Origin of the sequence: Enterobacter cloacae complex sp. I3 (assembly GCF_014896175.1) — a bacterium.
In the GTDB taxonomy this organism is placed as follows: domain Bacteria; phylum Pseudomonadota; class Gammaproteobacteria; order Enterobacterales; family Enterobacteriaceae; genus Enterobacter; species Enterobacter bugandensis.
The window spans coordinates 57,550-171,164 of record NZ_JADBQZ010000003.1; the positions used below are offsets into that span (position 1 = coordinate 57,550).

The 113,615-nt window shown below is 57.8% G+C and carries 110 protein-coding genes, 4 tRNA genes and 1 pseudogene (2 of these 115 only partly in view); 48 read left to right on the top strand and 67 right to left on the bottom strand.

Translation table 11 applies throughout. From position 1 onward, the window contains the following. The 3 genes from IM271_RS02765 to IM271_RS02775 form a co-directional block, all read right to left on the bottom strand. On the bottom strand, nt 1-1,266 hold the 5' portion of the coding sequence (locus IM271_RS02765; protein ID WP_193052138.1) for a DUF1116 domain-containing protein. It extends 150 nt beyond the left edge of the window; the window shows 1,266 of its 1,416 coding nt (coding positions 1-1,266); the start codon lies at nt 1,264-1,266; its stop codon lies beyond the left edge, outside the window. Then, entirely contained in the window at nt 1,266-2,807 is a 1,542-nt protein-coding gene (gene fdrA, locus IM271_RS02770) for an acyl-CoA synthetase FdrA (protein ID WP_193052139.1), read from the bottom strand. Before fdrA ends, IM271_RS02765 begins: the two co-directional genes overlap by 1 nt. Before the next feature lie 107 nt (nt 2,808-2,914). Then, nucleotides 2,915-3,520, bottom strand: a complete 606-nt coding sequence (locus IM271_RS02775) for an ankyrin repeat domain-containing protein (RefSeq protein WP_041908539.1) — start codon at nt 3,518-3,520, stop codon at nt 2,915-2,917. A gap of 319 nt (nt 3,521-3,839) precedes the next feature. On the opposite strand from IM271_RS02775, the gene IM271_RS02780 reads away from it, so the two are divergent. Next, the gene (locus tag IM271_RS02780; protein ID WP_193052140.1) at nt 3,840-4,769 is read left to right on the top strand and encodes a LysR substrate-binding domain-containing protein; all 930 of its coding nucleotides are present in this window, start codon (nt 3,840-3,842) and stop codon (nt 4,767-4,769) included. Here the strand turns inward: IM271_RS02780 and IM271_RS02785 are convergent. Then, nucleotides 4,766-4,924 (bottom strand): YqaE/Pmp3 family membrane protein, encoded by a 159-nt coding sequence (locus IM271_RS02785; protein ID WP_032644909.1) that lies wholly within the window; start codon nt 4,922-4,924, stop codon nt 4,766-4,768. The genes IM271_RS02780 and IM271_RS02785 overlap by 4 nt on opposite strands. Nucleotides 4,925-5,103: 179 nt before the next feature. On the opposite strand from IM271_RS02785, the gene IM271_RS02790 reads away from it, so the two are divergent. Both IM271_RS02790 and IM271_RS02795 read left to right on the top strand, forming a co-directional pair. Further along, nucleotides 5,104-5,625 carry a rhodanese family protein gene (locus IM271_RS02790; protein WP_193052141.1) on the top strand — a complete coding sequence of 174 codons (522 nt, stop codon included), beginning with the start codon at nt 5,104-5,106 and terminating at the stop codon, nt 5,623-5,625. A gap of 79 nt (nt 5,626-5,704) precedes the next feature. Beyond that, nucleotides 5,705-5,884 (top strand): hypothetical protein, encoded by a 180-nt coding sequence (locus IM271_RS02795; RefSeq protein WP_193052142.1) that lies wholly within the window; start codon nt 5,705-5,707, stop codon nt 5,882-5,884. A 38-nt stretch (nt 5,885-5,922) separates the two neighbouring features. Here IM271_RS02795 and stpA read toward each other — a convergent pair whose 3' ends face one another. Beyond that, nucleotides 5,923-6,327 carry a DNA-binding protein StpA gene (stpA, locus tag IM271_RS02800; protein ID WP_041908535.1) on the bottom strand — a complete coding sequence of 135 codons (405 nt, stop codon included), beginning with the start codon at nt 6,325-6,327 and terminating at the stop codon, nt 5,923-5,925. A 493-nt stretch (nt 6,328-6,820) separates the two neighbouring features. Here stpA and alaE point away from each other — a divergent pair, with 493 nt between their 5' ends. Beyond that, nucleotides 6,821-7,270 carry an L-alanine exporter AlaE gene (gene alaE / locus IM271_RS02805; RefSeq protein WP_028014172.1) on the top strand — a complete coding sequence of 150 codons (450 nt, stop codon included), beginning with the start codon at nt 6,821-6,823 and terminating at the stop codon, nt 7,268-7,270. 32 nt (nt 7,271-7,302) lie between these two features. On the opposite strand, the gene IM271_RS02810 is transcribed toward alaE, so the two are convergent. Next, entirely contained in the window at nt 7,303-7,647 is a 345-nt protein-coding gene (locus IM271_RS02810; RefSeq protein ID WP_193052143.1) for a DUF2002 family protein, read from the bottom strand. Nucleotides 7,648-7,807: 160 nt separating this feature from the next. Here IM271_RS02810 and IM271_RS02815 point away from each other — a divergent pair, with 160 nt between their 5' ends. From IM271_RS02815 to leuA, 13 genes are all read left to right on the top strand, one after another. Further along, nucleotides 7,808-8,134 carry a DUF883 domain-containing protein gene (locus IM271_RS02815; RefSeq protein ID WP_023308924.1) on the top strand — a complete coding sequence of 109 codons (327 nt, stop codon included), beginning with the start codon at nt 7,808-7,810 and terminating at the stop codon, nt 8,132-8,134. Between the two features lie 243 nt (nt 8,135-8,377). Next, nucleotides 8,378-8,617: a glutaredoxin-like protein NrdH gene (gene nrdH, locus IM271_RS02820; protein ID WP_041908533.1), complete on the top strand. Its 240-nt coding sequence runs from the start codon at nt 8,378-8,380 to the stop codon at nt 8,615-8,617. Beyond that, nucleotides 8,614-9,024, top strand: a complete 411-nt coding sequence (nrdI, locus tag IM271_RS02825) for a class Ib ribonucleoside-diphosphate reductase assembly flavoprotein NrdI (protein ID WP_041908531.1) — start codon at nt 8,614-8,616, stop codon at nt 9,022-9,024. Before nrdH ends, nrdI begins: the two co-directional genes overlap by 4 nt. After that, nucleotides 8,997-11,141, top strand: coding sequence for a class 1b ribonucleoside-diphosphate reductase subunit alpha (gene nrdE / locus IM271_RS02830; RefSeq protein WP_047367517.1), 2,145 nt, complete (start codon nt 8,997-8,999; stop codon nt 11,139-11,141). Before nrdI ends, nrdE begins: the two co-directional genes overlap by 28 nt. A gap of 9 nt (nt 11,142-11,150) precedes the next feature. Continuing rightward, a complete protein-coding gene (gene nrdF, locus IM271_RS02835; RefSeq protein ID WP_193052144.1) occupies nt 11,151-12,110 on the top strand; it encodes a class 1b ribonucleoside-diphosphate reductase subunit beta in 960 nt (319 codons plus the stop codon). A 332-nt stretch (nt 12,111-12,442) separates the two neighbouring features. Continuing rightward, nucleotides 12,443-13,645 carry a glycine betaine/L-proline ABC transporter ATP-binding protein ProV gene (proV, locus tag IM271_RS02840; protein WP_045260893.1) on the top strand — a complete coding sequence of 401 codons (1,203 nt, stop codon included), beginning with the start codon at nt 12,443-12,445 and terminating at the stop codon, nt 13,643-13,645. Beyond that, nucleotides 13,638-14,702, top strand: a complete 1,065-nt coding sequence (gene proW, locus IM271_RS02845) for a glycine betaine/L-proline ABC transporter permease ProW (protein ID WP_028014178.1) — start codon at nt 13,638-13,640, stop codon at nt 14,700-14,702. Before proV ends, proW begins: the two co-directional genes overlap by 8 nt. A gap of 9 nt (nt 14,703-14,711) precedes the next feature. Then, entirely contained in the window at nt 14,712-15,707 is a 996-nt protein-coding gene (gene proX / locus IM271_RS02850) for a glycine betaine/L-proline ABC transporter substrate-binding protein ProX (protein ID WP_045260894.1), read from the top strand. Nucleotides 15,708-15,878: 171 nt separating this feature from the next. Beyond that, nucleotides 15,879-17,063, top strand: a complete 1,185-nt coding sequence (locus IM271_RS02855; protein WP_047367513.1) for an MFS transporter — start codon at nt 15,879-15,881, stop codon at nt 17,061-17,063. A 315-nt stretch (nt 17,064-17,378) separates the two neighbouring features. Beyond that, nucleotides 17,379-17,909 (top strand): transcriptional repressor MprA, encoded by a 531-nt coding sequence (gene mprA, locus IM271_RS02860; RefSeq protein ID WP_041911975.1) that lies wholly within the window; start codon nt 17,379-17,381, stop codon nt 17,907-17,909. A gap of 128 nt (nt 17,910-18,037) precedes the next feature. Further along, complete coding sequence (gene emrA, locus IM271_RS02865; protein WP_021241959.1) at nt 18,038-19,210, top strand: multidrug efflux MFS transporter periplasmic adaptor subunit EmrA; 1,173 nt, start codon at nt 18,038-18,040, stop codon at nt 19,208-19,210. Between the two features lie 16 nt (nt 19,211-19,226). After that, nucleotides 19,227-20,774 (top strand): multidrug efflux MFS transporter permease subunit EmrB, encoded by a 1,548-nt coding sequence (gene emrB / locus IM271_RS02870; protein ID WP_028014182.1) that lies wholly within the window; start codon nt 19,227-19,229, stop codon nt 20,772-20,774. A gap of 96 nt (nt 20,775-20,870) precedes the next feature. After that, nucleotides 20,871-22,526: a 2-isopropylmalate synthase gene (gene leuA / locus IM271_RS02875; protein ID WP_193052145.1), complete on the top strand. Its 1,656-nt coding sequence runs from the start codon at nt 20,871-20,873 to the stop codon at nt 22,524-22,526. Here leuA and IM271_RS02880 read toward each other — a convergent pair. The 18 genes and pseudogenes from IM271_RS02880 to mltB all read right to left on the bottom strand — a co-directional run bounded on the left by IM271_RS02880 (nt 22,513) and on the right by mltB (nt 36,758). Then, a pseudogene (locus IM271_RS02880) lies at nt 22,513-23,275 on the bottom strand (helix-turn-helix transcriptional regulator). The gene leuA and the pseudogene IM271_RS02880 overlap by 14 nt on opposite strands. A 53-nt stretch (nt 23,276-23,328) precedes the next feature. After that, nucleotides 23,329-23,844 (bottom strand): S-ribosylhomocysteine lyase, encoded by a 516-nt coding sequence (luxS, locus tag IM271_RS02885; protein WP_008499539.1) that lies wholly within the window; start codon nt 23,842-23,844, stop codon nt 23,329-23,331. Nucleotides 23,845-23,997: 153 nt separating this feature from the next. Continuing rightward, a complete protein-coding gene (gene gshA, locus IM271_RS02890; RefSeq protein WP_041908520.1) occupies nt 23,998-25,542 on the bottom strand; it encodes a glutamate--cysteine ligase in 1,545 nt (514 codons plus the stop codon). A gap of 83 nt (nt 25,543-25,625) precedes the next feature. Then, complete coding sequence (locus tag IM271_RS02895) at nt 25,626-26,054, bottom strand: YqaA family protein (protein WP_008499541.1); 429 nt, start codon at nt 26,052-26,054, stop codon at nt 25,626-25,628. Further along, nucleotides 26,051-26,617 carry a fructose-1-phosphate/6-phosphogluconate phosphatase gene (gene yqaB / locus IM271_RS02900; protein ID WP_028014186.1) on the bottom strand — a complete coding sequence of 189 codons (567 nt, stop codon included), beginning with the start codon at nt 26,615-26,617 and terminating at the stop codon, nt 26,051-26,053. Before yqaB ends, IM271_RS02895 begins: the two co-directional genes overlap by 4 nt. Nucleotides 26,618-26,734: 117 nt before the next feature. Beyond that, nucleotides 26,735-26,811, bottom strand: a tRNA-Arg gene (locus IM271_RS02905). Beyond that, nucleotides 26,809-26,886: transfer RNA gene (locus tag IM271_RS02910), tRNA-Arg, on the bottom strand. The genes IM271_RS02905 and IM271_RS02910 overlap by 3 nt, the downstream gene beginning before the upstream one ends. Before the next feature lie 64 nt (nt 26,887-26,950). After that, nucleotides 26,951-27,027, bottom strand: a tRNA-Arg gene (locus IM271_RS02915). 4 nt (nt 27,028-27,031) lie between these two features. Next, nucleotides 27,032-27,124: transfer RNA gene (locus tag IM271_RS02920), tRNA-Ser, on the bottom strand. 342 nt (nt 27,125-27,466) lie between these two features. Next, the gene (gene csrA, locus IM271_RS02925) at nt 27,467-27,652 is read right to left on the bottom strand and encodes a carbon storage regulator CsrA (protein ID WP_000906486.1); all 186 of its coding nucleotides are present in this window, start codon (nt 27,650-27,652) and stop codon (nt 27,467-27,469) included. 241 nt (nt 27,653-27,893) lie between these two features. Continuing rightward, a complete protein-coding gene (alaS, locus tag IM271_RS02930; RefSeq protein ID WP_028014187.1) occupies nt 27,894-30,521 on the bottom strand; it encodes an alanine--tRNA ligase in 2,628 nt (875 codons plus the stop codon). Between the two features lie 131 nt (nt 30,522-30,652). Then, nucleotides 30,653-31,153 carry a recombination regulator RecX gene (gene recX, locus IM271_RS02935; RefSeq protein ID WP_061097291.1) on the bottom strand — a complete coding sequence of 167 codons (501 nt, stop codon included), beginning with the start codon at nt 31,151-31,153 and terminating at the stop codon, nt 30,653-30,655. A gap of 68 nt (nt 31,154-31,221) precedes the next feature. Then, entirely contained in the window at nt 31,222-32,280 is a 1,059-nt protein-coding gene (gene recA / locus IM271_RS02940; protein WP_028014189.1) for a recombinase RecA, read from the bottom strand. 89 nt (nt 32,281-32,369) lie between these two features. After that, the gene (gene pncC / locus IM271_RS02945; protein ID WP_028014190.1) at nt 32,370-32,867 is read right to left on the bottom strand and encodes a nicotinamide-nucleotide amidase; all 498 of its coding nucleotides are present in this window, start codon (nt 32,865-32,867) and stop codon (nt 32,370-32,372) included. A gap of 129 nt (nt 32,868-32,996) precedes the next feature. After that, nucleotides 32,997-33,875, bottom strand: coding sequence for a metal ABC transporter substrate-binding protein (locus tag IM271_RS02950; protein ID WP_028014191.1), 879 nt, complete (start codon nt 33,873-33,875; stop codon nt 32,997-32,999). A gap of 14 nt (nt 33,876-33,889) precedes the next feature. Further along, nucleotides 33,890-34,750, bottom strand: a complete 861-nt coding sequence (locus tag IM271_RS02955) for a metal ABC transporter permease (RefSeq protein WP_193052146.1) — start codon at nt 34,748-34,750, stop codon at nt 33,890-33,892. Beyond that, a complete protein-coding gene (locus IM271_RS02960; RefSeq protein ID WP_193052147.1) occupies nt 34,747-35,400 on the bottom strand; it encodes a metal ABC transporter ATP-binding protein in 654 nt (217 codons plus the stop codon). The genes IM271_RS02955 and IM271_RS02960 overlap by 4 nt, the downstream gene beginning before the upstream one ends. Nucleotides 35,401-35,657: 257 nt before the next feature. Next, entirely contained in the window at nt 35,658-36,758 is a 1,101-nt protein-coding gene (mltB, locus tag IM271_RS02965) for a lytic murein transglycosylase B (protein WP_168733281.1), read from the bottom strand. Nucleotides 36,759-37,011: 253 nt separating this feature from the next. On the opposite strand from mltB, the gene srlA reads away from it, so the two are divergent. From srlA to gutQ, 7 genes are all read left to right on the top strand, one after another. Next, nucleotides 37,012-37,575, top strand: a complete 564-nt coding sequence (gene srlA / locus IM271_RS02970; RefSeq protein ID WP_003862164.1) for a PTS glucitol/sorbitol transporter subunit IIC — start codon at nt 37,012-37,014, stop codon at nt 37,573-37,575. Continuing rightward, nucleotides 37,572-38,531: a PTS glucitol/sorbitol transporter subunit IIB gene (locus tag IM271_RS02975; RefSeq protein WP_045261264.1), complete on the top strand. Its 960-nt coding sequence runs from the start codon at nt 37,572-37,574 to the stop codon at nt 38,529-38,531. Before srlA ends, IM271_RS02975 begins: the two co-directional genes overlap by 4 nt. A gap of 12 nt (nt 38,532-38,543) precedes the next feature. Next, on the top strand, nt 38,544-38,906 hold the full coding sequence (srlB, locus tag IM271_RS02980; protein ID WP_041908503.1) for a PTS glucitol/sorbitol transporter subunit IIA: 363 nt from the start codon (nt 38,544-38,546) through the stop codon (nt 38,904-38,906). 14 nt (nt 38,907-38,920) lie between these two features. Next, nucleotides 38,921-39,700: a sorbitol-6-phosphate dehydrogenase gene (gene srlD, locus IM271_RS02985; RefSeq protein ID WP_023294411.1), complete on the top strand. Its 780-nt coding sequence runs from the start codon at nt 38,921-38,923 to the stop codon at nt 39,698-39,700. Nucleotides 39,701-39,767: 67 nt separating this feature from the next. After that, nucleotides 39,768-40,127: a transcriptional regulator GutM gene (gene gutM, locus IM271_RS02990; protein ID WP_028014197.1), complete on the top strand. Its 360-nt coding sequence runs from the start codon at nt 39,768-39,770 to the stop codon at nt 40,125-40,127. 63 nt (nt 40,128-40,190) lie between these two features. After that, nucleotides 40,191-40,964 (top strand): DNA-binding transcriptional repressor, encoded by a 774-nt coding sequence (locus IM271_RS02995; protein WP_010434430.1) that lies wholly within the window; start codon nt 40,191-40,193, stop codon nt 40,962-40,964. Then, nucleotides 40,957-41,922 (top strand): arabinose-5-phosphate isomerase GutQ, encoded by a 966-nt coding sequence (gene gutQ / locus IM271_RS03000; protein ID WP_041908497.1) that lies wholly within the window; start codon nt 40,957-40,959, stop codon nt 41,920-41,922. The genes IM271_RS02995 and gutQ overlap by 8 nt, the downstream gene beginning before the upstream one ends. Here gutQ and norR read toward each other — a convergent pair. Further along, on the bottom strand, nt 41,919-43,433 hold the full coding sequence (gene norR, locus IM271_RS03005) for a nitric oxide reductase transcriptional regulator NorR (protein WP_048960108.1): 1,515 nt from the start codon (nt 43,431-43,433) through the stop codon (nt 41,919-41,921). The genes gutQ and norR overlap by 4 nt on opposite strands. A 187-nt stretch (nt 43,434-43,620) precedes the next feature. Here norR and norV point away from each other — a divergent pair, with 187 nt between their 5' ends. Then, nucleotides 43,621-45,063, top strand: a complete 1,443-nt coding sequence (gene norV, locus IM271_RS03010) for an anaerobic nitric oxide reductase flavorubredoxin (protein ID WP_193052148.1) — start codon at nt 43,621-43,623, stop codon at nt 45,061-45,063. Beyond that, on the top strand, nt 45,060-46,193 hold the full coding sequence (gene norW, locus IM271_RS03015) for an NADH:flavorubredoxin reductase NorW (RefSeq protein WP_193052149.1): 1,134 nt from the start codon (nt 45,060-45,062) through the stop codon (nt 46,191-46,193). Before norV ends, norW begins: the two co-directional genes overlap by 4 nt. A gap of 90 nt (nt 46,194-46,283) precedes the next feature. Here the strand turns inward: norW and IM271_RS03020 are convergent, their stop codons facing one another. The 4 genes from IM271_RS03020 to IM271_RS03035 form a co-directional block, all read right to left on the bottom strand. Then, on the bottom strand, nt 46,284-47,306 hold the full coding sequence (locus tag IM271_RS03020) for a HoxN/HupN/NixA family nickel/cobalt transporter (RefSeq protein WP_045261259.1): 1,023 nt from the start codon (nt 47,304-47,306) through the stop codon (nt 46,284-46,286). A gap of 1 nt (nt 47,307) precedes the next feature. Continuing rightward, a complete protein-coding gene (gene hypF, locus IM271_RS03025) occupies nt 47,308-49,524 on the bottom strand; it encodes a carbamoyltransferase HypF (RefSeq protein ID WP_193052150.1) in 2,217 nt (738 codons plus the stop codon). Nucleotides 49,525-49,530: 6 nt separating this feature from the next. Next, nucleotides 49,531-50,076, bottom strand: a complete 546-nt coding sequence (hydN, locus tag IM271_RS03030) for an electron transport protein HydN (protein WP_008499565.1) — start codon at nt 50,074-50,076, stop codon at nt 49,531-49,533. A 133-nt stretch (nt 50,077-50,209) separates the two neighbouring features. After that, nucleotides 50,210-51,223, bottom strand: a complete 1,014-nt coding sequence (locus IM271_RS03035) for a LacI family DNA-binding transcriptional regulator (RefSeq protein ID WP_032644912.1) — start codon at nt 51,221-51,223, stop codon at nt 50,210-50,212. Nucleotides 51,224-51,436: 213 nt separating this feature from the next. Between IM271_RS03035 and ascF the strand changes: the two genes are divergently transcribed. Together ascF and IM271_RS03045 are read left to right on the top strand one after the other, a co-directional pair. Then, nucleotides 51,437-52,888, top strand: a complete 1,452-nt coding sequence (gene ascF, locus IM271_RS03040; RefSeq protein ID WP_193052151.1) for a PTS cellobiose/arbutin/salicin transporter subunit IIBC — start codon at nt 51,437-51,439, stop codon at nt 52,886-52,888. Nucleotides 52,889-52,906: 18 nt separating this feature from the next. Continuing rightward, on the top strand, nt 52,907-54,331 hold the full coding sequence (locus IM271_RS03045) for a 6-phospho-beta-glucosidase (protein WP_193052152.1): 1,425 nt from the start codon (nt 52,907-52,909) through the stop codon (nt 54,329-54,331). A 79-nt stretch (nt 54,332-54,410) separates the two neighbouring features. Here IM271_RS03045 and hycI read toward each other — a convergent pair whose 3' ends face one another. From hycI to hycA, 9 genes are all read right to left on the bottom strand, one after another. Continuing rightward, nucleotides 54,411-54,866 carry a hydrogenase maturation peptidase HycI gene (gene hycI / locus IM271_RS03050; RefSeq protein WP_193052153.1) on the bottom strand — a complete coding sequence of 152 codons (456 nt, stop codon included), beginning with the start codon at nt 54,864-54,866 and terminating at the stop codon, nt 54,411-54,413. Then, the gene (locus IM271_RS03055; RefSeq protein WP_059358065.1) at nt 54,859-55,269 is read right to left on the bottom strand and encodes a formate hydrogenlyase maturation HycH family protein; all 411 of its coding nucleotides are present in this window, start codon (nt 55,267-55,269) and stop codon (nt 54,859-54,861) included. Before IM271_RS03055 ends, hycI begins: the two co-directional genes overlap by 8 nt. Next, nucleotides 55,266-56,033 (bottom strand): NADH-quinone oxidoreductase subunit B family protein, encoded by a 768-nt coding sequence (locus tag IM271_RS03060; protein WP_047367500.1) that lies wholly within the window; start codon nt 56,031-56,033, stop codon nt 55,266-55,268. The genes IM271_RS03055 and IM271_RS03060 overlap by 4 nt, the downstream gene beginning before the upstream one ends. Next, nucleotides 56,033-56,575, bottom strand: coding sequence for a formate hydrogenlyase complex iron-sulfur subunit (locus IM271_RS03065; RefSeq protein ID WP_193052154.1), 543 nt, complete (start codon nt 56,573-56,575; stop codon nt 56,033-56,035). The genes IM271_RS03060 and IM271_RS03065 overlap by 1 nt, the downstream gene beginning before the upstream one ends. Nucleotides 56,576-56,584: 9 nt before the next feature. Beyond that, nucleotides 56,585-58,294, bottom strand: a complete 1,710-nt coding sequence (gene hycE / locus IM271_RS03070) for a formate hydrogenlyase subunit HycE (protein ID WP_049138413.1) — start codon at nt 58,292-58,294, stop codon at nt 56,585-56,587. Nucleotides 58,295-58,309: 15 nt separating this feature from the next. After that, complete coding sequence (locus tag IM271_RS03075; protein WP_045629931.1) at nt 58,310-59,233, bottom strand: respiratory chain complex I subunit 1 family protein; 924 nt, start codon at nt 59,231-59,233, stop codon at nt 58,310-58,312. A 1-nt stretch (nt 59,234) separates the two neighbouring features. Then, nucleotides 59,235-61,049 (bottom strand): formate hydrogenlyase subunit 3, encoded by a 1,815-nt coding sequence (gene hycC, locus IM271_RS03080; protein ID WP_193052155.1) that lies wholly within the window; start codon nt 61,047-61,049, stop codon nt 59,235-59,237. After that, nucleotides 61,046-61,654 (bottom strand): 4Fe-4S dicluster domain-containing protein, encoded by a 609-nt coding sequence (locus IM271_RS03085; RefSeq protein WP_028014215.1) that lies wholly within the window; start codon nt 61,652-61,654, stop codon nt 61,046-61,048. Before IM271_RS03085 ends, hycC begins: the two co-directional genes overlap by 4 nt. 73 nt (nt 61,655-61,727) lie before the next feature. Further along, complete coding sequence (gene hycA, locus IM271_RS03090; protein ID WP_041908468.1) at nt 61,728-62,192, bottom strand: formate hydrogenlyase regulator HycA; 465 nt, start codon at nt 62,190-62,192, stop codon at nt 61,728-61,730. Nucleotides 62,193-62,403: 211 nt separating this feature from the next. On the opposite strand from hycA, the gene hypA reads away from it, so the two are divergent. The 10 genes from hypA (at nt 62,404) to IM271_RS03140 (ending at nt 72,337) form a co-directional block, all read left to right on the top strand. Beyond that, nucleotides 62,404-62,754 carry a hydrogenase maturation nickel metallochaperone HypA gene (hypA, locus tag IM271_RS03095; protein ID WP_193052156.1) on the top strand — a complete coding sequence of 117 codons (351 nt, stop codon included), beginning with the start codon at nt 62,404-62,406 and terminating at the stop codon, nt 62,752-62,754. A gap of 3 nt (nt 62,755-62,757) precedes the next feature. Further along, a complete protein-coding gene (gene hypB, locus IM271_RS03100) occupies nt 62,758-63,621 on the top strand; it encodes a hydrogenase nickel incorporation protein HypB (RefSeq protein ID WP_193052157.1) in 864 nt (287 codons plus the stop codon). After that, nucleotides 63,612-63,884: a HypC/HybG/HupF family hydrogenase formation chaperone gene (locus IM271_RS03105; protein ID WP_028014219.1), complete on the top strand. Its 273-nt coding sequence runs from the start codon at nt 63,612-63,614 to the stop codon at nt 63,882-63,884. The genes hypB and IM271_RS03105 overlap by 10 nt, the downstream gene beginning before the upstream one ends. A gap of 3 nt (nt 63,885-63,887) precedes the next feature. Next, on the top strand, nt 63,888-65,009 hold the full coding sequence (hypD, locus tag IM271_RS03110; RefSeq protein ID WP_193052158.1) for a hydrogenase formation protein HypD: 1,122 nt from the start codon (nt 63,888-63,890) through the stop codon (nt 65,007-65,009). Next, nucleotides 65,006-66,016, top strand: coding sequence for a hydrogenase expression/formation protein HypE (gene hypE / locus IM271_RS03115; RefSeq protein ID WP_063155084.1), 1,011 nt, complete (start codon nt 65,006-65,008; stop codon nt 66,014-66,016). Before hypD ends, hypE begins: the two co-directional genes overlap by 4 nt. A 63-nt stretch (nt 66,017-66,079) precedes the next feature. After that, entirely contained in the window at nt 66,080-68,152 is a 2,073-nt protein-coding gene (gene flhA, locus IM271_RS03120) for a formate hydrogenlyase transcriptional activator FlhA (protein ID WP_193052159.1), read from the top strand. 151 nt (nt 68,153-68,303) lie between these two features. Continuing rightward, nucleotides 68,304-69,302, top strand: coding sequence for an ABC transporter substrate-binding protein (locus IM271_RS03125; protein ID WP_193052160.1), 999 nt, complete (start codon nt 68,304-68,306; stop codon nt 69,300-69,302). Beyond that, nucleotides 69,302-70,339, top strand: coding sequence for an iron ABC transporter permease (locus IM271_RS03130; protein ID WP_028014224.1), 1,038 nt, complete (start codon nt 69,302-69,304; stop codon nt 70,337-70,339). Before IM271_RS03125 ends, IM271_RS03130 begins: the two co-directional genes overlap by 1 nt. Then, a complete protein-coding gene (locus IM271_RS03135) occupies nt 70,339-71,100 on the top strand; it encodes an ABC transporter ATP-binding protein (RefSeq protein ID WP_048960092.1) in 762 nt (253 codons plus the stop codon). The genes IM271_RS03130 and IM271_RS03135 overlap by 1 nt, the downstream gene beginning before the upstream one ends. A gap of 16 nt (nt 71,101-71,116) precedes the next feature. Continuing rightward, complete coding sequence (locus IM271_RS03140) at nt 71,117-72,337, top strand: MFS transporter (protein WP_192971679.1); 1,221 nt, start codon at nt 71,117-71,119, stop codon at nt 72,335-72,337. Between the two features lie 5 nt (nt 72,338-72,342). Here the strand turns inward: IM271_RS03140 and IM271_RS03145 are convergent, their stop codons facing one another. Then, nucleotides 72,343-72,687 carry a nitrous oxide-stimulated promoter family protein gene (locus IM271_RS03145; RefSeq protein ID WP_047364429.1) on the bottom strand — a complete coding sequence of 115 codons (345 nt, stop codon included), beginning with the start codon at nt 72,685-72,687 and terminating at the stop codon, nt 72,343-72,345. Nucleotides 72,688-72,862: 175 nt separating this feature from the next. On the opposite strand from IM271_RS03145, the gene IM271_RS03150 reads away from it, so the two are divergent. Beyond that, nucleotides 72,863-73,093 carry a SymE family type I addiction module toxin gene (locus tag IM271_RS03150; RefSeq protein WP_041908449.1) on the top strand — a complete coding sequence of 77 codons (231 nt, stop codon included), beginning with the start codon at nt 72,863-72,865 and terminating at the stop codon, nt 73,091-73,093. Between the two features lie 113 nt (nt 73,094-73,206). Next, a complete protein-coding gene (gene mutS / locus IM271_RS03155) occupies nt 73,207-75,768 on the top strand; it encodes a DNA mismatch repair protein MutS (protein WP_045261242.1) in 2,562 nt (853 codons plus the stop codon). Between the two features lie 93 nt (nt 75,769-75,861). Here mutS and IM271_RS03160 read toward each other — a convergent pair whose 3' ends face one another. Genes IM271_RS03160 through IM271_RS03170 form a run of 3 tightly spaced genes read right to left on the bottom strand, consistent with a single transcriptional unit; the run spans nt 75,862 to nt 78,113 of the window. Next, nucleotides 75,862-76,083: a non-oxidative hydroxyarylic acid decarboxylases subunit D gene (locus IM271_RS03160; protein WP_003862116.1), complete on the bottom strand. Its 222-nt coding sequence runs from the start codon at nt 76,081-76,083 to the stop codon at nt 75,862-75,864. A 10-nt stretch (nt 76,084-76,093) separates the two neighbouring features. Further along, nucleotides 76,094-77,521: a non-oxidative hydroxyarylic acid decarboxylases subunit C gene (locus IM271_RS03165; RefSeq protein WP_049002049.1), complete on the bottom strand. Its 1,428-nt coding sequence runs from the start codon at nt 77,519-77,521 to the stop codon at nt 76,094-76,096. After that, a complete protein-coding gene (locus IM271_RS03170; protein WP_028014231.1) occupies nt 77,511-78,113 on the bottom strand; it encodes a non-oxidative hydroxyarylic acid decarboxylases subunit B in 603 nt (200 codons plus the stop codon). Before IM271_RS03170 ends, IM271_RS03165 begins: the two co-directional genes overlap by 11 nt. A 173-nt stretch (nt 78,114-78,286) precedes the next feature. Between IM271_RS03170 and IM271_RS03175 the strand changes: the two genes are divergently transcribed. Continuing rightward, nucleotides 78,287-78,694, top strand: a complete 408-nt coding sequence (locus IM271_RS03175; RefSeq protein ID WP_028014232.1) for a MarR family winged helix-turn-helix transcriptional regulator — start codon at nt 78,287-78,289, stop codon at nt 78,692-78,694. Here the strand turns inward: IM271_RS03175 and IM271_RS03180 are convergent. Then, nucleotides 78,691-79,578, bottom strand: coding sequence for a LysR family transcriptional regulator (locus IM271_RS03180; protein ID WP_192987235.1), 888 nt, complete (start codon nt 79,576-79,578; stop codon nt 78,691-78,693). The two genes, IM271_RS03175 and IM271_RS03180, sit on opposite strands and share 4 nt — an antisense overlap. 108 nt (nt 79,579-79,686) lie before the next feature. Between IM271_RS03180 and IM271_RS03185 the strand changes: the two genes are divergently transcribed. Both IM271_RS03185 and IM271_RS03190 read left to right on the top strand, forming a co-directional pair. After that, nucleotides 79,687-80,889 carry an MFS transporter gene (locus tag IM271_RS03185; RefSeq protein WP_192971678.1) on the top strand — a complete coding sequence of 401 codons (1,203 nt, stop codon included), beginning with the start codon at nt 79,687-79,689 and terminating at the stop codon, nt 80,887-80,889. Beyond that, entirely contained in the window at nt 80,886-81,263 is a 378-nt protein-coding gene (locus IM271_RS03190; RefSeq protein WP_048956592.1) for a DUF4440 domain-containing protein, read from the top strand. Before IM271_RS03185 ends, IM271_RS03190 begins: the two co-directional genes overlap by 4 nt. A gap of 52 nt (nt 81,264-81,315) precedes the next feature. Here the strand turns inward: IM271_RS03190 and rpoS are convergent, their stop codons facing one another. The 13 genes from rpoS to cysG all read right to left on the bottom strand — a co-directional run bounded on the left by rpoS (nt 81,316) and on the right by cysG (nt 92,308). After that, entirely contained in the window at nt 81,316-82,308 is a 993-nt protein-coding gene (gene rpoS, locus IM271_RS03195) for an RNA polymerase sigma factor RpoS (RefSeq protein ID WP_013098493.1), read from the bottom strand. 59 nt (nt 82,309-82,367) lie between these two features. Beyond that, nucleotides 82,368-83,492 carry a murein hydrolase activator NlpD gene (gene nlpD / locus IM271_RS03200; RefSeq protein WP_041908436.1) on the bottom strand — a complete coding sequence of 375 codons (1,125 nt, stop codon included), beginning with the start codon at nt 83,490-83,492 and terminating at the stop codon, nt 82,368-82,370. A 116-nt stretch (nt 83,493-83,608) separates the two neighbouring features. Beyond that, nucleotides 83,609-84,235, bottom strand: coding sequence for a protein-L-isoaspartate(D-aspartate) O-methyltransferase (locus tag IM271_RS03205; RefSeq protein WP_028014237.1), 627 nt, complete (start codon nt 84,233-84,235; stop codon nt 83,609-83,611). Continuing rightward, nucleotides 84,229-84,990: a 5'/3'-nucleotidase SurE gene (gene surE, locus IM271_RS03210; protein WP_041908434.1), complete on the bottom strand. Its 762-nt coding sequence runs from the start codon at nt 84,988-84,990 to the stop codon at nt 84,229-84,231. Before surE ends, IM271_RS03205 begins: the two co-directional genes overlap by 7 nt. Beyond that, entirely contained in the window at nt 84,971-86,020 is a 1,050-nt protein-coding gene (gene truD / locus IM271_RS03215) for a tRNA pseudouridine(13) synthase TruD (protein ID WP_193052161.1), read from the bottom strand. Before truD ends, surE begins: the two co-directional genes overlap by 20 nt. After that, nucleotides 86,017-86,496: a 2-C-methyl-D-erythritol 2,4-cyclodiphosphate synthase gene (ispF, locus tag IM271_RS03220; RefSeq protein ID WP_126817272.1), complete on the bottom strand. Its 480-nt coding sequence runs from the start codon at nt 86,494-86,496 to the stop codon at nt 86,017-86,019. Before ispF ends, truD begins: the two co-directional genes overlap by 4 nt. Continuing rightward, on the bottom strand, nt 86,496-87,206 hold the full coding sequence (gene ispD, locus IM271_RS03225; RefSeq protein ID WP_028014240.1) for a 2-C-methyl-D-erythritol 4-phosphate cytidylyltransferase: 711 nt from the start codon (nt 87,204-87,206) through the stop codon (nt 86,496-86,498). Before ispD ends, ispF begins: the two co-directional genes overlap by 1 nt. Before the next feature lie 19 nt (nt 87,207-87,225). Beyond that, complete coding sequence (gene ftsB, locus IM271_RS03230; RefSeq protein ID WP_003862095.1) at nt 87,226-87,537, bottom strand: cell division protein FtsB; 312 nt, start codon at nt 87,535-87,537, stop codon at nt 87,226-87,228. A gap of 79 nt (nt 87,538-87,616) precedes the next feature. Beyond that, on the bottom strand, nt 87,617-87,943 hold the full coding sequence (locus IM271_RS03235; RefSeq protein WP_028014241.1) for a DUF3561 family protein: 327 nt from the start codon (nt 87,941-87,943) through the stop codon (nt 87,617-87,619). A gap of 58 nt (nt 87,944-88,001) precedes the next feature. Further along, nucleotides 88,002-88,607 carry an adenylyl-sulfate kinase gene (gene cysC / locus IM271_RS03240; protein WP_028014242.1) on the bottom strand — a complete coding sequence of 202 codons (606 nt, stop codon included), beginning with the start codon at nt 88,605-88,607 and terminating at the stop codon, nt 88,002-88,004. Next, nucleotides 88,607-90,031 carry a sulfate adenylyltransferase subunit CysN gene (cysN, locus tag IM271_RS03245; RefSeq protein WP_193052162.1) on the bottom strand — a complete coding sequence of 475 codons (1,425 nt, stop codon included), beginning with the start codon at nt 90,029-90,031 and terminating at the stop codon, nt 88,607-88,609. Before cysN ends, cysC begins: the two co-directional genes overlap by 1 nt. Before the next feature lie 9 nt (nt 90,032-90,040). Then, nucleotides 90,041-90,949: a sulfate adenylyltransferase subunit CysD gene (gene cysD / locus IM271_RS03250; RefSeq protein ID WP_008499613.1), complete on the bottom strand. Its 909-nt coding sequence runs from the start codon at nt 90,947-90,949 to the stop codon at nt 90,041-90,043. 9 nt (nt 90,950-90,958) lie between these two features. Continuing rightward, nucleotides 90,959-92,308 carry a siroheme synthase CysG gene (gene cysG, locus IM271_RS03255; RefSeq protein ID WP_193052187.1) on the bottom strand — a complete coding sequence of 450 codons (1,350 nt, stop codon included), beginning with the start codon at nt 92,306-92,308 and terminating at the stop codon, nt 90,959-90,961. Nucleotides 92,309-92,554: 246 nt separating this feature from the next. On the opposite strand from cysG, the gene IM271_RS03260 reads away from it, so the two are divergent. Next, a complete protein-coding gene (locus IM271_RS03260) occupies nt 92,555-93,598 on the top strand; it encodes an aminopeptidase (protein ID WP_193052163.1) in 1,044 nt (347 codons plus the stop codon). A 71-nt stretch (nt 93,599-93,669) separates the two neighbouring features. On the opposite strand, the gene cysH is transcribed toward IM271_RS03260, so the two are convergent. From cysH to cysJ, 3 genes are read right to left on the bottom strand one after another with little or no spacing between them, the layout of a single operon-like run. Continuing rightward, a complete protein-coding gene (gene cysH / locus IM271_RS03265; protein WP_023344813.1) occupies nt 93,670-94,404 on the bottom strand; it encodes a phosphoadenosine phosphosulfate reductase in 735 nt (244 codons plus the stop codon). 15 nt (nt 94,405-94,419) lie between these two features. Then, complete coding sequence (gene cysI, locus IM271_RS03270) at nt 94,420-96,132, bottom strand: assimilatory sulfite reductase (NADPH) hemoprotein subunit (RefSeq protein WP_193052164.1); 1,713 nt, start codon at nt 96,130-96,132, stop codon at nt 94,420-94,422. Further along, a complete protein-coding gene (cysJ, locus tag IM271_RS03275) occupies nt 96,132-97,937 on the bottom strand; it encodes an NADPH-dependent assimilatory sulfite reductase flavoprotein subunit (RefSeq protein ID WP_193052165.1) in 1,806 nt (601 codons plus the stop codon). Before cysJ ends, cysI begins: the two co-directional genes overlap by 1 nt. 306 nt (nt 97,938-98,243) lie before the next feature. Here cysJ and queD point away from each other — a divergent pair, with 306 nt between their 5' ends. Then, nucleotides 98,244-98,606 (top strand): 6-carboxytetrahydropterin synthase QueD, encoded by a 363-nt coding sequence (gene queD / locus IM271_RS03280; RefSeq protein ID WP_003862700.1) that lies wholly within the window; start codon nt 98,244-98,246, stop codon nt 98,604-98,606. 28 nt (nt 98,607-98,634) lie between these two features. Here the strand turns inward: queD and queE are convergent, their stop codons facing one another. The 3 genes from queE to IM271_RS03295 are packed head-to-tail and all read right to left on the bottom strand — an operon-like array spanning nt 98,635 to nt 101,627. Beyond that, a complete protein-coding gene (gene queE, locus IM271_RS03285) occupies nt 98,635-99,306 on the bottom strand; it encodes a 7-carboxy-7-deazaguanine synthase QueE (RefSeq protein WP_028014249.1) in 672 nt (223 codons plus the stop codon). A 54-nt stretch (nt 99,307-99,360) separates the two neighbouring features. Then, complete coding sequence (locus IM271_RS03290) at nt 99,361-100,068, bottom strand: N-acetylmannosamine-6-phosphate 2-epimerase (RefSeq protein ID WP_045261276.1); 708 nt, start codon at nt 100,066-100,068, stop codon at nt 99,361-99,363. Further along, nucleotides 100,068-101,627: a maltose/glucose-specific PTS transporter subunit IIC gene (locus tag IM271_RS03295; protein ID WP_041908418.1), complete on the bottom strand. Its 1,560-nt coding sequence runs from the start codon at nt 101,625-101,627 to the stop codon at nt 100,068-100,070. Before IM271_RS03295 ends, IM271_RS03290 begins: the two co-directional genes overlap by 1 nt. Before the next feature lie 165 nt (nt 101,628-101,792). Here IM271_RS03295 and IM271_RS03300 point away from each other — a divergent pair, with 165 nt between their 5' ends. Together IM271_RS03300 and IM271_RS03305 are read left to right on the top strand one after the other, a co-directional pair. Then, entirely contained in the window at nt 101,793-102,617 is an 825-nt protein-coding gene (locus IM271_RS03300) for a MurR/RpiR family transcriptional regulator (RefSeq protein WP_193052166.1), read from the top strand. A gap of 357 nt (nt 102,618-102,974) precedes the next feature. Then, entirely contained in the window at nt 102,975-104,084 is a 1,110-nt protein-coding gene (locus tag IM271_RS03305) for an SDR family oxidoreductase (protein WP_063155097.1), read from the top strand. Between the two features lie 53 nt (nt 104,085-104,137). Here IM271_RS03305 and eno read toward each other — a convergent pair whose 3' ends face one another. The 5 genes from eno to rlmD form a co-directional block, all read right to left on the bottom strand. After that, nucleotides 104,138-105,436, bottom strand: coding sequence for a phosphopyruvate hydratase (eno, locus tag IM271_RS03310; protein ID WP_006811784.1), 1,299 nt, complete (start codon nt 105,434-105,436; stop codon nt 104,138-104,140). 81 nt (nt 105,437-105,517) lie between these two features. Beyond that, nucleotides 105,518-107,155 (bottom strand): glutamine hydrolyzing CTP synthase, encoded by a 1,638-nt coding sequence (gene pyrG / locus IM271_RS03315; protein WP_028014254.1) that lies wholly within the window; start codon nt 107,153-107,155, stop codon nt 105,518-105,520. Nucleotides 107,156-107,378: 223 nt separating this feature from the next. After that, entirely contained in the window at nt 107,379-108,170 is a 792-nt protein-coding gene (gene mazG / locus IM271_RS03320; RefSeq protein ID WP_045261274.1) for a nucleoside triphosphate pyrophosphohydrolase, read from the bottom strand. 66 nt (nt 108,171-108,236) lie between these two features. Further along, the gene (relA, locus tag IM271_RS03325) at nt 108,237-110,468 is read right to left on the bottom strand and encodes a GTP diphosphokinase (RefSeq protein WP_028014256.1); all 2,232 of its coding nucleotides are present in this window, start codon (nt 110,466-110,468) and stop codon (nt 108,237-108,239) included. A gap of 51 nt (nt 110,469-110,519) precedes the next feature. Next, nucleotides 110,520-111,818 carry a 23S rRNA (uracil(1939)-C(5))-methyltransferase RlmD gene (rlmD, locus tag IM271_RS03330; protein WP_193052167.1) on the bottom strand — a complete coding sequence of 433 codons (1,299 nt, stop codon included), beginning with the start codon at nt 111,816-111,818 and terminating at the stop codon, nt 110,520-110,522. Nucleotides 111,819-111,875: 57 nt separating this feature from the next. Here rlmD and barA point away from each other — a divergent pair, with 57 nt between their 5' ends. Beyond that, a protein-coding gene (barA, locus tag IM271_RS03335) for a two-component sensor histidine kinase BarA (protein ID WP_048998526.1) crosses the window boundary here: on the top strand, nt 111,876-113,615 show its 5' portion. 1,020 nt of this gene lie beyond the right edge of the window; only the first 1,740 of its 2,760 coding nucleotides appear in the window; the start codon lies at nt 111,876-111,878; its stop codon lies off the right edge, out of view.

Consider the following 113,615-nt stretch of genomic DNA (forward strand, 5'->3'; position numbering starts at 1 on the left):
TCTGGTGATGTCGATGGCGGTTGGAATGCCCATAAACGACAGCAGCGGAATGGTGACGTTCGGGTTCTCGCCGAGGGTGATTTCGCGCATCTGGCGCGAGAAGTCGATGGCTTCCTCCACCGTGCCGCCCACCAGCGCCACGATGGCCGGGGCCGTCGCCATCGCAAAGCCGCCGATGCCGTAGGTTTCGGTGATGGCGCTGTCGCCAATGTCCAGCCCGGAGTCTTCCGGCTTGTAGCCTGCGAACATCGGGCCAATCACCTGCTGCGCCGGGCCGGTGAACCACTGTCCCGGCAGGCCGGAGACGCGCAGGCCGAACTCGTAGCCGTTGCGCGCCATGGTGGTCACAACGGTGCTGTACTCAATGCCGTGGGCGGCATCCAGCGCGGCCTTACACATCGCCATCCACGTCGGGCCGGAGAAGTAGTCGCTGCTGGCGACAAACTCAAACACCTCGCGCTGCTGCTCCACCGGATAGCCCGCCTGAATCAGCCCCGGGGTCAGCGCCTGAATAAGAAGCGTGGTGCCGGCGTTGTTGCGGTTGTGGCACTCGTCGCCCATGTGCAGCGCCTGGGCCAGCATCAGGCGCAGGTCGATTTCTCCGATAATCTTCATCGCGTCGCGCAGCATCGGGCCGAGCACGTCGCGCATCCAGTTCAGACGGTCGATCACGCTCTGGTCATTAGCCCCCATGCGCAGGATCTTCGCCATCTGCTCGCTGAGGTTGGTGAACGCCCGGTTGCCGTAGGTTTTGTTCTCAACGATGTGCATAAACATCGACGCGGAGGTGACGCCCGCCATGGAGCCCACGCAGTCGTGCTCGTGGCACGGCGAGAAGGTGATCTCGCCTGAAGCCGCCAGCCTTGCGGCATCCTCCAGATCCGTCGCCAGCCCTTCAAATACCAGCGCACCGGTAACCGCGCCCTTCATCGCCCCGCACATGTTTTCCCAGGCGACGGGCGGACCGGCGTGCAGAATGGTGGTGCGGGTCATGCCCGGCACTACGTTAATTGCCTGGTCATAGCCCACCAGCACCGGGTGAGACTGGATGATGCGCTCAAGGGCGATTTTGTTCGCGGCGGCGATCTTCTCCGCCAGCGGTTTTTCCGCCAGCTGGTCGAGCGCCTCCATCACCTGCATGTTGCCCTGCCCCGGCGGCGTCCAGTCGAGCTGAGTCACGGGAATGTGCTGCTTTTTGAGGTCGTCGCTGAACATCGCAATGCCGACGTTAATGACGTTAAGCGGCTGGTTGAATAAAGTGGTCATTATGCGTTCTCCCCTTTGCAGACAAATTCGCGTGCCAGTAATCCGGTGTTGGTGCTGCTGCTGGCCCAGATGACGCCTGCGTTGGTCAGCCGCTGGCACTGTTGCGCCAGCGACTGCGGATCCTGGTCGGTGCCAAGCACGTAGCCGAGGATCTCCAGCGGACGGTTATCGGCTTTCGCGATCGCCTGTGCCTCTTTGATCGCCTCGATCATCACCCCCACCGGATCCTCGTGCGCGCCGAAGCCGAGCACGAAGTCCATCACGATGACGCCCACCTGCGGATCGCGCGCCTCCTGCAGCAGGCGGCTGATGCGGTTGGTCGGGTCGATCATTGGGTGCGGTTTGCCGTTGGTGAAGTCGTCGTCACCGAAGTCAAGGAAGGTGTGGGCCTGGCTGACGCTGATGTCCTTCAGGCGCTTAGCCGGATCGGGCTGGATGTTGCTCCAGACGTCGTCGAACTTCTCCAGCGCGGCAAACATCGCCTCGTCGCACAGGGTGCCGCCGCAGAACAGGCCGCGAATGTACTTCTGCTGTGGGGTCAGGCGGGCGCGCACCTCTTCAATCAAAGGCCAGTTGAGCGGATGCAGATCCAGGGACTCTTTTTTAATGCCGGTAAGCAGCACCGCCTTCAGCGCCGCTTCTTTGGTGCCACGCGCAAACTGCAGGCCGTCTTCATCGGCGGGCGGTTCGCTGCGGCCGAGGAAGCAAACAACCACCGGCTTGCGGCAGGCTCTGGCGCGGGCCAGTACCTTTTCTGCCACCGCTGGCGCAGGCGGCTTGGAGATGAGCGCAATCACCCGGGTGCCCTCATCCGCCTCAAGCATGTCAATGGCGTCGAGCATCATGAGACCGCCGATTTTCTCGCTAAGATCGCGTCCGCCGGTGCCGATCAGCTGCGACACGCCGCCGCCGAACTCATGAATGCGCACGCTCAGCTCCTGGCTGCCGGTGCCGGAGGCGCCAACAATCCCAATCGGCCCGCGACGCACCGCGTTGGCGAAGCACAGCCCCGCACCGTTGATGATGGCGGTTCCGCAGTCAGGCCCCATCATCAGCAGCCCTTTCTCATGCGCCAGCTGCTTCAGCGCCAGCTCGTCGTCGAGCGACACGTTATCAGAGAACAGCATCACGTTAAGATCGTTTTCCAGCGCCTGACGCGCTTCGCGGGCGGCAAAGGTGCCGTTGACGGAAATGACCGCCAGGTTGCTGTCCGGGCGATGAGTTTTGGCGCTGGCAATCGTCGCGTAGCGTGCTTCATGGGTGCCGCCGCTCACTTTATGGGTAAATAAAGCTTCTATTTCCGCCAGCGTTTCATCGTTCGCCGCGTCGCCTTTAATCACGATCATCAGGTCGCCATTTTTGGCTTCCGCCAATTCCGGCGTGAGCAGCCCGAGATTTTTCAGAACGCCTTTATTCATTTCCGTCGCCATTGCCACAAACGCCTGTTCGACGCCCGGCAATTTATTGGCTTTGGTGGAAACCGACATTAAGGAAACCGAATCGAAATACGTATTCTTTTTTATGACGATTTTGGTTGGCATTGTTTTCTCCTGAATACGGATAAAAGGGGGCCGCCGTCGCGCAGAATGCACGTCGGTAAAAATACTGTTTGAATTAACGGCCAGCCGGACGTGGCTGGCCGAATGCGTTATGCGCCCGCCGCCAGCAGCAGGTCGGCTATTGCATCGAAGCCTTTTTCCCGCGCCAGTTCGAGCGGGGTTTTGCCGTATTTATCGGTCATGTGCGGATTCGCGCCGTGATCCAGCAGCAGCTTCACAATTTCCTGCTGCTTTGCGCCGCCGTCATTCAGCACGATGGCTTCCAGCAGCGGCGTCCAGCCGACAAAGTTAGTGTGGTTGACGTTAATATCGGTTTTTTCCAGCAGCTCGCGCACGATTTCAACGTGGCCTTTTTCACTGGCAGGGGTAATGCCCACGCCGCCGAAGCGCGTCAGACGGTCGAGATCCGGATTCGCCGGAAGAACGATGCGCAGCAGGGTTAAATCATTAGTCAGGCAGCTTATCAGGAAGGGGTTAAAACAGGTCTGGTCCTGTTTATCAATATCCGCGCCGGCGGCAATTAAAAATTCCACGCAGGCATAATGCTTTTTCAGGCTGGCAATAATAATGGCGGTTCTTTTCTGGCGGTTGGTGGCGTTAATATCCACGCCGTTATCCAGGCAGGCTTTTAGCGCGTCGATGTTGCCCTCTTCTGCCGCCAGCAGAAATTCCGTAACGAGTGCGTTTGCAGACATATTCAGTCTCCCAATGTTTCACTTCTGATGACCTGAGAATAGCAACAGCCTGGTCACAAAAGAATCCGCTTAAAAATGATTCATCGACACGCAATTCATTGTTGAGTTAAATTCAACAGTCAGGCTAAAACGTGCGTCTGTGCAACCTTTTTCTTATGGTTTACCGTTTTTTAGCGCCTCAGGCAGCATTATCCTTATGGTTGTAAAAGCCTTGCAGGACGCGGCTCCGCGTAAATAGTCAGAAATGTGACACACTTCAAATATGATGTAACGGCGCTGTTAAAATATGTTCAAAACTGATGGCTGAGGATGCTGTGATATGAATTCCATCTTTACCGAAGAGAACCTGCTGGCCTTCACCACCGCGGCACGCTTCGGCAGCTTCAGCAAAGCCGCCGCCGAGCTGGGTGTAACGACCTCCGCCATTAGCTACACCATTAAGCGCATGGAGACCGGGCTGGATGTGGTGCTGTTTGTGCGCAACACGCGCAGCATCGAGCTGACGGAGTCCGGGTTTTATTTTTACCGTAAGGCCACCGACCTGATGAACGACTTCCACGCCATCAAGCGCGGGATTGATACCATTTCGCAGGGCATCGAGGCGCGAGTACGCATCTGCATTAATCAGCTCTTGTATACGCCGCGCCATACCGCGCGTTTGCTGCAGGTGCTGAAAAAGCAGTTTCCCACCTGCCAGATCACGGTGACGACCGAGGTGTATAACGGCGTCTGGGATTCGATCATCAACAATCAGGCCAACATCGCGATTGGCGCGCCGGATACGCTGCTGGACGGCGGCGGGATTGATTACACCGAAATTGGCGCCATTCGCTGGGTGTTTGCCATCGCGCCGGAACATCCCCTCGCCTTTGTTCCCGAACCGATAGCGGAGAGCCAGTTGCGCCTGTACCCCAACATCATGGTGGAAGATACAGCGCATACCATCAACAAGAAGGTCGGCTGGCTGCTGCACGGGCAGGAGGCGATTCTGGTGCCGGATTTCAACACCAAGTGCCAGTGCCAGATTCTGGGGGAAGGGATTGGCTTTTTGCCGGAATACATGGCAAGAGAAGCGATGGAAGACGGGCTGCTCATCACGCGGCGTATTAACAATCCGCGTCAGGACTCGCGCATGCTGCTCGCCACGCAGCATGCGGCGACCGGCCAGGTGACGCGCTGGATCAAACAGCAGTTTGGCCCGGAAGGCGTGTTAACCGGTATATACAGTGATTTACTGTGGCGTGCTTAGTTTTTCGTCTGCACCCAAAACGCGTGGATAAGGCCCGGGAAGTAACCCAGGATGGTCAGAAGGATGTTCAGAATAAACGCCCAGCCCAGTCCCTTGCCAAGCAGCACGCCCAGCGGCGGGAGAATAATCGTAAAAACAACGCGCCAAAAACCCATAATCACTCCGTGCAAGCTAACCAATTGAAAATTAAAAAGAGACATTTCTCTAAGCATAGCCAGTTTACGGGTTACTGCCATTCGTCTCTCGCGCTTTTACCTGCCTTTACCCTCTTTACACTGGCTTAAGCCCTTCCTTAAATGTTCTACTACTCATAAATTGACCGTAAGGAAACACCATGTCTCTTTCTCTTATTTCGCCACAGCAGGCGAATGCGCTTATTAAAGAAGGCGCAAAACTGATTGATATTCGCGATCCCGACGAGTATGCCCGCGAGCATATTCCGGCAGCACGCTCCATACCGCTGGATTCTTTACCCGGCGGGCTCAACGCTGCCCCTGGTGAAACGGTGATTTTCCACTGTCAGTCCGGGACACGGACATCAAACAATGCTGCGCGACTTGCGCAGGCAGCGTTGCCGGCTCAGGCCTTCGTGGTTGAGGGGGGCATTCAGGGCTGGAAGCAGGCCGGGCTGCTGACCGTTGAAGATAAATCCCAGCCGCTCCCGCTGATGCGGCAGGTACAAATTGCCGCCGGACTGCTGATCCTCTGCGGCGTGGTGCTGGGTTATAGCGTCTCCAGCAGCTTTTTCCTGCTGAGCGGTTTCGTCGGTGCCGGGCTGCTTTTCGCCGGTGTGACAGGTTTTTGCGGTATGGCACGGTTGCTGAAAGTGATGCCGTGGAACCGTCATACCTCATAAGCAGTAATCAATGAATTACGCTGTACCCGGCATCAGACGTCGGCTAAGGTGGAGATCGCTAAAACGATGAGGAGGTTATATGTTTTCTGTCGGTGATTATGTGCAACCGCTAAAAGGCGGCCCAAAGCTGAAAGTGCTCGAAGTGAACGGTGAAAACGTGGTGGCGGTACAGGCCAGCAATGAACAAGGCGAGAAATATACGCTGAAAGCGGCCGATTTGGCGCCGTATAACGAAGAAGGTGATTTCGGCGTCTGCTGAACAGACAACCGGGCGGCTTGTTCCGCCCGGTCCACGTATTAGATCAGAAAATCATCCAGTGATTTACCCTCTGCCAGCGCGCTGGCAATAGGCTTCGGCGTGCGGCCCTGGCCGGTCCACGTTTTTTCTTCACCGTTCTGGTCAATAAAGCGATATTTCGCTTCACGCGGTTTACGCTTTTTAGTCGGTTTACCCGCCTGCGCCAGTTCTGAACCCAGCAGGTCAGTCGGAGAAATACCATCGGCTTTCATCAGTTCCAGCAGGGTATTAATTTTTTCCTGCTGTTCAGCGCGCTGCTGCTCTAATTCCGCCAGCTCATTGCGTTTTTCTTCAGTAACGACCCTGACCTTTTCCAGCATTTCCTCAAGAACGTCCAGGGTTAATTCTCGCGCCATCGCGCGCAGGGTTCGGATATTATTAAGATTCTGTAACGTCAAAGACATATTATTGAAAACCTTTTCTTTGGGGTAAATAGATAAATCGCCCCAAGAATAATTCATTTCAGTTGAAATATCTACCCAAAGGTCCAAACGGGCATAAATGTAAATATATTTAAATATCGCCGTTAATAATAGCGCATAGCATTGGCGGGAAACACGTAGATCTAATCACCAAATCAATATAAATGGTCAACTTTAATCCAAATCACAGCATACTGCGCTCTCATCAGGGGAGCGGATTTCTGCGTCAAAAGCAAAACACTTAAGCCACTGATTTATATAAGAAAAACATTTAATGAGACAGATTATAACGAACCGGATATAAAACAACCAATTTTAGAGAATTTTGTGGACAAAAGGCGAGTAAATAAAAATTAATCACTAGTTGTTAGTTCAAACATAGAGATATACGCTATACACCTCAAACAAACCAACCTAAAGCACTAGCCGCTGAAGGAAAACCGATTCCACTGCGTTCTTCTCAAGGAGTTCAGACATGTTCTCGCCGCAATCTCGCCTGCGCCACGCGGTGGCGGATACTTTCGCGATGGTTGTCTACTGTTCCGTTGTGAACATGCTGATTGAAATATTCCTCTCCGGAATGACCTTCGAGCAGTCACTTTCTTCTCGTCTGGTGGCGATCCCGGTCAATATTATTATCGCATGGCCTTACGGGCTATACCGCGATGCCGTTATGCGTTTCGCGCGCCGCATCAGCCCGGCGGGCTGGATGAAAAATCTTGCCGACGTGCTGGCGTACGTCACGTTCCAGTCGCCGGTCTACGTGGCTATTCTCCTGACAGTGGGCGCGGACTGGCACCAGATCGCCGCAGCGGTCAGTTCGAATATCGTGGTATCAATGCTGATGGGTGCGGTATACGGCTATTTCCTCGACTACTGCCGCCGCCTGTTTAAGGTCAGCCAGTACGGCCAGGTAAAAGCGTAATGTGAAGCGACTGGCGAAAGCCAGTCGCAAATTTACTGTACGTCGCCAAACAGTCCCTTCAGAAACCGCTCCAGCGCCATACGCGAACTGAAACCGTGCGGAATACCATAATGCTCATGCCGTTCACCGCCTAAATAGAGCGGAAATTGATGATAGTGGTCGCAGGTTTTAATATCCGAGGCAGGCTCAGCAAATGACAGACTTCTGTCTTTCAGCGTCGGGTGAATAATGAGAGCGGTACGTCCCATCCTGGCTTCACGATTAACATAAACATAATTCTCGCCGCGGCGATATCCATACGCTTTTGGCGTCACCTCATCCATGGTGAATCCCTCTTTTTCAAGAACGCGTGCCACCTCGTCAGGTCGTAAATACATATCTTTTCCTCGTTATCTTTTCCTGCCCGGCAACCTTACAGTAATCAGCATTAGCAGGGCTTTCAGAATAGTCCATAAACTGGCGGATAACGCGTGACGCGCTTCAGATATTAAATTTCTGAACTAAACTAAACGGGAACACAAAATTACGGAGGATCGTATGTTTAACAGACCGAACCGAAACGATATTAACGACGACGCGCAGGATATTCGTAATGATGTCAGCCAATTAGCGGACACGCTTGAGGAAGTGCTGAAATCCTGGGGATCGGATGCGAAGGATGAAGCAGATGCTGCGAAACGTAAGGCTCAGTCTCTGCTCCGTGAAACCCGCGCCCGTATGAACGGACGTTCACGCGCTACGCAGGCGGCCTGCGACATGGCAAGCTGTGCTACGACCTTCGTACGTGAAAAACCACTGTGTACGCTGGGAACCGTCGCGGCGGTCGGCATTTTTGTCGGAGCCCTGCTCAGCCTGCGTAAGTAAGCCCGCATTCTCAACCCCGGTAGCCTCAGGCGCCGGGGCTTTTTTATGCCTGTAAGCCTGAAAAACCCGTACAGCCCGCCCTGCCCCGCTGTGCTCATCATCAGGGCAATATTAATCTGAATTTCCCATATCTTGTATGGTTGAATCTTTTATCAACTACATCTAGTATTCTCTTTAGAAAGACACACACTCTATGACGCGTTAACTCGCGCCGTTTTCTCATTCTAAATGGAAATACGAATCATGAGCATTATTATTTACACTCGTAACGATTGTGTTCAGTGCCACGCCACCAAACGGGCGATGGAGAGCCGAGGCGTGGCGTTTGAGATGGTAAATATCGACCTGGTGCCCGATGCCGCGGATACCCTGCGCGAACAGGGATTTCGTCAGCTTCCGGTGGTGGTTGCCGGTGATACCAGCTGGTCTGGCTTTCGCCCGGACATGATTAACCGCCTGAGCGCTCAGGCCACGCGTGCATGAGTGGGCTGGTCTTCTTCTCCAGCAGCTCAGAAAACACGCTCCGCTTTATTGAGCGCCTCGGGCTGCCTGCGGTGCGTATTCCGCTCAACGAGCGGGAGCGCATTCAGGTAGACGAACCTTACATTCTGGTGGTGCCCAGCTATGGCGGCGGCGGTACGGCAGGAGCAGTACCCCGCCAGGTGATCCGCTTTCTGAACGATCCTCATAACCGGGTACTGATTCGGGGCGTGATCGCGGCGGGCAATCGTAATTTTGGCGATGCCTTTGGCCGCGCCGGGGATGTCATCTCTCAAAAATGCGGCGTGCCGTATCTCTATCGTTTTGAACTGATGGGGACACAGCAGGACGTAGAAAACGTGCGTAAAGGAGTGAACGAATTTTGGCAACGACAACCGCAGAACGGGTAATTCAGGCGACGCCGGACTACCACGCATTAAACGCGATGCTTAACCTCTATGACCGGGAGGGGCGCATTCAGTTTGGCAAAGATCGCGAGGCGGTAGAGGCTTTTTTCGCCGCCCACGTGCGGCCCAACAGCGTGACGTTTTCAAGCCAGAATGAACGTCTCGACTATCTGGTTAACGAGGGCTACTACGAGGAGCGCGTCCTGGCCCGCTACGATCGTCCCTTCGTGGTAAGACTGTTTGAACGTGCGCACGCCAGCGGTTTTCGCTTCCAGACGTTTCTTGGCGCATGGAAGTATTACACCAGCTACACCCTGAAAACCTTCGACGGCAAACGCTACCTGGAAAGCTTTGAAGATCGCACCGTGATGGTGGCCCTGACGCTGGCCCAGGGCGATGAAGCGCTGGCTGAACGGCTGACGGAGGAGATCCTCTCCGGCCGCTTCCAGCCCGCTACGCCCACCTTCCTCAACTGCGGCAAGGCCCAGCGCGGCGAGCTGGTCTCCTGCTTCCTGCTGCGCATCGAAGACAATATGGAGTCGATTGGCCGTGCGGTGAACTCGGCGCTGCAGCTTTCCAAACGCGGCGGCGGCGTGGCGTTTCTGCTCTCGAACCTGCGGGAAGCGGGCGCGCCGATCAAGCGCATCGAAAACCAGTCCTCGGGCGTGATCCCGGTGATGAAGATGCTGGAAGATGCCTTCTCCTACGCCAACCAGCTTGGCGCACGCCAGGGGGCGGGGGCGGTTTACCTGCACGCGCACCACCCGGACATCCTGCGTTTTCTCGATACCAAGCGCGAAAACGCCGACGAAAAAATCCGCATCAAAACCCTGTCGCTCGGCGTGACGATCCCGGATATCACGTTTAAGCTGGCCAAAGAGAATGCCGACATGGCGCTCTTCTCGCCGTATGACGTGGAGCGGATCTACGGCAAAGCGTTTGGCGACGTGGCGATAAGCGAGCTTTATGACGAGCTGGTTGCAGACGATCGCATCCGCAAGAAATACATCAACGCCCGCGATTTCTTCCAGACGCTTGCGGAAATTCAGTTTGAATCCGGCTATCCGTACATCATGTACGAGGATACGGTCAACCGCGCCAACCCGATTGCCGGGCGCATCAATATGAGCAACCTGTGCTCGGAAATTTTGCAGGTCAACAGCGCCTCCGCTTACGACGAAAACCTGGACTACGCGGAGATCGGCAAAGATATCTCCTGCAACCTCGGGTCGCTGAATATTGCCCACACCATGGATTCGCCGGATTTTGGCCGCACGGTGGAGACCGCCGTTCGCGGGCTGACGGCGGTATCGGACATGAGCCACATCCGCAGCGTGCCGTCCATCGAGGCGGGCAACGCCGCATCGCACGCCATCGGCCTGGGGCAGATGAACCTGCACGGCTATCTGGCACGGGAAGGCATCGCCTACGGCAGCCCGGAAGGGCTGGATTTCACGAATCTCTATTTCTACACCGTCACCTGGCATGCGCTTCATACCTCAATGATGCTGGCGCGCGAGCGCAACCAGCGGTTCGCAGGCTTTGAGCAGTCGCGCTACGCCAGCGGGGCGTATTTCAGCCAGTATCTGGAAGGCGACTGGCAGCCGAAAACCGAAAAAGTGCGCGCGCTGTTTGACCGCGCCGGCATTACCCTGCCGACGCGCGAGATGTGGCAGCAGCTGCGCGACGACGTGATGCGCTACGGCATTTATAACCAGAACCTGCAGGCGGTGCCGCCAACCGGTTCGATTTCCTACATCAACCACGCCACGTCGAGCATTCACCCGATCGTGTCGAAGATTGAGATCCGTAAGGAAGGCAAAACCGGACGCGTCTACTACCCTGCCCCGTTTATGACCAATGAGAACCTGGCGCTGTACCAGGACGCGTACGAGATCGGCCCGGAGAAAATCATTGATACCTACGCCGAGGCCACGAAGCACGTGGACCAGGGGCTGTCGCTGACGCTCTTCTTCCCGGACACCGCCACCACGCGGGATATCAACAAAGCGCAGATTTACGCCTGGAAGAAAGGCATCAAAACGCTGTACTACATTCGCCTGCGCCAGCTTGCGCTGGAAGGCACCGAAATCGAAGGCTGCGTGTCCTGCGCGCTGTAAGGAGAAAGGATGAAACTGTCACGCGTGAGTGCCGTTAACTGGAACAAGATTCAGGACGATAAAGACCTGGAGGTGTGGAACCGCCTGACCAGCAACTTCTGGCTGCCGGAAAAGGTGCCGCTCTCCAATGATATTCCAGCCTGGCAGACGCTGAGCCACGCCGAACAGCAGCTGACGATCCGCGTCTTTACCGGCCTGACGCTGCTGGACACTATTCAGAATACCGTCGGTGCGCCCGCGCTGATGAGCGACGCGCTGACGCCGCACGAAGAGGCGGTGATGTCGAATATCAGCTTTATGGAGGCGGTGCATGCCCGCTCCTACAGCTCGATTTTCTCGACGCTGTGCCAGACCAAAGACGTGGACGCGGCCTACGCCTGGAGCGAAGAGAGCGCGTCATTGCAGCGCAAGGCGGAGCTGGTGCTGGAGTATTACCGCGCCGACGAGCCGCTGAAGAAGAAGATCGCCAGCGTGTTCCTGGAATCCTTCCTCTTCTATTCCGGCTTCTGGCTGCCCATGTACTGGTCGAGCCGGGGCAAGCTCACCAACACCGCCGATTTGATTCGCCTCATTATCCGTGACGAGGCGGTGCACGGGTATTACATCGGCTATAAGTATCAGAAAGGGCTGGAGAAAGTCAGCCCGGAAAAACGCGAGGAACTCAAAGGGTTCGCCCTCGATTTGCTGATGGATCTGTATGACAACGAGTTGAGCTATACCGAAGAGCTGTACGCCGGAACGGGCTGGGAAGAGGACGTGAAGGCGTTTCTCTGCTACAACGCGAACAAAGCGCTGATGAACCTGGGCTACGACGCGCTTTTCCCGCCGGAGATGGCGGAGGTAAACCCGGCGATCCTCGTGGCGCTGTCGCCCAATGCGGACGAAAACCACGATTTCTTCTCCGGGTCCGGATCGTCGTACGTGATGGGTAAAGCGGTGGAGACAGAAGATGAGGATTGGGATTTTTAATGTATGAATTAACGTTCATTAATTAAATATAAATCTCATTATTTCCACACCACTATTTCACCAGGCACTACACTGTAATTTCCCCGTCATATTCACCTGAATCACACCGATTCAGGTGAATTTCCCGACGCAGCAGTAAAAAATTGAGAAAAATTCAAACCGTCCTCAGCCCTTTATTCATGGGAAATTCAGCCGTTTCGCTTGCAACAAAATTCCGGCGTCAGGCCAACTCAGGGTTGTCTCAGATTCTCAGTATGTTAGGGTTATGCCCGTTAACAATTTACCATGGTAATCATATCGACATAAACAAATAACAGGACACTCTCTATTGCATGGCAATTAAATTAGAAGTGAAAAATCTTTATAAAATATTTGGCGAGCACCCGCAGCGCGCATTCAAATATATTGAGAAAGGCCTTTCGAAAGAGCAAATTCTGGAAAAAACCGGGCTGTCGCTTGGCGTTAAAGACGCCAGTCTGGCCATTGAAGAAGGCGAGATTTTTGTCATCATGGGATTATCCGGTTCGGGTAAATCCACTATGGTTCGCCTTCTCAATCGCCTGATTGAACCCACCCGCGGACAGGTGCTGATTGACGGCGTGGATATCGCCAGAATCTCAGACGCAGAACTCCGCGAGGTGCGCAGAAAGAAGATTGCGATGGTATTCCAGTCATTCGCGCTGATGCCGCATATGACGGTGCTCGATAATACCGCCTTCGGTATGGAATTAGCCGGCACGCCTGCTCAGGAACGTCAGGAAAAAGCCCTGGATGCTTTGCGTCAGGTTGGGCTGGAAAATTACGCTCATGCCTACCCGGACGAGCTTTCGGGCGGGATGCGTCAGCGCGTCGGATTAGCCCGCGCGTTAGCCATTAATCCAGACATATTATTAATGGATGAAGCCTTCTCCGCTCTCGATCCTTTAATTCGCACCGAGATGCAGGATGAGCTGGTAAAATTACAGGCCAAACACCAGCGCACCATTGTCTTTATTTCTCACGATCTCGATGAAGCCATGCGTATTGGCGACCGCATTGCCATTATGCAAAATGGCGAAGTGGTGCAGGTCGGCACGCCGGATGAAATTCTGAATAATCCGGCGAATGATTACGTGCGCACCTTCTTCCGCGGCGTGGATATTAGCCAGGTATTTAGCGCGAAAGATATTGCCCGCCGAACGCCAAACGGCATTATTCGAAAAACGCCAGGCTTCGGCCCGCGCTCCGCGCTGAAGCTGTTGCAGGATGAAGACCGTGAATACGGTTATCTGGTTGAACGCGGCAATAAATTTGTCGGCGTTGTCTCCATCGACTCTCTGAAAACCGCCCTGAGCGAAAACCAGGGAATCGATGCGGCGTTGATTGACGCTCCACTTGCCGTAGATGCCGAAACGCCGCTTAGCGAGTTGCTCTCTCACGTGGGTCAGGCGCCTTGTGCCGTGCCGGTTGTCGGTGAAGAGCAACAGTACGTTGGCATCATCTCAAAACGGATGCTGCTACAGGCTTTAGATCGCGAGGGGGCAAACAATGGCTGATCAATCAAACCCATGGGGTACCACTGAAGCTGCGGACAGCGCGGCGCAATCTGCCGATGCGTGGGGTTCCACGCCCGCACCTGCCGACGGCGGCGGCGCGGCGGACTGGCTCAACAGCGCACCCGCGCCTGCGCCAGAGCATTTCAATATTATGGATCCGTTCCACAAGACGCTGATCCCGCTGGACAGCTGGGTGACGGAGGGGATCGACTGGGTCGTTACCCATTTCCGCCCGGTGTTCCAGGGGATCCGCATCCCGGTGGATTACATCCTGAACGGCTTCCAGCAGCTGATGCTGGGCATGCCTGCGCCCGTGGCGATTATCCTGTTCTCGCTGATCGCATGGCAGTTCGGTAGCGCGGGTATGGGCGTCGCCACGCTGATCTCCCTGATTGCCATCGGCGCGATTGGCGCGTGGTCTCAGGCGATGATTACCCTGGCGCTGGTGCTGACCGCCCTGCTCTTCTGCATTGTCATCGGCCTGCCGATGGGGATCTGGCTGGCGCGCAGCCCGCGGGCGGCGAAGATTATTCGTCCCCTGCTGGATGCGATGCAGACCACCCCGGCGTTCGTCTATCTGGTGCCTATCGTGATGCTGTTCGGCATCGGTAACGTGCCGGGCGTGGTGGTGACCATTATCTTCGCCCTGCCGCCGATTATTCGCCTGACGATCCTGGGCATTAACCAGGTGCCGGCGGATCTGATTGAGGCCTCGCGCTCGTTCGGCGCCAGCCCGCGTCAGATGCTGTTTAAGGTTCAGCTTCCGCTGGCGATGCCGACCATTATGGCGGGCGTTAACCAGACGCTGATGCTGGCGCTGTCCATGGTGGTGATCGCCTCGATGATCGCCGTTGGCGGTCTCGGCCAGATGGTGCTGCGCGGTATTGGCCGTCTCGACATGGGGCTGGCGACCGTCGGCGGCGTCGGAATTGTGATCCTCGCCATTATCCTTGACCGCCTGACCCAGGCTGTCGGTCGTGATTCACGCAGTCGCGGCAACCGTCGCTGGTACACCACCGGCCCTGTCGGGTTACTCACCCGCCCCTTTACAAAATAAGGAACAACGATGCGACATAACGTACTTTTTGCCACAGCGTTTGCCACCCTTGTCTCCACCAGCGCGTTTGCCGCTGACCTGCCGGGCAAAGGCATTACCGTGCAGCCGGTGCAGAGCACCATTTCGGAAGAGAGCTTCCAGACCCTGATCGTCAGCCGCGCGCTGGAGAAGCTGGGCTATACGGTAAACACGCCGAGCGAAGTGGATTACAACGTGGGCTACACCTCGATTGCCTCCGGTGATGCCACCTTTACCGCCGTGAACTGGCAGCCGCTGCACGACGACATGTATGCCGCCGCAGGTGGCGATAAGAAATTCTATCGCGAAGGCACCTTCGTGACCGGCGCGGCGCAGGGTTATCTGATCGACAAGAAAACCGCTGATAAGTACCACATCACCAATATTGAGCAGCTGAAAGATCCGAAGATCGCCAGACTGTTCGACACCAACGGTGACGGCAAGGCCGACATGATGGGCTGCTCGCCGGGCTGGGGCTGCGAAGCGGTGATTAACCACCAGAACAAAGCGTTCGATCTGGCGAAAACCGTCGACGTGAGCCACGGCAACTACTCCGCGATGATGGCCGACACCATTGCCCGCTTTAAGGAAGGCAAGCCGGTGATCTACTACACCTGGACGCCGTACTGGGTGAGCGACGTGCTGAAGCCGGGCAAAGACGTGGTGTGGTTACAGGTGCCCTTCTCCTCCCTGCCGGGCGAGCAGAAAGATATCGACACCAAACTGCCGAACGGCATGAACTATGGCTTCCCGGTGAACACTATGCACATCGTGGCGAACAAAGCCTGGGCGGAGAAAAACCCGGCTGCGGCGAAGCTGTTCTCGGTGATGAAGCTGCCGCTGGCGGACATCAACGCCCAGAATGCGATGATGCACGCGGGCAAATCCTCTGAGGCGGATGTTAAAGGCCACGTGGATGGCTGGATCAAAGCCCACCAGCAGCAGTTTGATGGCTGGGTGAAAGAGGCGCTTGCGGCGCAGAAGTAAAAACACAACACAACCTTACCCCTCACCCCGGACCGTTACCCCTCTGGGGAGAGGGTTAGGGTGAGGGGATTAACCGCACAAACACACACATAACAATCCCCCAACAATCTCAATCATTAGCTATTATGGTTTCCGGAAAAATAATCACTTAACTCACGATTCCTGAAACTAATGACAAAAACATCTCAGGGGCTTAGCCCCGCACTCATCCTTTTAATGTCCGTGGCAACGGGTCTGGCAGTCGCCAGCAACTATTACGCACAACCTCTGCTTGATACTATCGCGCGCGCCTTCGATCTTTCAGCCAGCTCCGCCGGCTTTATCGTCACCGCTGCGCAGCTCGGCTATGCGGCAGGGCTGCTATTCCTGGTGCCATTGGGCGATATGTTTGAGCGCCGGATGCTTATCGTCTCTATGACGCTTCTGGCGGCAGGCGGCATGCTGATCACCGCCAGCAGCCAGTCGCTGACGATGATGATCGTCGGTACCGCGCTAACGGGGCTTTTCTCCGTCGTCGCGCAAATCCTGGTGCCTCTCGCCGCAACGCTCGCCTCGCCGGAAAAACGCGGCAAAGTGGTCGGCACTATCATGAGCGGCCTGCTGCTGGGCATTCTGCTGGCGCGAACCGTTGCCGGGCTGCTGGCAAGCCTCGGCGGCTGGCGCACCGTTTACTGGGTGGCGAGCGTATTGATGGTGGTGATGGCGCTGGCGCTGTGGCGCGGGCTGCCGAAGGTGAAGCAGGAGAACCACCTGAATTACCCGCAGCTTCTGGCCTCCGTGTTTAGCCTGTTCACGCAGGATAAACTGCTGCGCACCCGCGCTCTGCTGGGGTGTTTAACCTTCGCCAACTTCAGCATTCTCTGGACGTCGATGGCGTTTCTGCTGGCAGCACCGCCGTTCAATTATTCCGAAGGGGTGATTGGTCTGTTCGGTCTGGCCGGTGCCGCCGGTGCACTGGGCGCTCGCCCGGCAGGCGGGCTGGCTGATAAAGGCAAATCGCACATGACCACGACAGCCGGACTGATTTTGCTCCTGCTCTCCTGGGCGGCCATCTGGTATGGGCACGTCTCGGTGCTGGCGCTGATCGTCGGTATTCTGGTGCTCGATCTCACCGTACAGGGTGTTCACATCACCAACCAGACCGTGATTTACCGCGTGAAGCCCGAGGCGCGTAACCGCCTCACGGCCGGATACATGACCAGCTACTTCATTGGTGGTGCGGCGGGTTCGTTAATATCAGCGTCGGCGTGGCAGCATGCCGGCTGGTCAGGTGTGTGCGGGATAGGGGCAATCGTCGCCGCGCTTAACCTGGTTGTATGGTGGCGCGGCTATCATCGTCAGGAAGCAATTCATTAAGTTTTACATTGCTTTGGGCCTCTTAGGGTGTAAAGGGGCCCGGCAGTCTGTTAATGTAAACGTAATCATTTATCCCAGAAATTTTAATGTGGGTGACATATCTACAATTGGCATGAATAGTTCAGACCCCCGTCCCCACATCCTCTCTTCAGCGGGTTTATACCCTACGCTTTCTGTGCTCACCGGGTCACGGACTTACCCGGCGCTCTTTGATGGTGGCATTCGTTTGGCGGATATAACCGCACAAATAATTCATTTACATTATTTGTCACCATCGTTACTATATCGGCTGTAATTAATGAGGTTATGCCCAAAATGGATAGTTCGTTTACGCCCATTGAACAAATGCTTAAATTCCGCGCCAGTCGTCATGAGGACTTCCCGTATCAGGAAATCCTGCTGACCCGCCTGTGCATGCACATGCAGGGTAAGCTGCTGGAAAATCGTAATAAAATGCTGAAAGCTCAAGGGATTAACGAGACGTTGTTTATGGCGTTGATTACGCTGGAGTCTCAGGAAAACCATAGCATTCAGCCTTCTGAGCTGAGCTGCGCGCTGGGATCGTCCCGTACCAATGCGACCCGTATTGCCGATGAGCTGGAAAAGCGCGGCTGGATTGAGCGCCGTGAAAGCGATAACGATCGCCGCTGCCTGCATCTGCAATTGACCGATAAAGGTCACCAGTTCCTGCGTGAGGTGCTGCCACCTCAGCACAATTGCCTGCACAAACTCTGGTCTGCCCTCAGTACCTCCGAGCGCGACCAGCTTGAGCACATCACTCGCAAGCTGCTCACCCGTCTGGACCAGATGGATGAAGAAGGCGCTGTTCTTGAGGCGCTGCGCTAACGCGACGACACGCTCAACAATCCAGATTTATATAAGAAAACCGACAGGCCAGCACGTCACACTGCTGGCCTTTCTGACAACAGGTCGGCTCAGCCGATGTGAAAATAAGAAGATCGTGGAGAACAACAATGAGCGCAAATGCGGAGAGCACTACCCCGCAGCAACCGGCCAATAAGAAAGGCAAACGTAAAAGTGCCCTTCTTCTGTTGACCTTGCTCTTTATTATTATTGCCGTGGCATATGGGATCTATTGGTTTTTAGTATTGCGTCATGCAGAAGAGACTGACGACGCATACGTGGCAGGGAACCAGGTACAGATTATGGCGCAGGTGTCGGGCAGCGTGACGAAAGTCTGGGCTGACAATACCGACTTTGTGCAAAAAGGCGATGTGTTGGTGACCCTCGATCCAACCGACGCCCAGCAGGCCTTTGAGAAAGCCCAGACCGCGCTGGCCTCCAGCGTCCGTCAAACCCGCCAGCTGATGATCAACAGTAAACAGCTGCAGGCCAACATCGACGTGCAGAAAACCGCACTCGCGCAGGCGCAGAGCGACCTGAACCGCCGTGTACCGCTCGGCACCGCTAACCTGATTGGCCGTGAAGAGCTGCAGCACGCGCGCGACGCGGTTGCCAGTGCCCAGGCACAGCTGGACGTGGCGATTCAACAGTACAACGCCAACCAGGCGATGGTGCTCGGCACCAGCCTCGAAAACCAGCCCGCCGTACAACAGGCGGCGACTGAAGTACGCAACGCATGGCTTGCCCTGCAGCGTACCAAAATCGTCAGCCCGATGACCGGCTACGTCTCCCGCCGTTCCGTCCAGCCAGGGGCGCAGATTAGCCCGACCACGCCGCTGATGGCGGTCGTGCCGGCAGACAACCTGTGGGTAGACGCCAACTTTAAAGAGACGCAGCTCGCCCATATGCGTATTGGCCAGACCGCGACGGTCGTCAGCGACATCTACGGCGATGACGTGAAGTACACAGGGAAAGTGGTGGGTCTGGATATGGGGACCGGCAGCGCCTTCTCCCTGTTGCCTGCGCAAAACGCCACCGGTAACTGGATCAAAGTGGTTCAGCGTCTGCCCGTGCGTATCGAGCTGGATGCCAAACAGCTGGCGGATCACCCGCTGCGTATCGGCCTCTCAACGCTTGTGACGGTCGATACCGCCAACCGCGACGGTCAGATCCTGGCAAGCCAGGTGCGTAGCAGCCCGGTTTATGAAAGTAACGCCCGTGAAATTAGCCTCGATCCGGTCAACAAACTGATCGATGACATCGTGAAGGCAAACGCCGGTTAAACCGAAGGTGAGCGTTATGCAACAGCAAAAGCCGCAAAAACCGCTGGAAGGCGCGCAGCTGGTCATTATGACCATTGCGCTGTCGCTGGCGACATTCATGCAGGTGCTGGACTCCACCATCGCAAACGTGGCGATCCCAACCATCGCCGGCAACCTTGGCTCGTCGCTGAGCCAGGGGACCTGGGTCATTACTTCGTTTGGGGTGGCAAACGCCATATCCATCCCTATCACCGGCTGGCTGGCGAAGCGCGTCGGTGAGGTGAAGCTGTTCCTCTGGTCCACGGTAGCGTTTGTTCTTGCCTCCTGGGCGTGCGGCATGTCCAGCAGCCTGACGATGCTGATTTTCTTCCGCGTCATTCAGGGGATTGTCGCCGGGCCGCTGATCCCGCTGTCGCAGAGTTTGCTGCTGAGCAACTACCCCCCAGCAAAACGTTCGGTCGCGCTGGCGCTATGGTCAATGACCGTTATCGTCGCGCCTATCTGCGGACCGATTCTGGGCGGGTACATCAGCGATAACTACCACTGGGGCTGGATCTTCTTTATCAACGTACCGATTGGCGCCGTCGTGGTATTGATGACGCTGCAGTCGCTGCGGGGACGAGAGACGCGCACCGAACAGCGCCGTATCGACAGCATCGGGCTGGCGCTGCTGATCCTGGGTATCGGCAGTCTGCAGATCATGCTCGACCGCGGTAAAGAGCTCGACTGGTTCAACTCGCAGGAGATCATCATCCTGACCATTGTCGCGGTGGTGTCGATAAGCTTCCTGATTGTCTGGGAGCTGACGGACGACAACCCGATTGTCGATCTCTCGCTCTTCAAATCGCGAAACTTCACCATCGGCTGCCTGTGTATCAGCCTCGCCTATATGCTCTACTTCGGCGCGATTGTTCTGCTGCCGCAGCTGTTGCAGGAGGTGTATGGCTATACCGCGACCTGGGCGGGTCTGGCCTCAGCGCCCGTTGGGGTGATCCCGGTTCTGCTGTCGCCGATTATTGGCCGCTTCGCCCACAAGCTCGATATGCGTCGGCTGGTGACGTTCAGCTTCATTATGTACGCCGTGTGCTTCTACTGGCGCGCGTATACCTTTGAGCCGGGAATGGACTTTGGCGCCTCGGCGTGGCCGCAGTTCATTCAGGGCTTTGCGGTGGCGTGCTTCTTTATGCCGCTGACCACCATTACGCTCTCTGGCCTGCCGCCTGAGCGTCTGGCGGCGGCATCAAGCCTGTCGAACTTCACCCGTACGCTAGCAGGTTCCATCGGGACGTCGATCACCACCACCCTGTGGACCAACCGTGAATCGATGCACCACGCCCAGCTGACCGAAGCGGTGAACCCGTACAATCCGAATGCCCAGCAGATGTACAGTCAGCTTCAGGGCATGGGGATGACGGAGCAGCAGGCATCCGGCTGGATTGCCCAGCAGATCACCAACCAGGGGCTGATTATCTCGGCAAACGAGATTTTCTGGATATCAGCGGGGATCTTCATCGTCCTGCTGGGGCTGGTGTGGTTTGCCAGACCGCCGTTTGGCGCCGGTGGCGGCGGCGGAGGGGCGCACTAATTTGCGTTGTCCAGAACGCGACAGCGATTGTCAGTTTCGATAAAGCAGCGCTCCTGAAATCAATTCACGATAGTGAAAAGACAACAGGAGCGCATCATGCTGAACACACCCGCCGACAAATACCAGCCTTATCCCACCGTTTCATTGCCCGACCGCCGCTGGCCGGAGCAGACCATCACCCGCGCGCCGCGCTGGCTCTCGACAGACTTACGCGACGGCAACCAGGCGCTTGCCGAGCCGATGGACAGCGCGCGCAAGCTGCAGTTCTGGGATTTGCTGCTGGGCTGCGGATTTAAAGAGATTGAGGTCGCCTTCCCGTCCGCCTCGCAGACCGACTTCAACTTTGTCCGCCAGCTTATCGAAGAGAACCGCATTCCGGATGACGTCACGATTCAGGTGTTAACACAGGCGCGGGAAGATCTCATCCATCGTACTTTTGAATCCCTGCGCGGCGCGAAGCAGGCCACCGTCCACCTGTATAACGCCACCGCCCCGCTGTTCCGCCGCCTGGTGTTCGGCATGGAGAAAGCGCAGATCGTCGAGCTGGCCACCCGCGCCACGCGGCTTATCCGCCAGCTTTGTGAAGAGAACCCTGAAACCCGCTGGCAGTACGAGTACTCCCCGGAAACCTTCTGCTTTACCGAGCCGGAGTTTGCGCTGGAGATTTGTGAAGCCGTGGCGGAGATCTGGCAGCCGTGCGATGAACGGCCAATGGTGATCAACTTACCCGCTACCGTCGAGGTCAGTACGCCGAACGTCTATGCCGACCAGATCGAGTATTTCTGTCACCACTTCAGCCGCCGCCGCGACGTGTGCATCAGCGTGCATCCGCATAACGACCGCGGAACGGGCGTCGCCAGCGCGGAGCTGGCGGTGATGGCCGGGGCCGACCGCGTGGAGGGCTGCCTTTTTGGCAACGGCGAACGCACGGGCAACGTTTGCCTGGTAACGCTGGCGATGAACCTCTACAGCCAGGGCATTAGTCCCAATCTGGACTTTAGCGATATGAATCGGGTGGTCGAAACGGTAGAGGCCTGCAACCAGTTGCCTGTCCATCCGCGCCATCCGTGGGCAGGACGGCTGGCCTATACCGCCTTCTCCGGCTCGCACCAGGACGCCATCAAGAAAGGCTTTGATGCCCGCAGGCCTGGCGATCGCTGGGAGATGCCCTATCTGCCCATCGATCCGCAGGACATCGGCTGCACCTACGAAGCGGTGATCCGCGTGAACAGCCAGTCAGGAAAAAGCGGCAGCGCCTGGCTTATTGAGCAAAACCACGGCCTGAAGCTGCCCCGCGCCCTACAGCAGGATTTTAGCCAGCACGTGCAGCAGGAAACGGATCGCCACGGGAAAGAAATGACGCAGAACGCGCTGTGGCAGCTATTCCGCACCCGCTACGGGCTGGTAACGACCCCGCAGCTGGCGCTGCAATCCTACCGCAGCGACGGCCAGCAGGACGGCCAGCTGCGGCTGACGGCAAGCGTTGTCACGCAGGGGGGAACGCGCCAGCTGGAGGGTCAGGGCAACGGTCTGCTCTCCGCTGCCGCGCAGGGCCTGAGCCGCTGGGTCAACGCGCCGTTTGTGATTAAGGATTATCACGAACATACGCTGGGCGAACGCAGCGACAGCCGCTCGGTGGCCTATATCCGCTGCCTGTTCCAGGACGGCACCAGCAGCTGGGGCGTGGGCATTGACAGCGACGTGGCGCGCGCGTCGCTTCAGGCGCTGTTTAACGCGGTTAGTCGTTCTTAAAGTAATCGCTGGGTGAGATACCCATCGCCCGGCGGAACATCGCCGTAAAGGCGCTGTGGCTGCCGTATCCCAGATCCAGCGCCACGCGCAGCACCGGCTGGCCCTGCGCCAGCCGCACTAAGGCTTCCAGCAGGCGCGCCCTTCTCACCCACTCGCCGTAGCTTAACCCGGTCTGCTGCTGAAAATGGCGGTTCAGCGTACGCTCGCTCATCCCGAGCAAGCTCGCGCTCTGTTGACCGCTCCAGCTTTCACCTGGTAACTGACGGACCTGCCGACACAGCTGGCGTAACGCTTCACTTTCCGGTTCCGGCAGGTGAAACGGCAGCACCGGCATGATGCGAATTTCATCCAGAATGAGCTCATACACGCGCTCGTCACGGCTTCCCGGCGAGTACGACTCCGGTAGCGTCAGGGAGGTGAGGATCAGCTCGCGCAGCAGCGGAGATCTGCACGATCTGACAGGTCGCCGGGAGATCGGCTCGCGCCAGCGGATCGATAAACAGCGTGCGGGCTGCAACGTTGCCGGTGATGCGAAGCGAGTGCTGTGTCCCCGCCGGTAGCCAGACGCCGCGCCCGGGCGGCACTACCCAGCAGCCGGATGCGGTATCGACCCGCACGACGCCCGTCAGGCTGTGCAGCAGCTGCGCGCAGTCGTGCTCATGCCACGGCTCGCTATCGCCATGAGCATAATCATGCGAAAACGGCACAAGTGGGCGATGGGTAAAGGAGAAGGTGGTGGTTGTCGTCATGAGGATTGTAGGCCCGGCCAGCGAAGCGCCACCGGGCATCCACAGGCACAATACTAGATGTGCAGCTCCTGCAGTTTTTCTTTTGGCAGGGCCAGCTCTTCATTGCTGTTTACGCGAACGTCACGCTCGATGATGTGACGGGCAATTTCCTGGGCTTCTTCCAGAGAGTGCATCTGGTAAGTGCCGCACTGGTAAACGTTCAGCTCAGGGATCTGGTTCTGCTCTTTCACTTTCAGCACGTCTTCCATCGCCGCTTTCCACGCATCGGCGACGCGTTTCTCTTCAGGCTGACCAATCAGGCTCATGTAGAAGCCGGTACGGCAGCCCATCGGAGAGATGTCGATGATCTCAACGCCGTTGCCGTTCAGGTGGTCACGCATGAAACCGGCGAACAGGTGTTCCAGGGTGTGAATGCCTTTCTCCGGCATCACTTCTTTATTCGGCACGCAGAAGCGCAGATCGAAGACGGTGATCGTGTCGCCGTGCGGGGTGTGCATGGTCTTCGCCACGCGGACTGCAGGTGCTTCCATACGGGTATGGTCGACAGTAAAGCTATCTAATAACGGCATACGTCACCTCCGATAGTGATTTTTTTTAAAATAAACTGAACTCTTCTACAGAATGCACGTCTGAGTATATGAAAGACGCGCATTTGTTATCATCATCCCTGAATTCAGAGATGTATATTTTGGCCACAGCGATGTGGCCTTTTTCTTTTCTGCTTAAGCCTGCTTCGCCAGAAACGCCTCAAACGACTCCGTATCCGCCGCTTCAACCTCTTTCTGACGCACCAGTGACGCGTCGCGCTCCGCGACAAAATCCGCTTCGCTCAGGATCTCTAACGGCTCCTGCATCAGCATCTCACGGTACTCCGCTGAGAGTGAACGCCCCGTGCCGCCAATCCCCTGCTCGATCATGGTGCGCAAAATGCGCGCAGAGAACGTCAGTTCCGGGTTATCAAAGCATTCCACCAGCTGGTCGCAAATCTGTTGATACGCGTCGCCGCCGTCGATGCTGTCCAGGGTGCGGGCAACACGCTTCAGGTCACGGAACAGATCCTTACCTACCTTAGCCAGCGGGAACTGCGCTGTTTCGCAGCCAATACCCAGCGTCAGACCCGGTTTACGGCCTTCCAGAATCACGCGGTTCCAGTTCGTGCGCGTACAAAGCAGTTCGTCTGAACTCATTTCCGGCGCATCCGCCAGCGCGCACCAGACCATAAACAGATCCAGGAAGCGAACCTGCTGCTCGTCAACGCCAATCGGTGAGAACGGGTTGATATCCAGCGAGCGCACTTCAATGTATTCAATGCCGCCGCGCTGCAGCGCATCCGACGGCGTTTCACCGCTGCGCGTCACGCGCTTCGGACGAATTGGCGCATACAGTTCGTTTTCAATCTGCAATACGTTGCTGTTGATTTGCAGGCGCTTTCCGTCTTTTTCGAGGCCGATTTTCGCGTACTCTTCCGACGGAGTTTTAATCGCCCGCTTCAATCCTGCCACATATTCGTGCAATTCGTTAAACGTAATACCGAGATTGCTTTGCGATTTATTGGTATAGCCCAGATCGCTCATCCGCAGAGAAGTCGCGTACGGGAGATAGTACATTCCGCACTCGGTTTTTTCGAACGGCAGCGTGGTCGGTTTCCCCTGCAGGAACGATGAACAAATGGCAGGCGACGCGCCAAACAGATACGGAATCACCCAGCCAAAACGGTAATAGTTGCGGATCAGACGGAAATAACCGGCGGAGATCGCTTCTTTATCCGTTTCTCCCCCCTTCGCCTGCCAGAACGCCATCGGCAAAGAGAAATTGTAGTGCACGCCAGAGATCGTCTGCATCAGCGCGCCGTAGCGATTTTTAAGACCTTCGCGATAGAGCGTTTTCAGCCGACCAATGTTTGACGTGCCGTACTGCGCCAGCTCAATCTCCTGGCCCTGCTCGATATAGCACGGCATGCTGAGCGGCCACATACGCTCATCGCCGAGATTGCGCGCGGTGTAGCGATGGATGTCGCGCAGGATCGTCAGCATATGATCAATATCGCCGTCCACCGGCGTAATGAACTCCAGCAGCGCTTCAGCGAAATCGGTTGTGATCCATTTATGTGTCAGCGCCGAGCCTAACGCCTTCGGGTGACCCGTCGTCGCTAAGCTACCGTCCGCGTTAACGCGCAGCGTTTCACGCTCAAGACCACGCTGAATACCCTTCAGAGCCTGAGGGTGGTTTTCCAGCCAGGCCAGCGCCTGAGATACGTCCGGGATCAAATTGACCTCCCGCCTGTCAAAGTAATGTTACTCAGCATAATTGTAATGGTTGACGATTGAAGGTCGCGTATTCATTCCACCAATTAGTGCCACCACGTCATACCCTGTAGTGTTGCCCACGCCACGAGAACATAGCGCAACGCCTTGCCAAGGCACAAAAAAAAGAGCACCGGTCCCCAGGAGATGCGCATCCATCCCGCCAGCAGACACAGTAAATCGCCTATTACAGGCATCCAGCTTAATAACAGCGTGGCAGCGCCATAGCGTTTTAGCCAGCCGACTGCCTTTTCCTGCCAGCGCGATTTTTCGCGCAGCGGAAAGAAACGCCCAAGAATAACGTTAGTCAGCCCTCCAAGGCTATTACCCATTGTTGCTATTAATACAAGCAGCCAGGGCTGACTCACGCCGGACAACAGCATCGCCACCAGTACCACTTCCGAATTTCCCGGTAACAGCGTGGCGCTTAGAAAACTGCTGGCGAATAATGAGGCAAGTGACAGCGCGTCACTCACAGTAAGCGCACATCCACCGCCGCCATTCCGGCATCACGCGCGGCCTGAATACCGAAGTCGGCATCTTCAAACACGACGCATTTTGCCGCCGGTACGCCCATTAATTCTGCGCAAAGCAGGAAGGTGTCCGGCGCGGGCTTGTGATTTTTAACATGATCGGCGGCCACCACGGCAGAAAAATAGTGGCGCAGGCCAAGATGGTTGAGCAACGCTTCTGCTATCGCGCTCTCGCTGCCCGTCCCGACAGACATCGGGCGACGCCCGTGCCACTCTTTTACCACATCAATCAGTGGCAGAGGGCGTACGGTATCTAAAAGCATGGCTTTTACCGCATCGGTTTTTTCACGCGCGAGAAGGTGTGGGTCGAGATCGGCCTGATTCAGTTCAATCACGGCCTGCGCAATACGCCAGGTTGGGGATCCGTTGAGGGCAATCATCGCCTGAAGGTCAAAACGCATGCCGTAGCGGCCAAGGACCTCGGTCCAGGCTTGACGATGCGTGGGTTCAGTATCCAGGATGGTGCCATCCATGTCGAAGATCAAACCGTCATACTGTGCGTACATCGTGCTCTCGCTAAACGATTAACAAAGCATTACTTTATCGTAAAAGGGGGTTTTTGTCGCTGACAGAGAGTGTGATTGCTGACGGAACGTCGAAGGAATAGACAAAAGAAGAGAAGATGGTGCATCCGGGAGGATTCGAACCTCCGACCGCTCGGTTCGTAGCCGAGTACTCTATCCAGCTGAGCTACGGATGCATCNNNCCGGGAGGATTCGAACCTCCGACCGCTCGGTTCGTAGCCGAGTACTCTATCCAGCTGAGCTACGGATGCATCGGGATTTACTACTGTACTGCTCGATATTCATATCACTTCGAAAGCAATATGAAGTAATAGATGGTGCATCCGGGAGGATTCGAACCTCCGACCGCTCGGTTCGTAGCCGAGTACTCTATCCAGCTGAGCTACGGATGCAAAATGGCGGTGAGGCGGGGATTCGAACCCCGGATGCAGCTTTTGACCGCATACTCCCTTAGCAGGGGAGCGCCTTCAGCCTCTCGGCCACCTCACCACACAACGCCTCTTTCGAGTGCTTCGAGTGACTCGTTAAGAGCTTCTCGTCGCTGCGTGGCGCATATATTACTTTCTGGGACTTATAAGTCAAACAATTTTCCAAAAGCTTTTATCGTTTGCACAAATCACACGCAATTCGCATGTAAAAGCCGCAAAGAGGGTGTTTTATAAGCGGATTTTGCAGGCAACGCCACAGAAAACATCTGCCGAAATGGCGGTATTGAGACGAGTTAAGGGTAACGGAGTGGTTAAAAAGAGAGCGATTGAAATTAAACGGTAACTTTGAGCAGGAAAAATAGCGGGAGGGTTGCGTCTCGCCCGACAGCGAGACGCGACAATATCAGTAACTGGACTGCTGGGATTTTTCAGCCTGGATACGCTGGTAGATCTCTTCACGGTGGACAGATACTTCTTTAGGAGCGTTAACACCAATACGTACCTGGTTACCCTTTACCCCTAAAACTGTCACGGTGACCTCATCCCCAATCATGAGGGTCTCACCAACTCGACGAGTCAGAATCAGCATTCTTTGCTCCTTGAAAGATTAAAAGAGTCGGGTCTCTTGTATCCCGGCATTATCCATCATATAACGCCAAAAAGTAAGCGATGACAAACACGTAAAGTGTAAGCAGTCACGGCATCACATTCTGTTAAACGTAAGTTTAGCCGATATACACAAACTCAACCTGACTTTATCGTTATCGATAGCACAGTGAACAAGACGCCATAACGTTGCCGCTATGGCGTCTGCTTGTGCTTTGTAGTTATTACAGTTTCGCGCTTACCCAGCTTTCAACGCTGGCTAATGCCGCAGGAAGTGCCGCCGCATCCGTACCACCGGCTTGCGCCATGTCCGGACGACCGCCACCCTTGCCGCCCACCTGCTGAGCGACCATACCAATCAGTTCCCCTGCTTTAACGCGGTCGGTCACATCCTTAGAGACGCCCGCAATCAGAGAAACCTTACCTTCTGCCACTGTCGCCAGCACGATAACGGTAGAACCAAGCTGGTTCTTGAGATCGTCGACCATAGTACGCAGCATCTTAGGCTCAACGCCCGCCAGATCGCTGACCAGCAGTTTGACGCCCTTAATGTCTACAGCCTTGCTGGAGAGGTTTGCACTCTCCTGCGCCGCAGCCTGCTCTTTCAGCTGCTGCAGCTCTTTTTCCAGCTGACGCGTGCGATCCAGCGCAACGCGCACTTTCTCGCCCAGATTCTGGCTATCGCCTTTCAGCAGCTGCGCGATGTCGTGCAGCTGATCGCTCTGCGCATGCAGACTGGCGATTGCGCCTTCACCGGTCACCGCTTCAATACGACGCACACCTGCAGCCGTACCGGATTCGGAAACAATGCGGAACAGGCCGATGTCACCGGTGCGCGAGGCGTGAGTACCGCCGCACAGTTCGGTAGAGAAGTCGCCCATGCTCAGCACGCGAACGCGCTCGTCATATTTCTCGCCAAACAGCGCCATCGCACCTTTTTTCTTCGCGTCCTCAAGATCCATGATGTGGGTCTCAATTGGCAGGTTACGACGGATCTGCGCGTTCACCAGGTCTTCCACCGCGCGAATTTCAGACGGCTTCATCGCTTCAAAATGCGAGAAGTCGAAGCGCAGCACTTTATCGTTTACCAGAGAACCTTTCTGTGCAACGTGGGTACCCAGCACGTCGCGCAGGGCTGCGTGCATCAGGTGGGTTGCAGAGTGGTTCAGACGAATGCGCGCACGGCGTGCTTCATCAACGTTAGCCTGTACGCCCTCGCCCACTTTCAGAGAACCGGATACCAGTTTGCCCTGGTGACCGATCGCCTGACCGTATTTCTGGGTGTCGCTGACGCTGAAGCTAAAACCGTTGCCTTTCAGTTCGCCTTTATCGCCAACCTGACCGCCGGATTCCGCATAGAACGGCGTTTTGTCCAGAATGACGACGGCTTCCTGACCCGCGCTGATGCTGTCTACGGCTTTACCGTCAACAAACAGGGCGGTCACTTTGCCGGTCAGTTCCAGCGCTTCATAACCTTTGAATTCAGACGCGCTATCAACGCGGATCATCGCGTTGTAGTCTGCACCGAAACCGCTGGACTCACGCGCACGACGACGCTGCTCTTCCATCGCGGCTTCAAAGCCTGCTTCATCAACTTTGATGTTGCGCTCGCGGCAAACGTCCGCCGTCAGGTCAACCGGAAAGCCGTAGGTGTCGTACAGGCGGAAAGCGGTTTCGCCATCCAGCGTGTCGCCCTTAAGCTTCGCCAGTTCTTCGTCCAGCAGCGCCAGACCGCGCTCCAGCGTACGAGCGAACTGCTCTTCTTCGGTTTTCAGAACCTGCTCAACCTGCGCCTGCTGGCGTTTCAGCTCGTCGCCGGCTGACCCCATCACGCCAATCAGTGGCCCAACGAGTTTATAGAAGAAGGTGTCCTTCGCGCCCAGCATGTTGCCGTGACGGATCGCACGGCGAATGATACGACGCAGCACGTAGCCACGGTTTTCATTCGACGGAATAACGCCGTCGGCAATCAGGAACGCACAGGAACGAATATGGTCTGCGATAACGCGCAGCGATTTGTTGTTCAGATCGGTCGCGCCGGTAACGTTCGCAACGGCTTTGATCAGAGTGCTGAACAGGTCAATCTCGTAGTTGGAGTTAACGTGCTGCAGAACCGCGGCGATACGCTCCAGGCCCATACCGGTATCAACGGATGGCTTCGGCAGCGGCTCCATAGTGCCGTCAGCCTGGCGGTTGAACTGCATGAAGACGATGTTCCAGATCTCAATATAGCGATCGCCGTCTTCTTCCGGGCTGCCTGGAGGGCCGCCCCAGATATGGTCGCCGTGATCGTAGAAGATCTCGGTGCACGGACCGCAAGGACCGGTGTCGCCCATCTGCCAGAAGTTATCAGACGCATATGGCGCGCCTTTGTTATCACCGATGCGAATAATACGCTCGCGCGGGATACCCACTTCTTTTTCCCAGATTTCGAACGCTTCGTCATCGGTTTCGTAGACGGTCACCCACAGACGCTCTTTCGGCAGGTTGAACCAGTTTTCACCGGTCAGCAGCTCCCATGCGTATTGAATGGCATCATGTTTGAAGTAGTCGCCGAAGCTGAAGTTACCCAGCATTTCGAAGAAGGTGTGGTGGCGCGCGGTGTAACCGACGTTTTCCAGGTCGTTGTGTTTACCGCCCGCACGCACGCAACGCTGTGAGGTTGTGGCGCGGGAATAATTACGCTTGTCGAGACCAAGGAACACATCCTTGAACTGGTTCATCCCGGCGTTGGTAAACAGCAGAGTCGGGTCGTTGTTCGGTACCAGGGAGCTGCTGGCAACAACCTGGTGTCCCTTACTATGGAAAAAATCGAGAAACGCCTGACGGATCTCAGCGGTGCTCTTGCTCATAATTATCCTGAAATCAAGCTAACGAAATGTCGTAGCCAGCCTGTATCGGTAAACCGTTGGACGGACCAGCTACTGGAAAAAGTGGGAATAAGATAAGTTTTCTTTAGTGGGAAGTAAAATCCCGCATGCGTTCAATCGGCAAAATTACGCCAGATATCCTGAATATCTTCCATCAGAAAGCCGCGGTAGAGCAAAAAGCGCTGGATTTTGACTTTTTCTGAAAATTCACGCGGCAGCGGTTCGCCGTACTTACGAATCGCCTGCTCTTTTGCCAGTTCGCACCAGTCGATGTCGCTTTCGCGCATCGCTTTTTCGATGGACTCCCTGGCTACCCCTTTCTGGTTCAGCTCCTGGCGGATGCGCGCGGGCCCATACCCTTTGCGACCACGGCTGGCGAGAAAACGCGAGGCAAACCGGTCATCGTCCAGGTAATGATGCTCATAGCACCAGGCCACCACGCGGTCGTAGTCTTCCGCAGTGGCATCAATCTCCTCCGGCCCGTTTTTGCTCATGACGGGCGCTGACAGCTTCCGCCGCAGCTCCTGTTCACTGTGGTCGCGCACGGCGAGAATGCGTACCGCACGATCCAGCAAGCGCGCGTAGGCGGGTCGGCGTGATGTCGGTTCACTCATAAAAAACCTGCAGAATCAGAAATGCAAAAAGGGCCGCGTCAGCAGCCCTTCATTTTTACACGAGAGACTTAAAAGTCTTCGTTGGTTTCTTCAGCATCCGCGGCATCCACCACGAAATCAGGTTTGGAGTCCTGGTTGTTCAGCAGAAGCTCACGCACCTTCTTCTCAATCTCTTTCGCCGCAGCCGGGTTCTCTTTCAGCCAGGAGATAGCATTCGCTTTACCCTGACCAATCTTGTCACCGTTGTAGCTGTACCAGGCGCCCGCTTTTTCAATCAGCTTCTCTTTCACGCCCAGGTCAACCAGTTCGCCGAGGAAGTTGATACCTTCGCCGTAGAGGATCTGGAATTCAGCCTGTTTGAACGGTGCTGCGATTTTGTTCTTCACAACCTTCACGCGGGTTTCGCTACCCACCACGTTCTCGCCCTCTTTCACCGCGCCGATACGGCGGATATCCAGACGGACAGAGGCGTAGAATTTCAGGGCGTTACCACCGGTGGTGGTTTCCGGGTTACCGAACATCACACCAATTTTCATACGGATCTGGTTGATGAAGATCAGCAGCGTATTGGACTGCTTCAGGTTACCGGCCAGCTTACGCATCGCCTGGCTCATCATACGTGCCGCGAGGCCCATGTGAGAGTCACCGATTTCACCTTCGATTTCCGCTTTTGGCGTCAGCGCCGCAACGGAGTCGACGATGATCACGTCAACCGCACCGGAACGTGCCAGCGCGTCACAAATTTCCAGCGCCTGCTCGCCGGTGTCCGGCTGGGAACACAGCAGGTTGTCGATATCAACGCCCAGCTTACGGGCATAGACCGGGTCCAGCGCGTGCTCGGCATCGATAAACGCACAGGTTTTACCTTCGCGCTGCGCCGCTGCAACAACCTGCAGGGTCAGCGTCGTTTTACCTGAGGATTCCGGACCGTAGATTTCTACGATACGCCCCATCGGCAAACCGCCCGCGCCCAGTGCGATATCCAGAGAAAGCGAACCGGTGGAGATAGTTTCCACATCCATGGAACGGTCTTCACCCAGGCGCATGATGGAGCCTTTACCGAATTGCTTTTCGATCTGGCCCAGTGCTGCCGCCAACGCTTTCTGTTTGTTTTCGTCGATAGCCATTATTACTCCTGTCATGCCGGGAGAAGCAACTGCGCTTCACCATGGACTTCTGTTCTGTTGGTGCAATTATACTGTATAGTCATACAGTATCAAGTATTTTGTAGAAATTGTTGCCAGAGCGTTTTTAACGCATAAACGGTAGCCTGACGACGCACGCTTTCGCGATCGCCGCTGAAGCACTCCCGGCGGGTGATCCCTTCCCCTTTGGACGTGGCAAACCCGAACCAGACGGTGCCGACAGGCTTCACGTCGCTGCCGCCGTCCGGCCCAGCGATGCCGCTGATGGAAATGGCGTAATCTGCCCGCGCCTCTTTCAGCGCGCCAATGGCCATTTCAATGACAACCGGTTCGCTGACCGCGCCATGCTGTTCCAGCGTGGCTTCGCGCACGCCAATCATCTGCGCCTTAGCTTCGTTACTGTAGGTCACAAAGCCACGTTCAAACCAGGCGGAACTGCCGGCGATATCGGTAATCGCTTTCGCCACCCAGCCGCCGGTGCAGGATTCCGCGGTGGTAATAGTCGCGCCACGCTGCTTCAGGGCAAGGCCAACGATCTCGCTTAGCTGCATCAATTCATGGTCAGTCATTCTTGCTCCAGGCTTGAGAAAAACGTGCAGCACAAGATAGCACTTTCTCGTCAGATATGGGGATGCGCTTCAGGTTTTACGAGGGGGCTTCAGAAAAAAGCCGGTGCGGGCGCACCGGCTGTAAAAATATTATTTCATGCTGTTCGCAAGCGTATCGACATTATGGCGAAACGCCTTAACGTAGGTGTCTGCTGCTCCACCTTTTGCCGACAAGGCTTCCGGGTAAAGTTCGCCGCCCGGCTGTGCGCCCGTCGCCGACGCAATCTGCTTCACCAGACGCGGGTCGAGCTGGTTTTCCATAAACCACGTTTTCACGCCGTCGGCTTTAATCTGCTTGATAATCTCCGCCACCTGCGACGCGCTGGCCTCGCTCTCTGAAGAGAGTCCTTGAGGTGCCATGAAGGTTACGCCGTAAGCGCGGCCAAAATAACCAAACGCGTCATGGCTGGTCAGCACTTTGCGCTTTTCCTGCGGGATCTGGCTAAAGCGCGTTTTGGCCCAGCTGTCCAGTTGGGTCAGTTGCGCAATGTATGGTTTTCCTGAAGCCTCCAGCGCCGCTTTGTCTTCCGGATCGGCTTTCACCAGCCCGTTCAGAATATTTTGCGCATACAGCGCACCGTTCGCCGCGCTGTTCCAGGCGTGCGGATCGGTCACGGTCTTTCCATCTTCCTCAAGCGTGTGGGTTTTCACCCCGTTTGAGGCAACGACCAGCTGGCCTTTGAACCCGGAGGCTTTCACCAGGCGGTCGAGCCAGCCTTCCAGCCCTAAACCGTTGACCACGACCACGTCAGCCTTGCTCAGCGCTGCGCTGTCCTTAGGCGACGGTTCGAAGGTATGGGGATCGCCGTCCGGCCCCACCAACGTCGTCACGTTTACACGATCGCCCCCCACCTCCTGCGCGATATCCCCCAGTATCGAAAAGCTGGTGACCACATTCAGCGTTTTCGCCATCACGCTATGCGACATCATCCCCAGCGCCAGCGCCATGATTAATCCTGTACTTTTCATCGTTTCCCCTTGCGTTAAAAAAGCGCCCGCAGGCTGCCAGACAGCCTGCTGCGCGTGCCAAATAAAACGGAAATAAAGAACAGCGCGCTGGCGGTCAGCACAATAGATGGCCCCGCGGGTAAACTTGCCGCCCAGGAGAGGCTTAGCCCCAGCCACGCGCAGAAAATACCGCTGATACCGGCCATCAGGAGTAATCCAGGTAAGGTGCGTACCCAACAGCGCGCCGCCACCGCCGGGAGCATCATCAGCCCGACGGCCATCAGCGTGCCGAGCACCTGAAAACCGGCCACCAGGTTCAGGACCAGCAGCGCCAGAAACAGACCGTGCAATAAGCCTGGTAGCCAGCGGGCATTCACCTGCAGCCAGGCGGTGTCAAACGCCTCCGTCACCAGCCCGCGGTAAAAAAGGGCCAGCGTGATAAGGGTGAAGATGCACACGCCGGTCACAAACAGCGCGGCGTCGTTGTCCACCGCGAGGATTGAGCCAAACAGCAGATGCAGCAAATCGACATTCGAGCCGCGCAGAGATACCAGCGTGACGCCCAGCGCCAGTGACCCCAGGTAAAAACCGGCAAAGCTGGCATCCTCTTTCAGCGGCGTGCGGCGGCTGACCAGCCCGGCCACCAGCGCAACGGCAATCCCGGCGATAAACCCGCCGACGGTCATAGCCAACAGCGACATCCCGCTGAGCAAATACCCCACGGCGACGCCGGGCAAAATGGCGTGAGAAAGCGCATCGCCCATCAGGCTCATCCGGCGCAGCTGAAGAAACACGCCGAGCGCGGTGGTGCTGACGGAGAGCGCCAGGCAAACCACCAGCGCGCGGCGCATAAAGCCGAATTCGATAAACGGCTGGAAGAATGTGTGCCAGATCATGCCACCCTCACCCGTTCGGTTTTCCACTGGGGGGCGTCAGTATCCAGCCGCAGCGTCTGCGGGAAGTGGCGCGCCACGCGCTCGCTGTCGTGCAGTACCGCGAGCAGCGTTTGCCCCTGCATATACATCTCCAGCATCAGGTCCATCAGCACGTTGCAGGTCGCTTCATCAACGCCGGTGAAGGGCTCGTCGAGCATCACCAGCGGCGCCTGCTGTACTAACACGCGGGCAAAAAGCATGCGCTGAAACTGGCCGCCGGAGAGTTCATCAATGGTGGAGAGCGCCATCGACTCCAGCCCCACGCGCTCAAGTGCACCACTAATGCGCAGACGCGCTTCGCGACGAAAACCGGCGAAAAGCGAAATTCCGGGCCAGCAGCCCATGCTCACCACGTCCTGGACGGTCAGCGGAAATTGCGCTTCCAGCGCGTGACGCTGCGCCAGCCATCCGATTACCGGTCGTCTACCCTGCCAGTGAAATCTGCCGCTGACGGGCGGAATAAATCTGGCGAGGGTTTTCAGCAGCGTGGATTTGCCGCAGCCGTTGGCGCCGATAATCGCGGTCATGCTGCCGCGTTCAATCAAGCCCGAAAGCGGACGCGTGACGGGCTGGCGGTCGTAGCCCGCAACCAGTGCGTTCATCACGATCATGGCAGCGCCACCGCCCAGCGCACGGCCAGCCCGAGAAAAAGAATGAGCACCATCGCCAGCAGCAGCCGAACCGGGGATGAGAGAGAAAACAGGGACATGGATATTTCAACTCAAAAATAATGTTATAACATAACAATAATGAAAGGCGATGAAGATGTAAACGGCGGGAATGAAATGGGAGTGTGGCGAAATGTTTCTGCGGGAAAGAGGTGCGCGCGGGTGCCCTCTCCCACAGGGAGAGGGCGGAAAAAGGCGAGTTACTGACTAAACGGCGACGCCGCCGGGACGCGAGCCTGCGATACCGCCAGCCCCAGTTGCCACACCGCCATCGCATAGTGGGTGCTATGGTTGTAGCGGGTGATGGTGTAGAAGTTCGGCATGCCGTACCAGTACTGGTAGCCGGTTCCCACGTCCAGACGCAGCAGGCTCACCTGGTCAACGTTGCCCAGCGGCTGGGTTGGCGTTAAGCCTGCCGCCGTCAGCTGCGCAACGCTGTATTTGGTTTTAAAGCCGTTTTCCAGACCAAACGCTTCGCCGTTCGCCTGCACGGCAACCTGGCCGCCCGGCGTCCAGCCGTGCGCTTTGAAGTAGTTCGCCACGCTGCCGATGGCATCCACCGGATCCCACAGGTTAATGTGACCATCCCCGTTAAAGTCGACGGCATACTGCTTATAGGAGGACGGCATAAACTGGCCGTAGCCCATCGCGCCGGCAAATGACCCTTTCAGATCGAGCGGATCGTCCTGCTCGTTGCGCGCCATCAGCAGGAAGGTTTCCAGCTCGGAAGAGAAATACTCCGCGCGGCGCGGGTAGTTAAAGGAGAGCGTCGCCAGTGCGTCGAGGATGCGGGTTTTGCCCATCACGCGCCCCCAGCGGGTCTCTACACCGATAATCCCGACGATGATTTCCGGCGGCACGCCGTAAACCTGCCACGCGCGGTTGAGCGCATCTTCATACTGGTTCCAGAACGCCACGCCGTTTTGCACGTTGTCCGGGGTAATAAACTGTTTGCGGTAGCGCAGCCATGCGCCGTTCGGCCCGCTCGGCACCTGGGCGGATGGTGCCTGCCTGTCCATCAGGCGCAGAACGTAGTCCAGACGCTTCGCCTGAGACAAAATTTCATGCAGCTGCTGGCGGTCGAAACCGTGTTTGCTCACCATTTTATCGATGAACTGCTCGGCCGCCGGGTTATTCGCGAAGTCGCCTCCCATCTGCATCATATTGTGCTGCGGCTCCAGCAGGAATCCCCCGGAAGGCGCGCCCGCCGTTTGCTGAACGGCTTCGGTCTTAGGTTTGCTGCTACAGGCAGACAGCAGGATAAGCGCAGGCAACAGCGCTGCATAACGACGCTTGAACATGAGACATCCATTTAACGGGTTCGATAAGAACCCAGTATGGTAAAGCATCCGCAACACCTCAAGGAAGCGGTACGCGCCTCCACAACGCAAATCCGCGCTTTTTTCCACCGAAAATCATTCACCTCATCAATTAACTTTCAAAATAATACATTTTTCTTTCATTGTGAGATCTAACTAACACTTTAAAACCTTTCAAAGTGATTATTATTAGCCGCAGTTATACAAAAACAAAAAAGCCCCACAGGAGAGAAGAATGATAGAGACCATCACCCACGGCGCCGAGTGGTTCATCGGGCTGTTTCAGAAAGGCGGAGAAGTGTTCACCGGCATGGTGACCGGGATCCTGCCCCTGCTGATCAGCCTGCTGGTGATCATGAACGCGCTGATCAACTTTATCGGCCAGCAGCGCATCGAACGCTTTGCCCAGCGCTGCGCCGGTAACCCGCTGTCCCGCTACCTGATATTGCCATTCATCGGCACCTTTGTTTTCTGTAACCCGATGACCTTAAGCCTCGGCCGCTTTATGCCGGAAAAGTACAAGCCGAGCTACTACGCCGCCGCCTCCTACAGCTGCCACTCGATGAACGGCCTGTTCCCGCACATCAACCCCGGAGAGCTGTTTGTCTACCTCGGGATCGCCAGCGGCCTGACCACGCTTGGCCTGCCGCTCGGCCCGCTGGCGGTGAGCTACCTGCTGGTTGGCCTGGTGACCAACTTCTTCCGCGGCTGGGTGACTGACCTCACCACCGCTATTTTCGAGAAAAAAATGGGCATCCAGCTTGAACAGAAGGTCCATCTTTCAGGAGCGACAGCATGAACCGGATCCGCATTGAGAAAGGCACGGGCGGCTGGGGCGGCCCGCTGGAGTTCGACGCCACCGAAGGCAAAAAGATCGTCTACATCACCGCGGGCACGCGCCCGGCGATTGTCGACAAGCTGCGCGAGCTGACCGGCTGGGAAGCGGTTGACGGCTTTAAAGAGGGCGAGCCGCCGGAAGCGGACATCGGCGTGGCGGTGATTGACTGCGGCGGCACGCTGCGCTGCGGCATCTATCCGAAGCGCCGCATTCCGACGGTGAATATTCACTCCACCGGGAAATCCGGCCCGCTGGCGCAGTACATCCTTGAGGACATTTATGTCTCGGGCGTGAAGGAGGACAACATCACTCTGGTGAATGGCACTGCCGCGCCGCAAAAAGCAGCCCCGCGCGAGTACGACACCAGCAAGAAGATCACCGAGCAGAGCGACGGCCTGCTGGCAAAGGTCGGGATGGGCATGGGCTCCGCCGTGGCGGTGCTGTTCCAGTCCGGGCGCGACACTATCGATACGGTGCTGAAAACGATTCTGCCGTTTATGGCGTTCGTCTCGGCGCTGATCGGCATCATCATGGCGTCCGGTCTGGGCGACTGGATTGCCCACGGCCTCGCCCCGCTCGCCAGCCACCCGCTCGGGCTGGTGACGCTGGCGCTGATCTGCTCCTTCCCGCTGCTGTCGCCGTTCCTCGGCCCGGGCGCGGTGATTGCCCAGGTCATCGGCGTGCTGATAGGGGTGCAGATTGGTCTGGGCAACATTCCCCCGCACCTCGCCCTGCCCGCCCTGTTTGCCATTAACGCCCAGGCGGCGTGCGACTTCATCCCCGTGGGGCTGTCGCTGGCCGAAGCGCGCCAGGACACCGTGCGCGTGGGCGTGCCGTCCGTGCTGGTGAGCCGCTTCCTGACGGGCGCGCCGACGGTGCTGATCGCCTGGTTTGTCTCCGGCTTTATCTATCAATAAGAGGTTCCTGCAATGAACGTCATTTACCAGACCACCATTACCCGCATCGGCCAGAGCGCAGCGGACGCGCTGAGCGACCAGATGCTGATCACCTTCCGCGAAGGCGCTCCGGCGGATATCGAAGAGTTTTGCTTTATCCACTGCCACGGCGAACTGAACGGCGAGCTGAAGGCCGGAAGCCAGCTGGAGCTGGGCGAGGCGCGCTATGCCGTCACCGCCGTCGGCGACGTGGCCGAACAAAACCTGCGCGAGCTCGGCCACATCACCCTGCGCTTCGACGGCCAGCCGCAGGCGGAATACCCCGGTACGGTTCACGTGGATGGCCCGGTTCCGCAGTCTGTCACCCCAGGCTGCACGTTAAAATTTGTTGCGTAATTAAGGAGAGTCACATGAGTCAGGTTGCCGTTGTCATTGGTGGGGGACAAACCTTAGGCGAGTTCCTCTGCCGTGGGCTTGCCGCAGAGGGCTACCGCGTGGCGGTAGTGGACATTCAGAGTGAAAAAGCCGCCCGCGTGGCGGACACCATTAACACCGAGTTTGGCGAAGGGATGGCATACGGGTTTGGTGCCGACGCCACCAGCGAGCAGAGCGTGATGGCGCTGGCCCGCGGCGTGGACGAGATTTTTGGGCGCACCGATCTGCTGGTCTACAGCGCGGGAATTGCGAAAGCGGCGTTTATCAGCGATTTCGAGCTGGGGGATTTTGACCGTTCGCTGCAGGTGAATCTGGTGGGCTATTTCCTTTGCGCCCGCGAGTTTTCCCGCCTGATGATCCGCGACGGCATTCAGGGACGCATCATTCAGATCAACTCAAAATCCGGGAAAGTGGGCAGCAAGCACAACTCCGGGTACAGCGCGGCGAAGTTTGGCGGCGTGGGGCTGACGCAGTCCCTGGCGTTGGATCTGGCCGAATACGGGATTACCGTGCACTCGCTGATGCTGGGCAACCTGCTGAAATCGCCGATGTTCCAGTCCCTGCTGCCGCAGTACGCCACCAAGCTCGGCATCAAGGCTGAGGAAGTGGAGCAGTACTACATCGATAAAGTGCCGCTGAAGCGCGGGTGTGACTATCAGGACGTGCTGAACATGCTGCTGTTTTACGCCAGTCCGAAAGCGTCGTACTGCACCGGGCAGTCGATTAACGTGACCGGTGGGCAGGTGATGTTCTGATCGAGCGGCCTGATGCCCTCACCCTAACCCTCTCCCACCGGGAGAGGGAACAAAACAAGGAGTCGATATGGTAACCGCACTCATCACCGTCGCCGCCCTCGCCTGGCTGTGCCAGATGGCGTTTGGCGGCTGGCAGATCCACCAGTTTAACCGCGCGTTTGATGCGCTGTGTCAGAAGGGCCGCGTCGGCGTCGGGCGTTCCGGCGGACGCTTTAAACCGCGCGTGGTCGTCGCCGTAGCACTGGACGAGCACGACCGGGTGTGCGATTCCCTCCTCATGCGTGGCATGACGGTATTTGCCCGTCCGGCCAAAATCCAGGCAATCAACGGCCTCTTGTTACAGGAATTGCAGCCTGATGTGATCTTTCCCCATGATCCACTCTGTCAGAATGCACTATCATTAGCGCTCAATCTGAAACATGGATAATTTCGTTGTGAAAGTTATAGACTTGCGAAATTATCATTTCGCAACCTAAGGAACGAAGCGCCTATGAAACCACGTCAGCGGCAGGCGGCCATTCTCGAGCATCTACAAAAGCAGGGAAAATGCTCGGTAGAGGATCTGGCCCACTACTTTGACACCACCGGCACGACAATACGCAAGGACCTGGTATTGCTCGAAAACTCTGGCGCCGTTATTCGCACCTATGGCGGCGTGGTGCTCAACAAGGACGAAGCGGACCCGCCAATCGATCACAAAACGCTGATCAATACTCACCAGAAAGCGCTGATTGCCGAAGCCGCCGTCAAATTTATCCAGGACGGCGATTCCATCATCCTCGACGCAGGCAGTACCGTCCTGCAGATGATCCCCCTGCTCAGCCGCTTTAACAACATCACGGTGATGACCAACAGCCTGCACATCGTCAACGCGCTGTCCGAGTTCGACAGCGAGCAGACCATCCTGATGCCCGGCGGCACCTTCCGCAAAAAATCGGCGTCCTTTCACGGCCAGCTGGCGGAGAACGCTTTCGACCACTTCAGCTTCGATAAACTGTTTATGGGCACGGACGGCATCGACCTTAACGCAGGCGTCACAACGTTTAACGAGGTGTTCAGCGTCAGCAAAGCCATGTGCAACGCCGCGCGGGAAGTGATTTTAATGGCCGACTCGTCGAAGTTTGGCCGCAAAAGCCCCAATATTGTCTGTAGCCTCGAAAGCGTTGATAAGCTGATTACCGACGCGGGTATCGATCCGGCGTTCAAAAAAGCGCTGGAAGAGAAAGGGATCGACGTGATCGTAACCGGAGAAAGAGATGAGTGATTTTCTGTTAGAAACGGGCCGCCAGACGCTGATGCTGGAGCTGCAGGAAGCCAGCCGCCTGCCGGAACGTCTGGGCGAGGATTTTGTCCGCGCCGCCAATACCATTATCCACTGCGAAGGCAAAGTGATTGTGGCGGGCATCGGTAAATCCGGCCATATCGGCAAGAAGATTGCCGCGACGCTCGCCAGCACCGGTACCCCGGCGTTCTTCGTGCATCCGGCAGAGGCGCTGCACGGCGATCTCGGGATGATCGAAAGCCGCGACGTGATGCTGTTTATCTCTTACTCCGGTTCGGCCAAAGAGCTGGATCTGATTATTCCGCGCCTGCAGGAAAAATCGGTCGCCCTGCTGGCGATGACCGGGAAACCCCGCTCGCCGCTGGCGCTGGCCGCCAAAGCGACGCTGGATATTTCCGTTGAGCGTGAAGCCTGCCCGATGCACCTCGCCCCGACCTCCAGCACCGTTAACACCCTGATGATGGGCGACGCGCTGGCGATGGCGGTAATGCAGGCGCGCGGATTCAATGAGGAAGATTTTGCCCGTTCGCATCCGGCAGGTGCGCTCGGCGCGCGACTGCTCAACAAGGTTCACCATCTGATGCGCACTGACGATGCCATTCCGCAGGTCAAACTCGATACCAGCGTGATGGACGCGATGCTGGAGCTGAGCCGCACCGGTCTGGGGCTGGTGGCGGTATGCGATGACGGCGGAAACGTGAAGGGCGTCTTCACCGACGGCGACCTGCGCCGCTGGCTGGTGGGCGGCGGCAGGCTGGAAACAAACGTGTCTGACGCCATGACCAAAGGCGGGCTGACGCTCAACGCCGACAGCCGCGCCATTGAAGCCAAAGAGGTGCTGATGAAGCGCAAAATCACCGCCGCACCGGTGGTGGACGAGCACGGCAGGCTGTGCGGCGCTATCAACCTGCAGGACTTCTACCAGGCCGGGATTATTTAACCCTTCAGCCCAAGACGCTTCGCCAGCCGGTGCAGGTTGGCGACGTCCATCTCCAGCGCCCGCGCGCACGCCGCCCAGCTGCGGTTATTCTGCTCCAGCGCGCGGGTAATCATCTGACGCTGAAACTCTTCCGTCGCTTCGCGCAGGTTTTCGATTGCGCTCTCAGGCACAGCAGGCTTCACGGTCGGAGCATTTTCCTCATGCAGCGCAAAATGGCGCGCATGAATCACCACTTCATCCCCCGAGCGCGTCGCCCTCGCCAGCACCACCGCGCGGTGAATCGCATGCTCCAGCTCGCGCACGTTGCCCGGCCAACCGTAGCTGAGCAGATGCGCTCTCGCCCCCGGGCTAAGCACCACGCGGGACAGCCCCATTTTGAGACGGCACTGTTCGCAGAAATAACCCGCCAGCAGCACCACGTCGTCTCCGCGCTCACGCAGCGGCGGCACGGACAGCGGGAACACGCTCAGCCGATGGAACAGGTCGGCTCGGAACTGCCCGGCCAGCACCGCTTCGCGCAGATCCCGGTTGGTCGCAGCAAGGACCCGCACGTCCACCCGCAGGCTGCGGTCATCCCCCACGCGCTGGATGTCGCCGTACTGCAATACGCGCAGCAGCTTGGCCTGCAGTGAAAGGGAAAGCTCGCCAATCTCATCAAGAAACAGCGTGCCGTTATCGGCCATTTCAAACTTGCCGCTGCGGTTGCTGATGGCCCCGGTAAACGCCCCTTTGACGTGACCGAACAGCTCGCTCTCCGCCACGCTTTCCGGCAGCGCGGCGCAGTTGAGGTACACCAGCGGGTTGACCGCGCGCGGCGAAGCTTCGTGGATGGACTTCGCCACCAGCTCCTTACCGGTACCGGTCTCTCCGAAGATCAGCACGTTCAGATCGGACGCGGCAACAATCTCAATCTCTTTTTTGAGCTGCGCCATGCCGGGCGAAAGGCCGATCATCTCCGTATGCGCCACCTGCTCAAACGCCGCCGGGCTGCCGGGAAGAATATTCTGGCTCTCCAGCTGCTCTATCAGCAGTGCATTGTTCAGCGCCCCGGCGGCCAGCGCGGCAATCAGCCGTAGCTCTTCGTCGCTGAAGGTGTCGAACTGATCCGGCGACATCCCGTCGAGGGTTAATGCGCCAATCAAATTCTGCCCGGCGAACAGCGGCAGGCCAATACAGGCGTGCACCTTCAGGCTCTCCTGCCCCGGAATCAGGCCGTCGTACGGATCGGGCAGATCGCTGTCTGCCGGGAAACGCACCACGTCGCCCGCGCGGGCAATGGTTTCCAGACGCGGGTGGCCCTCCAGCGTAAAGCGCCGCCCGAGTACGTCCTTCGCCAGGCCGTCGATAGCCAGCGGAATAAACTGCCGCCCTTCGTAACGCAGCAGCGCCGACGCATCGCAATCCAGCACGTGGCGCAGCGTGGAGATCAGGCGCTGAAAGCGGTCCTGATGGCCGATACCGGTTTGCAGCTCAATGGCGATCTTCGCCAGGACGTCTACGGAAAAGCTCATGTCTGCCTCACTGTCATTTTGACAATACATAATGTCATATTGACTCTTTTTAGGATAGTCATAATGACTACTCATTACGGGGCATTAAATCACATCCCATTGAATATCAATAGTTTAAAAAGTTGGCATGCAACTTGATATAAGCAAACCATCTTCTTTAAAAACGCTGTATTAAGTTGAGGTTGCTATGTCTATTCTGGTTAAAAAAAACATTCATTGGGTGGGTCAACGTGACTGGGAAGTGCGCGATTTCCACGGGACGGAATACAAAACGCTGCGCGGCAGCAGCTACAACAGCTATCTCATCCGCGAAGGTAAAAACGTTCTGATCGATACCGTCGATCACAAATTCAGCCGTGAGTTCGTGCAGAACCTGCGCGGTGAAATCGACCTGAATGACATCGACTACATCATCATCAACCATGCGGAAGAGGACCACGCCGGGGCGCTGACCGAACTGATGTCCCACATTCCGGATACCCCAATCTACTGCACCACCAACGCCATTGATTCAATTAACGGCCACCACCATCATCCGGAGTGGAACTTCCACACCGTAAAAACCGGCGACACGCTGGATATCGGCAACGGCAAGCAGCTGATCTTCGTCGAAACCCCGATGCTGCACTGGCCGGACAGCATGATGACCTACATGACCGGCGACGCGGTGCTGTTCAGCAACGACGCCTTCGGTCAGCACTACTGCGACGAACGCCTGTTTAATGATGAAGTGGATCAGACCGAGCTGTTCGAACAGTGCCAGCGCTACTACGCCAATATCCTGACTCCGTTCAGCCGTCTGGTCACGCCAAAAATCACCGAGATCCTTGGCTTCAACCTGCCGGTAGATATGATTGCGACCTCCCACGGCGTGGTGTGGCGTGAAAACCCCACCCAGATCGTCGAGCTGTACCTGAAATGGGCCGCGGATTACCAGGAAGACCGCATCACTATCTTCTACGACACCATGTCCAACAACACCCGCATGATGGCGGACGCGATTGCCCAGGGTATCAATGAAGTTGATCCGAACGTGGCGGTGAAAATCTTCAACGTGGCGCGCAGCGATAAGAACGAGGTATTGACCAACGTCTTCCGCTCCAAGGGCGTGCTGGTGGGTACCTCCACCATGAATAACGTGATGATGCCGAAGATTGCCGGCCTGGTGGAAGAGATGACCGGCCTGCGCTTTCGTAACAAACGCGCCAGCGCCTTTGGTTCACACGGCTGGAGCGGCGGCGCGGTAGACCGTCTTTCCACCCGTTTACAGGATGCGGGTTTTGAGATGTCCATGAGCCTGAAGGCGAAATGGCGTCCGGATATCGACGCGCTGGAAATCTGCCGCCAGCATGGCCGCGACATCGCCCGTCAGTGGGCGCTCGCCCCGCTTCCTGAAGTCACCGCAAAACCTGCGGAACAGCCACAAACCTGTTCTGCGGCAGCCAGCGCCGATCTCGGTCCGCGCATGCAGTGCAGCGTCTGCCAGTGGATCTACGATCCTGAGCTTGGCGAACCGCTGCAGGATGTTGCCCCGGGCACGCCGTGGAGCGAGGTGCCGGACAACTTCCTCTGCCCGGAATGCTCCCTCGGCAAAGACGTCTTTGATGAACTGGCAACGGAGGCAAAATGAGCAACGGCATCGTTATCATCGGCTCGGGCTTTGCTGCCCGCCAGCTGGTGAAAAATATCCGCAAACAGGATGCAAACGTGCCGTTGACGCTGATCGCCGCCGACAGCATGGACGAGTACAACAAGCCTGATTTAAGCCACGTCATTAGCCAGAATCAGCGCGCCGATGACCTCACCCGCCAGACGGCGGGGGAGTTCGCGGAGCAGTTCAACCTGCGTCTGTTTCCGTACACCTGGGTCACCGATATCGATGCCGACGCCCACGTGGTAAAAGCGAAAGAGAAAACCTGGCAGTACGACAGGCTGGTGCTGGCGACCGGGGCATCTGCGTTTGTGCCGCCGGTTGAAGGCCGCGAGCTGATGATTACCCTCAACAGCCAGCAGGAGTATCAGGCCAGCGAAACCCGGCTACGCGATGCCGCCAGAGTGATGATTGTCGGCGGCGGGCTGATCGGCACCGAGCTGGCGATGGACTTCTGTCGGGCGGGAAAATCCGTGACCCTGGTTGACCACGCAGCGAGCATTCTGTCGGCGCTGATGCCGGCAGAAGTAAGCAGTCGCTTACAGCATCGTCTGACCGATATGGGCGTGCATCTGCTGCTGAAATCGCAGCTACAAAGCCTGAGCAAAACCGAAGGCGGTATCCGTGCCACGCTCGACCGAAGCCGCAGCGTAGAAGTGGATGCGGTGGTTGCCGCGACGGGCCTGCGCCCGGAAACCGCGCTGGCGCATCGCGCAGGGGCTGAAATAAACCGCGGCGTGAAGGTAAATAGCTACCTGCAAACCACGCGGCCGGATATTTATGCCCTGGGCGACTGCGCGGAAATTAACGGCCAGGTGCTGCCCTTCCTGCAGCCGATACAATTAAGCGCCATGTATCTGGCAAAAAACCTGCTCGGTGGCAGCGAGCCGCTGAAATTACCCGCCATGCTGGTAAAGGTCAAAACGCCGGAATTGCCGCTGCATCTTGCAGGTGAAACGCAGCGTCAGGATCTGGACTGGCAGATTGCCCTTTCGCCGCAGGGCATGGTGGCGCGCGGCACCGATGCTGACGGTCAGATACGCGCCTTTGTCGTCAGCGAAGACCGGATGAAGGAGGCCTTCGCCCTGCTGAAATCGCTACCAGCTTAACCCTCGTATTGCCGGGTAGCGCTCCGCTTACCCGGCCTACATGCAGACCCGCGCAAGCGTAGCGCCGCCGGGTAAAACAGGGTGGGGAGTTCAGGAACGCACCACCAGCGCGTCGTAGCCGCGCCAGCGATAGTTGGCCATGGAGATGAGCCAGCAGGCAACGAACAGCCCGACAACCACAAACCCGGCGTTGCCCAGGTTGTCATTTACCGCGCCGATCAGATCCCAGATGCCGCCGCTGAGGGCAAATTTATCCATCAGCAGGCCCAGCGCTTCCAGCCCGCCGATAAACAGCGCCACCACCACGGAGGTGCCGGTGATGGTCATGTTGTAGTAGAGCTTGCGCTGCGGTTTATCAAACGCCCAGCCGTAGGCACCGACCATCAGCAGGTTATCGAGCGTATCCACCAGCGCCATGCCGCTGGCGAAGAGCGCCGGGAAGATCATGATTGACCACACGGACATCCCGCTGGAGGCGCTGGCGGCGGAGATCCCCAGCACGCCAATTTCGGTGGCCGTGTCGAAACCGAGGCCAAACAGGAAACCCACCAGATACATCTGCCAGCTTTTATTGACGAGGCGGAAGGTTTTACCGAACAGCCAGTTCATAACGCCCCCCTGGGCAGGCAGCGTGACGTCACCCTGCACCGTCTGGCCCTTTTTCAGCGCCTGGAAACTGCGCCAGACGCCGCGCAGGATCACCATATTCACCAGCGCCATCGCCAGCAGGAAGGTGGCGGATACCGCAGTGCCAATCAGGCTGCCGGTTTCGTGGAACCATTCCATGTTTTTCTGAAACGCCGTGGCGGTGGCGGCGATGGCAATGGAGGCCAGCACCACGATGGTGGAGTGCCCCAGCGAGAACCACGCCCCCACCCCGCACGGGCGTTTGCCTTGCTGCATCATCTTACGCGTCACGGTATCAATGGCCGCGATGTGGTCGGCATCCACCGCATGGCGCAGCCCGTAGCACCACGCCAGCAGGCTGGCGGCCATCAGCGCCGTGCTGCCGCTAAAAGAGTGCCATGCCCATCCCCAGGCCAGCAGGTTTGCCATTACCAGAGCCAGCAGCAGAAGCGCGGCGCGAGGTTCGTTGCGTAACAGTCGTAACATTTTAAATCCTTTTTGAACATGACCGGGCAGCGGCAATCACCGCCTGCCCGAAGGAGATCGCTCCGTCACCTGCGGGCAGGCGCGAAGGAAAAAGAAGCGTAAAGTCAGAAAGATAATGACGCAGGCGCGCGCGCAGCAGGCGGTTGTGCAACACACCGCCGCTGAAGCAGATTGTCGAAATCGATAAGCGTCGGGCATGGCGCGCGGCGAGCTGAGCCAGCCCTTTTGCCAGCGCGTCGTGAAACGCCCACGCGCGCTCGCAGGGCTCCGCCTGCCAGTTCAGCCACTGCTGCCAGAACAGCGCAAGGTTATTTGCTTCCACAATCACCGGATGGTCAACGCCCGCGCACTGCGATGCCAGCGCCTCCAGCCTGCACGCTGCCTCGCCTTCGTAGCGCTGCGCGTCAATGCCCAGCGCGCAGGCGACCGCGTCAAACAAACGACCGCAGGACGACGCCTGCGGCGCGTTGATGCCACGCTGGATCGCCGTTGCCAGCAGCGGCCAGCTGTGGCGCTGAACCGCTCGCGTTTCCGGGTAGCGTTGCCAGTCCGGGACAAACGCCAGGCAGTGGGCGAGCAGATTACGCCACGGCTGCTTTGCCGCCAGATCGCCGCCCGGCAGCGCCACGGCAGGCAGGCCGCCGAGCCGTTCGCAGTCGAGATAGTTCACCCGCAGGCACTCTCCGCCCCACAGCGCGCCGTTCTCGCCCATGCCGATCCCGTCCAGCGTCAGAGCGATAGCGTCTCCGCCGCCGAGCGGCCAGCCGTTCTCCGCCAGGCACGCCGCCGCGTGAGCGTGATGATGCAGCACGGTTTCGACGAGCAGCGCCTGCTCCTGCGCCCACCGGTGCGCGCGATACCCCGGATGGGCATCGCACACCAGCTTATCAGGCTGGAAAGCGTAGATGTCCTGCATCGTCGAGAGCGCGCTGCGCCACTGCGCCTCTACGCCCTCGTCGCTCAGATCGCCAAAGTGCTGGCTCACCACCGCCTGGTTGCCGCGCACCAGGCAGAAGGTGTTTTTCATCTCTGCACCGGTGCACAGCATGGCGGGGATATTCTCAAAACCCGCGGGCAACGTGACGGCATCGGGCACAAAACCCCGGGCGCGACGCAGGATAGCGCCATCCCGATCCATCACCGAATCATCCATGCGCTGCAGGATGTCGCGGTTGTGCAGCAGGAAGCCGTCCGCGATGCCGCTGAGATCCTCCAGCGCCTGCGCGTTGGTGACGGCAGGCGGCCTGCCACTGAGGTTGCCGGAGGTCATCACCAGCGGGCGCCGGCAGTCCATCAGCAAAAGATGCTGGAGCGGGTTCGCGGGCAGCATCACGCCTACGCAGTCGAGCCCTGGGGCAATTTCCTCGGGAAACGCGGGAAGCGAAGCTTTCGGCGTCAGCACGATCGGTGCCGCTGGCGAGCGTAACAGCGTCTGTATCGTCTCCGGCAGATCGTCCGCATCCGGTAGCATCACCGCCAGCGGCTTCGTCGGGCGCTGCTTGCGTGCCCGCAGCGTCGCCACTGCCTGCGGGTTAAGCGCGTCGCAGACCAGATGAAATCCCCCCAGCCCTTTAACCGCCACGATCCCGCCGTTTTTCAGCCTCTTCACCGCCGCGTTTAAGGCCGATTCGCGAGTGGCAATAGTGTCTCCGGCTTGCCATTCCAGCTGCGGCCCGCAGTCCGGGCAGGCCACCGGCTGGGCGTGAAAGCGGCGGTCGGCCGGGTTGCGGTACTCAGTTTCGCACGGCGCGCAGAGCGGGAATGCGGCCATCGACGTGGCCGGACGGTCGTACGGCATGGCGCGGATAATGGTAAACCGCGGCCCGCAGTGGGTGCAGTTGATAAACGGGTAACGATAGCGGCGCTCGCGGGGATCGCGCATTTCAGCCAGACACGCCGGGCAGGTGGCGGCATCCGGCACGATTTGCGTATCCATCGCCCCGCGCTCGCTGTGGCGGATGGTAAAGTCCTCAGGCATGTCCGCCCAGGTGAACGGCTGCGTTTCAACGCGATCGATGCGCGCCAGCGGTGGGCAGTCCTGATGCAGCCTCGCGGTAAAGTCCCCCCCATTACCCGCGAGACGCACCAGGACACCCTCTCCGTCGTTGCAGACATCACCCACAAGCTTCAGCCGGTGCGCCAGCTGCCAGACGAAGGGCCGAAACCCCACGCCCTGCACTTTGCCGCGCACCCGAAGCAGTACGCCGTTAACGCTCATCGCAGCTTAAAACAGCAGCGATGACGAGGTGTCGAACGCCGCGCGACGGCGTTTTTCTGCGCTCATCTGCTCAAGCTTGTCACGATCCACGCAGACCAGCGCGTGCGTCGGGCAGGCCTCCATACAGGCCGGGCCGGCTTCGCGGTGATAGCAAAGATCGCATTTATTGGCTTCGGCTTTCTCCGCCCGCACGCTCAGCCCCATGCCGCTGTTGCGCACCACCGGGCGGACAACCACCTCCATCGCGCCATACGGACAGGCCACCACGCAGGTTTTGCAGCCGATGCAGCGCTCCTGCATCACGTGCACAAAGCCCTTCTCGCGCTTAATCGCCCCGTTCGGGCAGACGTTCGCGCACGGCGCATCTTCGCACTGGCGACAGATGGCGGCGGTGGAAATATTCACACCTTTAATGACGTGAATGCGCGGCAGGAAGGTATCGGGAGTGAGAGAGGCGCAATCCTGCTCCGCCTGATGGGAAACCACGCACGCCACTTCACAGGTACGGCAACCAATGCACTTGCTGGCATCGGCCATAATAAAACGGTTCATCTGCTTCTCCGGCATAACTGTTATGCGCGAAGCTATTCATAAACCGTGCCAATATTTAACGTACTGATTTTTAAGAATAATAAAAACGCAGCGTTTCTGTCATCGTCATTAGTGACGATGACAGATGTCGACGTCAGCGGTGCGGGCCATCGGTAACGGAGTCGCGCAGGACAAGCTCGCCAGAAAAGGTTTGCTGATATTTGAACTCTCCGCCGTCGAGCATGAAAATCAGGCGACTGACGATCTCCTGGATCATCGCCGTCACCGGAATACGCACGCTGGAGAGCGACGGCACGATGTAGGGCGCAATCGCCACGTCGTCAAAGCCGATAACGGACACCGCGTCCGGGGTGGCGACGCCGCTGTCGTGCAGCTGCTTGATGGCACCGATCGCCATATCGTCGTTGCTCGCCACCAGCGCGGTAAACGGTTCGCCGCGGGAGAGGAGTTGAGTGACCGCCGCCGCGCCGCTGGCCGGGTTCCACTTCCCTTCGGCGATAAGCGCGTCACGCGCTGCAATACCGTGCTGCGCCAGCGCATCCCTGTAACCGGAAAGACGCTCAACCCCGGTGGGGGAATCCAGCGAACCGGTGATAAAGGCAATCTCCCGGTGCCCTTTCGCAATCAGCTGCGACACCGCGTCCTGACACGAGGCTTTATGATCGGACCAGACGCTGTGGCTGCTGTTTTTCCGCAGGCGGCGGTTAAGCACCATAATCGGCTGCTCGCATTTCTCGACGAGCTCGTCCAGCTCTTCCACGCTCAGAAAACGCGGGTAGATAATTACCGCATCGCAGCGCATATCCAGCAGATACTGGATCGCCTCGCGCTCTTCTTCGGCGCTGTGCTTGCCGTCGGCGAGGATCAGCTGCCGCCCTTTTTCTTCCGTCATCCGCGCGGCGTTAAACAGCAGCTCGCTAAAGTAGACGCCGTGATACAGGGTGTTGGTCACTACCAGCCCAAGCGTCTGGGTGCGTTTGGTCGCCAGGTTTCGCGCCAGCAAGTTCGGGCGATAGCCGCTCTCTTCAATGGCCTGAAAAACCCGGTCTTTGGTCTCCTGACTAACGTAGCCGTTGCCCGACAACACCCGGGAGACCGTCGCTTTCGATACGCCTGCCCGCTTCGCCACTTCCAGCATCGTGGTCATATTGTTCTTCCATCCGAAACTCATGCGGGCAGTGTACTGCACCGCGAAAAAATTGTCGCAGCGACGACGTCACGCTTTCTACACCCCACTGCGATCTTCATCACGAAAAGAAAAAATGTCCAAAAAACGGTCTTGTTTCAACAAAAGAAACTCATGATGATTATGTGGAACCGGTTTCCTACATTTCACACAACGATAACAGGAACAGATCCGATGGCCAAAAACTACGCTGCGCTGGCAAACGACGTTATCAGCGCGCTGGGCGGCAAAGAGAACATCGTCGCCGTCACCCACTGCATGACGCGCCTGCGTTTCGTTCTGAAAGACGAAAATCTTACCGACGTTGCGCGCCTGAAAAGGATCAGCGGCGTGCTTGGCGTGGTGCGTAACGACAACCAGTGCCAGGTGATTATTGGCAACACGGTTTCACAGGCGTACCGCGAAGTAGTGAGCCTGCTGCCCGTTGACCTGCAGCCCGTGGTACCGGAAGGCCCGCAGAAGCTGACGTTACGCCGCATTGGCGCCGGGATCCTCGACGCGCTGATCGGCACCATGTCGCCGCTGATCCCGGCGATCATCGGCGGTTCGATGGTCAAGCTGCTGGCGATGATCCTCGAAATGACTGGCGTGCTGGAAAAAGGCGCGCCGACGCTCACCATTTTGACGGTCATTGGCGACGGGGCGTTCTTCTTCCTGCCGCTGATGGTGGCGGCCTCGGCGGCGGTGAAGTTTAAAACCAACATGTCGCTGGCGATTGCCATCGCGGGCGTGCTGGTGCACCCGAGCTTTATCGAGCTGATGGCGAAAGCCGCGCAGGGCGAGCACGTTGAGTTCGCCTTTATCCCGGTGACGGCGGTGAAATACACCTATACGGTGATCCCGGCGCTGGTGATGACCTGGTGCCTGTCGTATATCGAACGCTGGGTGGATCGCATCACCCCGGCGGTGACCAAAAACTTCCTCAAGCCGATGCTGATCGTGCTGATTGCCGCCCCGCTCGCCATCGTGCTGATTGGCCCGCTGGGGATCTGGATCGGTAGCGCCATCTCCGCGCTGGTTTACACCATTCACGGCTACCTGGGCTGGCTCTCCGTCGCCATCATGGGCGCACTGTGGCCGCTGCTTGTGATGACCGGGATGCACCGCGTGTTTACGCCGACAATCATTCAGACCATTGCCGAAACGGGCAAAGAAGGAATGGTGATGCCGTCAGAAATCGGCGCCAACCTGTCGCTCGGCGGCTCGTCGCTGGCGGTGGCATGGAAAACGAAAAACCCGGAACTGCGCCAGACGGCGCTGGCCGCGGCGGCCTCCGCCATCATGGCGGGGATCTCTGAACCGGCCCTGTACGGCGTAGCGGTACGCCTGAAGCGTCCGCTGATTGCGAGCCTGATCAGCGGCTTTATCTGCGGCGCGGTGGCGGGTATGGCAGGCCTTGCCAGCCACTCGATGGCGGCGCCGGGGCTGTTTACCAGCGTGCAGTTCTTCGACCCGGCCAACCCAATGACCATCGTCTGGGTGTTTGGCGTAATGGGGCTGGCCGTGGTGCTGTCATTTGTTCTGACCCTGCTGTTAGGGTTTGAGGATATTCCGGTCGAAGACGAGGCTGAAAAAGCGCGCGCCCTGCAGACCGCACCGGTACAGAACAACGCAGCAAAAGCATAAATTGAAAGCGAGGTAAGAATGTCTGTTTTTCCACAAGGATTTTTATGGGGCGGCGCGCTTGCCGCCAACCAGAGTGAAGGTGCTTACCGTGAAGGCGGCAAAGGACTGACGACGGTCGATATGATCCCCCACGGCGCGAACCGCCTGGCGGTGAAGCTGGGTAAGGAAAAGCGTTTTTCGCTGCGTGACGATGAGTTTTACCCGAGCCACGAGGCGATTGATTTTTACCATCGCTATAAAGAGGACATCGCCCTGATGGCGGAGATGGGCTTTACGGTGTTCCGCACCTCGATTGCCTGGAGCCGCCTCTATCCGAACGGCGACGAGCCGCTGCCAAATAAAGAGGGCATCGCCTTCTACCGCGAGGTGTTCGAGGAGTGTAAAAAGTACAACATTGAGCCGCTGGTAACGCTCTGCCACTTCGACGTGCCGATGCACCTGGTGACGGAGTACGGCTCCTGGCGCAACCGTAAGATGGTCGATTTCTTCGCCCGCTACGCCCGCACCTGCTTCGAGGAATTTAACGGGCTGGTGAAATACTGGCTGACCTTCAACGAAATCAACATCATGCTGCACAGCCCGTTCTCCGGCGCGGGGCTGGTGTTTGAGGAAGGTGAAAACGAGGATCAGGTGAAATACCAGGCCGCACACCACGAACTGGTGGCGAGCGCTCTGGCGACCAAAATTGCTCACGAGGTGAACCCGGAAAACCTGGTCGGCTGCATGCTGGCGGGCGGTAACTTCTACCCGTACTCCTGCAAGCCGGAAGACGTGTGGATGGCGCTGGAAAAAGACCGCGAGAACCTGTTCTTTATCGACGTGCAGGCGCGCGGCAGCTATCCGGCCTACTCTGCCCGCGTGTTCCGCGAAAAAGGCGTTGTGATTGTGAAAGATCCCGGCGACGACGAACTGCTGAAAAACACCGTCGATTTTGTCTCGTTCAGCTATTACGCCTCGCGCTGCGCGTCGGCGGACATGAACGCGGGCAACACCAGCGCGGCGAACATCGTGAAGTCCCTGCGTAACCCGCATATTCAGGTAAGCGAGTGGGGCTGGGGCATCGATCCGCTCGGCCTGCGTATCACCATGAACATGATGTACGACCGCTACCAGAAGCCGCTGTTCCTGGTGGAAAACGGCCTGGGAGCGAAAGATGTCGTTGATGAAAACGGCGAGATTAACGACGACTACCGCATCAGCTATCTGCGCGAGCATATCCGCGCGATGGGCGATGCGATTGAGGACGGCGTGCCGCTGATGGGCTACACCACCTGGGGCTGCATCGACCTGGTGTCGGCCTCAACGGGCGAGATGAGCAAGCGCTACGGGTTTGTGTACGTTGACCGCGACGACGCCGGGAACGGCACGCTGGAGAGAAAGCGCAAGAAGTCGTTCTGGTGGTATAAGAAGGTGATTGCGAGTAACGGGGCGGATCTGGCGTAGCCTGTTGCCCGGTGGCGCTGCGCTTACCGGGCCTACGGTTTTGTAGGCCGGGTAAGGCGTAGCCGCCACCCGGCACTGCTCAGAGCGGAGAAAACCCTCCATCCCCAACCCACCCTGCCAGCCGCGAATAAACCTCTTCCACCGCATCTTTCACCGGCGGCGTCATCGGGTAATAAAACCCGACTATGTCCGGCTGGATCCCTAAAAACAGCACCTCGCCCACGTCGTCTTTAATCTGATCGACCAGGTAGTTCAGCGGCATATTGTGGGTGGTCATCATAAACATCTCGGCGATGTCGTCCGGATCAATCAGGCGGATTTCGCCCGGGTTCAGCCCCATATCGGTGGCATCGACAATCAACAGCCTCTCCGGACTCAGCTCGCGAATGGCGACTACATCGTTTTCCGGCGCGCTGCCGCCGTCAATCACCACCCAGTCGCCCTGCGGGTTCGCGGCGCACATCTCCGCCAGCAGCGGGCCCGCGCCGTCGTCGCCCATCATGCTGTTGCCGACACACAGTAAAACGTCAGTCACGTAATCTCCTCACCATCAGGTAGATGGCGCTCTCCTGATGAATATCGTGCAGCATGCCGAGCAGCGTTTTGCTCCACGCCTGCTGCGCCGGGGTTTGCCTGCCGAGCGCGGCGTCAAAGGCGTTGGCGAGCATCGTGATATGGTTGGCGTCGATGACGATCTCGCCATACTTCGGTACGCCCTCCATCTTGCGCCGCGCGGTGCTGCCCTCCTCCAGCGTGGCGATCCACGCCAGGTATTCCGTCCACGGGCAGCTGAGCGCCGCCTCCAGACAGTCGATCACCCCGAGGTGGTGCCCAATCGCCAGGCTGTAATAGACCACCTGCTGCGCCGCATCCGGCGTGGCATCGTTCTCATCAATAAACTTACGGCTCAGCTGGCTGAACACCACCGTTTCACTCATCGGATACGCGCCTCATCCACAATGCTGTTCAGGTTTGCCACGATCTCATTGAGACGCGGATCGTTTTCCGCCTCCAGCCAGCGCGCCACCTGATGGTCGCCCTGGCTCAGCAGGCGCAGGTAATCGTCGGCAATCTGACGCCCGTAGCGATAGCCCGCCAGCCTGCGCGCCGTGCGGTCCACCTTCACGCGCAGCGGCTGCACCATGTCCGGATGCAGAATGGCCGCGGGCTGGTTGTCGATATCGCCAGGGGCGCGGGCGTGGATCTTCTGCTCCAGCAGGCCGAGCGCCATCGCAAAGCCGTACAGCGTGGCGGCGGGCGTCGGCGGGCAGCCCGGAATATAGACATCCACCGGCACGATTTTGTCGGTGCCGCCCCAGACGCAGTAAAGATCGTGGAAGATGCCGCCGCTGTTGCCGCAGGCGCCGTAGGAGATGCAGATTTTCGGATCCGGCGCGGACTGCCAGGCGCGCAGCGCGGGCGATCGCATGGCGCGGGTCACCGCCCCGGTAAACAGCAGAATGTCCGCATGACGCGGGGACGGTACCACTTTGATGCCGAAGCGCTCGGCGTCAAATAGCGGCGACAGGGTGGCGAAGATCTCGATCTCACAGCCGTTGCAGCCGCCGCAGTCCACGCGGTAGACGTAAGCCGAGCGTTTGATTTTTTTCAGTAGCGACGCCTTCATGCTGGCGATGGACTCCTCCACCGTCAGCGGCACCGGAATGCCGTTATCGTCGCGCGGGCCGAGTAAGTTTTCCATCAGTTGGCCTCTCTCATATGGCGGGTAATATCAATGCGGTTGGACGGCAGCAGGCACTTCTGACGTTTGCACTCCGGGCAGGTTTCGAAGCTTTCGCGGTGATGCTCCGCGCGGGCGTCGCCGTTGTGCTGCAGCAGCGCGATGGCGTAGTCGATCTCTTTTTGCACGGCGAACGGACGCTTGCAGACGCGGCAATTGCACAGCGCGAAGCGCGACTGCTGGAGAAAATCCTCTTTTTTCCACACCGCCAGCTCGTACTCCTGGGAAAGTCGAATGGCGACCGTCGGGCAGACCTCCTCGCAGCGGCCGCAGAAGATGCAGCGCCCGAGGTTAAACTGCCAGGCCAGCTCGCCGGTTTTAAGATCCGTTTCCACCGTTAAGGCGTTCGACGGGCAGGCGTTGACGCAGGCCGCGCAGCCGATGCACTGCTGCGGGTTGTGCTCCGGCTTGCCGCGAAAGTTTTTATCCACCGGGATCGGCTCCAGCGGATAGCTGCTGGTCTGCGCGCCGGTTTTGATCACTTTTTTGATAAAGGTAAACATGGCGTGTCCTTATTTCAGCGGCGAGTTCTTGCGCTCGATGCTGTAGCGCTCAAGCTCTTTGTACGGCACCACCTGGCTTTTCTTCTTGCGCACGTCCACCACCGTCATGCGGTCGGTGCAGGAGTAGCACGGATCGAGGCTGCCGATGATCAGCGGGGCGTCAGAGACCGTGTTACCGCGCAGCATATAGCGCAGGGTAGGCCAGTTGGCGTAGGTCGCCGCGCGACAGCGCCAGCGGTAGAGCTTCTGATTGTCACCGGTCATGCTCCAGTGGATGTCGTCCCCGCGCGGCGCTTCGGCAAAGCCGAGGGCAAAGCGGTTTGGAATGTAGGTGAAGCCCTCCACCATCAGCGGACCGCCCGGCAGGTTGTCCAGGCCGAAGTCAATCATGTTCAGGGCGGTGTAGACCTCGTTGATACGCACCTTGAGGCGAGAAATAACGTCGCAGCCCTGTTCGCTGTGCACGGTCATCGGCAGCAGGCCGTAGCCGACGAACGGGTGATCGGCGCGGGTGTCGCGGGCGTGGCCGCTGGCGCGCACCATCGGGCCGACATTGCTGAAGTCGCGGGCAATTTCCGGATCGAGGCGACCAATCCCGACGGTGCGCTGCTCGATGTTTGGCGTGCTGAGCAGCATGTCCACCAGATCCTGCACGTCGCGACGCATCTGCTGCGCCAGCTGGCGGGTCTTGATCATGTCGTCTTTCAGCAGGTCGCGGCGGATCCCGCCGATCAGGTTCAGGCCGTAAGTTTTACGCGCCCCGGTGAGGATCTCCGCCATCTTCATCGACGCTTCGCGCACGCGGAAGAACTGCATAAACCCGGAGTCAAAGCCGACGAAGTGACACGCCAGGCCGAGGTTCAGCAGGTGCGAGTGCAGGCGCTCCACCTCCAGCAGAATGGCGCGGATCATCTGCGCGCGCTCCGGCACCACGATCCCCATGCCGTTCTCCACCGAGGTGGTGTAGGCGGTGCTATGGGCGAAGCCGCAGATGCCGCACACGCGGTCAGAGAGGAACGTGACCTCGTTGTAGCCCATGCGGGTTTCCGCCAGCTTCTCCATGCCGCGGTGGACGTAGAACAGGCGGTAGTCGGCGTCGATGATATTTTCGCCGTCGACGAACAGGCGGAAGTGGCCCGGTTCGTCGGAGGTGACGTGCAGCGGGCCGATCGGCACCACGTTGTTCTTCTTGCTGCCCAGCTCGTTGATGAACTCGTAGGTTTCGCTGTCGGTGGTCGGGGCCGGACGCTGGCGGTAATCCATGCTGTCCTTACGCAGCGGATAGAGTTCATCCGGCCAGTCGTCCGGCAGCACCAGACGACGCTCGTCCGGCAGGCCGACCGGCACCAGGCCGTACATGTCGCGCACCTCGCGCTCACCCCAGACGGCGGCAGGAACGCGCGGCGTCACGGACGGGTATTCCGGCTTATTCGGGTCGACCTCGACGCGCACGGTGAGCCAGCACTTCTCGCCCTGCTCCATCGACATCACGTAGTACACCGCGTAGTTACCGCACAGCTGACGCTCGTCGTTACCGAACAGCACCGACAGCCAGCCGCCCTGCTGGTAATAGAGAAACTCCACCACTTCCGGCAGGTAGTTCACCTTCACGGTAATGGTGATCTGATCTTTGGTTTGCCAGGACTCCTCCAGCACCACGCCGGGGAAAGCCTGATGCAACGCGGCGAGATACTGCTGACCTTTCTTTTCTTCAGACATAAATACTCTCTTTAATCACGCCACCAGCAAGGAGACGAACGCTAAAAATGCAAAACCAAAACCGGCCCAGGTGATGCGCGAGGTTGCCGCAAAACGCAGGCGCGCCATGCTGTTCTCAAACAGGGCGATGACCAGCGCGCCGACCAGCAGCTTGAGGGCGGCCACCACCACGGCCAGCAGCAGGCCGCCTGCAGAGAAGTGCGTCATCTGCCCCCACGGGAAGAAAACGCCCACAAACATCTGCAACACCACCAATTGCTTAAGGCTGATGCCCCACTTCAGCACCGCGAAGCCGTAGCCGCTGTACTCGGTGAGCGGCCCTTCCTGTAGCTCCTGCTCCGCTTCCGCGAGATCGAACGGCAGCTTGCCCATCTCAATAAACGTGGCGAACGCGCAGGCGCAGAGTGCCAGCACGAGCGGGATGGAGCGGGCCACCGGCCAGTGGTAAACGGTGTCGGTGATAAAACTGATGTGGGTCGAACCTGCAACCTGCGCGGCCACCCACAGCCCCAGCAGCAGGATCGGCTCAACCAGCACGCCGAGCATCGCCTCGCGGCTGGCGCCGATGCCGGTAAACGGGCTGCCGGTGTCCAGGCCCGCAATCGCAAAGAAGAAGCGCGCGATGGCGAAGAGATAGATGAGCGTAATCAGATCGCCGAGCACCGGCAGCGGCGAGCCTACCGTGACCACCGGCAGCGCGGTGGCGATGGTGAGCATCACGCCGACCATCACGAACGGCGTCAGGCGGAACACCCAGCCCGCGGCATCCGGCGCGACGCTCTGGCGGGAGAGCAGCTTGAAGAGATCGCGGTACTCCTGGAGCACGCCGGGCCCGCGACGGTTGTGCATTCGGGCGCGCGCCACGCGCGTGATGCCCGACAGCAGCGGCGCGGCGGCGAACAGCACCAGCGCCTGAAGAATTGCCAGTAACAGACTCATGTCAGGCTCCTCGTGAAATCACAATCACCACCAGCACCGCCAGCTCGATCAGCGCCAGTCGGCGGAACAGCACGGGCACGGCAGCACTCTGCCAGCCCGGCACCCAGCCCTGCGGGTTAAGCCACTGGCGCAGCTTCAGCACGGCGGCGAAGTTCTCCTTCACCGGCATGGCAAAACCGTGGGCGGTAATGACCATCGACGGCTCGTGTTGGTAGCCGCAGGCCCACGCCGCGCCGCGCGAGCGGGAGGCGAGACGGTCGCATCTGAAGAACAGCATCAGCACGAACGGCAGGAGCGGCCCGGCGATCAGCAGCAGCGCCATCATCGGCTGGGAGACAACGGTATGCGCCGTCGCCAGCGGCAGCGGAACGGCGTGGCCCAGCAGCGGCAGCAGCCACGGCGCGGCAACCCCGCCCGCAATGCAGCACAGCGCCAGCGCGACCACGCTGGTGGCCATCAGTACCGGGGCGCAGCAGGCGTTCTCCGCTTCACGGGTGCGCGGCGCGCCGAGGAAGGTGACGCCGTAGACTTTCGCCATGCACATCACCGCCAGCGCCCCGGTAATCGCCAGGCCCACCGCCAGCAGCGGGCCGAGCAGCCGCGCGATAAACGCGTCGCTCTGGCCGAGCGCGAAGAAGGACTGATAGATCACCCACTCCCCGGCAAAGCCGTTCAGCGGCGGCAGCGCGGCCATCGCCATCAGCCCCACCAGCATGGCGAGTGAAATCATCGGCATCTTTTTGCCAATCCCACCGAGCTTTTCGATATCGCGATGGCCGGTGCGGAACCAGACGCTGCCCGCGCCGAGAAACAGAGTGGTTTTAAACAGGCTATGGTTGACGAGGTGATACAGACCGCCGACAAACCCGGCAGCAATCAGCGCCGGTTGGTTGAGCGCCAGCCCGGTGACGCCCGCGCCCAAGCCGAGCAGGATGATGCCGATGTTTTCCAGGGTGTGATAGGCCAGCAGACGCTGGATGTTGTGCTCCATCAGGGCGTACAGGCCGCCGACAAAGGCGGTGATCATCCCCGCAATCAGCAGCGCTACCCCCCACCACAGCGGCGGCTGACCGCCCGTCAGGGTAATCGTCAAAATGCCGAACAGACCGACCTTCATTACCACCGTCGAAAACAGCGCGGCGGCGGGCGCAGAGGCATTCGCGTGCGCCTGGGGGACCCAACCGTGCAGCGGGATAATCCCGGCCAGCAGGCCAAAGCCGAGTGCGCCCAGCAGCCAGACGTCGTTCCCCAGCGGCTGGCCGTTAAGCGCGGCAAAGTCCAGGGTGCCGAAACGCTGCCACACCAGCCAGCAGGCCAGCGCCAGCAGCAGCGTGCCGAGGCGTCCGAGTGCAAACCACAGCTTGCCGGAGGCGCTGCAGCCGGTCAGGAACACGCCACACAGCGCCATGATCTCCGCCATAACCACCAGCGCGCCGAGGTTGCTGGCGATAACCGTGCAGACCGCGGCGGCCATCAGCAGATTGACCAGCAGGCCGTTGGCTTTGGTCTGCTGATGGCGGTGCCAGTCGATATTGAACAGGCTGATAAACAGCCCGCACAGGCCAAAGGTCACCAGCCAGATGGCGTTCAGCGGCGTAATCGCCACGGTATGGCGAATCAGCGGCATGAGTGTATCCACGGATTGTCCGCCGAGCAGGACGACACCGCCCGCCGCCAGCGTCATCAGGCTGCCGACCGCCCCGCCGATACCGGCTATCCAGCCGCTCAGGGTTTTATGGAAAGAGAACACCAGCGCCAGCGCGGCGGCAGCGGCAAAGTACGCCACGGCGCTGTTAATCATAAATATCGCGTTCATTTCGCCCCCTCGTTAAGCGCCTGCAGAAGCGAAAGATCGCCGACGTCGGTATTAATGGTCAGCTCGCGCTTGCGCCTGCTGGTGCGGGCGATATCGCGGATGTTAACCAGGATCAGCGCTTTGGTCGGGCAGGTCCGCACGCAGGCCGGGCCCTGTTCGTCAAAGCTGCACAGGTCGCACTTCACCGCAATAGCGCGGATGCCGGGCACCCAGTCCAGGAGCGTGCTCACGCGTGCCGGAGCCGGTGGCGCAGGCGGCGCTTTCGGGGTATTGGCGTTCGCCGGGATATGCAGCGGGCGGCTGCCGGAGAATTCAATGGCACCGAACGGGCAGGCGATGCCGCACAGCTTGCAGCTCACGCACAGGCTTTCGTTCAGTTGGACCGCGCCATCGACGCGGGTGATGGCATTGACGGGACACACGCCCGCGCACGGGGCATCTTCACAGTGGTGGCAGAGCTGCGGGGCAGACTCTTTCTCATTACGCATGACGCGCAGGCGCGGCATGGACTGCAGCCCGTGCAGGCGGTGCGTTTCCGAACACGCCGCCTCACAGGTCCGACAGCCAATACAGACCGTCGAGTCAGCAATTACAAAACGGTTCACCGGGCAATCCTCTGGTGATGGTCATTTTTGACGACGAAAAACTGTCTCATCGACACTTTTCGACATTCGGTTATCAGGCAAGATTTGCGGGGGCCTTTCCCACGACGAGCTGTTTGAGGTCGACCGGCAAGTCGTGCTCAACCGCGGCGTAGAGACCGTTGTAAACCGGCGCGATTTTCTCCAGATAGTGCTCAAGCACCTGCTGGCGATCGCGGTTGCTGACGTAGCCGTCAACCATGCCGTCGGCCATCAGCTGCGCCTGCGCAATACGTTGTTTTTCACCCTCTTTATTCTCAACGTAGTACTCGATGGTGTGGCTGTTAAAGCTGTCTGCCAGGGTCACAAAGACCGTGAAATGACCGAACAGGACAAAGCGCATATCCCCCTGCGCCGCACAGCTCATCGCATGATGCAGTCGGGCTTTTGACAGGGTAATCCCCTGAACCAGAGAGTTACAGTAGAGGTGCCACTGATCCTGAAGCTGCTGGTGGCGCTGCGCGATGTAATCCGCTTTTTCGCTAATTTCCCAAATAGTCATAGAAGGTATCCGGTTAATGGAGATAGCGGCTGTTAAGCAGATTCCGTGCCAGTTTTTAATTTGTTGATTTGAATAATTTTTATCAAAAAAGACACTGTCAACGCCGCCGTGTCGACGTGTCATTTCGACAGCGCTGACATCGTCACGCCGTAACGCAAATCAAGCTGGCACCGTTATTGCATTTACTGGCGCAAATCATTGAGGAGGCGTCATGCACGAAATCACCCTCTGCCAGCGGGCTCTGGAACTTATCGAACAGCAGGCAGTGCAAAACCACGCGAAGCGCGTCACCGGCGTCTGGCTGAAGATCGGGGCGTTTTCCTGCGTCGAGACCAGCGCCCTGAACTTTTGTTTTGAACTGGTGTGCCGCGGCACGCTGGCGGAAGGCTGCGCGCTGCATATCGACGAGCAGCAGGCGGAGTGCTGGTGCGAGCAGTGCCAGCAGTACGTCACCCTGCTCTCATCAAAGGTTCAGCGCTGCCCGCAGTGTCAGAGCACGGGTCTTCGCATCGTGGCGGATGACGGTATGCAGATCCAACGCCTCGAAATCGAGAAGGAGTAATGTATGTGTAGCACCTGCGGTTGCGCCGAAGGCAACCTGTATATAGAAGGGGATGAACACCGTCCCCACTCCGCGTTTCGCTCCGCGCCCTTTTCCCCTGCCCCGCGTCCTGCGGCGGCCCTGACCGGCATCACCTTTGCACCGCAACGTTCCGACGCGGGCGATCTGCATTACGGCCACGGCGAAGCGGGGACCCACGCGCCGGGAATGAGCCAGCGCCAGATGCTGGAGGTGGAGATCGACGTGCTGGACAAAAATAACCAGATCGCCGCCCGCAACCGCGCCCGCTTTGCCGCGCGTCAACTGCTGGTGCTGAACCTGGTCTCCAGCCCCGGCTCCGGTAAAACCACCCTGCTGACCGAAACCCTCAAACGGCTGAACCAACGCATCTCCTGCGCGGTGATCGAAGGCGATCAACAAACCGTTAACGACGCAGCGCGCATCCGCGAAACCGGGACGCCCGCCATTCAGGTTAACACCGGCAAGGGCTGCCACCTGGATGCGCAGATGATTGCCGACGCCGCCCCTCGCCTGCCGCTGGCGGATAACGGCATCCTGTTTATCGAAAACGTCGGTAACCTGGTATGCCCGGCAAGCTTCGACCTCGGCGAACGGCATAAAGTGGCGGTGCTCTCCGTGACCGAAGGGGAGGACAAGCCGCTGAAGTACCCGCACATGTTCGCCGCCGCCTCCCTCATGCTGCTGAACAAAGTCGATCTGCTGCCGTACCTGAACTTCGACGTGGATAAGTGCCTTGCCTATGCCCGCGAGGTGAACCCGGACATTCACATCCTGCTGGTTTCCGCCACGCGCGGCGACGGCATGGACGCATGGCTGGACTGGCTGGAGAGCGAACGATGTGCATAGGCGTACCGGGACAAATCCATTCCCTCGACGGCAATCAGGCTAAAGTGGAGGTTTGCGGCATCCTGCGCGACGTCGACCTGACGCTGGTGGGCAGCACCGATGAGACGGGCGCGTCGCGCCTCGGCCAGTGGGTGCTGGTCCACGTGGGGTTTGCGATGAGCGTGATTAACGAAGCGGAAGCCCGCGACACGCTGGACGCGCTGCAAAACATGTTTGACGTGGAGCCGGACGTGGGCGCGCTGCTGTACGGCGAGGAGCGATAGCACATGCGTTACGTTGATGAATACCGCGTGCCAGAACAGGTGATGCAGCTTATCGGACATCTGAAAACGCGCGCGGCGCTGCTGGACTACACGAACGAAAGGCCGCTGCGGATCATGGAGGTGTGCGGAGGGCACACGCACGCCATCTTCAAGTTTGGCCTCGACCAGCTGCTGCCGGAGAACATCGAGTTTATTCACGGCCCCGGCTGCCCGGTGTGCGTTTTGCCGATGGGGCGTATCGACAGCTGCATCGAAATTGCCGGCCAGCCCGACGTCATTTTCTGCACCTTTGGCGACGCGATGCGCGTGCCGGGGAAAAACGGCTCGCTGTTGCAGGCGAAGGCGCGCGGCGCGGACGTGCGGATCGTTTACTCGCCGATGGATGCCCTGACGCTGGCAGAGGCTAACCCTGAGCGCAAGGTCGTCTTTTTCGGGCTGGGTTTTGAAACCACCATGCCCGCTACGGCCATCACGCTGCAGCAGGCGAAAGCGCGCAACGTCACTAACTTTTTCTTTTTCTGCCAGCATATTACGCTCATTCCCACGCTGCGCAGCCTGCTCGAAGAGCCGGACAACGGCATCGATGCGTTTCTGGCACCGGGCCACGTCAGCATGGTAATTGGCACAGACGCCTACGGTTTTATCGCTGAGCAGTACAATCGTCCGTTAGTGGTGGCTGGTTTCGAACCGCTTGATCTACTGCAAGGCGTAGCCATGCTGGTTGAGCAGAAAATAGCGTCCCTGAGCGCGGTTGAAAATCAGTACCGCCGCGTGGTGCCCGATGCGGGAAATGAACGGGCGCAGCAGGCGATTGCCGACGTGTTTAGCGTTGAGGGCGACAGCGAGTGGCGCGGGCTGGGGCTGATTGCGGAATCCGGCGTGCGCCTGACGCCTGCCTATCGCGAATTTGATGCCGAAGCGCACTTCCGCCCTCAGCCGCAGCAGGTGTGCGACGATCCCCGGTCCCGCTGCGGCGAGGTGCTTACCGGCAAATGCAAACCTCATCACTGCCCGCTATTTGGCAACACCTGTAACCCGCAAACCGCGTTTGGCGCGCTGATGGTCTCCTCTGAAGGGGCATGCGCCGCGTGGTATCAGTATCGCAACCAGGAGTGTGAAGCATGAACACGGTGGAAATGGCGCACGGAAGCGGTGGACAGGCGATGCAGCAGCTGATTAACCGGCTGTTTATGGAGGCCTTTAATAACCCCTGGCTCGCCGAGCAGGAGGATCAGGCGCGCATCGCGCTCTCAACCCTCACCGCACACGGCGACCGGCTGGCGTTCTCCACCGACAGCTACGTGATTGACCCGCTATTCTTCCCGGGCGGCGATATTGGCAAACTCGCCGTCTGCGGTACGGCCAACGACGTGGCCGTCAGCGGCGCTATTCCGCGCTACCTCTCCTGCGGATTTATCCTCGAAGAAGGATTACCGATGGAGACGCTTGCGGCAGTGGTCAACAGCATGGCGCACACCGCCCGCGAGGCGGGGATCGCTATCGTCACCGGGGATACCAAAGTGGTCCAGCGCGGCGCGGCGGATAAGCTCTTCATCAACACCGCCGGAATGGGGGCGATCCCCGCCGACGTTCACTGGGGCGCGCAGCAGCTTTCGGTGGGCGACGTGCTGATTGTCAGCGGAACGCTGGGCTGCCACGGGGCAACCATCCTGAACCTGCGCGAAGGCTTAGGGCTGGACGGCGAGCTTCGCAGCGACTGCGCGGTGCTCACCCCGCTTATCCAGACGCTGCGCGACATCCCGGGCGTCAAAGCCCTGCGCGACGCTACCCGGGGCGGGGTGAATGCCGTTGTCCACGAGTTCGCCGCAAGCAGCGGGTGCGGGATTGAACTGAGCGAGCGCGACCTGCCCGTTAAGCCTGCCGTGCGGGGGCTGTGTGAGCTTTTAGGGCTTGACCCGCTAAACTTTGCCAACGAGGGCAAGCTGGCGATCGGCGTGGAACGTTCGGCGGCGGAAGCCGTACTTGAACAGCTGAGAGCGCATCCCTTAGGGAAAGACGCGGCCATCATTGGCGACGTGGTTGAGCGCAAAGGGGTGCGCCTGACCGGACTTTATGGCGTGAAGCGCACGCTGGATCTGCCGCACGCTGAGCCGTTACCCCGAATTTGCTAGAACCGCGCCATAAGCGGTCAGCAGTGAAGTCTCTTTTTTGCCAGTTTCTAGTGGAAAGCAATAATGCCGTATACACCGATGAGCGATCTTGGACAGCAGGGCCTATTTGACATCACGCGCACACTTTTACAACAGCCCGATCTCGGCGCGCTGAGCGATGCCCTGACGCGGCTGGTCAGGCAATCAGCGCTGGCGGACAGCGCGGCGATTGTGCTCTGGCATAGTGGAACGCACCGCGCGAGCTACTATTCCACGCGCGAGAATGGCAAAACGTTTGAATGCGAAGACGAAACGTACCTCGCGCACGGCCCGGTGCGCCGCATTCTCTCCCGGCCTGAAGTGCTGCACTGCAATTTTGAAGAGTTTCGGATGGCATGGCCGCGGCTGGCAGAGAGCAATCTCTATCAGCCTTTCGGTCATTACGGCATGCTGCCGCTGGCGGCGGAGGGCCATATTTTTGGCGGCTGCGAGTTTATCCGCAATACCGACCAGCCCTGGAGCGAGGCGGAGTACGAGCGGCTGAACACCTTTGCCCAGATTGTGGCCGTCGTCGCGGAGCAGATCCAAAGCCGCGTCACCAATAACGTGGATTACGACCTGCTGAGCCGCGAGCGCGATAACTTCCGTATTCTGGTCGCCATCACCAACGCCGTACTCTCAAGACTCGACATGGACGAGCTGGTCAGCGAAGTCGCCAAGGAGATCCACCACTATTTCAGGATCGACGCCATCAGCATCGCGCTACGCGGGAACCGCAAAGGCAAGCTGAACATCTACTCCACCCACTATCTTGATGAGGCCAACCCAGCGCACGAGCAGAGCGAGGTGGACGAAGCGGGCACCCTTTCTGAGCGGGTATTTAAAAGCAAAGAGATCCTGCTGCTGAATCTCAGCGAGCAGGACCCGGTGGCGCCGTACGAGCGGATGCTGTTTAACACCTGGGGCAACAAAATTCAGACCCTGTGCCTGCTGCCGCTGATGTCCGGCAGCACCATGCTTGGGGTGCTCAAACTGGCGCAGTGCGATGAAGCCGTGTTTACCACCGCCAACCTGAAGCTGCTGCGCCAGATCGCCGAGCGTATTTCCATCGCGCTGGATAACGCCCTCGCCTATCAGGAGATCCACCGCCTGAAAGAGCGGCTGGTGGACGAAAACCTGGCCCTGACCGAACAGCTCAACAACGTGGACAGCGAGTTTGGCGAAATCATCGGGCGCAGCGATGCCATGTACAGCGTCCTCAAGCAGGTGGAAATGGTGGCCCAGAGCGACAGCACGGTGCTGATCCTCGGTGAAACCGGCACCGGTAAAGAACTGATAGCCCGCGCCATTCATAACCTGAGCAACCGCAACAGCCGGCGGATGGTGAAGATGAACTGCGCGGCGATGCCCGCGGGTCTGCTGGAAAGTGACCTCTTCGGCCACGAGCGCGGCGCCTTTACCGGCGCCAGCAGCCAGCGGCTGGGCCGTTTTGAACTGGCGGATAAAAGCTCCTTGTTCCTCGACGAAGTGGGCGATATGCCGCTGGAGCTGCAGCCCAAGCTGCTGCGCGTTTTGCAGGAGCAGGAGTTTGAGCGCCTCGGCAGCAACAAGCTGATCCAGACCGACGTGCGGCTGATTGCCGCCACCAACCGCGACCTGAAAAAGATGGTCGCCGACCGCGAGTTTCGCAGCGATCTCTACTATCGCCTGAACGTCTTTCCGATCTGCCTGCCGCCGCTGCGCGAGCGCCCGGAAGATATTCCGCTGCTGGTGAAGGCCTTTACCGCGAAGATTGCCCGCCGGATGGGGAGGAATATCGACAGTATTCCTGCCGAAACGCTACGTACCCTCTCGTCGATGGAGTGGCCCGGCAACGTGCGCGAGCTGGAAAACGTCATTGAGCGCGCGGTACTGCTGACGCGCGGGAACGTCCTTCAGCTCTCTTTGCCTGAAGTCTCCCTTCAGGAAGCCCCCACGCTGTCGGCAGAAGTCGCGCAGGAAGGCGAAGATGAATATCAGCTCATTATGCGCGTACTGAAAGAGACCAACGGCGTGGTAGCCGGACCGAAGGGCGCAGCTCAGCGGCTGGGGCTGAAACGAACTACCCTGCTCTCTCGCATGAAGCGTCTGGGAATCGATAAAGAGAGCCTGCTTTAACCCGTCATTCCGGCGCCGCTTATGGCGCCGCTTTTCGTCACCCTGCGCAATTGTCCCTCATTGACACAATATATTTTCCTCTGTATAAAATTCCGCCTTAATAATGCGTTTCATTTGCATCAAAAATAATATTAATGAAGGGTAGCGTTTCATGAAGAAGGTCATCTGCGCGTTAGGCCTGGCGATTGCGTCGGTCAGTTCTGCTCTGGCAACCACATATCCTCTGACGATTGAAAACTGTGGCTTTAAAGAGACATTCACTAAAGCGCCGGAACGCGTCGTGGCCCTCGGTCAGAACACCGTGGAAATTTTGCTCCTGCTGGGGCTGGAAGATAAGGTCAAAGCCAGCGCCTTCTGGCCGACCAAGGTGCTGCCGCAGCTGGCTGAGCAGAATGCAAAAATCAAAACCCTGACCGTCGAAATTCCGACTCTTGAATCCATCCTTGCGCAAAACCCCGATTTTGTTCCTGCACAGCTGCCGCTACTGCTTGGGCCGGAAAGTAAGGTCGCAAAACGTGAAGATCTGGCTACCGTCGGCGTGAACAGCTATTTATCTCCAGGCATGTGCGCCACCAAAAAAGCGGCAGGCGATATGTACGGCAGCCGCCAGACGCTGTGGGATATGACGTACCTTTATAAAGAGATTGAAGATTTCGCGAAGATTTTCAACGTTGAAGCGCGCGGCCAGGCCGTTATCGCTGATTTCAAAAAACGTGAGGCCGACCTGCGTCAGGAATTTGGTAAAAACAAAAAAGATCTCTCGTTTGTTTTCTGGTTCTCAAGCGCCTCGCCTTCGGCAGATGCCTATGTCGGCGGGAAAAACAGCGCCTCCGGTTTTATTGCTAACGTGCTGGGTGGCCATAACGCCATTACCGCTGAGACCGAATGGCCGACCGTCGGCTGGGAAAGTATTATTGCCGCGAACCCTGATGTGATTGTCGTCTCCAGTCTGGACCGCAACCGCTGGGCGCTGGATAACGCGGATGAGAAAATCAAATTCCTGAAAAGCGATCCTGCCGTGAGCCAGCTTGATGCCGTCAAAAAAGGCCATATCGTGGTGATGGACGGTCAGGCGATGAACCCGACGATTCGTACGATTTACGGTGCTGAACAGGTGGGTGAACAGCTCAGAAAACTGGGGCTGAACTGATGACGGCAGCCGTACTTCAGGCCCGCCAGGGCCTGATCCTGACCACATCCGCTCTGCTTGCCGTTGTCCTGCTGTTTTTAGTGATTGCTCTTGGTGTCAGCGTCGGCGAGCTGTCGATTCCGCTGTCCAACGTCTTTTACGCTATTGGTAATAAGCTGGGGCTGACCGACGTTCCGCTCAACCGCATCTATGAGAGCGTGATCTGGGACTTTCGCCTGAGCCGCGCGCTGGTGGCGGCCTGCTGCGGGGCCGGTTTAGCCATCTGCGGTGCCGTGCTGCAAAGCCTGCTGAAGAACGCGCTGGCGGAACCTTACGTGCTCGGCGTGTCGGCAGGTGCCTCAACCGGGGCGGTGTCGGTCGTCGTCCTGGGCATCGGCACCGGCGCGGTGTCGCTCTCTGCGGGGGCGTTTGCCGGGGCGTTCGCCGCCTTTGCGTTTGTCGCCTTTCTGACGAACGGCGCGCGCGGCGGCAATGAACGCACCATTCTGGCAGGCGTTGCTGCATCTCAGCTTTTCAACGCCATTACCGCTTACACCATCAGCACCTCCGCCAGCGCGCAGCAGGCGCGCGACGTGATGTTCTGGCTGCTGGGCAGCTTTAGCGGCGTGCGTTGGCCGGAATTCCAGCTGGCGCTGGTTGTCGTGCTGGCGGGCCTTGCCGTCTGCCTCTACTATTCCCGGGCGCTGGACGCCTTTACCTTTGGTGATGACGCGGCAGCCTCCTTAGGCATTGCCGTGCCCTGGGTGCGTCTTGCCCTGTTTACCACCACGGCCCTGATCACCGCGACCATCGTCAGCATGGCGGGCTCAATCGGCTTTGTAGGGCTGGTGGTGCCGCACGTTATGCGCTTCCTGTTCGGGCCGCTGCACCGCACGCTGCTGATTGCCAGCGCGCTGGCGGGGGCGATCCTGATGGTGCTGGCCGATATCGCCTCGCGGATGCTGATTGCGCCGCAAAGCCTGCCCGTCGGCGTGGTCACCGCGCTGGTGGGCGTACCTTTCTTTGCCGTGATTATCTACCGTTCAAGGAATAAGTGATGAGTATCTGCGCTGAAAATATTACCTGGAAGGTAGGCAAAAAAGTTATCGTCAATGGTGTCTCGCTGAAGGTTTCACGCGGCGAAACGGTGGGTTTGCTTGGTCCTAACGGCTGCGGCAAATCGTCCCTTTTGCGTATCCTGGCAGGCCTGCGTCGCCCGGATGCGGGCAGCGTGACCCTGGACGGGCAGGACATTTCCCGCATCGCCAAAAAGCAGCTTGCCCGCCGTGTGGCGTTCGTTGAGCAGCACGGGATGACCGACGCCAACATGCGCGTGCGCGACGTGGTCAAACTTGGACGTATTCCGCACCACTCCCCTTTTTCTAACTGGAGCGCGCAGGATGACGACACCGTCACCGCGGCTCTGCAGCGTGTCGATATGCTGGACCGCAGCGAGCAGGGCTGGCTGAGCCTGTCCGGCGGCGAGCGTCAGCGGGTGCATATTGCCCGCGCGCTGGCGCAAACGCCAACCGAAATCCTGCTGGATGAACCGACCAACCACCTGGATATCCATCATCAGATGCAGTTGATGCAGTTGATCAGCCAATTACCCGTTACCAGTATCGTCGCCATCCACGATCTCAACCACGCTTCAATGTTCTGCGACTCGCTGATTGTGATGCAGAAAGGGCAAATTGTGGCGACCGGAACGCCGCAGGACATCTTATCCGAGTCGTTGCTCTGGGATGTCTTTCGGGTCAAAACCAAAATTGAGATCTCGCCGTTTCATGGCAAAAAGCACATTCACTTTATCGTTTAGGGACGAGTGATCGACAATGTCCCTTCGCCCCGCCACCACGCTCTGGCCGCCCGTTTTACTGGGTAGCCAGTTTGTTTTTAACATTGGGTTTTACGCCGTCGTTCCCTTCCTGGCGATATTTCTGCGCGACGACATGCTGCTCTCCGGCGGGCTCATCGGGCTGATCCTGGGCCTGCGCACGTTCTCGCAGCAGGGGATGTTTATCGTTGGCGGTGCGCTCTCGGACCGGTTTGGCGCGAAAGTCATCATCCTCAGCGGCTGTATAGTTCGTGTTTCAGGCTATCTGCTGCTGGCCTTCGGGGGATCGCTGTGGCCGATTATTCTGGGCGCGTGTCTGACGGGCGTCGGCGGCGCGCTATTTTCTCCCTCAATTGAGGCTCTGCTGGCGAAAGCGGGTACCCACAGCGAGGCGAAAGGGAAACGAAGCCGGGCGGAGTGGTTTGCGCTCTTTGCCGTCTGCGGGGAGCTCGGCGCGGTACTGGGCCCGGTTGCTGGCGCTCTGCTAACGGGGCTTGGCTTCCGCCAGGTGGCGCTGGCGGGGGCAGGCGTCTTTATCATTGCGCTAGTGGTGCTTTACTTCTGTCTGCCTGCTGCCGGGCAACGTTCACAGAAGATAAAAATAGTGCCCTGGTGGACGACGTTCCGCCAGCCGCGCTTTGTCGCCTTTATCATTGCCTACAGCTCCTGGCTGTTAAGCTATAACCAGCTCTATCTGGCGCTGCCGGTGGAGATCCAGCGCTCCGGCGGTAACGAGAAAGATCTCGGCCCGCTTTTTATGCTGGCCTCCGTTCTGATCATTACCTTACAGCTGCCGCTGGCGCGTTTCGCCCGACGCGTGGGCGCGGTGAACATTCTTCCGGTGGGCTTTTTGCTGCTTTCCGCCGCCTTTGTGAGCGTGGCAATGTTTGCGGCAACAGAACCGCCTGAGGGCTGGCTGCGGCTTCTGCCCTCGGTCTCGTTTGTCACGCTGCTGACGCTGGGGCAGATGCTGCTGGTGCCCTCGGCAAAAGATCTCATTCCGCGGTTCGCCGATGAATCCACGCTGGGCGCGCACTATGGCGCACTCTCCACCGCCGGAGGCATTGCAGTACTGGCTGGAAACTTATTATTTGGCAGCCTGCTGGATCGCGCGCTGGTGCCTTCAACGCAGGCGATTTACCCGTGGCTGCTGCTGGCGCTCTTTCCACTCTGCAGCGCGCTGGCCCTGAATGTGATTTGCCGCCCGCTACGAAGCTGATCGGTTCACTTTTTCGGGCGATACTTCTCCGGCAGTTCCGGCACCGGACGACGGTCATCCATCAGATGGCGGACGGTCAGAATGGGGTGACGCCATAACATACGCGGGCCTGCCCAGCGCATAATCTGCTTCATCTCTTCACGTCTGGCAGGCTGGTAGCAGTGCACCGGGCATTGTTTACAGGCGGGCTTTTCTTCACCAAAAACGCACTTATCCAGGCGCTTATCAGCATACGCGTTGAGCGCCTGATAATGCCCCGCTTCCTGAGAAGCCTGTGGACACTGCTTTGCGTACAACGCGATCATTTTCGCGATGGTCTCTTTTTCACGTGATATGCGTTTACCGGTCATAGCGACTTACCAAATAATAAGATGCATCAATAATACACTTTAAAACTGTGGATTTCAGGTGTTGCATTCCGTTTTCTGAAGCCTGATTCCACTATTAACCCTGCACCTCCTGAAAATCACTGGTATTTTATACAGGCATCAGGAATGACCGTTGTCCGTATAGTCTGGAGACCCTATGAAAGAGATCGCGATCGGCAAACCCTACCGCCATTTAAAAGTGGGATATTTCAGAAAACGTCACGAGGATCGAAAAACGAAGATACCAAAGCGATACAGCGTGCATGCGGCGCTGAGCTTAAAAGGAGACTGGCTTGAAAAGGCGGGCTTTACCACCAACTCCCAGGTCAGGGTGGGCGTTGAGCATGGAAAAATCGTCATTGAGTTAATGTCTGAAGGCGCCTCGTAAAGCCGCCACATTTTTCTGCGCCGTACCTTTTTTTCATGCGACAATAGAACGAACAAACGGCCACTGAGCCGCTCAAAACGGTTTATTTTCAAAGAAATGGACATCATAACTCCATGAGCACAATCGACAATTTCGACGCACATACGCCGATGATGCAGCAGTACCTGAAGCTGAAGGCACAGCATCCGGAAATCCTGCTGTTTTACCGCATGGGCGATTTTTACGAGCTGTTTTATGACGATGCTAAACGTGCGTCGCAGTTGCTCGACATCTCGCTAACCAAACGTGGCGCATCCGCAGGCGAGCCCATCCCGATGGCCGGTATCCCGCACCACGCGGTTGAAAACTATTTGGCCAAGCTGGTGAATCAGGGTGAGTCCGTTGCCATCTGCGAACAAATCGGCGATCCGGCAACCTCGAAAGGCCCGGTTGAGCGCAAAGTCGTGCGCATCGTCACGCCAGGCACCATCAGTGATGAAGCCCTGCTTCAGGAGCGCCAGGATAACCTGCTGGCAGCGCTGTGGCAGGACGGCAAAGGGTTTGGCTACGCCACGCTGGACATCAGCTCCGGACGTTTTCGACTGAGTGAGCCGGCTGACCGCGAAACGATGGCTGCCGAACTGCAGCGCACCAACCCGGCAGAGCTGCTCTACGCCGAAGACTTCGCCGAAATGGCGCTGATTGAAGGCCGTCGCGGATTGCGCCGTCGCCCGCTGTGGGAATTTGAAATTGATACCGCGCGCCAGCAGCTGAACCTGCAGTTCGGTACCCGCGATCTGATTGGCTTTGGCGTGGAAAATGCTCCGCGCGGGCTGTGTGCCGCTGGTTGCCTGCTGCAGTACGTGAAAGACACCCAGCGCACCGCCCTGCCGCATATCCGTTCTATCACCATGGAGCGCCAGCAGGACAGCATCATCATGGATGCCGCCACGCGCCGTAACCTGGAGATCACCCAGAACCTGGCAGGTGGCGTTGAAAACACGCTCGCGTCGGTGCTCGACAGCACGGTGACGCCGATGGGCAGCCGCATGCTGAAACGCTGGCTGCATATGCCGATTCGCGATACCGATACGCTGGTTTGCCGCCAGCAGACGATTGCTGCGTTGCAGGATCGCTACACCGAGCTGCAGCCGGTCCTGCGTCAGGTGGGCGATCTGGAACGTATTCTTGCCCGTCTGGCATTGCGCACCGCGCGCCCGCGTGACCTCGCGCGGATGCGTCATGCTTTCCAGCAGCTGCCGGAACTGCGTGCGCAGCTGAGCGACGTTGACAGCGCGCCGGTGCAGAAACTCCGTGAAACGATGGGCGAATTCACCGAGCTTCGCGAGCTGCTGGAGCGCGCCATTATTGATGCCCCTCCGGTTCTGGTGCGCGATGGCGGCGTGATTGCTCCAGGCTACAACGAGGAGCTGGACGAATGGCGCGCGCTGGCCGACGGCGCGACGGACTATCTCGATAAGCTGGAAATTCGCGAACGCGAGCGTCTTGGGCTCGACACGCTGAAAGTGGGGTATAACGCGGTACACGGTTACTACATTCAGATCAGCCGCGGGCAAAGCCATCTGGCGCCGATTCACTACGTACGTCGTCAGACCTTGAAAAACGCCGAGCGTTACATCATTCCCGAGCTGAAAGAGTACGAGGACAAAGTACTCACCTCGAAAGGTAAAGCCCTGGCGCTGGAAAAACAGCTGTATGACGAGCTGTTCGACATGCTGATGCCACACCTGGCTGACCTGCAGCTCAGCGCCAGCGCGCTGGCGGAGCTGGACGTGCTGGTGAACCTGGCAGAACGGGCTGAAACGCTGAACTATACCTGCCCGACCTTTACCGACAAGCCCGGCATTCGCATTACGGAAGGCCGTCACCCGGTCGTTGAGCAGGTGCTGAACGAACCGTTCATCGCCAACCCGCTGAGCCTGTCGCCGCAGAGAAGAATGCTGATCATTACCGGCCCGAACATGGGCGGTAAGAGTACCTACATGCGCCAGACGGCGCTGATTGCTTTGCTCGCGTATATCGGCAGCTACGTCCCGGCGCAAAAAGTGGAGATTGGCCCCATCGATCGTATCTTCACCCGCGTTGGGGCAGCGGACGATCTGGCGAGCGGTCGCTCAACCTTCATGGTCGAGATGACCGAAACGGCTAATATTCTGCATAACGCGACGGAGCACAGCCTGGTGCTGATGGACGAAGTGGGACGCGGAACCTCAACCTATGACGGCCTGTCTCTGGCCTGGGCCTGTGCTGAAAGCCTCGCGAATAAAATCAAGGCCATGACGCTGTTCGCCACCCACTACTTCGAGCTGACGCAACTGCCGGAGAAAATGGAAGGCGTGGCTAACGTTCATCTTGATGCGCTGGAGCACGGCGATACCATCGCCTTTATGCACACGGTGCAGGATGGCGCGGCGAGCAAGAGCTATGGCCTGGCCGTTGCGGCGCTGGCAGGTGTACCAAAAGAGGTGATCAAGCGCGCTCGCCAGAAGCTGCGTGAGCTGGAAAGCCTCTCGCCGAATGCGGCGGCGACGCAGATTGATGGCACCCAGATGTCGCTGTTGGCGCCAGCTGAAGAAACGTCGCCTGCGGTGGAAGCGCTGGAGAACCTCGACCCGGATTCGCTGACGCCGCGTCAGGCGCTGGAGTGGATTTACCGGTTGAAGAGTCTGGTTTAGTTTTCTGCGGTCTGTTTTGTCGGGTGGCGGCTTCGCCTTACCCGACCTACAAAACCCGTAGGCCCGGTAAGCGCAGCGCTACCGGGCTTATTTTTACAACAGCGGCGGGATCGTCGGCACCTGCGGTGCTTCATCAATATCCTTCTGCGTCATGCGGAACGCTTCCGGGTAATGCTCGCGGCTGGTACGACGCAGCGGTTCGGTATCGCGCCAGGTATAAAGACAATGCTGGCACTGGTAAACGGTCCAGACCCCTTTCACCGGTGACGTCGCCATCACTTCAATATGCTCATCGGCACAACGTGGACAAATCATCTTTTCCTCCTTATTGGCGTGCTGCCAGCATCGCGGTCAGTTTTTCAGCCCAGGCTTTAGTTTCAGGCAGATCCTGTACCGGCTGGCTGTAGTGGCCACGGGTGTCCGGTGCAACAGGCGTGGTGGCATCAATAATCAGTTTGTCGGTAATGCCCGCCGGGCTGGAGCCAGGGTCGAGTTCAAGCACTGACATGTTCGGCAGCTGCACCAGATCCCCTGCCGGATTGACCTTCGATGAGAGCGCCCACATCACCTGCGGGAGGTTGAACGGATCGACATCCTCATCCACCATAATCACCATCTTCACGTAGCCCAGACCGTGCGGCGTGGTCATGGCGCGTAAACCGACCGCGCGGGCAAAACCACCGTAGCGTTTTTTGGTGGAGATAATTGCCAGCAGACCGTGGGTGTACATCGCGTTCACCGCCTGCACTTCCGGGAATTCCGCCTTCAGCTGCTGGTAAAGCGGCACGCAGGTGGCTGGTCCCATCAGATAGTCAATCTCGGTCCACGGCATGCCGAGGTAAAGGGATTCGAAGATCGGTTTGGTGCGGTAAGAAACTTTGTCGATACGGACCACCGTCATATTACGGCCACCGGAATAGTGTCCGGTAAACTCGCCGAACGGCCCTTCGATTTCACGTTTGCGGCCTTCAATCACCCCTTCCAGGATCACTTCAGCCCCCCACGGCACGTCGAAGCCGGTCAGCGGCGCGGTGGCAATCGGGTACGGGCTTTCGCGCAGCGCGCCGGCCATTTCATACTCAGACTGATCGTATTTCAGCGGCGTGGCGCCCATCAGGGTGATGATCGGGTCGTTGCCGAGAGTAATCGCGATCGGCAGATCTTGCCCGCGCTCTTCCGCTTTGTGCAGATGGAGGGCGATATCGTGCATCGGTACCGGCTGCAGGCCGAGCTTGCGCTTGCCCTTGACCTCCATGCGGTAGATCCCGACGTTCTGCTTGCCGAAATGGTCCGGGTCGAGCGGATCGCGCGAGACAACGCACGCTTTATCGAGATAAAAACCGCCGTCACCGTCGTTCAGGCGAAACAGCGGCAGGATATCGAACAGGTTAATGTCTTCACCGTCGACCGTATTTTGTGCCCAGGCCGGGTTAGCGCGGCGCTCCGGCGTAACGGGGAATTTGTCCCAGCGGCGAATAAACTCGTCGATCTGTTTTTTTACCGGGGTATTCGCTGGCAGCCCCATCGATATGGCATGGTTTTGCCACGAGCCGATGGTGTTCATCACCACGCGGGCATCGGTAAAGCCACGAATATTGTCGAACCACAGCGCGGGCGCGCCGTCCCCAATACGGCCTGTGGCGTTGGCTGCCGCCGCCAGATCCGGCTCCGCATTCACCTCTTCCTCAATTTTCAGCAGTTGCCCTTGCTCATCGAGCGCCTGCAGGAAGCTTCTCAAATCATCAAATGCCATCTTTGTTCTCCTGTGAAAAATGTTTCGCCTCCCGCAACCCGTTCCATCGGCGCGCCTTTTTGTGCTCCAGACCAAACTGGTCGAGCACACGGGTCACGATATGCTGGGTGATGTCATCGGCGGTTTGCGGGTGGTTGTAATACGCAGGCATGGGCGGCACCATCGCCACGCCCATGCGGGAAAGCGCCAGCATGTTCTCCAGATGAATGGTGCTGAGCGGCGTTTCGCGGGGAACGAGCACCAGCTTGCGCCCCTCTTTCAGCACCACATCTGCCGCACGGCCCACCAGCCCTTCGGCGTAGCCCGCGCGGATCCCCGCCAGCGTTTTCATGCTGCAGGGAATGACGATCATGCCGTCGGTGCGAAACGAGCCGGAGGAGATGGTGGCGGCCTGGTCAGCCGGGCTGTGAACAACGTCAGCCAGCGCAGCAACGTCCTGCACGCTGTAAGGCGTTTCCAGCTCAATGGTTGTTTTTGCCCACTTCGACATGACCAGATGGGTCTCTACCTCCGGCATTTCCCTCAGCGCCAGCAGCAGCGCCACGCCCAGCGGAGCCCCCGTTGCTCCTGTCATTCCCACGATCAATCTCATTCATCACCTCAATTAATTTGTTCGTGTACGAACATTTATAGATAAACTACTCCCGGATCGCTCTACTGACAAGATCGTTCGCACACGATCACATTAATTGCTAAAAAATCCCGCGTTATCATCCCGGGCTTTAGCGGCTATCATAGGGGGTGATTTTTTCTGTCGGAGTGTTCATGGAACTAAGACAAGAGGCGTTCCACCTGTTACGTCAGCTTTTTCAACAGCATACCGCTAAGTGGCAACATTCCCTGCCGGAACTGACCAAGCCGCAGTATGCGGTTATGCGCTCCATTGCCGAGCACCCGGGCATTGAGCAGGTGGCATTGACCGAAGTGGCGGTCAGCACGAAGGCGACGCTGGCGGAGATGCTCAGCCGAATGGAGGCGCGCGGGCTGGTCAAACGCGAGCACGATCCCGCAGACAAGCGCCGCCGGTTTGTCTTCCTGACGCCGGAAGGCGAAGCCCTGCTTGCAGACTGCCAGCCGGTCGGCAACGAGGTGGATGAGGCGTTTTTAGGGCGTCTTAATAAGGCCGAACGGGAGCAGTTCTCTGCGCTCATCAAAAAGATGATGCACGATTAATTCACGCTGGCGCGCATAAAATCAATAAAGGTGCGCACTTTCGCAGGCACGTGCCGGGCATCCGGATAAACCGCGTGGATGCCCTGCCGCGCGAAGGTATATTCCGGTAAAACCGGGACCAGTTTTCCCGCATCAAGCGCATCGCGCACCAGCCATTCCGGCAGTAACGCCACGCCACTTCCCGCAAGCGCAAAAGCCATAAGCGCCTGCGCGCTGTCGGCAAACAGGCGCGGCGCTTTTTTTATCTCAAGCATTTCAGGCGCACCGCTGGTATCTTTCACCTGCCAGCGCAGCGGCGACGCTAAGCGCTCGTGAATAATCCAGTCGGCTTGTGCCAGCTGCGCAAGCGATTCAACCGGATGATTCATCCGCCATTCCGGCGTCGCGACGGGCAGGATGGAAAAATGTGAAATCAATGCGGCGTGGTAGCGCGAGTCGGTAAGCGTTCCCAACCGAATAGCCACGTCAAAGCGCTCTGAGATCAGGTCGGCATGGAGTGAAGACGAAACATGACGCACGCGAAGCTCCGGGTGCAGCTGGCTAAACCTTGCCAGCAACGGTACCACGACCCGCGAACCATACTCAGGGGTGGTGGTGATCCGCAATTCACCCGTGAGTCCTGCATGATTCGCGCGAACGTCATCCTGCAGCCGTTCTGCGTCCTTCAGAAGCGCCACGCTGCGCTGATGAAAAAGCGCTCCCGCCTCGGTTAACGTCAGGCGGCGGGTGGAGCGCAGCAGCAGCGTCACCCCCAGCTCGGCTTCGAGCTGGCGAATATTGAAGCTGACCACGGCTTTTGTCAGACCCAGCGCATCGGCTGCGGCAGTAAAGCTGCCGGTATCGGCCACCGCAACAAACATCTGCGTCCGCTGTAGGTTAATCATCATTACGCCTTTTACCGTCAAAATTTTTTTGACAGTATATCGCGCTTTGTCAGGTTTATCCGTGCTTCCGGGGTCGATACGATACGCCACCTCACGGGAGGATCCACCATGACGTATCGCAGCAAAGTCGCCGCTGTCTATCTGCTGGGCTTTTTTCTTGATTTGATCAACATGTTTATTGCCAGCGTCGCTTTTCCGGCGATGGCGCAAGCTCTTAACGCCACGCCTTCAGCGCTTGCCTGGGTCAGTAACGGGTATATTGCCGGCCTGACGCTGGCGATCCCGTTCAGCAGCATGCTCACGCGCCGCTTCGGACCAAAGCGGGTCATCCTGATCTCGCTTTTTCTGTTCAGCGCGGCTTCTGCTGCGGCAGGCTTGTCTGCAACGCTGGAAAGTCTGATCGCCTGGCGCGTGCTGCAGGGCATCGGCGGTGGCTTACTGATCCCCGTCGGACAGGCGCTGACCTGGCAACTGTTTCAGCCTCACGAGCGAGCCAGACTCTCCTCGGCGGTCATGCTGGTCGCGCTGCTTGCTCCCGCCTGCTCCCCCGCTATCGGGGGCCTGCTGGTGCAGATGCTAAGCTGGCGGTGGATATTTTTCGCGACGCTTCCGGTGGCCATCGTGACCTTTGTGTTGGCCTGCCTGTGGCTTAAACATGAAATACCCGCGATGAAAGCGGCCAGGCTGCTCAACCTGCGGTTGCTCGCGGACCCGCTTTTGCGTTTTGCCATGCTTGTCTATGTATGCGTTCCTGGCGTATTTATCGGGGTGAACATTACGGGCATGTTTTATCTTCAGCACGAGGCGAACATGAGCCCAGCCACAACGGGTATGCTCATGCTGCCGTGGTCCGTGGCATCGTTTATCGCCATCACGGCGACGGGACGCTATTTTAACCGTTTCGGCCCACAGCCGCTGATTGTTATCGGCTGCCTGCTGCAGGCGACGGGCATTCTGCTTTTGCTTAACGTCAGTTCGGCTACGTTGCTTCCTGTCGTTGCGTTTACCCTGATGGGCGCGGGGGGAAGCCTGTGCAGCAGTACCGCTCAGAGCAGCGCTTTTCTGACAACGCGCCGGGAAGAGATGCCGGATGCCAGCGCGCTGTGGAATCTCAATCGTCAGTTGAGCTTTTTTGCCGGAGCCCTGCTGCTGGCAGAGGTGCTGAGTCTGGCGCAGAGTTATCTGGCGCCGCTCGCCGCATGGCACGGAATGTTTCTTTTTGCCGCAGGCATGACCCTATTGCCTGTACTGTACGTTTTCCGACTTAACAATACGCAGGTGCTCGCCCAGCTGCGACAGGAGAATTCATGACGCCTTTTGAACACGACATTATCGACCTCCACATTGCGCTTGAAAACTGGTTAGGCAAAGGCGAAGGCGACTCCGACGCCCTGCTCGCCCGTTTCCGGCCAGATTTTCTGATGATCCCACCGGGAGGCGTTCATATCGACTATCACGGCCTTGTGGACTTTCTGCACAGTCAGCGAGGAAGCCGCCCCGGACTGAAGATCGTCATTGACGAATTATCCACGATCGAGCGCTGGGATCGTGGCGCGGTACTGCACTACCGGGAGACGCAAACCCGGCCGGACCTGCCCGTCAACGTGCGCTGGTCAACCGCGGTGCTTAATCAGGAAGGCGGCGGGATTACATGGCGTCTGCTGCACGAAACGGCCCAGCCGTAGCACAAAAGAAAAAGGCCCGTCTCACGACGGGCCTTTTTTGACGAAAGGTTGCTTATTCGCGGAACAGCGCTTCGATATTCAGCCCTTGCCCCTGCAGGATTTCACGCAGGCGGCGCAGACCTTCTACCTGAATCTGACGAACACGTTCACGGGTCAGGCCAATTTCGCGGCCGACGTCTTCCAGTGTCGCAGCTTCATACCCCAGTAAACCGAAACGACGTGCCAGTACTTCACGCTGTTTGGCGTTCAGTTCGAACAGCCATTTGACGATGCTCTGCTTCATGTCATCGTCCTGCGTGGTGTCTTCCGGGCCGTTGTCTTTTTCATCGGCCAGGATGTCCAGCAGCGCTTTTTCGGAGTCGCCACCCAGCGGGGTGTCAACCGAGGTAATGCGCTCGTTGAGACGCAGCATACGGCTTACGTCATCAACCGGTTTATCGAGTTGTTCGGCAATTTCTTCTGCGCTTGGCTCGTGGTCCAGTTTATGGGACAACTCGCGCGCGGTACGCAGATAGACGTTCAACTCTTTGACGATGTGGATCGGCAGTCGGATCGTACGGGTCTGGTTCATAATAGCCCGTTCGATGGTCTGACGAATCCACCAGGTCGCGTAGGTTGAGAAACGGAACCCGCGTTCCGGGTCAAACTTCTCAACTGCGCGGATGAGACCTAAGTTGCCCTCTTCAATCAGATCCAGCAGAGCCAGACCACGATTGCCGTAACGGCGGGCAATTTTCACGACCAGTCGCAGGTTACTTTCGATCATGCGACGACGCGAGGCAACATCACCACGCAAAGCACGACGTGCGAAATAGACTTCTTCTTCGGCCGTTAGCAGTGGGGAGTAACCAATCTCCCCAAGGTAAAGCTGAGTCGCGTCCAGTACACGCTGTGTGGCGCCCTGCGATAACAGCTCTTCTTCAGCCAAATCGTTATCACTGGGTTCCTCTTCTACTAAGGCTTTTTCGTCAAAAGCCTCTGCTCCGTTCTCATCAAATTCCGCATCTTCATTTAAATCATGAACTTTCAGCGTATTCTGACTCATAAGGTGGCTCCTACCCGTGATCCCTGAACGAGACACCCTGGCTGGCATGCCCCGTCAATTTATCGCTGCGGCAAGTACTGCAGCGGGTTTACGGATTTCCCCTTGTAACGAATTTCAAAATGCAAGCGTGTAGAACTGGTTCCGGTGCTACCCATGGTAGCGATTTTTTGCCCCGCCTTAACTTCTTGTTGTTCCCGGACCAGCATTGTGTCGTTATGGGCGTAGGCACTCAGGTAATCATCGTTATGTTTGATGATAATCAGATTACCGTAACCGCGCAGCGCGTTACCGGCATACACAACGCGTCCATCTGCGGTCGCGATGATAGCCTGTCCTTTACTGCCTGCGATATCGATCCCTTTGTTCCCCCCCTCAGAGGTTGCGAAGTTCTCGATAATCTTGCCGTCGGTTGGCCAGCGCCATGCGGTGATGGACGAACTGGCATTCTGACTGCTTGCAGTCGGTTCAGTAGAGCTAACCACAGGTGCCGTGGTCGGTGCTGTGACAACAGTCGCAGTCCCTTTATTATTCGGCAACATTTTGTTAGCAGTCTGATCACCTGAATCCTCAGAATACGTAATTACAGGTTGTGAAGCAACCACCGTGGTGGATTTTTGTGCAGGCTTAACGCTGTTATTTTGAGCCGTCACATCGGCCGCTGAAACCGTATTGCCAGGGGTCAGTGGCGTACCCGTTGCGTTGCCCACCTGGAGCGTTTGGCCAACTTCCAGAGCATACGGGGCCTGGACGTTGTTGCGCTGCGCGAGGTCACGGAAATCGTTCCCGGTGATCCAGGCAATGTAGAACAGCGTATCGCCGCGCTTCACGGTATAGGTACTGCCGCCGGTATAGCTGCCTTTCGGAATGTTCCCATACTGGCGGTTATAGACTATGCGGCCATTTTGGGTCTGAACAGGCTGTTCAACTGGCTGAATCTGCGTTGGCTGTGTAACAGGATGTTGCACAGGCTGAATTTGTGGTGTTTGCTGCGGCGCAGCAGTACCCATTTTAGGCGGAGGCGTGATTAACATTCCGCTGGACGTGTTACCGGAGCCGCTGTTTCCCCCGACGGAACTGACGGGCGCAGGCGCGTTGTTGGAACTTGTACAGCCTGCCAGCCAGAGCGAAACCAGTGATAATGCCGCAACACGGCTGATGGTGAATTTAGGGCTTCCCGCGCTCATTTATCCCCCAGGAATGTGTTAACTACCAGTGACTTAAAATTTACCGTGATGACACGAATCTTTCGCGCCACACCATACGCTGAATTTGCCTTAATAACCCTGGATAAATCCGAGTCTCAGGCCAACTCCCCCTTTACCAGAGGCACAAAGCGCACGGCTTCCACGGTGTCGATAATATACTCGCCGCCGCGCCGACGAACGCGCTTCAATAGCTGCTGCTCGTCCCCGACGGGCAAAACAAGAATGCCCCCCTCATCCAGCTGCGACAAGAGCGCTGCGGGAATTTCAGGCGGAGCCGCCGTCACGATGATAGCGTCAAACGGGGCGCGAGCCTGCCAACCCTGCCATCCATCACCGTGTCGTGTCGAAACATTATGTAAATCAAGTTGTTTCAGGCGACGACGCGCCTGCCATTGCAAACCTTTAATCCGCTCTACGGAACAGACATGGTGTACCAGATGCGCCAGGATGGCGGTCTGATACCCCGACCCGGTGCCAATCTCCAGCACGCGTGAGTCGGGCGTGAGCTCCAGCAGCTCCGTCATCCGCGCCACCATATAAGGCTGCGAAATCGTCTGGCCTTGCCCAATGGGCAGCGCTACGTTTTCCCACGCTTTGTGTTCAAACGCCTCGTCTACAAATTTCTCACGCGGGACCTGAGCGAGCGCTTCAAGCACGTGCTCGTCGCGGATCCCCTGTGCGCGAAGTTGTTCCAGAAGAGTTTGTACACGTTTGCTTACCATTGCGCGTTCACTCCTGCGCGATCCAGCCAGCCCGACACCACATCATGCGCGCTATACGCGGTTAAATCTACGTGCAGCGGAGTGACCGAGACATAGCCATCATCCACGGCGGCAAAGTCGGTGTCCGGACCCGCATCGCACTTATCGCCGGGAGGCCCGATCCAGTACAGCGTGTTGCCGCGAGGATCCTGCTGCGGGATCACCTGATCGGCCGGATGCCGGCTTCCGCAGCGCGTAACGCGAATGCCCTTAATTTCATTAAGAGGAAGATCCGGCACGTTGATATTGAGAATGCGCCCGGTACGCAGCGGCTCGCGGCCGAGCGCCCGCAGGATCGAGCAGGTCACCGCGGCGGCGGTATCGTAGTGCGTGTGGCCGTTTAACGAGACCGCCAGCGCCGGGAACCCCAGATGGCGCCCTTCCATTGCCGCCGCTACCGTTCCGGAGTAAATCACGTCATCGCCGAGGTTCGGCCCGGCGTTAATGCCGGAGACGACGATATCCGGACGCGGGCGCATCAGCGCGTTCACGCCCAGAAACACGCAGTCCGTCGGCGTGCCCATCTGCACGGCAATATCGCCATTTTCAAAGGTAAAGGTGCGAAGCGACGACTCCAGCGTCAGTGAGTTAGACGCTCCACTGCGGTTACGATCGGGGGCCACGACCTGCACATCCGCAAATTCACGGAGGTGCTTCGCCAGGGTCTGAATGCCCGGCGCGTGGATCCCGTCATCGTTACTCAGCAATATTCGCATAATCACCCGAGGTGTTGATTAGTTCCCTGACAACACTGGTGGCAAAGCTACCTGCCGGCAGCCAGAAGCGTAACTCGACGGTAACGTCATCCCACCAGTTCCAGCTTAACTGCTGCGGATAGAGCAGCATCGCGCGGCGCGCTGCTTCGACTTTTTCCCGCACCAGCAAGGATTGTAATTCCGGCGCATCCGCCACGGCGGACTGCTCAGCGCTCAACGCGTCGCCCTGGGTGCCCCAGTCGCCTGAGCCCGGCAAAGCTGCGGTAATCATCAGCGCTTTGGCATCCACGCGCGACTGCACATCGGCCATTTCTTCGGCCGTTGCCACAAACCAGCTTCCGCGTCCCGCTAATTGTAGCGCATCGCCAACAACAACTTGATTCGCGTCCGGTTTTTTCAGCCTTTCGCTCACAATCTGATTAAACAACGCGCTGCGGGCCGCCGACAACCAAAAACTGCGTTTATTCCTGTCGCGCACCGGCGCATCGCTTTGCGCCCAGCGCAGCGCGCCCAGCAGGTTGCTGCCGCCAATGCCAAAGCGCTGCGCGCCAAAGTAGTTCGGAACGCCGCGTTCATTGATGGCATTCAGGCGCTTTTCAACATCTTCACGGTTAGTCACTTCGCGCAGCACCAGCGTAAACGCGTTGCCTTTCAACGCCCCCAGGCGCAGCTTGCGCTTGTGGCGGGCGTACTCCAGCACCTTACAGCCTTCAAGCTCAAATTTGCTTAAATCAGGCATCGCATTGCCGGGCACGCGGGCGCAGAGCCACTGCTCGGTGACGGCGTGTTTATCTTTCTGCCCGGCAAAGCTCACTTCCCGGGCGTGAATTTTGAGGAATTTTGCCAGCGCGTCGGCCACAAAGCGGGTGTTGCAGCCGTTTTTCAGAATACGCACCAGGATATGTTCGCCTTCGCCATCGGGCTCAAAACCCAGATCCTCAACCACGAGGAAATCTTCCGGGCTGGCTTTCAGCACCCCGTTCCCCTGCGGCTTGCCGTGCAGGTATGTCAGGTTATCGAAGTCCGTCATTTTGCCGCCTTCACCAGCAGCGCCACGGCTTCACAGGCAATCCCTTCGCCACGACCGGTAAAGCCCAGCTTCTCCGTGGTGGTGGCTTTGACGTTGACGTCGTCCATATGGCAGCCCAGATCTTCAGCGATAAATACGCGCATCTGCGGAATGTGCGGCAGCATTTTCGGGGCCTGGGCAATAATCGTCACGTCGACGTTGCCGAGGGAGTAACCTTTCGCCTGAATACGGCGCCACGCTTCGCGCAGCAGTTCGCGGCTGTCCGCCCCTTTAAAAGCAGGGTCGGTGTCCGGGAACAGCTTGCCGATATCACCCAGCGCGGCAGCGCCGAGCAGCGCGTCGGTCAGCGCATGCAGCGCCACGTCGCCATCAGAATGCGCCAGCAGCCCTTTTTCGTAAGGAATACGTACGCCGCCAATGATAATTGGGCCTTCTCCGCCAAAGGCGTGTACATCAAAACCGTGTCCAATTCGCATTATGCCTTCTCCTGATGGGTCGAACGGGTAAGATAAAATTCCGCGAGCTGTAAATCTTCCGGGCGCGTCACTTTTATATTATCAGCGCGCCCTTCAACAAGCGTGGGGTGAAAACCGCAATACTCCAGCGCGGAGGCTTCGTCCGTGATGGTCGCGCCTTCATTAAGGGCACGCGTTAAGCAGTCGTGGAGCAGTTCGCGGGGGAAAAATTGCGGCGTCAGCGCGTGCCATAAGTCGACGCGCTCAACGGTGTGGGCGATAGCACGCTTGCCCGGCTCGGCACGCTTCATGGTGTCGCGCACCGGCGCGGCCAGAATGCCGCCCACTTTACTGGTTTCGCTCAGCGCCAGCAGGCGTGCCAGGTCGTCCTGATGCAGGCACGGACGTGCCGCGTCATGGACCAGCACCCACTGGGCGCTTCCGGCAGCCTGAATGCCCGCCAGCACGGAATCGGCGCGCTCGGCGCCGCCATCAACTACGGTAATCTGTGGGTGGTTTGCCAGCGGCAGCTGCGCAAAGCGGGCATCGCCGGGACTGATGGCGATGACCACGTGCGTCACCCGCGGGTGCGCCAGCAGCGCCGCCACGGCGTGCTCAAGGATCGTTTTATCGCCAATTGAGAGGTACTGCTTGGGACATTCTGTCTGCATGCGCCGGCCAAAACCTGCGGCCGGCACCACGGCACATACGTCCGAAAAAGTTGCTGCCATGTCGTAATCCTGGGCCTGATTATCGATTGTTTTGTGCTGAGCCCTGATTGCGTTTAGACGCATCCGGAACCAGACGATAAAAGGTTTCGCCCGGCTTAGTCATACTGAGTTCATTGCGTGCGCGCTCCTCAATCGCCTCCTGGCCGCCATTGAGGTCATCAATTTCAGCAAAGAGTTGATCGTTACGCGCCTTAAGTTTGGCATTTGTTGCCTGCTGAGCCGCGACGTCATCGCTCACCCGGCTGTAGTCGTGCAGCCCGTTCTTACCGAACCACAACGAATATTGCAGCCAGACCAGCAAAGCCAGCAACAGCAGCGTTAGTTTACCCATCCTGCCCCCTGAAAAAACGGCATCATCATCCCATAACTTTCCGTTCGACTCTACTGCGGGGTTTTAATTATGTCGCAAGTTAGCCCATCAGCCATAAAAACAGCAGGCCAAAGATGACGACAACGGTGGCAATCGTGATAACCGTACTGTACAGGAGCTTGCCGTTGAAAAGGGAGTGCAGCGCAACCCCGACAACGACCGCAACGGGCATCAGCGCCAGGAAGAAGGGCCAGGTGTAGAGAAAGAAGAAAAGGGTGTTACCACCGTAGATCAAAAACGGGATACCCAGCGCCAGTAACCACGACGCAAAGCCGACTATCGCCCCAGGGAAGGACCAGGTCGTCTCATTGTCGGTGGTTAACGGTTCCGACCCGGTGGTGATAATGTAGTTTTCACTGTTGCGCATAGCTAATCCTGTGACCGTGACTCATCGTTCGGGAAGACAGCTCCCGAACGATACCGCCTCAGGATCTGATAATATCGTCCCGTCTGAGCAGGTCTAATAATTGGCTTACTAAATTTGTTACCAATTGTTGACCTTCCAGGTGAATCTCAGGCGATTCAGGCGCTTCGTAAACCGAGTCAATTCCGGTGAAGTTTCGCAGCTCGCCGGCACGCGCTTTTTTGTACAGCCCTTTCGGATCGCGCGCTTCGCAGATCTCCAGCGGCGTATCGACAAACACTTCGATAAAGCGATCCTGACCCACGCGCTCGCGCACCATCTGGCGCTCGGCGCGGTGCGGTGAGATAAACGCCGTCAGCACCACCAGCCCGGCGTCTGCCATCAGGCTGGCGACTTCACCTACCCGGCGAATGTTCTCTTTGCGGTCGTCGTCGCTGAACCCCAAATCGCTGCACAGGCCGTGACGCACGTTGTCGCCATCCAGCAGGTAGGTACTTACTCCCTGCTGATGCAGCGCCTCTTCCAGCGCGCCCGCCACCGTGGATTTACCGGAGCCAGACAGCCCGGTAAACCACAGCACCACCCCACGGTGGCCGTGGAGCTGTTCGCGCTGGGCGACGGTGACCGGATGAGGATGCCAGACGACGTTCTCATCATGGGCGGCCATTACTTGCCTCCCAGCAGATCGCGGGCGCCCCAGTGCGGGAAGTGCTTACGCACCAGCGCGTTCAGCTCCAGCTCGAAGGCGCTGAACTCAGAGGTCACGCTCACCTGCGCGTTAGGCTCGCGCACCATGCCAGCACCGACGGTAACGTTGGTCAGGCGGTCAATAAAGATCAGCCCGCCCGTCACCGGGTTCTGCTGATACGGATCCAGCACCAGCGGCTCGTCGAAGGTCAGATCCACCAGGCCAATACCATTCAGTGGCAGCTCGCTCACGTCACGGTGGGTCAGGTTGTTGATGTCCACCTGGAACTGAATGCCGTCCACGCGGGCGCGGGTTTTCTTGCCCGCAATTTTGATGTCGTAGCTCTGGCCTGCGGTCAGCGGCTGTTCGGCCATCCACACCACGTCCACGGACGCGCCCTGCACCGCCGTCAGCGTCTCCTGCGCGTCGACCAGCAGGTCACCGCGGCTGATATCAATTTCGTCTTTCAGCACCAGCGTGACCGCTTCCCCTGCCCCGGCTTCCTGCAGGTCGCCGTCGAACGTCACGATGCGAGCTATTGCTGACTCCACACCGGATGGCAGCACCTTGACGCGCTGCCCTACCTTCACGGTCCCGGAGGCAATCGTGCCGGAGAAGCCGCGGAAGTCGAGGTTTGGACGGTTGACGTACTGCACCGGGAAGCGCATCGGCTGAGTCTCAACCACGCGCTGAATTTCAACGGTCTCCAGCACTTCCAGCAGCGTCGGGCCGCTGTACCACGGCATGTTCGCGCTCTGGGACGCGACGTTATCCCCTTCCAGCGCCGAGAGCGGCACAAAGCGGATATCCAGGTTGCCCGGCAGCTGTTCGGCAAAGGTCAGATAGCTCTGGCGGATCTCCTCGAACTTCTCTTCGCTGAAGTTCACCAGATCCATCTTGTTGACCGCCACCACCAGGTGTTTGATCCCCAGCAGCGTCGAGATAAAGCTGTGACGACGGGTTTGATCCAGCACGCCTTTGCGGGCGTCCATCAGCAGGATTGCCAGATCGCAGGTGGACGCGCCGGTCGCCATATTGCGGGTGTACTGCTCGTGCCCGGGGGTGTCGGCAATAATAAATTTGCGCTTCTCGGTAGAGAAATAGCGGTAGGCCACGTCAATGGTGATGCCCTGCTCGCGCTCCGCCTGCAGGCCGTCCACCAGCAGCGCCAGGTCGAGTTTTTCACCCTGGGTGCCGTGACGCTTACTGTCATTATGCAGGGAAGAGAGCTGATCTTCGTAAATCTGTCGCGTATCGTGCAGCAGGCGGCCAATCAGGGTACTTTTCCCGTCATCCACGCTGCCGCAGGTCAGAAAGCGCAGCAGGCTTTTGTGTTGCTGCGCGTGCAGATACGCTTCCACGCCGCCTTCGTTGGCAATTTGTTGAGCAATAGTGGTGTTCATGGCGGCTCCTTAGAAATAACCCTGACGTTTCTTCAGCTCCATGGAGCCTGCCTGGTCGCGGTCAATCACGCGCCCCTGTCGCTCGCTGGTGGTCGACACCAGCATCTCTTCGATGATCTCCGGCAGCGTCTGCGCGTTCGATTCCACCGCACCGGTCAGCGGCCAGCAGCCGAGGGTGCGGAAACGGACCATCTGTTTTTTAATCACTTCGCCCGGCTGCAGGTCGATGCGATCGTCATCGATCATCATCAGCATGCCGTCGCGCTCCAGCACCGGGCGCTCGGCGGCCAGATACAGCGGAACGATTTCGATGTTTTCCAGATAGATGTACTGCCAGATATCCAGCTCGGTCCAGTTGGAGAGCGGGAAGACGCGGATGCTTTCGCCCTTGTTAATCTGACCGTTGTAGTTGTGCCACAGCTCCGGGCGCTGGTTTTTGGGGTCCCAGCGGTGGAAGCGGTCACGGAAGGAGTAGATACGCTCTTTAGCACGGGATTTCTCTTCGTCACGGCGCGCGCCGCCGAAGGCCGCGTCAAAACCGTATTTATTCAGCGCCTGCTTCAGCCCTTCGGTCTTCATGATATCGGTGTGTTTGGCGCTGCCGTGCACGAACGGGTTAATCCCCATCGCCACTCCTTCCGGGTTTTTATGCACCAGCAGCTCGCAGCCGTAGGCTTTGGCGGTACGGTCGCGGAACTCGTACATCTCGCGGAATTTCCAGCCGGTGTCCACGTGCAGCAGCGGGAACGGCAGCGTGCCCGGATAAAACGCTTTACGCGCCAGATGCAGCATGACGCTGGAATCTTTACCGATGGAGTACATCATCACCGGGTTAGAAAACTCGGCGGCCACTTCGCGGATAATATGGATACTTTCCGCTTCGAGCTGCCGCAGGTGAGTAAGTCGTTTTTGGTCCATAACCGTTCCTTAAGCCAAATTGATAACAGAAGAACCAAAGCCTTCCGTATCGGTTGTGTGTTGGAACCAGGCGAGCGTGCTGTGCAGCTGTACCACTTCACCCACCACGATCAGGGCGGGCATCGGAGCGTCTTTCGCCAGGGTTGCAAGGTCTTGTAATGTGCCGGTCGCGACATGCTGATCGACGCGCGTACCGCGGGAGATCACGGCTACCGGCGTCGTCGCCTCGCGGCCGTGCTGAATAAGCTGTTCGCTGATGTCCGCCGCCTTCATGGTGCCCATGTAGATCGCCAGCGTCTGGCGGCTCTGGGCGAGATGCGACCAGTCAAACGGCGTGCTGTCGGCCTTGTAGTGTCCGGTCACAAAGGTGACGCTCTGGGCATAATCGCGATGGGTGAGCGGGATCCCCGCGTAGGCCGTCACCGCAGAGGCCGCCGTGATGCCGGGCACCACCTGGAACGGTACGCCCGCTTCAGCGGCCGCCTGCAATTCTTCGCCACCACGACCGAAGATAAACGGATCGCCACCTTTCAGGCGCACTACGGTTTTGCCCGCTTTGGCGGCATCAACCAGCATCTGGTTAGTGTCGTGCTGCGGCACAGAGTGCTCGCCCGCCCGCTTGCCGACGCAGATCTGCTCCGCGTCGCGACGGATCAGCTCGCGCACGCCGTCGGTGACCAGATGGTCATAAAACACCACGTCCGCGTCCTGCAGCACCTGCAGGCCGCGCAGCGTCAGGAGCCCGGCATCGCCCGGCCCCGCGCCCACCAGGATGATCTCTCCGCCCGTGCTGCCGGGGTTATCCAGTTCGTCCTCGAGGATTTTCTGCGCCGCCGTCTCATTGCCGGCATGCATCAGGCTGGCAAAGCGGCCGCGAAACACGCGTTCCCAGAAGCGGCGGCGTTCCGTCACGCTGGTCAGGCGGGTTTTAAGATGGTTGCGCCAGTAGCTGGCTTTCTCCGCCATGCGCCCGAGACTGGTCGGCAGCAGCGCTTCGATTTTTTCCCGCAGCACGCGCGCCAGCACCGGCGCGGTACCGCCGGAGGAGATCGCCACCAGCAGCGGCGAACGGTCAACGATCGACGGGAAGATGAACGAGCATAACGGCTGGTCATCCACCACGTTCACCAGGCGGTAACGGGCCTGAGCGGCGTCGGAGATCCGCCGGTTAAGGTCGCGATCTTCGGTCGCCGCAATCACCAGCACAACGCTGTCGATTTGTGACTCGTGAAAATCTGCCTCTGCAACGACCTGCACCTGCGCCCCTGCGCGATGCAGAAACGCAATTTTGCGATCGGCGATTTCACCCGTGCCAACCACCAGCACCGGCTTCTCTTTAATCGCAGCAAATAAGGGCAGATAGTCCACAAGCAACAACTCACTAACAACGAGGAATAGAGGGACTATAGGGGGCGGCTTAGACTGAATGAAATTACGAATTGGAATGAGTAGTTACTCAATGGAATAACGCGATGAAAAAGCTAATACCAAAAAGTGCTTAACGCGCGTCATTTCGGGCATTTAAGAGCAATTCAAATTGTGTATGGACGATCACAGTTTCATACTAGGCGGGTTATTATTTTGCTCTGTTTTTAAGGACTCACTATGTTTTCCGCAACGCGCCACCGTATTGCTGCCCTGGCGCTCGGCGTTTGCTTTATTCTTCCTGCCCAGGCAAAAAACCAACCTTATGGTGAAATCGCCACTATGCAGGCGCGGCATATTGCCACCGTTTTCCCCGGACGCATGACCGGCTCGCCAGCGGAAATGCTTTCCGCGGATTATCTTCGTCAGCAGTTTGCCGACATGGGGTACCAGAGCGATATCCGATCGTTTCACAGCCGCTACGTCTATACCTCACGAAATAAAACGAAAAACTGGCATAACGTGACCGGCAGTACGGTGATTGCGGCCCACGAAGGCAGCGCGGCTGAACAGATTATTATCATGGCTCACCTCGATACCTACGCCCCGCTCAGCGATACCGACACTGATAACAACCTCGGCGGGCTGACGCTGCAGGGCATGGACGATAACGCAGCGGGTCTTGGCGTGATGCTTGAGCTGGCCGAGCGGATGAAAGATATTCCCACCCAATATGGCATTCGCTTCGTCGCCACCAGCGGCGAAGAAGAGGGTAAACTCGGCGCGGAGAATCTCCTTAAGCGCATGAGCGCTGAGGAGAAGAAAAATACGCTGCTGGTGATTAACCTCGATAACCTGATCGTTGGCGACAAGCTCTATTTCAACAGCGGGCAGAGTACGCCGGGTACCGTGCGCAAGCTAACGCGCGACCGCGCGCTGGCGATTGCCCGTAGCCATGGTGTTTATGCCACCAGCAACCCCGGCGGTAACCCGAATTATCCGCGAGGCACCGGCTGCTGCAGCGACGGGGAAGTGTTCGATAAGGCGGGCATTCCGGTGCTGTACGTGGAAGCCACTAACTGGGCGCTGGGCAAGAAAGACGGCTATCAGCAGCGAACAAAAACGAAGGCTTTTCCGGACGGGACCAGCTGGCATAACGTGATGCTGGATAATCAGCAGCACATCGATCGCGCGCTGCCGCAGCGGATTGAGCACCGCACTCGTGATGTGGTGAAGGTGATGCTGCCGCTGGTGAAGGAGCTGGCAAAAGCGGGAAAAGCCTGAGGTTTTTAAGTATAGCGGGGCCTGAAGCCCTCACCCCAACCCTCTCCCACAGGGAGAGGGAGGATAAAGGATCACCCTTCGTGCAACCCGCACTCGCGCTTCAGCCCGAAGAATCGCGTCTCTTCTTCCGCCATTCCCGGTTCCCACTTACGCGTGGTGTGGGTGTCGCCCACCGACAGATAGCCCTGATCCCACAGCGGATGGTACTTCAGCCCGTGCTTTTGCAGGTACTGATACACCGTCCGGTTATCCCAGTCGATAATCGGCAGCACTTTAAACACCCCGCGCTGCACCGCCAGCACCGGTAAGGTTGCCCGGCTGCCGGACTGCTCACGGCGCAGGCCCGCGAACCACGTCTGGGCATTAAGCTCTTTCAGCGCCCGGTTCATCGGCTCAACTTTGTTGATCTCATTGTATTTCTCAATGCCCTCAACGCCCTGCTCCCACAGCTTGCCGTAGCGCGCCTCCTGCCAGGCCGCGCTTTCCGTCGCGCGATAAACTTTCAGGTTCAGCCTGAGCTTGTCCGTCAGCTCGTCAATAAACTGGTAGGTTTCCGGGAATAGATAGCCGGTATCGGTGAGGATCACCGGAATGTCCGGACGGATCTGATTCACCAGATGCAGGCTGACCGCCGCCTGAATACCAAAGCTCGACGAGAGAACATACTCTCCCGGCAGGTTTTCCAGCGCCCACGCCACGCGCCCTTCGGCGTCCAGCTTTTCAAGGTGGGCATTGGTTTCTGCCAGCGCCAGAATGCGTTCGACTTTTGGCAGGTCATTAAGGGCGTTAAGATCGAGTTCGGACATAATTACCTCTCGTGATTACTCCCAGAAATCCCTGGCGGGATCGAGCACCGGGCGAATAATGCCCGCACGCACCGTAAAGTCGCCGAAGCCTTCACCCGCTTCGCGCTCTTTCGCCCAGCGCCCGACAAGCTCGTCGATGGAATCAAGAATTTCCGGTTCCGTAATATTTTCACGGTACATACGCGGAATGCGCGTCCCCATACGATTGCCGCCAAGGTGCACGTTGTAACGACCCGGCGCTTTCCCCACCAGCCCCAGCTCGGCCAGCATCGCGCGACCGCAGCCGTTCGGGCAGCCGGTGACGCGCATAACAATATGCTCGTCCGGAATACCGTGTTTTTCCAGAATCGCTTCTACCTTGTCAGTAAATGACGGCAGGAAACGTTCCGCTTCGGCCATCGCCAGCGGGCAGGTCGGGAACGACACGCAGGCCATCGAGTTTTCACGCTGCGGTTTGACCGCATCCATTAACCCGTGATCGCGCGCCAGCTTCTCGATCTTCGCCTTCTGGCTCTCCGGCACGCCGGCAATGATCAGGTTCTGGTTAGCGGTAATGCGGAACTCACCCTTATGGATCTTCGCAATTTCCAGCAGACCGGTTTTCAGCGGACGCCCCGGATAATCCAGAATGCGGCCGTTTTCGATAAACAGCGTCAGGTGCCATTTATTATCGATACCTTTGACCCAGCCGATGCGATCGCCGCGACCGGTGAATTCGTAAGGGCGGATCGGCTCAAACTTGATGCCCGCGCGACGCTCCACTTCCGCTTTGAACGTCTCGATGCCCACGCGCTCCAGGGTGTATTTGGTTTTCGCGTTTTTACGGTCGGTACGATTACCCCAGTCGCGCTGGGTGGTCACCACCGCTTCGGCCACGGCCAGCGTGTGCTCCAGCGGCAGGAAGCCGAACTCGCTCGCGGTGCGGGCGTAGGTTTTCTTGTTACCGTGTTCGATGGACAGGCCGCCGCCCACCAGCAGGTTAAAGCCAATCAGCTTGCCGTTTTCGGCAATTGCCACGAAGTTCATGTCGTTGGCGTGCAGGTCGATATCGTTCTGCGGCGGGATCACCACCGTGGTTTTGAACTTACGCGGCAGGTAGGTCTGGCCAAGGATCGGCTCTTCGTCGGTGGTCGCGACTTTTTCCTGATCGAGCCAGATCTCAGCATAGGCGCGCGTACGCGGCAGCAGGTGCTCGGAGATCTTCTTCGCCCACTCGTACGCTTCGGCGTGCAGCTCGGACTCATACGGGTTCGAGGTGCAGAGCACGTTACGGTTCATGTCGTTGGCGGTCGCCAGCGCGTCCAGCCCAACGGAGTGCAGCATCTGGTGCACCGGCTTGACGTTCTTCTTCAGAATGCCGTGGAACTGGAAGGTCTGACGGTTAGTCAGACGGATGCTGCCGTAGATCGTGTTTTCACCGGCAAACTTGTCGATCGCCTGCCACTGTTTGGTGGTAATCACCCCGCCCGGCAGACGGCAGCGCAGCAGCATCGCGTGACGCGGCTCCAGCTTCTGTTCTGCACGCTCGGCGCGTATATCGCGGTCGTCCTGCTGATACATGCCGTGGAAGCGAATCAGCAGGAAGTTGTCGCCTTTGAAACCGCCGGTGAGACCGTCATTCAGATCTTCAGCAATGGTGCCGCGCAGATAGTTGCTTTCCAGCTTCATGCGCTCGGCGTCTGTCAGTTTACCTTCGACCACCAGTGGCCCTGGATGTTTTTCGCTCATTAGTAGACATCTCGCTGATAACGGCGCTCAACGCGCAGCTCACTTAAAAATTCGTCCGCCGTTTCGGCATCCATACCGCCGAATTCGGCAATCACTTCCAGCAGTGCCTGCTCAACGTCTTTCGCCATGCGATTGGCGTCGCCGCAGACATAAATGTGGGCACCGTCATTGATCCAGCGCCACAGCTCTGCGCCCTGTTCGCGCAGTTTGTCTTGTACGTATACTTTTTCTTTCTGATCGCGGGACCAGGCCAGATCGATGCGGGTCAGTACGCCCTCTTTGACGTAGCGCTGCCACTCAACCTGGTAGAGGAAATCTTCGGTAAAGTGCGGGTTGCCGAAGAACAGCCAGTTTTTACCCGGCGCGTCGTCCGCGGCACGCTGCTGCATAAAGGCGCGGAACGGCGCGATGCCGGTGCCCGGGCCAATCATGATCACCGGCGTCTCCGGGTTCGCCGGCAGGCGGAAGTTGTCGTTGTGCTCGATAAAGACGCGCACCTCGCCCTCTTCTTCCACGCGGTCCGCCAGGAAGCTTGATGCCCCACCCGCGCGGGCGCGGCCTTCGATGTCGTAGCGCACCACGCCGACGGTAACGTGAACTTCGCTTTCCACTTCCGCCTGGGAAGAGGCGATAGAGTACAGGCGTGGGGTCAGCGGACGCAGCAGACCGATCAGCGCATCGGCATCCAGCTGTGCCGGAGAGAAACGCACCATATCGACAATCGGCGTCGTCGCGGCGTAATGCTGCAGCTTCGCTTTGTCGCCCACCAGCGGCAGCAGGGATTCGCTGCGCGTTAGGGTGGCATAATTCTCGACGATATTCGGGGTGTTCACCGTCAGCTCGAAATGCCACTGCAGCGCCTCTGAAAGTGGCTGGGTTTTGCCGTCAACGGTGACGGGCTCGTCACCCTTCAGCCACAGCAGTTCCACCAGCTCTTTCACCAGCGCCGGATCGTTCTGATACCAGACGCCCAGCGCATCGCCAGGCTGATAGCGCAGGCCGGAGTCGCCAAGATCGATTTCAATATGGCGCACGTCTTTTTCCGAGTCGCGGCCCGTAATTTTCTGGTTCACCGACAGGCTCGCCGTCAGCGGCGACTCTTTGGTGTACGGGCTGGTGTGGATCTCATTGACGGTGCCCGCAGCGGTCACCGCGGCCTGTGCTGGCGTCTCTTTCGGGACGCGGGCTTTCAATACCTCAACGATGCGCGCACGCCATTCAGCGGCGGCAGTCTGGTATTCCACATCCGCGTCCACGCGGTCCAGCAGGCGCTCCGCGCCCAGCTCCGCCAGCTTGCTGTCGAAGTCTTTACCGGACTGGCAGAAGAATTCATAGGAGGTATCGCCCAGGCCAAAGACGGCAAACGCCGTGCCGTTCAGCTTCGGCGCTTTTTTCGAGAACAGGAACTTATGCAGCGCCACCGCTTCTTCAGCGGGTTCACCTTCACCCTGGGTCGAGGCGACCATCACCAGCAGTTTTTCTGACGCGATTTGTTTGAATTTATAATCCCCGGCGTTGACCAGGTTCACGTTCAGTTTGGCGGCCAGCAGATCATCACGTAGCGCTTCGGCCACGCGGCGGGCGTTGCCCGTCTGCGAGGCGCTTATCAGCGTAATGGCAGGAATTTCCACGGCCGTTGCCGGTGCGCCAGCCACCGCGCCAGGCTGCTGGTTGAGCATTCCCCAGAAATAACCGGAGACCCAGGCAAGCTGAGTGGGAGAAAAATCAGAGGTGGCAGCCTGAAGGCGCGCCAGTTGCTCCGGGTTAAGGGGAAGCAAATTTGAAGGTGGGGCCTGTGTTGTCATGCGTCGTTATGTTCCAGTAGCCAAGCGGACTTTAAGCGAATAAATCCAAACTGAAGATAAGGTTAACGGCGTGGATAATAACAATTAAAGAAGGGATGGAAATAATAAATAACCAAATGGACTAACCTGTTTTAGTTATCGTTCTTAGCGATAAAAACGATTGAATAACCATTTGAAATAAAACAATAAAAACCAATAATCACCCTGAATACCGGGCGTTCACCGTTCAGAGCCGTTTTAGTTAATGCTAAAAATTGTGCTTTCCGGTACTATGCGGCGGTTTTTTCCGCATTACTGAGAGCGATCATGTCCACCACACTGTTTAAAGATTTCACCTTCGAAGCCGCCCACCACCTTCCGCACGTTCCTGCAGGACATAAATGCGGCCGCCTGCACGGGCATTCGTTTATGGTGCGTCTTGAGATCACCGGTGAAGTTGATCCGCATACCGGTTGGATCATGGACTTTGCCGAGCTGAAGGCCGCGTTTAAGCCGACCTACGATCGTCTGGATCACTACTATCTCAACGATATTCCGGGTCTGGAAAACCCGACCAGCGAAGTGCTGGCAAAATGGATCTGGGATCAGATGAAGCCGCTGGTACCGCTGCTGAGCGCGGTGATGATCAAAGAAACCTGCACGGCAGGCTGCGTGTATCGCGGAGAGTAAAAAAAGCCCGGCAAAACCGGGCTTTTTTTTAGGCAATATTCAGATACTTGTGCGTCTGCATCGACAGCCGCCAGTTGCGCGCAATGCAGGTTTCAATGCACAGGCGCGTCGCATCTTCTTTCTGGCTGATCGGCTGCAGGGCGATTACCCGCTGCTTCTCATCCGTCAGCGTTGCCAGCAGTTCATCCAGCGCTTCGATATCACGTACGCGTCCTACCGGATGCTTAATTTCATCCGCGCGCTCCAGCGCCTGAGACAGCACGTCATACCCGCCACGCATATTCACTTTTGGCGATACCGTCACCCAGGTGGTGTGTGAACAGCGCACTTCATGGGTGCCGCTGGTCTCAATCTGGCAGCTGTAGCCGTTCTTTTCGAGCAGCTCGGTCAGCGGCGTCAGATCGTGAATGCAGGGTTCGCCGCCGGTGATGACGACGTGGCGAGCCGTCCAGCCCTGGCGACCAATTATGGCCAGCAGGTCTTCTGCACTGCCCGCGCCCCACTTATCACTCTCTTTGGTTTTCGCCAGAATGCTAAACAGCGACACTTCCCGATCTGCGAGCTTATCCCACGTATGTTTGGTATCACACCAGGCACAGCCAACCGGGCATCCCTGTAAACGAATAAAGATAGCGGGAACGCCGGTAAAGTAACCCTCGCCTTGCAGGGTCTGGAACATCTCGTTAATCGGGTACTGCATAGTCATCTCAGTAAAGGGGATAAACGATAAGTATCGCAGATCCCCGTCGGATGGTCATGCTCCATCGGTGCTTTGCGCGCTAATCGCCGCCATAAAGCGCGCGGTAATTTGCTGTGGGCGGGTGATCGCCCCGCCGACAACGACCGTATGCGCGCCCAGCGCCAGACACCGGGCCGCGCGCTCGGGCGTATCCACGTTGCCTTCGGCAACCACGGGGACCGTCACGGCCGCCAGCACCGCTTTCAGGAACGCACAGTCATTCTCCGGAAGCGTATGGCCTGCCGTTTCCGCCGTATAGCCGTACAGCGTGGTACCGACGCAGTCAAAGCCAAGCGTCTGCGCCGTCACGGCTTCGTCTACGGTGGAAATATCAGCCATCAGCAGTACCGAGGGGTAACGTGAGCGGATGGCCGTGACCAGTGTTTCCAGGGATTCACCGCCAGGACGTTCCCGCGCCGTCGCATCAAGGGCAATGATTTCCGGAGAGACGGCCATGAGCTCATCCACCTCTTTCATCGTAGCGGTGATAAATACTTCGCTCCCTGGATAGTCACGTTTGATGATGCCGATAACCGGTAAAGACACCTGCTGCTTAATGGCCTCGATATCCACCACGCTGTTGGCGCGAATGGCGAAGGCTCCGCCCTGTGCCGCCGCCAGCGCCATTCGCGACATGATAAACGGGCTGTGCAGCGGTTCGTTTTCCAGCGCCTGACAGGAGACGACCAGTTTTCCCTTCAGGTTATCCAGTACATTTTTCATTACGATAAGATCTCTTCCACTTCGTTTTTGATAATCGTGACGTGCGGGCCATAAATGACCTGTACACCGTTACCGCGCACGATAACGCCGCGCGCGCCGGTGGCTTTCAGCGCCGCGTCATTCACTTTGCTGCCGTCTTTGACCGTCACGCGAAGCCGCGTGGCGCAGCAGTCCACCTCTTCCAGATTGTCTTTTCCGCCTAACCCGGCGATCACCGCCGCAGCGCGCTCGCTTTGCGGCAGGCTGACGTCATCAACCATCGCCTCCTTTTCACGGCCCGGCGTGGCGAAATCAAAGCGGTTAATCAGGTAGCGGAAAGTGAAGTAGTAGAGGAAGAACCACGGCACGCCGACCAGCGGAACGAACATCCAGTTGGTTTTGGCCTCCCCCTGCAATATGCCGAACAGCACGAAGTCAATAAAACCGCCGGAGAAGGTCTGCCCGATGGTGATGTGCAGCATGTGCGCGAGCATAAACGCCAGCCCGTCAAACAGCGCGTGAATGACGTAGAGCACCGGGGCAATGAACAGGAAGGAGAACTCGATGGGCTCGGTAATTCCCGTCAGGAATGAGGTTAACGCCGCGGAGAGCAGCAGCCCGGCAACGCGCTTTTTGTTCTCCGGTTTCGCCGTGTGATACATCGCCAGGCAGGCACCGAGCAGGCCAAACATCATCGTGATAAAGCGCCCGGACATGAAGCGTGACGTGCCCTCATAGAAATGCTGCGTGTTCGGGTCGGCGAGCTGAGCGAAGAAGATCCGCTGCGTGCCCTCAACCAGGTGGCCGTTGACGATCTCGCTGCCGCCGAGCGCGGTGGTCCAGAACGGCAGATAAAAGATGTGGTGCAGACCAAACGGGCCAAGCATGCGCAAAATAAAGCCGTACAGCAGCGTGCCAAGATAACCGGTGGCATCCACCAGCCCGCCCAGACCAAAAATAAGCTTCTGGAAATGCGGCCAGACCACGGTCATGATCGCGCCAACGAGTATCGCCGCCAGCGAGCTGATAATCGGGACAAAGCGCGAGCCGCCAAAAAAGCCCAGGAACTGCGGAAGCGCGATCTTGTTAAACCGATGATGCAGCGCGCAGGTCACGAGACCAATCACCACGCCGCCAAACACCCCGGTTTCCAGCGTCTGAATACCCAGCGTCATGCCCTGCCCTACAGCGCCCGGGTTCTCGTGCGCCAGTTTTCCGGTGAGGATCAGCAGCGCGTTGATGGTGGCGTTCATCACCAGAAACGCGAGTAGCGCTGCCAGCCCCGCCGTGCCCTTATCGTTTTTTGCCAGCCCGACGGCCACCCCAACCGCAAACAGCACCGAGAGGTTCGCAAACACAATCGAACCCGCACTGCTCATGATGGTGAAAATGGCCTGCAGCCAGCTCACATCTAAAAACGGATAGGCCGCCAGCGTATTAGGGTTCGATAACGCCCCGCCGATACCGAGCAGCAGACCCGCCGCGGGCAATACGGCGATAGGCAACATAAAGGATTTGCCAAAGCGCTGCGCTTTTTCAAACCATCCACCCGACGAAGCGCCACTGAATATTTGCATCATTTTTTCATCCCCCCATTAAAAGATGAAAATTTTTACCATATAAATATTTTATAGTGAAAATTATCATCACAAACCAGGAGGCCGATCATACTTTTTTAAAATGACTGGCATCTTTCCCCCGCTTTCCGCCACACTAGTCGCAGTGAAACACATTAAGGACGTGGCATGTCGGACCATGAAAACCTGCTGCTGAAGCTCCGCCAGGAGGCTTCCGGGTACAGCCCAACGCAACAAAAACTCGGTGAGTTTGTCCTCAGCGACCCTGCCCGGGTGCTCTACCTGACCATCACCGAACTGGCGCGAGAGAGCCACACCAGCGAGGCCAGCGTGACGCGTCTTTGCCGGACGCTGGGGTGCAAGGGGTATAACGAATTCAAAATGGCGCTGGCGCTGGATATTCAGCAGGGTCAGCCCGCGCGTCAGGCGGGGGATGAGATTGACAGCGTGGTGGATGAATCGGTGCAGGCTCTGCAGGATACCGCGAGACTCCTCGACCGCGCGCTGCTTGAAAAAGCCGCACTGGCGCTGCATCAGGCGCAGTCCGTGCAGATTTATGGCGTCGCGGCCAGCGCGATCCTCGGGGAGTATCTGCATTACAAGTTATTAAGGCTGGGTAAATCCGCACAGCTGTTTAGCGATATGCACCGCGCAGCCATGAATGCGACCACGCTTTCGGCAGAGACGCTGGTGGTGGCGATCTCCAGCTCCGGTTCAACGCGAGATTTACTTCACGTGGTGAAACTTGCCCGCAAGCGCGGGGGGAAGGTTCTGGCGCTCAGCAACACGCCCCGCAGCCCGCTGGCGTCTCTTAGCGATATGCTGCTGGTGGCCGCCAAGCCAGAAGGCCCTCTTAGCGCGGGCGCGCTCAATGCCAAAGTTGGGGTGATGCTGCTGGTCGAATTACTTACGACATCCATGATTGCGCTGGATGGACATTACGCTGACGTCAGCCAGCAAACGGCCAGCGCCACGCTTCCTCTTCTGCTCTGAAAACCCTTCGCAGGCTAAATAAAATAGCCTGCGTTTTATTTTGCTTAATTTTACTTAAGCAGGGCTCAATACATTTATATGATAAATGTTTGGTGTAACAAATTATTTTGTTTATTACAGTTTGAATTATTTCCCCCGCGCCAACCCAGCGACAAAAACAGATTAAAATCATTAAGTTAAAATAAAAACATGAATAAATTGAATTTTTCCGCTTTCTGCAATGTCCAATATTTTCACCTGATTTCCTTTCCTTAAAATAAGCTTAAGACGCTGTCGGTCCCGGCGTTTTATTATTTAAACGCCGTTTACTTTTGCGCGCCTACAATCCGCCTCATCAATCATAATGAGACGGTAATAATGAAGATGTTATTAATTACAGGCGTGACCGGGTTTCTGGGCGGTGCAGTACTTGAAAAAATCCTGACCAGCGATCAATCCGTAAAACTCCTTTTGCTTGCCCGTGCCGGCGATCCGCAAAGCGGGCTGGCGCGCGTGCAGGAGAACATGCGTAAGTTCAACATTTCTGAGGAGAAACTGGCCTCCCTGAGCGTGGATAATATCCTCATCGGCGACCTCAGCCAGCCGGAAGGCTTTCTGAACGATCCCCGTCTGGACCAGGTTACGCATGTCGTTAACTGCGCGGCAGTTGCGTCTTTTGGCAATAACCCGCTGATCTGGAAGGTAAACGTAGAGGGTACGCTAGCGCTGGCGCGCCGCATGGAGCAGGTCGCAGGGCTGCAGCGTTTCCTGCATGTAGGCACCGCAATGTCATGCACGCCGGAGCAGGATTCGCTGGTCGCCGAAAGTGCGGAATTCAGAGAAAACGCTGAGCACCTGGTGGAATATACGTATTCGAAGTCAACCATCGAACAGCTGATGCGCCAGGAATGTCCTAACCTGCCGCTGCTCATCGCCCGTCCGTCCATCGTCGTCGGCCATACCCGCCACGGCTGCACGCCGTCGAGCAGTATCTTTTGGGTCTTCAGCATGGGCCTGATGCTGCAGAAGTTTATGTGCTCGATGGAAGACCGGATCGACGTTGTCCCGGTAGATTATTGCGCCGACGCAATGTTAATGCTGCTGAGCAGCAACGCGCGTCCGGGGGAAGTGGTACACATTTCTGCCGGGGAAGAGAACAGCGTTCGCTTTGCGGATATCGATCGGGCAATGGCGCAGGCGCTGGAGAAAGCGCCCGTTGGCGATAAGTACGCGCAGGTCAGCTACGAAACGCTGGTCAAAATGCGCCGTGAACTGAAAACCATTTTTGGTCCGTGCAACGAACGTCTGATGCTGAGAGCGATGCGCTTATACGGTGCCTTTGCCACGCTGAACGTGCGCTTCAGCAACGATAAGCTGCTCAGCATGGGGATGCCGAAGCCACCTCGTTTTACGGATTATATCGCCCGCTGCGTGCAAACCACCCGGGGACTCACCATTCCCGAGCAGATGGCGGTCGATTTTAAATAACCAAAAAAAATGCCAGTCATTCGACTGGCATTTTCATGTTAAGGCTTAAGCAATTATGCCTGGCCTTTGATCTCTTTACGACCGTTGTAAGGTGCTTTTTCACCCAGCGCTTCTTCGATACGAATCAGCTGGTTGTATTTAGCAACACGGTCAGAACGGCTCATAGAACCGGTTTTGATCTGGCCAGCAGCGGTACCAACAGCCAGGTCAGCAATGGTCGCGTCTTCAGTTTCGCCAGAACGGTGAGAGATAACAGCGGTGTAGCCAGCGTCTTTCGCCATTTTGATCGCAGCCAGCGTTTCGGTCAGAGAACCGATCTGGTTGAATTTGATCAGGATGGAGTTAACGATGCCTTTCTCGATGCCTTCTTTCAGGATCTTGGTGTTGGTTACGAACAGATCGTCACCAACCAGCTGGATTTTGTCGCCCAGTACTTTGGTCTGGTATGCGAAACCATCCCAGTCAGACTCGTCCAGACCGTCTTCGATAGAAACGATCGGGTACTGTTTGGTCAGATCTTCCAGGAAGTGAGTGAACTCTTCGGAGGTGAACGCTTTGTTGCCTTCGCCAGCCAGAACGTATTTACCGTCTTTGTAGAATTCAGATGCTGCACAGTCCATCGCCAGGGTGATGTCTTTGCCCAGCTCGTAGCCTGCTGCTTTAACCGCTTCAGCGATAACAGCCAGTGCTTCTGCGTTAGAACCCAGGTTTGGCGCGTAGCCACCTTCGTCACCAACAGCAGTGTTCATACCTTTAGCTTTCAGAACTTTAGCCAGGTTGTGGAACACTTCAGAACCCATACGAACCGCTTCTTTCAGGGTTTTCGCGCCAACTGGCTGAATCATGAATTCCTGAATATCAACGTTGTTGTCTGCGTGCTCACCACCGTTGATGATGTTCATCATTGGTACAGGCATAGAGTATTTGCCTGGGGTGCCGTTCAGTTCAGCGATGTGCTCGAAAAGTGGCATACCTTTAGCAGCGGCTGCTGCTTTGGCGTTCGCCAGGGAAACGGCCAGGATTGCGTTCGCACCGAAGTTAGATTTGTTTTCAGTACCGTCCAGATCGATCATGATCTTGTCGATGCCAGCCTGATCTTTGGCATCTTTGCCAACGATAGCCTGAGCAATAGGACCGTTAACAGCGCCAACCGCTTTCAGTACGCCTTTGCCCATGAAACGGGATTTGTCGCCATCACGCAGTTCCAGCGCTTCACGGGAACCCGTAGAAGCACCTGATGGAGCAGCTGCCATACCGACGAAACCACCTTCCAGATGAACTTCGGCTTCAACGGTCGGGTTACCACGGGAGTCGATGATTTCACGACCGATGACTTTAACGATTTTGGACATTAGATTTTCCTCAGTACAAGTTAAACTAAAACTCCAGACAAACAACGCGTACCGTTGGTACGCGTTGCCGTTCTAACTTTTTTACTTCGCCTGACGCTTCTGGTACTCGCTGGCGGCTTTCACGAAGCCTGCAAACAGCGGATGTCCATCACGCGGCGTTGAAGTAAATTCCGGGTGGAACTGGCAGGCAACAAACCACGGATGGTTTGGCACCTCGATGATCTCGACTAACTGATCGTCCCCGGAGCGACCCGCAACACGCAGGCCCGCGGCTTCAATTTGTTTCAACAACATATTGTTGACTTCATAGCGGTGACGATGGCGCTCGGTGATGACCGGCTCGCCGTACAGCTTGCGAACCACGCTATCGTCGGACAGCTGGCAGGCCTGCGCGCCAAGACGCATAGTGCCACCCAGATCGCTCTTCTCGGTACGGACTTCGACGTTACCGTCTTCGTCGCGCCATTCCGTAATCAGCGCCACGACAGGGTACTTACAGTCTGGCACAAATTCCGTAGAGTTCGCGTTTTCCATTCCCGCTACGTTGCGCGCAAATTCGATCAGCGCAACCTGCATACCCAGGCAGATGCCGAGGTATGGAATATTGTTTTCACGCGCATAGCGTGCAGTGGCGATCTTGCCTTCAACACCACGGTAGCCGAAGCCGCCAGGGATGAGGATAGCATCCAGATCTTTCAGAATTTCAACGCCACGTGTTTCAACATCCTGCGAATCAATCAGCTTGATGTTCACGGAGACGCGGTTCTTCAGACCACCGTGCTTCAGCGCTTCGATAACGGACTTATAGGCGTCCGGCAGTTCGATGTACTTGCCGACCATACCGATAGTCACTTCGCCTGCCGGGTTCGCTTCTTCATAAATAACCTGTTCCCATTCAGACAGGTTAGCTTCCGGACAGTTCAAGCTGAATCGTTTACAAATATAATCGTCCAGACCCTGTGATTTCAACAGGCCCGGGATTTTATAAATGGAATCGACATCTTTCATTGAAATAACGGCTTTTTCAGGCACGTTACAGAACAATGCAATTTTCGCACGTTCGTTCGCTGGAATGGCACGATCGGAACGGCAAACCAGGATGTCAGGCTGAATACCGATAGAGAGCAGTTCTTTAACGGAGTGCTGAGTCGGTTTGGTTTTCACTTCACCTGCCGCCGCCATGTAAGGCACCAGCGTCAGGTGCATGAACAGCGCGTGTTCACGACCAATGTCTACCGCCAGCTGACGAATCGCTTCGAGGAACGGCAGGGATTCGATATCACCCACGGTACCGCCGATTTCAACCAGCACAACGTCATGCCCTTCGCCACCGGCAAGGACACGCTCTTTGATGGCGTTAGTGATGTGTGGGATAACCTGCACGGTCGCGCCCAGGTAGTCACCGCGGCGCTCTTTACGCAGAACGTCAGAGTAGATGCGGCCAGTCGTAAAGTTGTTACGACGGGTCATTTTGGTACGAATGAAACGCTCGTAGTGGCCAAGATCCAGATCGGTTTCAGCGCCGTCTTCAGTAACGAACACTTCCCCGTGTTGGGTTGGGCTCATGGTGCCAGGATCGACGTTGATGTACGGATCCAGTTTCATCATGGTCACATTGAGGCCACGGGCTTCAAGAATGGCTGCGAGGGAGGCTGCGGCAATGCCTTTACCCAGAGAGGATACGACCCCGCCGGTCACAAAAATATAGTTCGTTGTCATGCTGAACCTGAGAAGTTAGGGTGAAACGATGGAATAACCAGGACGGGAAAGTAGTATACCCGAACACGGCGAGCGCCACAAACTTTCATTCTCCGTCTCCATTCCAGGCCATGACAAACATAAGGAGTGAGAAAATAGCCCCTTTTGGGTAAATGTTTTTGACGCAAATCAATCGCTTGTCATTTAAAAAATCACACAAATTGCGCTTGATCGCAAAATTCCGTTAGAGATCAGATTCCTGGCGTTTTACTTCCTGCCAGACTTCTTCCATCGCGTCGAGGTCAATTCCGGTCATTTCCAGGCCGCGCGAGGCCACAATCCGCTCGACTTCACGAAAGCGTCGTTCGAATTTCAGGTTGGCTTTTTGCAGCGCGGTTTCCGCTTTTACCCCTAAATGGCGAGAAAGATTGACGGTGGCGAACAGCAGGTCGCCCATCTCTTCCTCCAGCTTTGCTTCATCGACCACCGCCTGCTGCGCTTCGTGCATCACTTCGTCAATCTCTTCATGCACTTTATCCAGCACGGGTCCCAGGGAATCCCAGTCAAATCCTACCGCCGAGCAGCGCTTTTGAATTTTGTGGGCGCGCATCAGCGCGGGCAGGCTCAGCGGGATGTCGTCCAGCGCAGAGTGCTGGGACTTTTCAGCGCGCTCGGCGCTTTTAATCTGCTCCCAGCGGGCCAGCACCTCTGCGCTGTTTCCTGCAGTGGCATCGCCAAAGATATGCGGATGGCGGCGCTCCAGCTTGTCGCTGATAGCGGCACAGATATCGTCAAAGTTAAAGCGCCCTTCCTCCTGCGCCATCTGGGCGTAGAACACTACCTGGAACAGCAGGTCGCCGAGTTCACCGCGCAGGTCATCGAAATCCTCGCGTGAAATGGCGTCCAGCACCTCATAGGTCTCTTCGAGAGTATAAGGTGCGATGGTCGCGAAAGTCTGCTCCTTGTCCCACGGGCAGCCGTTTTCCGGGTCGCGCAGGCGTTTCATGATGCCGAGCAGGCGGTCGATTTGAGTCATAGTTCTGTCCTGATGAAAAAATGCCGGGTGGCGGCGTTGCCTTACCCGGCCTACGGAAGAGGATGTTTAGCCGCCGTGCAGACGACGCGCGTCAATCACATCCGGCACCTGGTTCAGTTTGCCCAGCACGCGGCCGAGCACCTGCAGGTTGTAGATTTCGATGGTCATATCAATGGTGGCAAGCTGCTCGCGGGTATCGCTGCGGCTGGCAACGCCCAGCACGTTGACCTTCTCGTTGGCGAGAATGGTGGTGATGTCGCGCAGCAGCCCGCTGCGATCGTTGGCGGTGACGCGCACCACCAGCGAGTAACCGGCGGAGTAGCTCTCACCCCAGACCGCTTCCACGATACGCTCCGGCGCGTGGGACTGCAGTTCGGCAAGCTGGTCGCAGTCGGAGCGGTGGATCGAGATCCCGCGCCCCTGGGTAATAAAGCCGACGATATCGTCCCCCGGAATCGGCTGGCAGCAGCGGGCAATGTGGTGCATCAGGTTGCCCACGCCCTCGACCACCACGCGGCCGTTGTCTTTGCTGCGCTGCTGCGGGGCATAGGTTTTCTGCTGCAGCTGCTTCAGCGCCGCCGCGTCCTGCTCTTCCGCGCTAGGCTTGTTGAACTGGGCCTGCAGGAAGTTGACCATCTGATTCAGACGGATATCACCGCCGCCAATCGCCGCCAGCAGCTCGTCCAGCTCGTTGAAGTTGTAGCGCGGCAGCAGGAATTTCTCTGCTTCTTTCAGGCTGATCCCGATATGCTCCAGCTCGTCGTCAAGGATCTGGCGACCGGCAAGAATGTTTTTGTCACGATCCTGCTTGCGGAACCAGGCGTGAATTTTGGAGCGCCCGCGGCTGGTGGTGACGTAACCGAGGTTCGGGTTAAGCCAGTCGCGGCTCGGGTTTGGCTGCTTCTGGGTAATGATTTCAATCTGGTCGCCCATCTGCAGCTGATAGGTAAACGGCACGATACGTCCGCCGATCTTCGCCCCGATGCAGCGGTGCCCCACGTCGCTGTGGATGTGGTAGGCAAAATCGAGCGGCGTGGAGCCAGCCGGCAGGTCGACAACGTCCCCTTTCGGGGTAAAGACGTAGACACGGTCATCAAAGACCTGGCTGCGCACCTCGTCGAGCATTTCGCCGGAGTCGGCCATCTCTTCCTGCCACGCAATCAGCTTGCGCAGCCAGGCGATGCGGTCTTCGTGGCCGGAGCGTGCCCCGCCAGAAGTGCCCTCTTTGTACTTCCAGTGCGCGGCTACGCCCAGCTCGGCGTCTTCGTGCATCTGTTTGGTGCGGATTTGAATCTCGACCGTTTTGCCGCCGGGGCCAAGCACCACGGTATGAATGGACTGGTAGCCGTTCGGTTTTGGGTTCGCGACATAGTCGTCAAATTCATCCGGCAGGTGGCGGAAGTGAGTATGTACTATCCCCAGCGCGGCGTAGCAGTCCTGCAGACGCTCCGCCACGATACGCACGGCGCGCACGTCAAACAGCTCGTCAAAGGCGAGGTGTTTCTTCTGCATTTTGCGCCAGATGCTGTAGATGTGCTTAGGCCGACCGTAAACTTCGGCACGCACATTCTCTTCTTTCATGGCCTGCCGCAGCCCGCTGACAAACTCGTCGATGTAGTGCTCACGATCGATACGGCGCTCATGCAGGAGTTTAGCAATGCGCTTGTATTCTGCCGGGTGCAGATAGCGGAAGCAGTAATCTTCCAGCTCCCATTTCAGCTGACCAATACCTAAGCGGTTCGCCAGCGGCGCATAGATGTTCGTACACTCTTTGGCGGCCAGCACGCGCTCGTCTTCCGGCGCATCTTTCACTTCACGCAGGTGGGCAATACGCTCGGCCAGCTTGATGACCACGCAGCGAAAATCATCCACCATGGCCAGCAGCATCCGGCGGACGTTATCAACCTGCTCTGAGGAGACGGAATCGGTATGCGCGGCTTTTAGCTGGCGAATGGCCGCCATATCGCGCACGCCGTGGATCAGCGCAACGACGGATTTGCCGACGCTGTCGCGCAGCACATCTTCGCTGACCACATCCGCATCCGCGAGGGGGAAGAGCAGCGCGGCCTGCAGCGTTTCGATGTCCATGTTCAGCATGGACAAGATTTCAACCATCTCCACGCCGCGCCATAAGAGAAGATCGGCATCCGGGTGTCCCTGCGTGGTGCGCAGACAGTAGGCCCAGGTTTCGGTTAAGCGTTCACACGACTGCTGGCTGGAAATTCCCAGACTTGCGATCCATTTTTGTGGGTCAAACTCCCCAGCTTTATTGAGATGTGCACTTCTTACCGCAACCATTGTCCTCTCCTTTAGGGACCAGGGCCTGTCGAAGTCGACAAGCCAAACAAATTAGATGTGCTCGAACAACGCCATCGATTCCAGATGTCCAGTGTGCGGGAACATGTCCAGCATTGCCAGACGCCGAATCTGGTAACCCGCGCTGATTAACGCCTCACTGTCACGGGCAAGCGTTGACGGGTTACAGGAAACATAGACCACACGCCTGGGCGCGAGTTTAATAATATGCGCCATGACGCCTGGGGCACCTGCACGCGCCGGGTCGAGCAGGATTTTGTCGAAACCCTGCTTTGCCCACGGCTGTTGAGTGACATCTTCCTCAAGATTTTGATGAAAGAATGTCACATTTTGCAAGCCGTTCTGCTCTGCGTTTTCCTGGCCTTTGACCACCAGCGCCTCAACGCCTTCCACCCCGACCACGCTTGCCGCTCTGCGCGCCAGCGGCAGGGTAAAGTTACCCATGCCGCAGAACAGATCGAGCACACGGTCAGTGGGCTGTACGTCAAGCCATTCCAGGGCCTTCGCCACCATTTGTTGGTTTATGCCGTCGTTGACCTGGATAAAATCACGCGGACTGAACGTTAAGCGTAGCCCGTCTGACGCATACCAGGGAGCTTCGCCCGATACCTGTTCAAGTATCTCGCTTTGCGGCGCGAGGAAAAGCGCAAGCTCATGAGAATGCGAAAAGCGTTCCAGTTTTTCGCGATCTTTTTTCGACAGCGGCGCAGTGTGGCGCAGCACCATCAGCGGGCCGTTGTTCGCCAGCACCAGTTCAACGTGGCCCAATGAACGCACCCCGTCCAGCGATGCAAGACAGCGGTGCACGTCCGGAAGTAACGCCTCAAGATGGGGCACCAAAATGGGGCACCGATTCACGTCAACAATATCGCTGGAGGCCGCTTTGCGAAAACCCATTTCCAGCCGCTCCGTTTTGGGCTTATAGCTCAGGCTCAGGCGCGCTCGGCGGCGATAGCCCCAGGGCTCATCGGCGATAATCTCGTCAACTTCGTGTTTAAGGAGGCGCGCCAGCGCGCGGCTTTTACTTTTTTGCTGTAATTCTGTGCTCGCATGCTGTTGCTGGCAGCCTCCGCACACGCCAAAATGGGGACAGCGGGGCTCCACGCGCTCCGGACTCGCGTTGAGGCGACGCTTCACCTGTCCGCGCGCGTACTGACGCTTGTCTTCCGTCAGCGTAATTTCTGCTCGTTCTCCTGGCAGCAAACCTGTTATAAACAGAGTCTTACCGTTGTGACGAGCCACTCCCTGACCAAACGGATCAAGGTCCGTGGCTTCAACAGTAATGATTTGACGCGTCGTCACGCGTCGCTTTGCAGAGTAGAATTGCGCCATCGCCGAGATTTTTCTCACATAAACATAATTATCTTAATTGTCCCATAACGGAACGCCATGACCAACTACAGCCTGCGCGCGCGCATGATGATTTTGATCCTCGCCCCCACCGTTCTCATCGGTTTGCTGCTGAGTATCTTCTTTGTGGTGCACCGCTATAACGATTTGCAGCGACAGCTGGAGGACGCAGGCGCCAGCATTATCGAACCGCTCGCCGTCTCCAGCGAGTACGGGATGAACCTGCAAAACCGTGAATCCATTGGGCAGTTAATCAGCGTGCTCCACCGCCGCCACTCGGATATCGTCCGCGCCATTTCCGTCTACGACGAACATAACCGCCTGTTTGTCACCTCAAACTTTCATCTCGATCCGGCGGCCCTGAAAATCCCGGACGGAACGCCATTCCCGCGCCACCTCACCGTACTGCGGCGCGGCGATATCATGATCCTGCGCACGCCGATCGTGTCGGAAAGCTATTCACCCGATGAGTCTGCGCAATCCGATGCCAAATCCAGCAATAACATGTTGGGATATGTAGCGCTTGAGCTGGATCTCAAGTCGGTACGGCTGCAGCAGTACAAAGAAATTTTTATCTCCGGCGTGATGATGCTGTTCTGCATTGGTATTGCGCTGATCTTCGGCTGGCGTCTGATGCGCGACGTCACGGGCCCCATCCGCAACATGGTTAATACCGTTGACCGCATCCGCCGGGGACAGCTCGACAGCCGCGTGGAAGGTTTTATGCTGGGCGAGCTGGATATGCTGAAAAACGGCATTAACTCGATGGCGATGTCGCTGGCGGCCTATCACGAAGAGATGCAGCATAACGTTGACCAGGCCACCTCTGATCTGCGCGAAACGCTGGAGCAGATGGAGATCCAGAACGTTGAGCTGGATCTGGCGAAAAAGCGCGCTCAGGAAGCGGCGCGTATCAAGTCTGAGTTTCTGGCCAATATGTCGCACGAGCTGCGTACGCCGCTGAATGGCGTGATCGGCTTTACCCGCCTGACCCTGAAAAGCGAGCTGAATCCTACTCAGCGCGATCACCTGCACACCATTGAACGTTCGGCCAATAACCTGCTGGCGATCATTAACGACGTGCTGGACTTCTCCAAGCTGGAGGCCGGCAAACTGATTCTGGAGAGCATCCCGTTCCCGCTGCGCAGTACGCTCGATGAAGTAGTGACTCTGCTCGCGCACTCGTCGCACGACAAGGGCCTTGAGCTAACGCTCAATATTAAAAACGACGTGCCGGACAACGTTATTGGCGATCCGCTGCGCCTGCAGCAGGTCATTACCAATCTTGTCGGGAATGCCATTAAATTCACCGAAAGCGGCAACATCGACATCCTGGTAGAAAAACGCGCCATCAGTAATAACAAGGTGCAGATTGAGGTTCAAATCCGCGATACCGGTATCGGCATTCCGGAACGGGATCAGTCGCGTCTGTTCCAGGCCTTCCGTCAGGCGGACGCCAGCATCTCCCGCCGCCATGGCGGTACCGGACTGGGGCTGGTGATCACGCAGAGGCTGGTAAACGAGATGGGCGGCGATATCTCTTTCCACAGCCAGCCAAACCGCGGCTCAACCTTCTGGTTCCATATTAACCTCGACCTCAATCCGAACGTGCTGACCGACGGCCCGGTGACGGACTGTCTGAAAGGTAAGCGCCTGGCCTACGTCGAGCCTAACGCGGCAGCGGCGCAGTGCGCGCTGGATATTTTAAGCACCACGCCGCTGGAGGTGGTTTACAGTCCAACCTTCTCAGCCCTGGCCGTTGATCATTACGACATTTTG

Coding starts and splice junctions, on each gene's coding strand:
- norR (WP_048960108.1), bottom strand. CDS start 43,433: ATGAGCTTTTCCGTAGACGTCCTGGCGAAGATCGCCATTGAGCTGCAA.
- IM271_RS03180 (WP_192987235.1), bottom strand. CDS start 79,578: ATGATTAACCTACAGCGGACGCAGATGTTTGTTGCGGTGGCCGATACC.
- ispD (WP_028014240.1), bottom strand. CDS start 87,206: ATGGCAGCAACTTTTTCGGACGTATGTGCCGTGGTGCCGGCCGCAGGT.
- ftsB (WP_003862095.1), bottom strand. CDS start 87,537: ATGGGTAAACTAACGCTGCTGTTGCTGGCTTTGCTGGTCTGGCTGCAA.
- IM271_RS03185 (WP_192971678.1), top strand. CDS start 79,687: ATGACGTATCGCAGCAAAGTCGCCGCTGTCTATCTGCTGGGCTTTTTT.
- IM271_RS03190 (WP_048956592.1), top strand. CDS start 80,886: ATGACGCCTTTTGAACACGACATTATCGACCTCCACATTGCGCTTGAA.
- srlA (WP_003862164.1), top strand. CDS start 37,012: ATGATAGAGACCATCACCCACGGCGCCGAGTGGTTCATCGGGCTGTTT.
- IM271_RS02955 (WP_193052146.1), bottom strand. CDS start 34,750: ATGATCTGGCACACATTCTTCCAGCCGTTTATCGAATTCGGCTTTATG.
- IM271_RS03160 (WP_003862116.1), bottom strand. CDS start 76,083: ATGATTTGTCCACGTTGTGCCGATGAGCATATTGAAGTGATGGCGACG.
- hydN (WP_008499565.1), bottom strand. CDS start 50,076: ATGAACCGTTTTATTATGGCCGATGCCAGCAAGTGCATTGGTTGCCGT.
- ascF (WP_193052151.1), top strand. CDS start 51,437: ATGGCCAAAAACTACGCTGCGCTGGCAAACGACGTTATCAGCGCGCTG.
- stpA (WP_041908535.1), bottom strand. CDS start 6,327: ATGTCTTTGACGTTACAGAATCTTAATAATATCCGAACCCTGCGCGCG.
- IM271_RS03300 (WP_193052166.1), top strand. CDS start 101,793: ATGTCGGACCATGAAAACCTGCTGCTGAAGCTCCGCCAGGAGGCTTCC.
- norV (WP_193052148.1), top strand. CDS start 43,621: ATGTCTATTCTGGTTAAAAAAAACATTCATTGGGTGGGTCAACGTGAC.
- flhA (WP_193052159.1), top strand. CDS start 66,080: ATGCCGTATACACCGATGAGCGATCTTGGACAGCAGGGCCTATTTGAC.
- IM271_RS02960 (WP_193052147.1), bottom strand. CDS start 35,400: ATGATCGTGATGAACGCACTGGTTGCGGGCTACGACCGCCAGCCCGTC.
- proX (WP_045260894.1), top strand. CDS start 14,712: ATGCGACATAACGTACTTTTTGCCACAGCGTTTGCCACCCTTGTCTCC.
- yqaB (WP_028014186.1), bottom strand. CDS start 26,617: ATGTACGCACAGTATGACGGTTTGATCTTCGACATGGATGGCACCATC.
- IM271_RS03205 (WP_028014237.1), bottom strand. CDS start 84,235: ATGGTAAGCAAACGTGTACAAACTCTTCTGGAACAACTTCGCGCACAG.
- IM271_RS03020 (WP_045261259.1), bottom strand. CDS start 47,306: ATGTTACGACTGTTACGCAACGAACCTCGCGCCGCGCTTCTGCTGCTG.
- cysI (WP_193052164.1), bottom strand. CDS start 96,132: ATGAGCGAAAAACATCCAGGGCCACTGGTGGTCGAAGGTAAACTGACA.
- srlD (WP_023294411.1), top strand. CDS start 38,921: ATGAGTCAGGTTGCCGTTGTCATTGGTGGGGGACAAACCTTAGGCGAG.
- leuA (WP_193052145.1), top strand. CDS start 20,871: ATGCTGAACACACCCGCCGACAAATACCAGCCTTATCCCACCGTTTCA.
- IM271_RS03295 (WP_041908418.1), bottom strand. CDS start 101,627: ATGATGCAAATATTCAGTGGCGCTTCGTCGGGTGGATGGTTTGAAAAA.
- hypB (WP_193052157.1), top strand. CDS start 62,758: ATGTGTAGCACCTGCGGTTGCGCCGAAGGCAACCTGTATATAGAAGGG.
- IM271_RS02950 (WP_028014191.1), bottom strand. CDS start 33,875: ATGAAAAGTACAGGATTAATCATGGCGCTGGCGCTGGGGATGATGTCG.
- IM271_RS03105 (WP_028014219.1), top strand. CDS start 63,612: ATGTGCATAGGCGTACCGGGACAAATCCATTCCCTCGACGGCAATCAG.
- norW (WP_193052149.1), top strand. CDS start 45,060: ATGAGCAACGGCATCGTTATCATCGGCTCGGGCTTTGCTGCCCGCCAG.
- proV (WP_045260893.1), top strand. CDS start 12,443: ATGGCAATTAAATTAGAAGTGAAAAATCTTTATAAAATATTTGGCGAG.
- IM271_RS03060 (WP_047367500.1), bottom strand. CDS start 56,033: ATGGAAAACTTACTCGGCCCGCGCGACGATAACGGCATTCCGGTGCCG.
- IM271_RS02815 (WP_023308924.1), top strand. CDS start 7,808: ATGTTTAACAGACCGAACCGAAACGATATTAACGACGACGCGCAGGAT.
- IM271_RS03135 (WP_048960092.1), top strand. CDS start 70,339: ATGAGTATCTGCGCTGAAAATATTACCTGGAAGGTAGGCAAAAAAGTT.
- IM271_RS03260 (WP_193052163.1), top strand. CDS start 92,555: ATGTTTTCCGCAACGCGCCACCGTATTGCTGCCCTGGCGCTCGGCGTT.
- IM271_RS02785 (WP_032644909.1), bottom strand. CDS start 4,924: ATGGGTTTTTGGCGCGTTGTTTTTACGATTATTCTCCCGCCGCTGGGC.
- IM271_RS03055 (WP_059358065.1), bottom strand. CDS start 55,269: ATGAGTGAAACGGTGGTGTTCAGCCAGCTGAGCCGTAAGTTTATTGAT.
- csrA (WP_000906486.1), bottom strand. CDS start 27,652: ATGCTGATTCTGACTCGTCGAGTTGGTGAGACCCTCATGATTGGGGAT.
- IM271_RS03065 (WP_193052154.1), bottom strand. CDS start 56,575: ATGTTTACCTTTATCAAAAAAGTGATCAAAACCGGCGCGCAGACCAGC.
- cysC (WP_028014242.1), bottom strand. CDS start 88,607: ATGGCCGCCCATGATGAGAACGTCGTCTGGCATCCTCATCCGGTCACC.
- recX (WP_061097291.1), bottom strand. CDS start 31,153: ATGAGTGAACCGACATCACGCCGACCCGCCTACGCGCGCTTGCTGGAT.
- surE (WP_041908434.1), bottom strand. CDS start 84,990: ATGCGAATATTGCTGAGTAACGATGACGGGATCCACGCGCCGGGCATT.
- cysH (WP_023344813.1), bottom strand. CDS start 94,404: ATGTCCGAACTCGATCTTAACGCCCTTAATGACCTGCCAAAAGTCGAA.
- hypA (WP_193052156.1), top strand. CDS start 62,404: ATGCACGAAATCACCCTCTGCCAGCGGGCTCTGGAACTTATCGAACAG.
- IM271_RS02810 (WP_193052143.1), bottom strand. CDS start 7,647: ATGTATTTACGACCTGACGAGGTGGCACGCGTTCTTGAAAAAGAGGGA.
- IM271_RS03125 (WP_193052160.1), top strand. CDS start 68,304: ATGAAGAAGGTCATCTGCGCGTTAGGCCTGGCGATTGCGTCGGTCAGT.
- hycC (WP_193052155.1), bottom strand. CDS start 61,049: ATGAACGCGATATTTATGATTAACAGCGCCGTGGCGTACTTTGCCGCT.
- IM271_RS03290 (WP_045261276.1), bottom strand. CDS start 100,068: ATGAAAAATGTACTGGATAACCTGAAGGGAAAACTGGTCGTCTCCTGT.
- IM271_RS02775 (WP_041908539.1), bottom strand. CDS start 3,520: ATGTCTGCAAACGCACTCGTTACGGAATTTCTGCTGGCGGCAGAAGAG.
- rlmD (WP_193052167.1), bottom strand. CDS start 111,818: ATGGCGCAATTCTACTCTGCAAAGCGACGCGTGACGACGCGTCAAATC.
- mutS (WP_045261242.1), top strand. CDS start 73,207: ATGAGCACAATCGACAATTTCGACGCACATACGCCGATGATGCAGCAG.
- emrA (WP_021241959.1), top strand. CDS start 18,038: ATGAGCGCAAATGCGGAGAGCACTACCCCGCAGCAACCGGCCAATAAG.
- IM271_RS03175 (WP_028014232.1), top strand. CDS start 78,287: ATGGAACTAAGACAAGAGGCGTTCCACCTGTTACGTCAGCTTTTTCAA.
- IM271_RS02855 (WP_047367513.1), top strand. CDS start 15,879: ATGACAAAAACATCTCAGGGGCTTAGCCCCGCACTCATCCTTTTAATG.
- IM271_RS03170 (WP_028014231.1), bottom strand. CDS start 78,113: ATGAGATTGATCGTGGGAATGACAGGAGCAACGGGGGCTCCGCTGGGC.
- IM271_RS02790 (WP_193052141.1), top strand. CDS start 5,104: ATGTCTCTTTCTCTTATTTCGCCACAGCAGGCGAATGCGCTTATTAAA.
- nrdF (WP_193052144.1), top strand. CDS start 11,151: ATGAAACTGTCACGCGTGAGTGCCGTTAACTGGAACAAGATTCAGGAC.
- hycE (WP_049138413.1), bottom strand. CDS start 58,294: ATGTCTGAAGAAAAGAAAGGTCAGCAGTATCTCGCCGCGTTGCATCAG.
- queD (WP_003862700.1), top strand. CDS start 98,244: ATGTCCACCACACTGTTTAAAGATTTCACCTTCGAAGCCGCCCACCAC.
- nrdH (WP_041908533.1), top strand. CDS start 8,378: ATGAGCATTATTATTTACACTCGTAACGATTGTGTTCAGTGCCACGCC.
- IM271_RS03130 (WP_028014224.1), top strand. CDS start 69,302: ATGACGGCAGCCGTACTTCAGGCCCGCCAGGGCCTGATCCTGACCACA.
- pncC (WP_028014190.1), bottom strand. CDS start 32,867: ATGACTGACCATGAATTGATGCAGCTAAGCGAGATCGTTGGCCTTGCC.
- IM271_RS03165 (WP_049002049.1), bottom strand. CDS start 77,521: ATGGCATTTGATGATTTGAGAAGCTTCCTGCAGGCGCTCGATGAGCAA.
- cysN (WP_193052162.1), bottom strand. CDS start 90,031: ATGAACACCACTATTGCTCAACAAATTGCCAACGAAGGCGGCGTGGAA.
- IM271_RS02975 (WP_045261264.1), top strand. CDS start 37,572: ATGAACCGGATCCGCATTGAGAAAGGCACGGGCGGCTGGGGCGGCCCG.
- hycA (WP_041908468.1), bottom strand. CDS start 62,192: ATGACTATTTGGGAAATTAGCGAAAAAGCGGATTACATCGCGCAGCGC.
- mazG (WP_045261274.1), bottom strand. CDS start 108,170: ATGACTCAAATCGACCGCCTGCTCGGCATCATGAAACGCCTGCGCGAC.
- IM271_RS03045 (WP_193052152.1), top strand. CDS start 52,907: ATGTCTGTTTTTCCACAAGGATTTTTATGGGGCGGCGCGCTTGCCGCC.
- mltB (WP_168733281.1), bottom strand. CDS start 36,758: ATGTTCAAGCGTCGTTATGCAGCGCTGTTGCCTGCGCTTATCCTGCTG.
- rpoS (WP_013098493.1), bottom strand. CDS start 82,308: ATGAGTCAGAATACGCTGAAAGTTCATGATTTAAATGAAGATGCGGAA.
- nlpD (WP_041908436.1), bottom strand. CDS start 83,492: ATGAGCGCGGGAAGCCCTAAATTCACCATCAGCCGTGTTGCGGCATTA.
- IM271_RS03035 (WP_032644912.1), bottom strand. CDS start 51,223: ATGACCACGATGCTGGAAGTGGCGAAGCGGGCAGGCGTATCGAAAGCG.
- IM271_RS03140 (WP_192971679.1), top strand. CDS start 71,117: ATGTCCCTTCGCCCCGCCACCACGCTCTGGCCGCCCGTTTTACTGGGT.
- IM271_RS03235 (WP_028014241.1), bottom strand. CDS start 87,943: ATGCGCAACAGTGAAAACTACATTATCACCACCGGGTCGGAACCGTTA.
- relA (WP_028014256.1), bottom strand. CDS start 110,468: ATGGTTGCGGTAAGAAGTGCACATCTCAATAAAGCTGGGGAGTTTGAC.
- queE (WP_028014249.1), bottom strand. CDS start 99,306: ATGCAGTACCCGATTAACGAGATGTTCCAGACCCTGCAAGGCGAGGGT.
- ispF (WP_126817272.1), bottom strand. CDS start 86,496: ATGCGAATTGGACACGGTTTTGATGTACACGCCTTTGGCGGAGAAGGC.
- mprA (WP_041911975.1), top strand. CDS start 17,379: ATGGATAGTTCGTTTACGCCCATTGAACAAATGCTTAAATTCCGCGCC.
- eno (WP_006811784.1), bottom strand. CDS start 105,436: ATGTCCAAAATCGTTAAAGTCATCGGTCGTGAAATCATCGACTCCCGT.
- gutM (WP_028014197.1), top strand. CDS start 39,768: ATGGTAACCGCACTCATCACCGTCGCCGCCCTCGCCTGGCTGTGCCAG.
- gutQ (WP_041908497.1), top strand. CDS start 40,957: ATGAGTGATTTTCTGTTAGAAACGGGCCGCCAGACGCTGATGCTGGAG.
- IM271_RS03305 (WP_063155097.1), top strand. CDS start 102,975: ATGAAGATGTTATTAATTACAGGCGTGACCGGGTTTCTGGGCGGTGCA.
- IM271_RS03075 (WP_045629931.1), bottom strand. CDS start 59,233: ATGAGTCTGTTACTGGCAATTCTTCAGGCGCTGGTGCTGTTCGCCGCC.
- IM271_RS02995 (WP_010434430.1), top strand. CDS start 40,191: ATGAAACCACGTCAGCGGCAGGCGGCCATTCTCGAGCATCTACAAAAG.
- IM271_RS02780 (WP_193052140.1), top strand. CDS start 3,840: ATGAATTCCATCTTTACCGAAGAGAACCTGCTGGCCTTCACCACCGCG.
- hypD (WP_193052158.1), top strand. CDS start 63,888: ATGCGTTACGTTGATGAATACCGCGTGCCAGAACAGGTGATGCAGCTT.
- fdrA (WP_193052139.1), bottom strand. CDS start 2,807: ATGCCAACCAAAATCGTCATAAAAAAGAATACGTATTTCGATTCGGTT.
- cysJ (WP_193052165.1), bottom strand. CDS start 97,937: ATGACAACACAGGCCCCACCTTCAAATTTGCTTCCCCTTAACCCGGAG.
- truD (WP_193052161.1), bottom strand. CDS start 86,020: ATGACGGACTTCGATAACCTGACATACCTGCACGGCAAGCCGCAGGGG.
- alaE (WP_028014172.1), top strand. CDS start 6,821: ATGTTCTCGCCGCAATCTCGCCTGCGCCACGCGGTGGCGGATACTTTC.
- emrB (WP_028014182.1), top strand. CDS start 19,227: ATGCAACAGCAAAAGCCGCAAAAACCGCTGGAAGGCGCGCAGCTGGTC.
- srlB (WP_041908503.1), top strand. CDS start 38,544: ATGAACGTCATTTACCAGACCACCATTACCCGCATCGGCCAGAGCGCA.
- recA (WP_028014189.1), bottom strand. CDS start 32,280: ATGGCTATCGACGAAAACAAACAGAAAGCGTTGGCGGCAGCACTGGGC.
- hypF (WP_193052150.1), bottom strand. CDS start 49,524: ATGAGCGTTAACGGCGTACTGCTTCGGGTGCGCGGCAAAGTGCAGGGC.
- proW (WP_028014178.1), top strand. CDS start 13,638: ATGGCTGATCAATCAAACCCATGGGGTACCACTGAAGCTGCGGACAGC.
- IM271_RS02795 (WP_193052142.1), top strand. CDS start 5,705: ATGTTTTCTGTCGGTGATTATGTGCAACCGCTAAAAGGCGGCCCAAAG.
- alaS (WP_028014187.1), bottom strand. CDS start 30,521: ATGAGCAAGAGCACCGCTGAGATCCGTCAGGCGTTTCTCGATTTTTTC.
- hypE (WP_063155084.1), top strand. CDS start 65,006: ATGAACACGGTGGAAATGGCGCACGGAAGCGGTGGACAGGCGATGCAG.
- IM271_RS03145 (WP_047364429.1), bottom strand. CDS start 72,687: ATGACCGGTAAACGCATATCACGTGAAAAAGAGACCATCGCGAAAATG.
- luxS (WP_008499539.1), bottom strand. CDS start 23,844: ATGCCGTTATTAGATAGCTTTACTGTCGACCATACCCGTATGGAAGCA.
- pyrG (WP_028014254.1), bottom strand. CDS start 107,155: ATGACAACGAACTATATTTTTGTGACCGGCGGGGTCGTATCCTCTCTG.
- cysD (WP_008499613.1), bottom strand. CDS start 90,949: ATGGACCAAAAACGACTTACTCACCTGCGGCAGCTCGAAGCGGAAAGT.
- IM271_RS03150 (WP_041908449.1), top strand. CDS start 72,863: ATGAAAGAGATCGCGATCGGCAAACCCTACCGCCATTTAAAAGTGGGA.
- nrdI (WP_041908531.1), top strand. CDS start 8,614: ATGAGTGGGCTGGTCTTCTTCTCCAGCAGCTCAGAAAACACGCTCCGC.